Consider the following 89137-nt stretch of genomic DNA (forward strand, 5'->3'; position numbering starts at 1 on the left):
GTGTTCCGGCATGGATGCATTTATATAGTCAAGGTGGCCATGGATACGGGTTACGAGATACGGGAGCGTCTGTAAATGAATGGCCGGATCGGGCTGAAGATTGGTTTCGTGAGATCGGTCTAATCGAATAGAACTCCAGATATCTTTTCTGGAGACTTGCGGAGTAGATTCTAAAATCGATTGTGCAATTTATTTATTACTAGTTTATTATTGATGGTAAACGTAGTAAAAGCGTAGTCTAGGAAAGCGTGTTCTATAGCATATCGTATCTTTGAAGTAGTGAGTTTATTGCTGTTTTCTGTTATTCGGGCTTTTTTTGAAGTAAAAAAGCTAAGTTATGAAATTCCTTAAAAGTTCAGTTTTATTTATTTCAATGGCATGTATAGTGCCTGTTTGTTCGATAGCGAGAGAAAAAAGTGAGAGAATCACAAGAGCTGAGATTGAACAGAAAAGTGCGGATGAATTTATAAATGGTCTGATGAGTCGAATGACCGTTGATGAGAAAATTGGCCAATTGAATCTTCCTAGTTATGGAAACGTAATGCCAAATCCTAAAAAGAGTGAGATAGCCAGTCGTATTGTACGAGGAGAGGTTGGTGGTATATTTAATATATTCGGTGTCGATGCGATCCGGCAGTTACAAGAAGTCGCGGTTAAAGAAAGTCGGTTGGGGATTCCTATAATTGTTGGTGCTGATATTTGTAATGGTTATAAAACTGTTTTTCCCATTCCTCTAGGTCTTTCGTGTAGTTGGAAACCGGAGAATATAGAAGAGGTCGCTCGAATTTCCGCAAAGGAAGTTGGTGCTGATGGTATCTGTTGGACATATAGCCCGATGGTCGATATATCTCATGATGCCCGGTGGGGACGAGTAAAGGAAGGAGCGGGCGAGGATCCGTTTCTTGGAGGTATAATGGCTCAAGCATGGGTGCGTGGTTATCAAGGCAATGATTTATCGGCTGATACGACTCTTATGGCATGTGTAAAGCATTATGCGCTTTATGGAGCGGCCGAGGCTGGTCGGGATTATAATACGGTAGATATGAGCCGTGTGACTGCCATGAATTATTACATGCGTCCTTATCAGGCTGCTGTAGAAGCAGGAGTAGGAAGTATCATGACTTCATTCAACGAATTTGAAAGTATCCCCGCGACCGGAAATACTTGGCTTCTTAATGACGTGTTGCGTAAACAATGGGGATTTAACGGCTTTGTCGTGTCTGATTTTACGGCAATAGCGGAGATGGTAAACCATGGAATAGGTAATAGTCAGGAAGTCGGAGTCAAGGCGCTAAAGGCGGGTGTCGATATGGATATGATAGCGGACTGTTATCATGCCGTATTAAAGAAATCATTGGAAGAAGGGAAAATAACAGAGGCTGAGATTGACTCTGCTTGCCGGAGAATACTAATCGCAAAATACCAATTGGGATTGTTCCATGATCCATATAAATATTGTAATCCGAAAAGAGCCGCCAAAGAGTTCTTGTCGGTAAATAACGTATCCGCGGCCCGTCGTATTGCGGCGGAGTCTTTCGTGTTACTTAAAAATGACAATAATCTGCTTCCACTTAAAGGATGTCGTAAGGTCGCTGTAGTCGGTCCTTTAGCGGATAGCAAGGCGAATATGGCTGGATCGTGGAAATATGATGAGCAGACTAAATCTTATCATGGATTGGTAGAGGATTTACAGGAATCTTTGGGAAATGGAGTAGAGGTTGTTTTTGCAAAAGGCAGCAATCTAGTCGATGATTCCGTCTATGAAGCAAACTTTACGGATCAAAATCGTTCAACCCGGGATGATAGAAGCGATGAACAATTAATCGCCGAGGCCCTAAAAGTGGCGGAAGGCGCTGATGTGATTATCGCTGCTTTGGGTGAATCGATAGATATGAGTGGAGAAGGCGCTAGTAGAGCCATCCTTGAAATGCCGCAAACGCAGAAAAAATTACTGGATGCTATCCAAAAGACAGGAAAGCCGATCGTAATGGTACTTTTTACCGGAAGACCTTTGGCATTACAATCCGAGGAAAAGCAGGTGAATGCGATCTTGAACGTATGGTTCGGTGGTACGGAAGCAGGAGCGGCTATTGCCGATGTCTTGACCGGAAAGGTTTCTCCGACGGGGAAGTTAACCATGTCTTTTCCTCGTGTAACAGGCCAATGTCCGATCTATTACAATCATAAGATGACAGGACGTCCTATGTCTCCTGATGCTTGGTACACTCGTTATGTCTCCAATTATATAGATGTGTTAAATGAGCCTCTTTATCCATTTGGTTACGGTTTGAGTTATACGACTTATACGTATGGCGATGTATCTTTGAATACGAATTCTATGGATGCAAATGGAAAAATTCAAGCATCCGTGATTGTTACCAATACCGGGGCTCAGGATGGAGAGGAAATCGTACAGCTTTATTTACGTGATATCGTACGCAGCATAACCCCTCCGGTCCAAGAATTGAAAGGATTCAAGCGAGTTGCGTTAAAAGCGGGAGAAAGCAAGAAAGTAACCTTTGATATTGATGTGGATATGTTGAAATTCTACGATTCAACCTTAGATTATGTCGCTGAGCCGGGTGAGTTTCAGGTAATGATCGGTGGAAATAGTAAAGAGGTGAAAACAGCTTCGTTTACATTAAAATAATCCTAATCGGAAGGAATCAGTTATGGGTCTTTGCTAAATTCGAAATTATATGTATCTTTGCCAAAAGAAATATTACAAAACCATGGGGATGACCGGTTTTGACAGCGGGTAGAAGTGGTTTGTAAGCATGTAGTGCGTGGTTGGCTTGCACTTAAATCTCAGACAACGAACAATTAACTGGCGAAAATAATTACGCTCTCGCTGCTTAATCGAAGTATAGTAGATTCAAGCTTAATCCCTGCAAAAGTTGCGGGGACGTGACATCACCCGGATGCTGTGGCTCCGAAGCGTTCCGATCAGGTGGTGCAGCAATATCGGAGATAGTTTGAGATAAGCCTCGGGTCTCAGGCGAAACTTTAGAGGATAAGGGATGAGTGGGTGGCTTCGGTCTTGCTCTTCCCCGACAATGAAGGCGAAGATAAACATGTAGAAAGCAAATTAATTCCTCGTTTGGACGAGAGTTCGAATCTCTCCATCTCCACGGAATGAAAAAAGGCCTTACGGATTGTCCGTAAGGCCTTTTTTCATTCATTGTAAACCCATTTATAAGGAGGTGGCGGTACGTATGGACCAGCCTTTTGATGGGGTAATATATCAACCGATTTGACGATTACGTTATTACCTTTCTGGGTACAAACCAGACATTTTGAACGTAATTTCCTTTTAGCCATGTTGAAGACGATATTCGGATTGAAATGAACTCCGTTTATACGAGTCTCAAAATGTAAATGCTCGGTAGTAGCCCTGCCAGTACGTCCGGTTAAGGCGATCGGTTGTCCGGCGAGAATGCGATCTCCGGGTTTAACCAAGTTCTTGGAGTTGTGGCTATAGATCGTTTCCAGTCCATTATAATGGCGGACAACGATAACGTTGCCATAGGCGGCGAATGGTTTCGCCATCCTGACAATACCATCGAAAGCAGACACGATCGTATCGTTGGCACAAGTTTTGATATCTACTCCGGAATGATGCCTTCTCCTTCCCCCGTAAGGAGAGATCACGTTTCCATTAGGAAGGGGAAATGCGTATTCCCCGGCGGGGATCAAGGATAAATCAATAATTTCCGTGTTATTCTCATCGAATAGCTTGGGGTCCTTGATCGCTATCTGGCTTTTATCACGGGGCGTAAAGGCTTCCGTGATATCTTTTCTAGGAGAATGACAAACCGCTAGCTCCGGAGCTTCCGGCAACATGAAATTGAAATCCACGACGGGAAGAGGAATATTTGCCGTAGGGAAATCCACAGTTTCGGGAGGGGCCGGGCGTGGAGCAGGCTTTTGCGTACGGCAAGACGCAAATAAAATTAGCGTAAGAATGAGTATTCCATTGTGTATTTTAGATGCCATTAGATATTGTTTTACCACAAAAGTATAAAAAAGCCTCTTTCAATGACCTATATTTCCGATATGTTTATACTTCTTTTTATTCTTTGTGTTTTTTCTGATAGTTGAATTTGCCTACCTTTGTAAAGGTAAAATGGAGATATTATACGATGATTGAGGGGACTAGTTTGGCTCTTTGGTCAGAGAGGATGACGATATTGTATTTGCTGGTATTTCTCTAAACTGAAAACGACCAATTTAAAGTACACAGAGAAATAGACAATGCGAATACACCTGTATTTGGTGTGTTCCTTTGCCTTATTTCTGTTGTGTACAAGGCATTTGGTCGTGCCGCAGTTTGACGGGTTTAAGGTAAAGTGTAACACACCTTTTCTCAGATGTGGGTTTATTTATGAGATAAGATTACCTTAAAAACGGCTTTTGTATATGAAAGAACAAAAGGAGATACATATCGGTTCGTTAATAAAAGAGAAAATGGAAGAGCGGGGACTTTCGGTTTCCGATTTTGCCCATGCGTTGCATTATGAACGTACCAATATTTATAAGATATTTAAGCGAAGCAGTATTGATGTGGATTTGTTACTGCGTATATCGGAAGTCTTAGCCTATGATTTCTTGCGGGAGGTGTATTTAGCGGACGAACCCCGACGATATTCAATCACTATAGAAGCGGACAAGGAAGATATAGAGGAGATCCGTAAATGGCTGTTAGAGAAAAGGCGTGAATAAGTTTCACGCTTTCGTGAAATAAGATCACGGTCGATATAAGACCGGTCACTTTGATTGTTTCTACATTTGACCGTCTCGATGTTTCATCATAACATTAGAGAAATAGGTTAAATCAAGGCCGTACTCTTCTTGTTCCGTATGTGAATATAGGCAGGAAGAAAGCGGCCACTTTTTTCTTCTGTGTACGTGCACAATTCGATTATTTCCTTTATATTTGTCGATAAACAACGAATTGTTAACATTTCTAATATGAAAGTTCTAAAGACCGCCCTGCTATTCCTGATGTGCGTATCTTTCTCCTTCTCCTGTAAGGAAGGGGTAAAGGAAGTAAGGGTGCTGAAACTGGCGCACGGATTGCCCCCCAGCCATTCCGTCCATTTGGGATTGCTCTATATGAACGAGCGTCTGAAAGAGTTGTCCGGAGGAAAGATGAGCATGGACATTTATTCTTCCGCTCAATTGGGGTCTGAAAATCAATGTATAGAGTTGCTTCAAATAGGAAGTCTCGATATCACGAAAGTTTCCTCCGCCGCGTTGGAAGGATTTGCCGATCCGTTTAAGGTATTTGGCATACCTTATCTATTCCGTTCCCGTGAGCAGTTTTTCGAGGTGTTGGATGGTTCGGTAGGTAAACAGATATTGGGATCAACGGAACCTTATTGGTTTAGGGGACTCGCTTATTTTGACTCGGGGGCCCGTAGCTTTTATACGGTAAACAAGCAGATTCGTACTCCCGAGGATCTGAAAGGACTGAAGATCCGTGTGCAAAAGAGCCCGATAGCCGTGGAGATGATGAAGACATTCGGTGGTTCGGCTACTCCCGTGGATTGGGGTGAATTGTATACGGCCTTACAAAGTAATGTCGTGGATGGAGCCGAGAATAATACGCCTTCCGTGACAACAGCGTTCCATCATGAGGTGGTAAAATACTATTCAGTCAATGAGCACACGATGTGTCCGGACGTGATCATCATTAGTTTGGCTACTTGGCAGAAGCTGACGGAACAAGAACGTAATTGGCTGCGGCAGGCCGCTGACGCCGCCGCTATTTATCAACGGAAACTTTGGGCGGAGCAAGAGAAGCAATCGCTAGAGGAGATGGAAGCGCACGGAGTGGAAATTATTTACCCGGATAAGCAGCCGTTTATGGATGCCGCCGCCCCGATGATCGAGCGGTTTAAGAATGATCCGGTTTTTCATGATTTAATCGATCAAATACAGAATACCCATGAGAAAGATAATTGATAAAGGATTGGAGCTATCGTTGATTTTCTTGATGGCTTTCTTGGTCGTGGATGTGTTATGGCAGGTATTAAGCCGGTATATTCTGGTTTCCCCGAGTTCCGTGACGGATGAATTGGCCGGATATTTATTGATCTGGGTGGGATTGCTGGGGGCCGCTTATGTATCCGGTAAAAATGAGCATCTAGCGATCGATTTATTACTTCAACATATACGTCCTTCCCGCAGGAAGCTCTTGCGATTGTTTATCTTCTTGATCGTATTTTTATTCGCTGTATTTGTATTGATCGTAGGTGGGACTTGGCTGGTATACACTCGTTTTCATTTGGGAGTTACTTCGGCTTCCTTAGAGATTAATTTAGGATATGTGTATTTGGCATTGCCGCTAGGAGGATTGCTTACCGCTTATTATGCGATAGATAACGCGATCGCCTTATTTCGTTCCTCTAATTCTTAAAAGACTGATGATATGGATATTATAGGTATACTTGTATTAGTGATAAGTTTCTTTTTCCTGCTGGTGGTCGGGGTTCCGGTAGCGTATAGCATCGGTGTGGCGGGTATATTGACGATGCTCGTGAATATAGACTCGCTTCCCGCCCTTACGACTTATGCGATGCGTATGGCTTCGGGTCTGGACAGTTTCGCTCTGTTGGCGATCCCGTTTTTTATATTGGCGGGGAATATCATGAATAGCGGAGGTATCGCCTTGCGCTTGATCGATTTCGCTAAAGTGCTGGTCGGACGGTTGCCCGGAGGACTGGCGGTAGTCAATGTCGTGGCGAATATGTTATTCGGGGCGATCAGTGGCTCTGCCGCCGCCGCTGCCTCTGCTATCGGGAGTATTATGACACCGGAGATGAAAAAGGCCGGTTACGATCCGAATTTCAGTGCCGCCGTAAATATCTCTTCCGCCACTACCGGCATGACGATACCTCCGAGTAATGTCTTGATCGTTTACTCCTTGGCGAGTGGTGGAGTCTCTGTATCCGCCTTGTTTATGGCTGGTTATCTACCGGGAATTCTTACGGGAGTGGCGATCATGATCGTAGCCGCTATGTTTGCCGCACGAAAGGGGTATCCGGTTGGCGTACGTGTTCCGTTCTCGGAGGCGACAAGGGTATTTTTCAGGGCGATCCCTAGTTTGATGCTATTGGTGATCGTGATCGGAGGAATCTTGGCGGGACTGTTTACGGCGACCGAGGCTTCGGCGATCGCTGTATTGTATGCGTTAATCCTCTCTTTTATCTATAAAGAACTTACTTGGGCTAAATTGCCGCAAGTGTTATTGCGATCGGCCAAGACTACGGCTATCGTCCTTCTTTTGGTGGCGACTTGTACGGGCTTGTCTTGGATCATGAGCTATGAGAATATTCCTCAAACGGTAAGTGCCGCTCTGCTGAGCATAAGCGACAATCCGGTGGTCATCTTGATACTTATAAACGTGATCCTATTGATTGTCGGGATCTTTATGGACATGACGCCCGCTGTCTTGATCTTTACCCCGATCTTCCTGCCGATAGCGACGGGGCAATTGGGGATGGACCCGGTACATTTCGGGATCATGATGGTGTTGAACCTTTGTGTGGGATTGTGTACGCCACCGGTGGGTTCGGTATTGTTTATCGGATGTAGCGTGGCGGGGACAAAGATTGATCAAGTGATCCGTCCGTTGCTGCCGATGTTCGCGGCGATGGTTATCGTCTTGTTCTTGGTGGCGTTCTTGCCGGATTTAAGCTTATTGATTCCCCGGTTGTTCGGTTTGTGATGTTCCCCCATAGGGTCGAGGTAGCCTTGTGCTATAAATAGGGCAGTACTCTGTACGAAGTATTCCAGTACTTACGTGCTGAGTACCGCAATACTTCGTGCAGAGTACTGTAGTACTTCAGCCACAGTACTGGAATACTTCGTACACAGTACTGTGCTAACTGTAAGACGCTGTCTTTTTAATGTCCTTTGAACAGGGATAAGGCGATACCCATCTCCAATCCCCGTAGCTCGGCCAGACCCCGTAAACGTCCGATGCAGGAGTAGCCCGGGTTGGTTTTCTTCTTTAGGTCGTCTATCATTTGATGTCCATGATCCGGTCGCATGGCGATGGAGCATTGGCGGCGTTGCTGCAATTCAAGGAAGGCTTTCATGACACCATACATGTCCACATCGCCCTCCAGATGGTTCGCCTCGAAAAAATTACCCTCCGAGTCTCGTTGCGTGCTGCGGAAATGAACGAAATCGATCCGATCCCCGTAACGTTCCATGATCCCGGCCAAGTCGTTATCACTTCTGACACCGAAAGAACCTGTGCATAGGCAAAGCCCGTTGCTAGGATTCGGCACGGCCTCTATTAACTTCCGGAAATCATCTTCCGTGCTCAAGATACGGGGAAGCCCGAGAATGGAATAGGGGGGATCATCCGGATGGATAACGAGCTTGACACCGGCCTCGTCCGCCACGGGAGCTATTTCCCGTAAGAAATAGATCAGGTTCGAGCGAAGTCTCTCCGCGTCGATATCTTTATAACGGTCTAACGCTTCCCTAAACTGCTCGATCGTAAAAGTCTCTTCCGAGCCGGGTAGTCCGGCGATCATATTGCGAACCAACAGCTGGCGGTCTTCCTCGCTCATAGCGTCATAGCGTGCCTTGGCTTTCGCCTTGTCCGCCTCCGTATATTCGGCTTCCGCCGCCGGTCGTTTCAATATAAATAAGTCGAACGCCATAAAAGCCGCGCGTTCAAAGCGCAAGGCTTTGGAGCCATCCGGCATCGTATAAGCCAAATCGGTACGAGTCCAGTCCAATACCGGCATGAAGTTGTAAGTAACTACCCGGATATCGCAAGCTCCCAGATTACGGATGCTTTGTTTGTAGTTCTCTATATAGGTTTGAAAATCCCCGGTTTGCGTCTTGATATGCTCGTGTACGGGCACACTCTCAACCACACTCCACCGTAATCCGGCGGATTCGATCAAGGCTTTCCGCTTTTGAATCTCTTCCGTAGTCCAAACTTCCCCGTTCGGGATATGGTGCAACGCATTTACGATACCGGTGGCACCCGCCTGACGGATGTCCCAAAGGCTGACAGGATCATTCGGTCCGTACCAACGCCAAGTTTGCTCACATAGATACATAATGAATAATTTTTAAATTTATCAATGTGCCAATATGCCAATGCGGTTTGATGCATGGCTGGTTGGCACATTATTTAGATGGAGAAAGCGTCGAAACCTCCGTCTATGGGGATCACGGTACCGGTTACGAATGCGGAGGCGTCGCTCGCCAGCCATTGTAAAGTACCGAGTAACTCCTCCGGTTTTCCTAAGCGGCGGAACGGCGTGTGCGCGACGATCGTGTTGCAACGATCACTAGGTGATCCATCCGGATTGCTCATCAATGCCCGGTTCTGCTCGGTAAGGAAGAATCCCGGTGCCATGGCGTTCACTCGCAGGCCCTCTCCGAATTTAATCGCCAGCTCCCCGGCCATGTATTGCGTGAAATTGTTGATAGCGGCTTTTGCGCATCCATAGCCAACCACACGAGTCAATGGGCGTAGGGATGATTCGGACGAGATGTTAATAATGCTTCCTTTCCCTTGTCCCACCATGACCTCGGCGAAAACCATTGTCGGCAGTACGGTCCCGAATAAGTTCAGGTCTACGACTGTCCGGAAAGCATCGATATCCAGATCAAAGATCGTCTTGTCGGGAGGAATCGTCGCTCCGGCTTGGTTGCCACCCGCCAAATTGACTAAAACATCAATCTTCCCATATGCTTTCAATATCTCTTGTTTGTTTTGCTCCAGCAAGGCTTTATCCAATACGTTTGAAACCAAGAATAAGGCCTCGCCCCCTTCCGCTTTAATTTCATTGACCAAGGCAGATCCTTTTTGCTCGTTTCGTCCGAGGATTACGACGTACGCGCCTTCTCTCGCCAAGTGCTTGGCCATGCAGGCTCCTAATATACCATAGCCTCCGGTCAACAAAATCACTTTCTCTTTTACGCTAAATAAGGAGTTCATCAGATATAATTATTGTAGTATTGTATATTTTCCTTTACCAAGATATCGATCGGCATATAATTGACAGGCTCAATTTTCTCCTTAAGGATCAGATGCCTGAAGAGTGCCTTGATACAATGATATCCTTGTACCTCCGGTCGTTGGGCTATCAAGTGCGTGATCAAGCCGTTTTCCAGATAACGGACGTTCGGTTCTATCACGTCGTAACCAAGAAGTTTGAAAGGATAAGCCGGACGTTCGCTACTTAGATAATCTCCAAGGAAATGGGCCCTCGAATTAAAGATGATACCGATTCTTACTTGAGGATATTTCTCGAAGAAAGTATTCAGTAGTCTCGTATTCTCTTCCCTGTCATCCGCGTGCACATGCAGCAAATGAATCTTTCCCTTGAAAGAGATATTGGCGAGATAATCCCGGAATCCTTCCTCTCGCTTCTGCACTTGCGTAGAACATGAATCCCCTTTACGGGTGAAACGGAAAATCACAAGATCGTCCTCTTGACGGATTTGCTCGAATAAAAGACGTCCCGCTATATACCCCGAATCATACGAATGCGTTCCGTAGTAAGAGATACAATTCGTGTGGTCGATAAAAGAGTCGATCAATATATAAGGAATGCCTTTCTGGTCTAGCCGCTGGGTCAAGGTCAAGACACTTTGCTTGAATAGTGTGGCGATGATAACCCCTTGGCAATCCGCGGTCTCAATCTTCGGGATTAATTCGTCGAAACTGTTGCTGTCGTATTGGTCAAAATGGATTTGCTCGACATCAATATTATAGCTAAACAATTCCCGTTCCGCTTTCTCGATCCCTTGGCTTAGTTTCGCCCAGTATTCCCCTTCATGAAAAGAAGGGATCAAGGCGATGAAATGATATTTTTTCTTCAACGCTAAAGAACGGGCTATCAGGTTTGGTTGATAGTCAATTTCTTTTAAGACCTTCTCCACCTTTTTCCGCGCCTCATCCGATACCTTTCCCCGCTCATGTAAAATACGATCTACCGTACCGGTCGATACACCGGATAATTCGGCGATATCTTTTATCCTGTAATTTTTATTCATGGTATAGATTGTAGTGTGTATTCGTCCTCTCTGTTTATTCGAGTATTTGAAGAGGAGTGTTCAATTTACGGAAAACGTAGCCATACATCATATAGATAAGAGGAACGGCGACGAAAATTCCGATACCGAATAAAATACATCCTAATATCATGATCCCGATCATTACCAACGCCAGCATGAACAGCGGCAATACTTGCCCTCTCGTAATCTCCCAGCTTTTATGCAAAGACTCGATAATCCCGGCGTTTTCCTCGATAATAAAGGCTTGGAAGAACTGAAGGCGCAATGCCAGATAAATACCGGGGATGATAAAAAATAAGAAACCCGCCAATACGACAAATCCCGTGATAAGACTCGCTAGAAAGTAGGTGATGATATTCTTTGTCTGTTGTCCATACGCGGAAAACTGAGGTTCTTCCCCATCCAATGCCTGAAATATATTTTTCATATATCCTAAGGAGAAAATAATGGAGAATAACGCGCTGATCACGTTTACGATGATTTTGCCGATAATAGAACTTTGCATGGGCATCGCGAATGCTGCCAGCGTGAAAGACAAGATACAATATCCGATTAATAATCCGGCTAATATCCATAGCTGCGACTTAGTTCTCTTCCATGCGGTACTGAATACGTCTGGTATGATAAATTTAGGTTCCATAATATATAATATTTGTTTATTGTGTGTGGACACAAATGTAAAATATATTGTTGAAAAAAACAATTTTATTTTCGTTTGAAACCAAAAGAGATATATTTCAACAGGTACTTCCTTCTAAGTGCTATTAATTTAGGTGAAAAAGATAAGTAGGAAACAGAAATCGTGTAAAAAGTTTCTACATTTGTAGGATGAAATAGCGAGTAAAGACCCTTTTGTGTGAATAGATTGTGAAAGATCTCCACTTGGGTTAGAAAGAGAAGGTAACTGAAAAACAGCCTTGAATATATAATTATATACAAATATGGATAAACGAATGCTGAAAATTACGATTACTCAGTTAAGGCAGATCGCATTGTTTGCGGTTGGTATGTCTTTATTAACTGCCTGTGGAAACAGTCAGAGTGGTATGAAATTAGGGGATGCTGAGTTCGCTGTGATGGCGGTCAATTCAACGACTAGCGACCAAACAACATCCTATCCGGCTACCATCAAAGGTACGCAGGATATCGAAGTCCGTCCTCAAGTTTCTGGATTTATCGTGAAATTATGTGTGGATGAGGGAGCTACGGTCCGTAAAGGACAGGCGTTGTTCCAAATTGATCCTACGCAGTACGCTGCTGCGGTAGGTCAAGCTAAGGCCGCGGTCGAGATGGCGAAGGCAAACGTAAGCACTTTGACATTGACCGAGAAGAATAAGAAAACTTTGTTTGATCAGAAAATCATCAGTGATTTCGAGTATCAAACTGCCGTGAACCAGCTGATGTCGGCAAAAGCGAGCTTGGCGCAGGCGGAGGCTCAATTGGTGAGCGCTAACCAGAACTTGTCTTTCTGTACGGTTACAAGTCCCTCGAACGGTGTTGTCGGTACATTCCCGTACCGTGTAGGTAGCTTGGTAAGCGCTTCGATCGCTCAACCGTTGACTACCGTATCTGAGATCGGTGATATGTATGTGTATTTCTCTATGACGGAAAAGGAATTATTGGCGTTGACGAAAGCCGGTGGTACCTTGAAAGAGCAATTGGAGAAGATGCCGGCCGTTAGATTGCAATTGGCGGATGGCTCTATATACCATCATGAGGGTAAGATCGATGCCGTGAGTGGTGTTATCGATCAATCTACCGGTTCCGTAAGTATGCGTGCTATTTTCTCCAATGAGGGGAATGTCTTGCGAAGCGGTGGTACCGGTAATATTATCTTCCCATATACGATGAATGATATCATTACGATCCCTCAATCGGCTACCGTGGAGATCCAGGATAAGAAATTCGTGTTTGTATTGCAGTCTGATAATACCGTGAAGAATACGGAAATCAAGGTTTCCTACTTAAATGACGGCAAGAACTATTTGGTGACAAATGGCTTGAAGTCCGGTGATAAGATTGTCGTGGAAGGGGTACAGATCTTGAAAGACGGTCAAGAGATCCAGCCGATTACTCGTGAGCAGCAAAAGGCAAAATTCGAGCAGGCCTTGAAAGACCAGCATGACGGTAATTTGCAGACTGCTTTTAATTAATAGGTATATAGAATAAGACAAATATTCGCTTTTGTCGAGTAAAAACGAAAGATATGAAATTAGATAGATTTATAAACCGCCCGGTGCTCTCCACGGTGATTTCCATCTTGATTGTCATCTTGGGTTTCCTAGGCTTGATCTCCTTGCCGGTTACCCAATATCCGGATATCGCCCCTCCAACCGTTTCGGTTCGAGCAACTTATACGGGTGCCAACGCGCAAACGGTATTGAATAGTGTGATCGCGCCTTTGGAAGACCAGATCAATGGTGTTGAGAACATGATGTATATGAGTTCCAATGCCTCTAATAATGGTTCCGCGGATATCTCCATTTATTTTAAGCAAGGAACGGACCCGGATATGGCGGCTGTCAATGTGCAGAACCGTGTATCTATGGCGCAAGGCTTGTTGCCTGCCGAGGTAACGCAGATTGGTGTGACGACCCAGAAACGTCAGAACTCTATGTTGTTGGTTTTCTCCGTATATGCGGAAGATGATCGTTATGACTCAGAGTTCCTTGAGAATTACGCGAAGATTAACTTGATCCCGGAAGTCCAGCGTGTGCCGGGTGTAGGTGATGCCAACGTGTTGGGTACGGACTACTCCATGCGTATTTGGTTGAAGCCGGATGTGATGGCCCAATATAAATTAAGTCCGAGCGACGTAACCGTAGCCTTGTCTGAGCAGAACGTCGAGGCCGCTCCGGGTTCGTTCGGCGAGCAAGGAAATCAGTCTTTCCAATATACGATCCGCTACAAAGGACGTTTGCAAGAGGCGAATGAGTTTGAGCAGATTGTTGTAAAGGCTTTGCCGGATGGTGAGGTCTTGCGTTTGAAAGATATCGCCGATATCGAGTTGGGGCGTTTGACTTACAACTTTATCAACCGTGTAAATGGTCACGATGCCGTTACCTGTATCGTTTACCAGATGCCGGGAACCAACGCTACGGAAACAATTAGTAACATTGAAACCTTGCTGGAGGAAACCCAGTTGACAATGCCTCCCGGAATGAAGGTGAATATTTCCATGAATGCCAACGACTTCTTGTTCGCTTCTATCCATGAGGTAATCAAGACTTTGCTGGAGGCGTTCGTATTGGTGTTTATCGTGGTATATGTGTTCTTGCAGGATTTGCGTTCTACGTTGATTCCGGCTATCGCTATCCCGGTTGCCTTGATCGGTACCTTCTTTATGCTGTCGTTGATCGGGTTTAGTATCAACTTGTTGACTCTTTGTGCCATGGTGCTTGCCATCGCGATCGTGGTCGATGACGCGATCGTCGTTGTCGAGGGTGTCCATGCCAAGTTGGACCAAGGGTACAAGTCGGCGAAACTAGCTTCTATCGATGCCATGAGTGAGTTGGGTGGCGCTATCGTCTCCATTACGTTGGTCATGATGTCCGTGTTTATCCCCGTAAGTTTCATGGGAGGTACGGCCGGTACGTTCTACCGCCAGTTCGGTCTGACGATGGCGATCGCTATCGGTTTGTCCGCCTTGAACGCCTTGACATTGAGTCCCGCGTTGTGTGCTATGTTCTTGAAGCCGCATGATGAGGAGCATAAAGAAAAGAAAACGACATTTGTTTCCCGTTTCCATACTTCATTCAATGCGGCTTACGATTCTTTGCTGGCTAAGTATAAGAAACGGGTCGTGTTCTTTATCCAGAAGAAATGGCTTTCATTCGGTATTGTCGCCGGTTGTATCGCCTTATTGGTATTCTTGATGCAGGTTACGCCTACCGGTATGGTGCCGAACGAGGATACGGGTACGATCATGGGTGCCGTTACATTGCCGCCGGGAACTTCTCAGGAACGTACCTATGAGGTGATGAATAAGGTAGATAGTTTGATCGCGGCAGACCCTGCGGTAGAGTCGCGTACGGCGGTTGTTGGTTTCAGCTTTATCGGTGGTCAAGGACCTTCTTACGGTTCATTCATCATCAAGTTGAAAGATTGGGAAGACCGTTCTATGATGCAGAACTCGGATATCGTATATGGTAGCTTGTTCATGCGTGCCCAAAAGATCGTGAAAGACGCTCAGGTATTGTTCTTTACGCCGCCTATGATCCCGGGTTATTCCGCATCCAGTGATATCGAGTTGAATATGCAGGATAAGACCGGTGGTAACTTGGATCGTTTCTTTGATATCTCCAAGGAATACATGGCCGCTCTGACGGCACGTCCGGAGATCAAGTCGGCTCAATCTACGTTTAACCCGAACTTCCCGCAATATGAGATTGATATCGATGCTGCCGCTTGTAAGAAAGCCGGTATCAGTCCAAAGGATATCTTGTCTACCTTGCAGGGATATTATGGTGGTTTGTATGCCTCTAACTTCAACCGTTTCGGTAAGATGTACCGTGTAATGGTGCAAGCGGATCCCGATTTGCGTAAGAATATGGAGTCTATGAAGAACATCAAGGTAAAGAGCGGTAACGATATGGCTCCGATCTCCCAATTCATTACGATGAAGAAGGTCTACGGTCCGGATATTATCAGCCGTTTTAATATGTATACCGCTATCAAGGTCATGGTTGCTCCGGCAGATGGTTATACCAGTGGACAGGCGTTGAAGGCGATCGATGAGGTGGCAAAGACAACGCTTCCGGCAGGTTTCGACTATGAGCTGGGTGGTATGGCACGTGAGGAGGCAAGTACGAGTGGTAGTACGACGGCCTTGATTTTCTTGTTGTGTTTCGTATTCGTTTACCTATTGTTGAGTGCCCAGTATGAAAGTTATATTCTTCCTTTGTCCGTATTGCTCTCTGTGCCGTTCGGTTTGATGGGTAGTTTCTTGTTCGTTCAAGGTTGGGCCGCGTTAGGAAATATCCCGGCGTTGAAGATGATTGTGGGAACCATGTCTAACAATATCTATATGCAGATTGCCTTGATCATGTTGGTAGGTTTGTTGGCGAAGAACGCTATCTTGATCGTAGAGTTCGCTTTGGAACGCCGTCGTATGGGTATGAGTATCACATGGGCTGCCGTATTAGGTGCCGCTGCTCGTTTGCGTCCGATCTTGATGACCTCATTGGCGATGGTTGTCGGATTGTTGCCTATGATGTTCGCGTTCGGAGTAGGAGCGCACGGTAACCGTACATTGGGTACGGCGGCTATCGGTGGTATGTTCATCGGTATGATCTTCCAGATCTTTATCGTTCCGGTTTTGTTCGTGGTGTTCCAGTACTTACAGGAGAAATTCAAGCCGATCGAATGGGAAGATTTGGATAACAGCGATATGAGTACGGAAATAGAACAGTACGCTAAAATAAAATAAGAGATGACAATGAAGAAACAAATTATATATATGGTATGTGCGACTGCTTTGTTAAGCAGTTGCCATATCTATAAGGCATACGAGCGTCCGGATTCCATCGATGCGACGGGAGTTTATCGTGATCCGGTTTCCGAGACGGATACATTAGCTTCCGCGGATACGACCAATATGGGAAACCTGCCTTGGAAGGAGGTTTTCCGTGATCCGAAGTTACAGGCGTTGATTGAGGAGGGATTAGCCAATAATGTAGATATGCAGGCAGCCGTTCTTCGGGTAGAGGAGGCGAAGGTATTGTTGACTTCCGCCCGTCTGTCTTTTTTGCCTTCTATTAATTTCGCTCCCCAAGGGACGATTACATCGATTGGAAATAGCGAATACGTAAAAGCTTACTCAACACCTTTGGCCGCTAGCTGGGAGGTTGACCTATTCGGCAAGCTATTGAACGCGAGCCGTGGCCAAAAAGCCACCTATTTACAGAGCCAATATTCAAGACAGGCCGTGCGCTCTCAATTGATCGGCGGTATAGCGAATACGTATTATACCTTGTTGATGCTTGACCGGCAGGTGGAAATTACCGCTAAGACGGTTGATATCTATAAAGAGAATGTTCGTGTCATGGAGGCTATGAAGATAGCGGGTATGGCTACCGAGGCTGCCGTGACGCAAATGCGTGCCGCTTACCATCAGGTTTCCGGCTCGTTGATCGAGTTGGAGAGCCAGGTGCGTAGCGTGGAAAACTCATTGTCCGTGTTATTGGCTAAGGCCCCTCAACAGATTGATCGGGGTACTTTGGAGGAACAAGTAATGCCGGAGGATATCATGGTGGGTGTGCCTTTGCAATTGTTGGAGAATCGTCCGGACGTGAAGATCGCGGAGATGACACTTGCCAGTGCCTATTATACGACGAACAAAGCCCGTGCCGCTTTTTATCCGGGATTGAATATCACGGCTACAGCGGGCTGGACGAATGGTTCAGGTATTTCTGTCGCCAATCCGGGCCAATTTATGTTTCAAGCTTTGGCTTCGTTGGCTCAGCCGATCTTCAACAATGGTAAGTTGGTCGCTAACTTGAAGGTATCGAAGGCAGAAGAGAAGATCGCTCAAATGAATTATCAGCAGACGATTCTGGAAGCCGGTAAGGAGGTGAGTGATGCTTTACACCAGTATGATGCCACGAGCAAGAAGCTTGTTCAAGACAGAGCGCAGATCGAGCAGCTAGAGAAAGCGGTGGCTTACACCAGCGCCTTGTTCCAGTCGGCTCAATCTACTTATTTGGAAATCCTTTCCGCCCAGCAGAGTCTTTTGAGTGCCCAGTTGACGGAAGTGTCCGACAATGTGCAGCGTATGCAAGCGGTTGTCAGTTTATACAGTGCCATCGGTGGTGGTAGAGAGTAATAACCTTTAAATGTAGTAAAGTTATGATTAGTCCATTAGCATATGTAGATTCAAGCGCAAAGATCGGGAAGAACGTTACGATTCATCCTTTTGCGTACATTGATAAGAACGTGGAGATCGGGGATGATTGCGAGATCATGCCTCATGCCAGCTTGATGAGCGGTACACGCATGGGAAATCGCAACCGTGTATTTAACGGGGCTGTTATCGCTGCTGAGCCTCAGGATTTCTTTTATAAGGGAGGTGATACGATCACCGTAATCGGAGATGACAACGTGATCCGTGAGAATGTGGTGATTAACCGTTCCTCGACAGCGGAAGGACGTACTAGTATCGGAAATGGTAATTTCTTGCATGAGGGGGTACATGTATCTCATGATACGCGGATCGGAAACCATAGTGTATTTGGTTATGGCAGTAAGATTTCCGGAAATTGTATCTTGGAAGATTACGTGATCTTCGGAGGCAATGTATTGATGAGCCAAGGATCCCGGGTTGGATCTTGGGCGATGATTCAAACCGGTTGTCGTTTCCGTAAGGATATCCCTCCTTTTATCGTAGCGGCAAAGGAGCCTACCACGTATTATGGCGTGAACTCTTTCATCATGTCTCATGAGGGATTCAGTGAAAAGGTTATCAAGCATATCAGTCATGCGTACCGGATCATCTTCCAAGGAAACAGTAGCCTTACGGACGCCTTGCTAATGATCAAGGATCAGGTTCCGATGAGTAAGGAGATCCAGCATATTATAGATTTCGTAGGTGAGTCTAAATTAGGTATTATCAAATAAATACCAATAACAAATGATAGGTAAAAGCCGAAGGAAATGATTTCCTCCGGCTTTTTTATGTAATGGAAGGACGGTTTGGTTAATAATATTTGTTAAATAATGGTAAACGTGCAGCATTTGTCTCTTTTTAAGTGTCTTACTAATAAAACAACACGCAATGAAATCCAATAAAGGAGGTTTAATATGAAAAAGTCATTTTTATTATATCTTATCATGTCTGTATTTCTCATCGGTTATTGCGCTTGCGATAATGATGAGGAAAATTTTGATACGGCTACTACCGGACAAGTGATCAAAGTCCCGGATGATATCAAATCTTTTAATTCAGTTACAAAAGAAATCGTTTTCGAGAAGAATATTTCTATCAAGCAAGACGTGCTAGGCAATGAGAAGGTTGAATTCCGGATAGCTGGAAACGGTCACTTCACGGTAGGCAGTATCTCTTCGATAAGTTCCGTTATCTATAATGCCCCAGTCTTATTAGGGGATTATCAGAGATATTATTTATATGATGGATATCCTATTGTGGATGTTCTACAAAATGAGGTAAGTAACCAAGAGGAAAGGGACGAAAACATGCAAAAGATAGAGAAAGCTTGGAGCAACTTCCTGAAAGTATTGAATGAGGCTGGAAAGTTGAAGTAGTGATTACCGGTTTGGGATGTAATTCTGCGATACATCTTTTTTGCGCATTTAATAAGTACGTTCTGTATTACATTTGCTAGCGTTTAAATTTAAGTAAATGTGATGAGTATGGGAAAGAACGATTAGGTATGCGGACGTACATAACCGAGTTATGTGAGGGAGGACATCATTCTACGGCGAAGAGTTATCAAGATGCCTTGAATTCATTCAAGCGGTTTAGTGGTCGGGAGGAAATCCCTTATACCTATATTAATAACGAGAACCTTCTATTTTATCAAAATTTCGGAGAAACTTTGCGTCGACAGATTGGAGAAACGTGTGGCGAGCCAGCCGGAAGGGGAGAAGGATTATGAGGTCTATGTCGCTTCCCAAAAGGAGATGAGCCTCACTGCTGCAGGCAAGCGGAAGTGGGTAGAACGAATCCTGTCCCGCTCCATAGTTTTCATCCGCTGTACCGATACCTTACGTAGAAAGGAGATCGTGCACCTTCCATACATCAAACGTTTCATGGTGAACATCGCCGGAGAGAGGCGAGGCGGCATACGTCCCGTGGCCTTCATTCCGGACGATCAGATGGCCAAGCTTCGCCGGATGGTGGGACCTGTTTTGTGATTCGCATAGACTTGCTTGGCTGTGCCAAGGTCAGTATTTCCCGTGATCTGCTTGGTGGGGTTTCTTTGCTTGTTGCTAAATTATATGCATGTATGTCTGAAAAAGGCAGACAAACCCTGTATCGTGGCTTTTGATGAATTTCAGCAGATTTCCAAATACCCTGAAAAAAATATTGAAGCTTTATTGCGCTCCCATATTCAGCATTTATCTAATGTGCATTTTATCTTTTCAGGCAGTGGGTGTCATTTGGTAACGGAGATGTTCCTCTCTTCCGCTCGTCCATTCTATAACAGTACATCGATTTTGGAATTGTATCCTATCGTCGCTGAAGAATACATACCTTTTGTCTGTCATTGGTTTGATGTGTATGAACGGGCTATTCGTGAGGAAGATGTATTGGTTATATATCGTTTGTTTGAGGGGAATACATATTATATGCAGAAAACTTTTCATGAAGCTTTTATAAATATCCCTATAGGCAGTAGTTGTACGTTGGATATATTACGGCAGACAGTTGATGGAGTTTTGGAAGAGGCAGGCGATGGATATCGCCAACTATTGTCCAGAATTCCCGAACGTCAGAAAGAATTGCTGTATGCCATAGCCTCAGCAGGTAAGGCGGAGAAGATTATGAGTGCCGGTTTCATTCGTAAATATTCATTGGTCTCCAGCAGTGCAGTCCAAGCGGCTGCCCGTAAACTGATGAAATTGGATTTGCTGACTGAAGAAGATAATATTTATTTTATCCCGGATATTCTGTTCCGTATGTATCTTCAGCGGCTAAAGAACACGAATATTATCTTCATTCCGTCGTAACTATCCGTATCCACATAAAAAGAAAGAGGCTAACCCCGAAGGATCAGCCTCTTTTATCGCTTTAATAGAAATTCAAATTAAAGTGCACCCACTTCTTTCAAAGCCTCGTTAGTCTTATGAACAGCGGCAGCGCTCTTAGCGAACAACTCTTTCTCCTCAGCTGTCAATTCCAACTCAACGATCTTCTCGATACCGTTCTTGCCAAGGATAACAGGAACACCGATGCAAAGATCAGATTCTCCGTACTCACCTTCCAAGTAAACAGAGCAAGGAACCATCTTGCCTTGGTTGTGGATGATAGACTCAACAACGAATGCTCCAGCAGCACCCGGTGCGTACCAAGCGGAAGTACCTAACAATTTAGTTAATGTAGCGCCACCAACCATTGTGGAAGCAACAACCTCTTGCAATTTCTCTGCGCTTAACAATTTGCTAACAGGAATACCTTTGTAAGTAGCCAAGCGAGCCAACGGAATCATTGTAGTGTCACCGTGACCACCGATTACCATACCCTCAACCTCGTTAGCGTTACAGCCTAGAGCCTGAGACAAGAAATATTTGAAACGAGAGCTATCCAAAGCACCACCCATACCGATGATACGGTTCTTCGGCAAGCCTAAAGACTTCAATGACAAATAAGTCATTGTATCCATCGGGTTAGAGATAACTACCAAGATTGCGTTCGGAGAGTATTTCAAGATGTTTTGAGCTACGCTCTTAACGATACCAGCGTTAACACCGATCAGTTCTTCGCGAGTCATACCCGGTTTACGAGGAATACCAGAAGTGATAACTACAACGTCAGAGTTAGCTGTCTTCTCATAATCGTTTGTGCAACCTACAACCTTAGTATCGAAACCTAGCAATTGAGCGGTCTGCATCATATCCATCGCTTTACCTTCGGATACGCCTTCCTTTACGTCTAGCATTACAACTTCGTCTGCCACTTCATTGAAGGCAAGAACATTTGCGCAAGTAGCGCCTACATTTCCGGCACCAACAACTGTTACTTTTGACATAATAAATAAGTTTTAGTATGTTATTACTTAATAATACGCTATGTTTTTTAACGATGGCAAAGGTACAATCTATTACGGAATAAAGAAATATTTCCGTATATATTTTTGAGGGACATTATTAAATATCGCTAAAGCCTTGTCGAGGCTTCTTGACAACTTGGTACGCTTTTATTTTTAAGATCTTGAGGAAATGTTGTATCTTGGGTGCGAACAAAACTAAACCGAGGGAAGTTTTATTTATATGGGTTATTAATCTTAAATCCAACGTACTTATGAAAGTTTTTATATATATCCGAAAAGTCCTGTTTTTGTTTCTCTGCGGGGCCTTGTCTTTCTCTTACGGCTACGGTCAGGAGCTACCGCTTCTGCCGGATACGATCAAGCCTCTCTTGTCGGACTCCAATTTGATAGATGAGTTGATCACTGTCGGATATGCTACGGGCAATCGTAGTACTTTATCCGGTTCCGTAAATCGGGTGAATGAAGGAGGGATGAATGAGGGATTGATCTCTACACCCTTGGACGCTCTTAGGGGAAGGGTGTCCGGCGTTAGTATCCCGGTTGGAGGAAATAGCGCCGCTGCCTTGGCTGCCGTCCGGGTCCGGGGTACAACTTCCTTGACGGGAGGTAATGATCCGTTGGTGATTATTGATGGGGTTTTTGCCGATCTTAATTTACTTAGCTCGATCTATCCGGCGGATATCGAGAACTTCACGATCTTGAAAGATGCCTCTGAGACTGCTCAATATGGTTCTCGTGGTGCTTCCGGTGTTATCGAGGTAACGACAAAGAAAGGGCGGCAGGGAGCTTTTAGTATCAGTTATGATGGGAGTTTCGGTGTGGAGGCGGCTTATAAAAGTTTGGATATGTTATCGGCGAATGGTTTCCGGAAACTGGCGGAGGAACGTAATATCGGTATTTTAGATTTAGGGAATAATACGGACTTTCAGGATGAGATTACCCGGTTGGGGTTGGTGCAGAATCATCATATCGCTTTTGGGGGTGGTTCGGAGACTTCCAGTTATCGTGCCTCCTTGGGATTTGTGGAAAGGGAAGGGGTTATCCGAAATACGAACTCACGTAATTTTACGACCAAGTTGAATATTACGCAGCATGCGTTCAATGATCTTCTGGTCTTTGATTTAGGCATATTTGGTTCCTTGCTAAAAAATGCTTATTTAAATGATGTACAGAAGATGTTCTATTCCGCCGCTACTTTCAACCCGACATTTCCGAATCATAAGAATATGGAGACGGGTAGCTGGGATCAAATAACCAACGCTAGCCAGATCACGAACCCTTTGGCCTGGTTGGAGGTGAAGGATGATGATTCGAATGCTCATATAAATACGCACTTAAAACTGGTTTTTAACTTGAGTAAGCATTTAATGTTTACGGCTTTCGGTTCGTATACCTATAATGTAATAGATAACGCCCAATACCTCCCTACTTCGGTTTGGGCGCATGGGCAGGCTTATCGGGGGGAGCGGAAAACAGAATCTTTATTAGGAGATTTCATGTTGGCCTATAAAAAAGACTTTGGTTTGCATCAACTAAATGTATTGGGATTGGCGGAAGCTCAGAAAATGATAACGAGAGGTTTTTATACGACTGCGACGAATTTCAGTACCGATCGTTTTGGTTATGATAATTTACAGGCAGGTGCGGTACGTTTATGGGAGGGGACCGGTTCTTACTATGAGGCTCCTCATCTGGCTTCTTTCCTTGGACGTGTGAATTATATTTATGATGGAAAGTATATCGCTACCGTGAATGCCCGTGCGGATGCCTCTTCGAAAGTGGGGGCCAATAATAAATGGGGTTTTTTCCCTTCGGCTTCTGTCGCTTGGGTGTTGACCGAAGAGGAGTTTATGGAAGGTGTCTCGTGGGTAAGGAATTTAAAGATTCGTTCGGGATATGGCCTATCCGGTAATCAAGACGCGATCGATTCTTACAATTCTTTGCGATTGATGAAACCTAATGGGGTTGTTTCCGTAAATGGTGCGCCCACCGTTACCTTGGGTACGATCCGTAATGCGAATCCGGACTTGAAATGGGAGGTGAAACGTACGTTCAATGCCGGTATCGATGCCGGGTTTTTCGACAATCGTTTTATTCTTGCCGTAGATTATTATAATTCCAAGACGGATGATATGTTGTATTTATACGATGTAAGCGTTCCGCCTTTCGCTTATAATAAAATGTTGGCGAATCTGGGATCGATGCGAAATAGTGGCGTGGAATTGGGTATTGGCGTCACGCCCTTGCGTACGAAAGATATGGAATTGAATATAAACGTAAACGTAACTTTCCAACGGAATAAATTGCTCTCCTTGAGCGGTTACTATAAAGGGGAATATATGTCCGCCCCGGAATATACTAGCATCTCGGATTTAAATGGGGCTGGTTTCCATGGAGGGTATAATCATATCGTTTATCAAATGGTCGGACAGCCTTTGGGTGTTTTTTATTTACCGAAATGTACAGGTTTGGTTTCCGATGGGAACGGCGGCTATAAGTATGAGATTGAGGACTTGAATGGAAACGGGGTGAGTTTGGAGGATGGTGAGGATCGTTATATTGCGGGACAAGCTATGCCGAAAACACTTTTAGGCTCTAATATCAGTTTCCGGTATAAACAATTCGATCTATCAGTACAGATTAACGGAGCCTTTGGGCATAAGATTTATAATGGAACATCGCTAACTTATATGAATATGGATATATTCCCGGATTATAACGTGTTGCGAGAAGCCCCATCCCGGAATATCCAAGATCAGACGGCTACGGATTATTGGTTGGAGAAAGGGGATTATATCAATTTTGATTATTTGACGTTGGGTTGGAACGTGTCTCTTGGTAATTTAAGGAAATATGTAAGAAACGTACGGCTTTCGGTTTCCGTAAATAATTTGGCGACAATTACAGGTTATTCGGGATTGACTCCGATGATAAATAGCTCTATCGTAAATAATACCTTAGGTATAGACGATAAGCGATCTTATCCGGTGGTTCGTTCCTATACGATGGGGTTGAGTTTTAATTTTTAAAAAGGTGTTCGTATGAGAAAGCTTTCTATTTTATCCTATATATTTGCGGGTTTGATGTTATCGTCGTGCGATGGCTATCTGAAAGAGGACCCTCGTGATCAGCTTTATCCGGAGGATGCGTACGATACCCCTCAGAATGTCTATCTGAATACGGTTGCTTCCTTATATAATTATATCGGAGGTTATAGCGATAGCCAAGGATTGCAGGGAACGTACCGGGGTGTCTACGACTTGAATACCTTTACGACTGACGAGGCCATGCTCCCGACTCGTGGCGGCGACTGGTATGACGGCGGTTTCTGGCAAGGTCTCTTCTTGCATAAGTGGGGAACGAATAGTGACGCTATCCAAGCTACTTGGGAATATCTGTATAAAGTAATCGTATTAAGCAATCAATCTTTAGAGATATTAGGCGAGTTGCGGCAAAAAACGGATTATAACGATTTAGATCGGTATGAGGCGGAGGTTCGTGCTTTTCGTGCGATGTATTATTATTATTTAGTCGATATGTTTGGCCGTGTCCCTCTTATCGTTTCTTCTTCCATTCCGGTGAAAGACGTGCGGCAGAGTGACCGGAAAGAGGTCTTTGATTTTGTTGTAAAAGAATTACAAGAATCCCTTTTGTTATTGAGTACGGCGCATAGTAATTCGCCCGGCGATTATTATGGAAGAATTACGAGACCGGTTGTTTATTTCTTATTGGCGAAGTTGGCCTTAAACGCAGAAGTGTTTACGGATAACGACTGGACAGATGGTCTGCGTCCGAATGGACGGGAAATCTATTTTAGAGTAGGCGAGAGGAAGTTGAACGCTTGGCAAACGGTTGTGGCGTACTGTGATTCAATAACAGACTTAAACTATAGCTTATCTCCGAACTATGCGGATAATTTTTCTGTATTTAATGAATCGTCAGGAGAGAATATTTTCACGATTCCGATGGATAAGAACTTATATACGAACCAAATGCAATATCTTTTCCGCTCCCGTCACTATAATCATGCCAAAGCATATGGATTGGGGGGAGAGAACGGCTCTTGCGCTACGATAGAGACCCTTCGGGTATTTGCGTATGGGACGGACTCGGTCGATACCCGATTTTATGAGAATTATTACGCCGATACGATGTTTGACCTCAATGGTGATACGATTCGGTTAGATAATGGGACTCCTTTGGTGTATTTACCTCTAGAGGTTAGGTTGGATTTGTCTAGGTTGCCTGCCGAGAAAACGGCGGGTGCCCGCATGAAGAAATACGAGATCGATAAGATGGGGACGAAAGATGGAAAGCTATCGGATAATGATATCGTATTATTCCGTTATGCGGATGTCTTGTTAATGAGATCGGAAGCGAAAGTTCGTAATGGAGAGAATGGGGATGAAGAGTTGAATGCCGTTCGTTTCCGTGTGGGAATGTTACCTCGTAAGGCGACATTAGAAAATATTTTGGCTGAGCGTCAACTGGAATTGGCTTGGGAAGGCTGGAGGAGGCAGGATTTGGTGCGTTTTGGAAAGTTTACCCGCCCTTATACGGATCGCCCTCAATTGCCCCATGAATCGAATGGCTATACCACTGTTTTCCCCATTCCCGATAAAGTCCGTTCCTTGAATCCGAACTTGACACAGAATCCGGGGTATTAACTTGAATTTTGGGTGAAAACTAATTCTTTGTTTTCACCCAAAGAGCATATCTTATTCTACATACAATACTAAACCTTTCAGATATTCCCCTTCCGGATGGTAGATATTCACCGGATGATCTGCGGGTTGGGTTAATTGATGTAAGATTCGGACACTACGGCCGGATTGGGCGGCAGCACTAAATACGGCTAAACGGAAATTCTCTTTACTAACTACTTGAGAACAAGAGAAAGTAAACAAGATTCCTCCCGGCTTGATCTTCTCGAAAGCGATCGCATTTAATTTGCGATACCCTTGTAAGGCGTTACGTAGTACATTCTTATGTTTAGCGAACGCAGGAGGGTCCAATATGATTAAATCATAATTACTTCCCATTTTTTCCAAATACTTAAACGCATCTTCCGCATATGCCTCATGACGGGGATCTCCCGGGAAATTCAACTCGACATTCTTTTTCGTCAAAGAAATCGCTTTCGCCGAACTGTCTACGGAATGAACTACCTTAGCGCCTCCTCTCATCGCATAGAAAGAGAAACCGCCCGTATAACAGAACATATTCAATACGGAGCGATCCTTTGCGTAATGCTCCAACAAAGAGCGATTCTCCCGTTGATCCACGAAGAAACCTGTCTTTTGGCCTTTCTGCCAGTCTACACAGAATTTCAGTCCGTTTTCTATAGCGATATCTTCCACTTCGCCTCCGAATAAGTAACCATCTTCGCTACCTAAATTCGCTTTATAAGGTAAAGTCGCTTCCGATTTATAGTAGATGTTTTGTAAAGTATCGCCCAATACCGCTTTCAAAGCCTCCGCGATCTGATGACGGGCATAATGCATTCCTACCGAATGTGCTTGCATAACCGCCGTATGCGCATACATATCGATCACCAATCCCGGTAAATTATCGCCTTCGCCGTGAATCAGGCGGAACGTATTATTATTTTCTACCCCAGCCAGCCGCAAGGTCTTTCTGAGTTCGTAAGCAATACGGATACGTTCGATCCAAAAAGCATCGTCGATGGCGATTGGGGTGAAAGATAACACACGTACGGCGATACTGCCGATTTGGTAATGGCCGATTGCCAAAAAACGCTGGTTCGCTCCGTATACCTCTACCAAGTCACCCTCTTCCGGGTCGCCTTCAACAGATTGGATCGCCCCGGAAAATACCCATGGATGGAAACGCAATAGCGATTCTTCTTTCTTAGGCTTGAGAAAAACTTTACAATACTTCATTTATGCTTGATTCAATAAATTATATATTCTTAGGCAAGCCCAAGCATCGAGGGCCGCATATTTCTTTTGTGAGTCTGTCAATACATCCGCCTCCCAATTCGTGAGGCGTTGTCCTTTTGATATTTTTTTTTGGAAAAGTATCGCATATATCTTTTGCAGGCTGGCATCCTCAATGCCGAACTGGCCTACGTAATTCTGTAAATCAAGGAAATTGGCGGGTTCTATATCCGAACGCTTCCGTATCGCCCCGAAATCATCCCGTAAAGATAACCCGATCTTTAAGGTCGAACTGCTTTTCAGGAATTTCTCCAGAGATTCCGGTATACCGATATGATTCAAGCGGAACAAGAAACAAGTATCATCCGTTGATATCTGCATCAATGAGATCTTGTAACGCTGTCCTTTCTTAAAGCTGGGACGGGTCTCCGTATCAAAACCGACAATCGGAAAACGCAGCAAGTACTCTACGGCCTTGTCTGCCTCCTCTTTACTAAGGATCGTAATGATACGTCCCTTGAATTCCTCTACGGTAAGTTTCGCTATTTCCTCTTTAGTAATTGTATGTATAAATTGTTGTATCATTCTTCCTCTTCATTCTTTTCCAAATCCTCATCACCACTGTAACGCATAGCGTGCAACGCTTTCAAGGCATTCAATAATTGCTGTCCCCAGTATTCTTGGAAGTTCGTGCGGCACAAAGCGATAGCCTCTTGCATAACTTCCTCGTTTCCTTGACGGAATAAAGATACAAAATTTCCTGTATCTTGATAGACATCTGCCAAATTCTCGGAAATAAACGCTGCGATAGGAGTATCGCTATACCGCATATCCGCATGAAATGTTTCCAGATAGGAATCTCGTTCGCCAAGCAAACCGGCTATCCGTGAACGAACCGACTCGTACATGTCTTCTGAAACGGAAAGCTCAAGCTCGGTTTCCTCTTCAGATTCCACTTCGGGCAACAGGCTGGCCTTTAAATATAAAAGAGGCAAAAGTTTTGTCGCCTTATCTACGAAGTCGAAAAGCCCGGTATTTCCGGCGGCCTCAACAAAGGTACAATATTCCAGTGCTACCGTAACAAATTCTAGCGTGTTGCGCTCGTATATCGGATTTTCTTCTTTTTCCATGTGCCTGTTCGTCTAATCATTCTTGATAACAATTCGCAAAAATACAACAAAAATCCGTTTTTTTCGTGATAAAGCCCCGAATATTCTTTTTGCTCTTGAGTTCAAAACATCGTTTATGTTAATTTGCTTTTTTTGTGATAAAAACGAACGTATTATTTATGTAAACAGAAAAATGATCTTATATGTTACGTAAAATTAGATTAACACTCGCTGTCATTATCTTTACTATGACCACTCTTTTGTTCCTTGACTTTACGGGGGTAACGCATTGCTGGTTGGGATGGATAGCAAAAATGCAATTCCTGCCGGCCTTATTGGCGGTGAATGTTGGGGTTGTATCGGTATTATTGGTATTAACCTTACTCTTTGGACGTGTCTATTGTTCGGTTATTTGTCCGTTAGGAGTATTTCAAGATGTTGTTTCTTGGATAGCCGGAAAACGCAAAAAGAATCGTTTCTCTTATTCCCCGGCAGTCTCATGGTTACGTTATGGAATGTTAGGAATTTTTATTATCGCTTTTTTAGCGGGTATCGGTTCTCTGGTGGCTCTATTAGATCCGTATGGAGCCTATGGACGAATAGCCTCGAATCTTTTTGCTCCTTTATATCAATGGGGAAATAATCTCTTGGCTTATTGGGTGGAGCGTGCGGATAGTTATGTCTTTTATTCTGTAGATGTGTGGATAAAAAGTGTGGCTACGTTTGGGGTAGCGCTCGTTACGTTTGTGGTTCTTTTCCTATTGGCTTGGCGTAATGGACGTACGTATTGTAATACGATCTGTCCGGTGGGTACGGTCTTGGGATTTGTCACCCGTTTTTCTTTTTTAAGACCGGTGATCGATGTAGAGAAATGCAACGGATGTGGCTTATGTGCCCGTAATTGCAAGGCTGCCTGTATAGATTCGAAAAATCATTCGATTGATTATAGTCGTTGCGTTACTTGCTTGGACTGCATCGATAAATGTAAAAGAGGAGCTTTGACATATGTGCCTCGTAAACGAAAAACAGAATCGGAGAGAGAGGCTGATCGACCTGAAGAAAACACCCGCCGTAATTTCTTAACTTTTACGGGATTGCTGGCGACATCGGTATTGAAAGCCCAGTCGGGGGTAAATGCGGATGGAGGGTTGGCGGATATTGCGGATAAGTTAACCCCGGATCGTATGACCCCGATAGTTCCGCCCGGGGCTTTGAGTTTACGAAACTTCACCGGACATTGTACGGCTTGTCAACTCTGTGTCTCGGTATGTTCGAATCAAGTTTTGCGTCCTTCTACAGATCTAAAGAAGTTTATGCAACCGGAAATGTCGTATGAGCGAGGATATTGTCGTCCGGAATGTACGAAATGCTCCGAGGTTTGTCCGACCGGTGCGATCCAATTGATTACGAAAGCGGACAAATCCGCCACGCAGATTGGACATGCGGTATGGATCAAGGAAAATTGTGTGGTGAATACCGATGAGGTAAATTGTGGCAACTGTGAGCGGCATTGTCCGACGAAAGCTATTCAGATGGTGGCGAAAGACCCCAATGATCCTAAATCATTGAAAGTACCGGTTATCGATACGGAACTTTGTATCGGTTGTGGCGCATGTGAATATTATTGTCCGTCTCGTCCGTTAAGCGCAATCTATGTTGAGGGACATGAGAGACATCGTACGGTTTAATAATCTCAAAAAATGTATGGTAATGAGTAATAATAATATAGATCGCAGGAATTTCTTAAAAGTATTGAGCACCGGTACGGCCGCTGCCTCGACAGGGCTTTTATATGGATGTGGTGGAGATCCTAAGCGGCAAGGTGTGTCGCAGACCGGAAGCTATTTGGGTGAAGTCCCGACAGATAAGATGACATACCGGACGAATCCGCATACGGGCGATAAGGTCTCCTTGTTAGGATATGGATGTATGCGCTGGCCGTTGCGTCAGAAAGCGGATGGATCGGGGGAAGAGATCGATTAAGAAGCGGTGAATGCATTGGTGGATTATGCGATTGCTCATGGCGTGAACTACTTTGATGTGGCACAGGTTTACGTGCGCGGTCTTTCCGAACAGGCAACAGGGCTAGCTCTTAGTCGCCATTCCCGGGATAAATATTTTATCGCCACGAAGCTTTCAACCCATCGTCCTGTACCGGAATGGCGTACTCTTGAGGGCTCCAAGGGCTTGTTCGAACAGTCGCTAAAGAATCTGCGAGTGGATTATATCGATTATTATCTGATTCATGGTGTAGGTCTGGGGGGCATGGACGATTTGAGGAAGCGCCTTTACGATAACGGTGTCTTGGATTTCTTGTTAAAGGAGCGGAAAGCCGGTCGTATCCGCAATTTGGGCTGGTCGTTTCATGGAGACGTCAAGGTCTTCGATTATTTGTTATCCTTGGATATCCCTTGGGACTTCGTTCAGATCCAGTTGAATTACGTGGATTGGAAAAATGCTTCTGGTTGGAACGTGAATGCGGAGTATTTGTATGGGGAATTGGAGAAGCGTAATATTCCCGTCGTTATCATGGAGCCTCTTTTAGGCGGGCGTTTATCTCGGCTGAATGCCCTTTCGTTGGCTAAATTGAAACAGATGCGTCCGGATGACAGCCCGGCCTCGTGGGCTTTTCGGTATGCGGGCTCTCCAAAAGGAGTACTGACCGTGCTGAGTGGTATGGTGTATATGGAGCATTTACAAGAGAACATCCGAACCTTCTCGCCTTTGGAACCGATTACGGAACAAGAAAATAAGGCTTTGGAAGAGGTGACGGAGAGGATGCTACATTCGGATTTCGTACCTTGTACGGAATGTCAGTATTGTATGCCTTGTCCGTATGGCTTGGATATTCCGGGAACGTTCGCTCATTATAACCGTTGCGTGAATGACGAGCTGGTTGCGAAGAGTTCACAGGATGCGAATTATCGGGAGGCTCGCCGGGCGTTCTTAGTCGGTTATGATCGTAAGGTTCCTAAACTTCGTCAAGCCGGACACTGTATAGGATGCGATAAATGCGTACCGAAATGTCCGCAAGGCATTAAGATACCGGAGCAAATGCGAAAGATCGATCAATACGTGGAGCAATTGAAGCAAGAGACTTTATAGTCTTATTTAAAATACCTGCTTTATTCGTGATAAATCCCCGATTATTCTTTTTAGTCGGGGATTGTTCTCTATTATTACCTGTTTTACTATTTTTGTCGAAATAATAGAAGGAATGTTAATGATAGACTAATGTTGGATATACTAATAGGATAAAAAACCGATCGAGTTATGAGTTCATGTGGAAAGAATGAGAACCCTCAAGAGATGAATCGCCGTAAATTCTTGAAGGTATTTGGGGGTGGGGCTGTCGCCTCTTCGGCGGCGCTTTACGGTTGCGCTCCCAAGAATGAGCCGGGGGCGGCTGTGGCGTTAGGTGAGGTTCCTACCGATAAAATGACCTATCGCCAACATCCTACGAATGGCGATAAGGTTTCTATTTTAGGATATGGTTGTATGCGTTGGCCCTTGAAACAAGGATCGGACGGTAAAGACCAGATTGATCAAGAAGCCGTGAATCGTTTAGTGGATTATGCGATAGAGCATGGGGTGAATTACTTTGATACTTCTCCTGTTTATGTACAAGGTATGTCCGAGAAAGCGACCGGTATCGCATTGGCACGCCATCCTAGGAACTCCTATTATTTGGCCACTAAACTGTCAAACTTCCAGAACTATACGAGAGAAAACTCGTTGGCGATGTATCGGCAGTCGTTCCGTGATTTGCAAACCGATTATCTGGATTATTATTTGCTTCACTCTATCGGTGGGGGGAATGGTATCGAGCTTTTCAATGACCGCTATATAAATAATGGAATGCTTGATTTCTTGGTGAAAGAACGGGAAGCGGGACGTATCCGTAACCTAGGTTGGTCTTTTCATGGGGATGTAAAAGTGTTTGATTATGTGTTGGATATGGGCGTGAAATGGGATTTCGTTCAGATACAGCTGAATTATCTGGACTGGAAACATGCCTCGGGGCGTAACGTAAACGCTGATTATCTGTATGGCGAATTAGAGAAGCGAGGTGTTCCGGCGATTATCATGGAACCGCTATTAGGAGGTCGCTTATCGAATGTTCCGGATCATATCGTTGCTCGTTTGAAACAGCAACGGCCTGAGAATAGCGTGGCTTCATGGGCTTTTCGTTTCGCCGGCTCTCCGGATGGGGTCTTGACGGTGCTAAGCGGCATGACTTATATGGAGCATTTGCAAGATAATATCCGTACCTATTCCCCGCTTATCCCGGTAACGGACGAGGAGAAAGACTTTTTGGAAGAGACGGCCCAGCTTATGATGAAATATCCGACAATACCTTGCAATGATTGCAAATATTGTATGCCTTGTCCATATGCGTTGGATATTCCGGGTATTCTCTTACATTATAATAAATGTGTGAACGAAGGGAATGTTCCGAAAAGCGCACAAGACGAAAATTACGCGAAAGCTCGTCGTGCCTTCTTAGTCGGTTATGACCGGAGTGTCCCAAAGTTGCGTCAAGCGAACCATTGTACAGGGTGTGAGCAATGTAATCCTCATTGTCCGCAGGGTATCGATATCCCCAAAGAGATGCAGCGTATCGATAAATTCGTGGAAGAGTTGAAAGTGAATGGTTAACCTTTAAACAAACGGAAAATTATGTTACGAAAAATAAGAATATTCGCCGCCACCTTTTGCTTTGTGCTGATAACCCTGTTATTTCTTGATTTCACGGGTACGATTCACGCTTGGTTCGGATGGTTGGCAAAGATACAGTTTTGGCCTGCGTTGTTGGCTTTGAATGTCGGTGTTGTGGTAGGGTTGATAATCTTGACTCTTTTATTGGGGCGTGTATATTGCTCCGTTATCTGCCCTTTAGGGGTATTGCAAGATATCATTTCGTGGTTTGCTAGTAAACGGAAGAAATACCGCTTTTCCTATTCTCCCGCATTGAAGTGGGTACGTTATGGTACCTTGGTTATTTTTATATTGGCTTGTATCGCTGGTATCGGTTCCTTGGTAGCGTTGATTTCGCCTTATAGCGCTTATGGGCGTATCGCTTCTAATTTATTTGCGCCAATCTATCAAGAGGGCAACAATCTATTGGCCTATTTCGCAGAACGTATGGATAGTTACGCATTCTATTCGGTGGACGTATGGGTGCGTAGCCTGGCTACGATGGGAATCGCTATTCTGAGCTTTGTCATATTGGCGATTTTAGCTTGGAGAAATGGACGTACATATTGTAATACGATCTGTCCGGTAGGTACGGTTCTCGGTTTTTTGTCGAAGTATGCTTTACTTAAACCTCGTATTGATACCGATAAATGTAATGGTTGCGGATTATGCGCACGTAAATGCAAGGCTTCTTGCATCGACTCTAAGAATCATGCGATCGATTATAGCCGTTGCGTGACTTGTATGGACTGTTTGGATAATTGCCGTCAAGGCGCGATTTCGTATACGAGGGCACACAAGGCTGATAAAGCTACTTCGGTAAAAGAATCCTCAACGAAGGACACTACGGATGTTTCCCGCCGTCGAGCCTTGTCAGCTACGGCATTGGTAGCCATGTCTTCTGTTTTGCATGCTCAGCAGAAAAAGCTGGAGGATTATGTGGAGATGAAGAAAGACGGAGGCTTTGCGCCGATTAAAGAACGTAAAGAGCCGAATCGTTTGGCACCATTGGTTCCTCCCGGAGCTTTGAGTATTGGGAATCTGGCCCAACATTGCACGGGGTGCCAGCTTTGTGTATCTGTCTGCGAGAATCATGTCTTGCGTCCGTCTACGGATCTGATGAAACTGATGCAGCCGGAGATGGCTTTCGATAGAGGGTATTGCCGTCCGGAATGTGTGAAATGTTCGGAGGTTTGCCCGACGGGAGCGATCAAACCGATTACGAAAGAAGACAAATCTGCTATACAGATCGGTCATGCCGTATGGGTAAAAGATCTTTGTATTGTCAATACGGACGGTATGAGTTGTGGTAATTGTGAACGCCATTGCCCGACAAAATCGATCCAGATGGTGGCGAAAGATCCTGCAGATCCGAAGTCGTTAAAGATCCCGGTGATCAATACGGAAACTTGTATTGGTTGTGGTGCTTGCGAGTACCTTTGTCCATCTCGTCCTTATAGTGCGATCTATGTAGAAGGACATGAGATGCACAGATCTATTTAATGCCGTTAAAATCTATCCCCAAAAACATGTACGTGTTTCCGCGAAAACATGTACATGTTTTTCAGAAAACACGTACGTCTTTTTTTCAAAGGTTCGTCAGACTCGATTTTTCTATGTACATTTGCGTGTTATAAAAGAATTATTGAGAAACTATTTATGGCAAAGAAGACAACAACAACGAAGCAAAATCATACAGAGCCGAGCTGGTTCGCAGCCTTGAAGACTTTTTTTACAAATGAACGGACCCGTTTCATTACAGGTTTGATTATCTCTATACTAACCATTTACGTAGGGCTTGCCTTGATTTCGTTTTTCTTTACAGGAGCCGCCGATCAAAGTAAAATAGAGAATGTTCCTTTAGGGGATTTGTTGACCAATCGAGGATCGGTAGAGAATTGGACGGGCGTACGCGGGGCGTATTTGTCTGATCTATTGATGAACCGTTGGTTCGGTATCTCTTCTTTTATGATCCTCTTTTTCTTGGGATCGGTTGGGGCGAAACTCATGAATTTAAATAAAGTATCCTTGTTGAGACGTTTCTTGTTCAGTGCTTCGGCGTTGATCTGGGGATCTGTGTTTTTTGCTTTCATATTTATCAAGGGATATGAGGATACGTTTATTTATCTAGGCGGTCAACACGGATATTACATCTCGGAGATGTTTATTACCAATATCGGAATTCCCGGAACGATCTTGCTTTTATTAGGCTCATTCTTAATCATCGCAATTTTTACCAGTAAGAAGACAATCCCGTTCTTACAGCGCGTATTCTCTTTGGGCTGGGTAAGGAACCGTTTGAAACGTGAGAAGAAAGAGGATGAGGTAGAAGTGGAGCAGACGCAAAAAGAGGATGTTGTAACTCCTCGCTCTAAGCCTGTCGTAGAGCAACCGGATGAACAACCCGAAATGGATGATTACGAAGAGTTTGATACGGAGGCTGAATTGTTGGAGGCCGAAGGGAAAGAAAACCGTAAAACAGAACCGGAATATCAGGAGGAAGAGGTCGCTGGTGATGATTTAGTAGTTACGATCGCTAAAGGTGACGACGATCCTATATGCGAAAAGACAGATGAGATAAATACCCCGGAATCAGAGGATGGGGAGGATGCTGGATTCACGGTGGAGGTTGCCGCCGGTAATGATGAAACCTACGATGCTTCGGCCTTGGGTACGTATGATCCCCGTTTGGATCTTTCCCGTTATGTATTTCCTACCTTGGACTTACTGAAAGCGTATGATAGTGGGAGCATGGAGATCAATCGGGACGAATTGGCAGAAAACCAACGCTTGATCAAGCAAGCCTTGGAAGATTTCAATATCAAGATCGCCTCGATCAAGGCAACAGTCGGACCTACGGTTACGCTTTATGAGATTGTACCCGAGGCGGGTGTCCGTATTTCTAAGATCAAGAACTTGGAGGATGATATCGCCTTGAGTTTATCCGCTTTGCAGATCCGTATTATCGCTCCGATGCCCGGAAAGGGAACGATCGGTATCGAGGTGCCGAATAAGAATCCTCAGACGGTATCGATGCAATCTGTTATCGCTTCACGCCGATTCGTTGAGGGTAAGTATGAGTTGCCTGTGGCGATGGGTAAGACGATTACGAACGAGGTGTTCATGTTCGATCTTTGTAAGACACCGCATCTATTGGTAGCCGGTGCTACGGGGCAAGGTAAGTCTGTCGGTCTAAATGCGATCATCACTTCCTTATTATATAAGAAGCATCCATCGGAGTTGAAATTCGTGATGGTAGACCCGAAAATGGTTGAGTTTAGTATCTATTCCAAGATAGAACGTCATTATCTGGCGAAACTTCCGAATGCGGAGAAGCCGATCGTTACGGAGCCAGCTGACGCTGTCGCTACATTGAACTCGTTGGTGATCGAGATGGAAGACCGGTACCGTTTACTGGTGAACGCGAATGTTCGTAATATAAAGGAATACAACGCTAAGTTTATCGAACGGCGGTTGAACCCGCAGAAGGGACATCGCTTCTTACCCTATATCGTGGCAGTGGTGGATGAGTTTGCCGACTTGATCGCAGTGGCCGGACGTGAGATCGAGTTGCCTATCTCTCGTATTGCGGCGAAGGCCCGTGCGGTAGGTATCCATATGATCTTGGCTACGCAACGCCCGGATACAAAGGTGATTACCGGTACGATCAAGAGTAACTTTCCGAGCCGTATTGCCTTTAAGGTTGCTTCTATGATCGATTCACGTACGATTCTGGATGCTCCGGGCGCTAACCGTTTGATCGGACGGGGCGATATGTTGATTGTCGTGGCGGGACAAGAGCCGGTTCGTGTGCAATGCGCTTTTGTAGATACGCCCGAGGTGGAGGATATCGTGGATTATATCGGTGAGCAGGCTGGCTTTCAAACCGCTTATCTGCTTCCGGACTATGTACCGGAAGGGGGGGAGGCATCGACTTCGGGAGCTGTCGATTTATCAGATCGAGACCCCTTATTTGATGAGGCGGCTCGCTTGATCGTGATTCAGCAACAAGGTTCTACTTCTTTGATCCAGCGTAAATTCGCTATCGGTTATAATCGTGCCGGACGTTTGATGGATCAATTGGAGGCTGCCGGTATTGTTGGCCCGTTTGAGGGAAGTAAGGCCCGTCAAGTATTGGTGCAAGATGAGTATTCGTTGGAGCAAGTATTAAATGCTTTGAAATAAATATGAGAAGAGAACATAAAATAAGAGTGTGGCGGTGTAGTGCGTTTGTCGGATTATTCTTGTGTTTCCTGTTGGGACTAGGATTGGGGGCACATGCCCAGAACGCGAATGATATCTTGAGGAAGGCGGCCGCTGCTTATGAGAATTCAAATGGGATAAGTGCTTCTTTTACGATGTTTACCCGTTCTGCCGGTCAGAATGCGGGAGAGAGTTTTGAGGGAACCATCCAGATGAAAGGTGATAAGTTTACATTAGTTACGCCGGAGGCGCTTACTTGGTTTAATGGTACGACGCAATGGACGTATGTGGAACGGAACGATGAGGTGAACGTGACGAATCCTACGGGAGAGGAGTTGCAATTTACAAATCCCGCTCTTTTATTAAATAGTTATAAGAAGGGATTCACGGCGGCTTATAAAGGCGAGAGTACGGCACCGAACGGAAATGCCGCTTACGATGTGGAATTGACACCGAAGAAAAAAGGGGATATCGTGAAAGTGGAGTTGCAAATCGAGAAATATTCAAATTTCCCGGCTCGTATCACGGTTACTTCTAAAAACGGCGTTAGCAGTACGATCCAGATCAGCCAATTGAAAACAGGTATAAACCAACCAGATCGTTTTTTTGTTTTTAACGAAGGGGATTATCCGGACGTAGAGGTGATAGACCTTCGATAATAGAGAATTGAAAATTGATAATTAATACTTAGATACTATGAGCGATTCAGTGAATGAGAAAGTACGTTGCCTTATTATAGGCTCGGGTCCAGCAGGTTATACGGCAGCGATTTATGCTTCCCGTGCAAATTTATCTCCGGTGCTTTATGAAGGAATACAGCCGGGGGGACAATTAACGACAACTACGGAGGTGGAGAATTTCCCGGGATATCCGGACGGTATAACCGGTCCTGAGTTAATGGAAGATTTAAAAAAACAAGCCGTCCGTTTTGGTGCGGATATCCGTTTCGGTATCGCTACCGCCGCTGATTTGGGTGAGGCTCCTTATAAAATTACGATTGATGGCGAGAAAGTGATCGAGACGGAGACTTTGATTATCGCTACGGGTGCTTCCGCGAAGTATCTGGGTCTTCCGGATGAACATAAGTATGCGGGTATGGGTGTATCCGCTTGTGCTACTTGCGATGGTTTCTTCTATCGTAAAAAGACGGTAGCGGTAGTGGGTGGTGGAGATACGGCCTGTGAGGAAGCGATTTACTTGGCTGGTTTGGCGAAGCAGGTTTACTTGATCGTGCGTAAACCCTATTTGCGTGCTTCAAAAGTAATGCAAGAACGTGTCTTCAAAACTCCGAATATCACGGTACTTTTCGAGCATAATACCTTAGGTTTGTTTGGAGAGAATGGCGTGGAGGGTACTCATTTGGTAAAACGTATGGGAGAGCCGGATGAGGAGAAAGTGGATATCGCCATCGATGGTTTCTTCTTGGCGATTGGTCATAAACCCAATTCGGACATCTTCAAGCCATGGGTAGATACGGATGAGGTTGGTTATATCGTGACGGTTCCGGGAACTCCCCGCACGAAAGTTCCGGGTGTATTTGCCGCCGGAGATGTCGCTGATCCCCATTATCGTCAAGCTATTACCGCTGCGGGAAGTGGTTGTAAGGCAGCTATTGAGGCCGAACGTTATTTATCAGAGATCGGAAAATAATCCGTGGGAGGAGGGTGTGCCATATCATAAATTATGACACACTGTCCTCTTGCCTTGAAATACAAGTTTACCATGAATTTAAAATCTACTCTTCTTTTGCTACTTTGCCTGATGATGGCAGGAATGGTAGCGGCAAAGGATAATACGAAAGTGATAGCCCATCGGGGGTATTGGAAAACGGAGGGCTCTGCCCAGAACTCTATCCGCTCTTTGGAACGTGCTAGCGAAATTGGTGCCTATGGCTCGGAATTCGACGTGCATCTTACAGCAGACAATGTGTTGGTTGTCTACCACGATAATGATATCCAAGGAAAACATATCCAATCTTGTACATACGATGAATTGAAGGATCTACAATTGAGTAACGGCGAAAAGCTCCCTACTTTGGAACAATATTTGAAACGTGCGAAGAAATTGAAGAATATCCGGTTAATATTTGAATTGAAATCCCATGATACCCCGGAACGTAATCGAGATGCGGCAAGGTTATCTGTGCAAATGGTAAAGCGTATGAAATTAGCGAAACGTACGGATTACATATCTTTTAATATGGATGCTTGTAAAGAATTTATCCGTCTATGTCCGAAATCTGAGGTTTCTTATCTGAATGGAGAATTATCCCCGATGGAATTGAAAGAGCTTGGTTTTACAGGATTAGACTACCATTATAAAGTCTTGCAATCTCATCCGGATTGGGTGAAGGATTGTAAAGTCCTAGGCATGACTTCGAATGTCTGGACCGTAGATGACCCTAAATTAATGGAAGAGATGATCGATCTGGGAGTCGATTTTATTACGACTGATTTACCGGAAGAGACTCAAAAAATACTACATTCGCGGGCTCAATAAGGCATTATAAAGATGAGAAAGTTTTGTCTGTTGCTTATCCTGTCGCTGGCTTTACCCGTTTTTTGTCTGTTACAAGCGGTGGAGCCTCCCAAAAAGGAAATTCGTGCGGTTTGGTTGACTACGGTTTATGGTCTGGATTGGCCTCATAAACCGGCTACTACCGAGGCGGGACGAAAAGCCCAGCAACAGGCATTGCTTGATATCTTGGACCGGCTTCAAGAAGCGAATTTTAATATGGTCTTCATTCAGGCTCGCTTGAGGGGAGACGTGATGTATCGTTCGGCTATCGAACCAGTCAGTAAGACATTCTCCGGTAAGTATGGAGAATTACCGGGATATGATCCGCTCGCTTTTGTCGTTGATGAATGCCATAAACGGGGAATGGAATGTCATGCGTGGTTCGTGACTTTCCCGTTAGGAACGGAAAAAAGCGTGAAGGAGCAAGGAAAGCTTTCCGTGGTTAAAAAGAAACCAAAACTCTGCAAACGGCATAATGGAGAGTGGTATTTGGACCCCGGCGTACCGGAGACCGCTGATTATATCTTATCCTTAGTCAAGGAGATCGTGAATGGCTACGATATAGATGGCATCCATTTTGATTATATCCGCTATCCGGAAGAGGCGAAAAAATTCCCGGATAAAGCGCTGTATAATAAATCCGGTAAGAAAAAGTCTCTGGCAGACTGGCGTAGGGAGAATATCAACCGGATGGTTTATCGTATTTACGATTGGGTAAAGCAAACGAAACCTTGGGTACAGGTTAGCAGTTCGCCACTCGGGAAATATAATCGTATTGAACGGGTACCTAACGCGGGTTGGACCGCTTACGAAAGTGTCTTCCAAGACCCTAAGATGTGGATGCAACAAGGTAAACAAGATATGATTGTTCCGATGATGTATTACCTGCATAAGAATTTCTTTCCTTTCGTGGATAATTGGGTGGATAATTGTAACGGGCGTTTGGTCGTACCCGGCTTGGGAGCTTATCGAATGGACAAGAGCGAGGCGGACTGGGCCGTGAATGATATAACTGACCAGATTGATTATAGTCGTTATTACGGAGGAGCCGGCTGTGCGTTCTTTCGTTGTGGAAATGTCCTGTATAATGATAAAGGACTCTATAAAGAGTTGAGAGACAATTACTATAAATATCCGGCCCAATTGCCTCCGTTGACTTGGCTGAATGATTCGGTACCTGCCGCTCCGGAGGGCATCAAAGTGGAACGTTTGGATGATGAGTTGCATTTAACTTGGCAGAAACCTGTGTCGGAAAAGCAGGATTTAACTTATACCGTTTATTATTCATTGACGGATTCGATCGACACAGCTTCGGCAAAATCCATATTAGCTACGAATATTTATGGCAACGAGCTTTTTCTTCCTATCGATGTAGAGTCTGAACGTGGGTATACATTTTCTGTAACGGCTTCCACCCGTTACCGGATAGAGAGTGAACCTTCTCCGGATACCTATTATTACCTGTCTAAATTTATCAAGTAAAGGGAGTATTTTGATTTCGAGTTTTTTTGCTTATTTTTGCGGCATATGAGACGATTTGCCACATCCTTGTTTCTTGTAATTCTTGCTTCCTTAATCTTTTATGGGGGAGCGGGGGTTAATTTCGTATCTTATTGTTGTGGCGTTTGCGAGAAAGAGGGAGTGGAGGCTTTATTGGAAGCTAAGTGCTGTGAGATTCATGGACATGATCATAGTCGTGATAAGCTTGCGAATAATACGGTGGAGTGTTGTGGCATGAACGGCTGTGGCATTGAACGGGTTGATTTTGATTGGAATTCTGTAAATATACAAGTACCGGATCTGCAACCAGTCGTACATGATTTGCTCTTCTCCTCTATTTTCGAGAGTTTACAAATCGCTTCCTTATTTGCTGATTCTTATGAGATTAGGGTGACAGGTCCTCCCGTAGCCTGTCCTCGTGTGTACCTTTCTTTATTGACTACGCTTTTGATTTGATTGTATTCGTGAGGGTGGAAGCTGCTCGCTGAATACCCTTTGGTTTTAAGGTAGGGAATGCTCTATCCCTGCGGAAACTGTATTTAACGATTCAATCAAATAACAACTATCATGTTAAGACAATTATATCTGATATTTTTACTGTTCTGTTTGACTTTTACTTTGACTTGGGCCGAGGATTCCGGCAAGAAAGTGAAAGGACGTGTATGTGATGAAAACAAACAACCTATTATCGGGGCAAATGTATATTGGGAAGGAACCCAAAATGGAACCACGTCCGATGTGGATGGAAATTTCGAGTTAGAACGAAAAGGTGACTCCAAGAATCTGGTGGTTAGCTATATCGGTTATATGACTGAGGTCACCCCTGTGGATGAGAAGGACGATGCTATGCAGATTATCTTAAAAGGTGAGATCGCCTTGGATGAGGTCGTGGTTAGTGAGCGCAAGATGGGAACCATCGCTTCCCGTACGAGCGTATTGCAAACTCAGAAAATTACGTACGATGAGATTTGCCGTGCGGCCTGCTGTAATCTGGCGGAGAGCTTTGAGACAAATCCGTCTGTCGATGTATCGTACTCGGATGCGGCTACAGGTGCCCGGCAAATTAAGCTGTTGGGATTGGCGGGAACCTACGTACAAATGTTGACCGAGAATTACCCGAATTTCCGGGGGGCCGCTTCCTTATATGGCTTGGATTATGTTCCGGGAGCTTGGATGGAGAGCATTCAGGTGTCTAAAGGAACCTCTTCGGTTAAGAATGGGTATGAGGCGTTGGCCGGACAAATCAACGTGGAATTCAAGAAGCCCCCTACGGCGGATATTTTCTCTGCTAATGTGTTCGCTAGTGATGCCGGACGTTATGAAGGGAATGCGGATGCTTCTTGGCATATCAACGACAAGCTCTCTACCGGTTTATTGGTACACTACTCGAATGATAAAATGCAACATGACGGTAATGACGATGGTTTTCTCGATACGCCGCTAAGGGAACAGGTGAACGTAATGAATCGTTGGTATCATAAATTGGATAAATACGTGGCTCAATACGGAGTTCGCTATCTGCATGAGAGCCGTACCGGTGGGCAGGATACGAAACACCATGATTTCACCGACCCGTATCGGATTCATTTAAATACGAACCGGGCCGAATTATTTACGAAGCAGGCCTATATTATCGATAAGGAAAAGGTAGAGAGCGTGGCATTGATACTTTCCGGTTCTTATCATGAGCAAAAATCAAGATATGACCGTACGCCCTATAATGTATATCAGAATAATGTATATGCCAGTTTGCTGTATGAAAAGGAGTTTACGCCGATGCATAGCTTGAGTACCGGATTAAGTATGAACTATGATGGTTTCGACGAGAATCTGGTTCAATATGCGGGAGGAGAGTCGGTCCGTCATGCCTATGACCGTACGGAAGTCGTGCCGGGAGCTTATGCCCAATATACGTTCAATCTGAATGATAAACTGATCTTATTGGCGGGTGTACGTGCGGATTATAGTACGTTGTATGATTTCTTTGTAACCCCTCGTGTACATATTAAATATAATCCTTTTGACTGGTTCCATATCCGGGCTTCGGCAGGTAAAGGATTTCGGACAGCGAATGTGCTGGCAGAGAACAACTTTTTGTTATCCAGTAGTCGAAAAATGTATATCGCCGACAATCTGGATCAAGAAGAAGCGTGGAATACCGGTCTGAATCTGTCATTTTATATACCTTTGTTCGGGAAGGAACTGAGCTTGAGCGGGGAATGGTATTATACCGATTTCTTGAAGCAAATCGTGGTGGATATGGATAGTGATCCTCATGCGGTTCGTTTCTACAATCTGGATGGGCGTTCCTATTCGAATAGCTTCCAAGTGGAGGCTTCCTATCCTTTTTTCCGGGGATTTACGTTAACGGCCGCTTATCGTTATACAGATGCGAAGACCGATTACCGGAATGAGGAGGGGGTGGCGCATCGATTGAAAAAGCCGTTGGTTAGTGATTATAAAGGTTTATTGACCGCTTCTTATCAAACCCCGTTGAAAAAATGGCAGTTTGATTTGACCAGCCAGTTTAATGGAGGTGGCCGTATGCCGACACCGGATGCATCTAATCCGTTATGGGAGCCGAATTTTAAGGCTTATACGGTAGTGAATGCGCAGATTACGAAATATTTCCGTCAATGGTCTATTTACGTGGGAGCGGAGAACCTGTTTAATTACAAACAACCGAATCCGATTATCGATGCCAGCAATCCCAGAGGGGATAACTTCGATGGATCTATGGTGTGGGGACCGGTGCATGGACGGAAAATTTATGCGGGTATCCGCTTTAATATAAGCAGGGATTGACACGTATATACGTATAAGCCCGCACGTATATACGTGTAGGCCTATGCGTATACTGGTGTGGCCCTACGCCTATATACGTGTAGCCCGATGCCTATAGTGGTGCTTTTCTTTTGGTAGATATGAATGGATAATTAGAATTGTTAATATTAAAAATGATTGATTATGAAACGATTAATTATGTTGCTGTTTTGTGCTGTATGTACGGTATCGATGACATTCGCCCAAGACGCGAAAAAGAAGAAGGACTCTGTGACATTCTTTATCGAAGCGATGGATTGTGATCACTGTATCAAGAAGATCGAGAAAAATATCGCTTTCGAGAAAGGAGTGACCGACTTGAAATGTGATCTGAGCACCCGTACGGCCATTGTGACTTACAAGACGGATAAGACTTCGAAGACCCGCTTGGCCGCGGCCTTCAAAAAGATCGGTATGGAAGCGGTTCCGGTAGATAATGGCGCCGGTTGTCCGGTACCTCCGGCGAAAAAAAGTGAGCATACTCACGCTCATTAACATGGAAATTCATAAGAACATCTTATCTTTGCAGATGTTCCGTGAGGGCGGGCCGGAGTGTCCGCCCTGTTTATGAAATAATTTTTCTACGGAATGCAGCGTTTGTTTAATTATTTACATCCTAATATTGTACAGTCTCCAGAAGGGAGACGTTCAAGGCACGACTGAATGAATGAGCTACAACTGATAGAGGGTTGTCGGAAGGGGGAGAGACGAGCTCAAAAAGAGCTTTATGATGCATATTCCCGAAAAATGATGGGAGTTTGCCTTCGTTATGTGAACGACAGGGAAACGGCTCGTGATTTGTTGCAGGATGGCTTCGTGAAAATCTTTACCAGTATGGATTCCTATACAGGGAGTGGTTCATTTGAGGGGTGGATGCGGAAGATCTTTGTTAATTGTGCGTTGGAATATCTGCGAAAGTCGGATGTGTTGCGTGAAGCGACCGATCTTGACAATACGGCGGAACTGATTCAACCCGATAGTTCGGCTATCTCGGACATGTCGGCGGCTGAGTTGATGAATCTAGTGAAGGAGTTGCCGGTTGGCTTCCGTACCGTATTCAATATGTTCGCGATAGAGGGATATTCTCATAAGGAGATCAGTGAGATGTTGAACATAACAGAGAGTACTTCCCGTTCACAATATACCCGTGCCAAGCAGTTATTACAACGTAGAATTAACGCATTGTATTGAGATAAGATGAGTAAAAAGGAAAGAGATATATGGGATGATGCGATCCGGTCGAAGCTAGAGGATTTCGAGATGGATACGCTACCCGGCGACTGGGAGGCTATAGCCGATCGATTGCCCGGAAAGGCTCCGGTTCCTTTGCGTCGTACGCTTCGCTACTGGGTTGCCGCCGCCGTGATCTCCTTATTGGTCGTATCGGGTGGTATCTATTTATATGACAGGGAGATGGAAGATCTACCTATAGCCCAAGAAATACAGTCTTCACAAGAGTCGACATCCGTGGATACCCCGGTTGTTCCGATAGAGAAAACGATGGAGCAAGCGCCCGTATTAGCGACTATTTCTGCTGCGGTCGTGAAGGCAAAAGCGGCATCTGGAGCGGTTAAAGTGGGAGCTAAGGCTAGGATGGCAGCGTTCCGGCAAAATGTAGAGAATGCAGAGGATCGGCCTATTTCTGAGTCGGAGGTAATGTCTGCTGATAGATCGGCGAATGAGAAAAATACCGTTGAACCGGAGGTTGAAAGGAATAATGATGAGATAGTTGTTCTCAAGAATGATGTACTTGTCGCGGATGCTACTCCTGTTACTAAAAAGAAGCCAGAGAAGACCGCGTCTCGGAAATGGGGGTTCGGTATGGGAGGTGGAGGTCTTTCCATGGGCGCTGATAATCTGGTCCCTCAGTATGTGACGAATAGCAGTGTGCTTAAGAGTGAGAATCTGATGAGCTTAAATTCGTTCGATGCGGAGAAGAAAGATCCTGCTAAGACGGATATTCATCATAAGACGCCTATTGGGGTGGGTATCTCAATTAGTCGTTATTTGAATAATCGTTTTTCTTTGCAGACTGGATTAACTTATTCTTACTTAAGATCGGAGTGGAGTACGAATAATACGTACCATATAGAGAATGATCAGCGATTGCATTTTATAGGAATTCCATTATCATTGACTTATAAGATCGCGGAATGGAATCGTTTTATGTTTTACGCCTCAGCCGGAGGTATGGCGGAAATGAATGTCGCTGGCAAACGTAGAATGAAATTATTCTCGGATGAGGTAGAGATCGCAAAGCAAAGTGAACATATTCGAATGAAAGAATGGCTATGGTCTGTAAATGCCCGTGCCGGCGTAAGTTATCCGATTATCCGTTTCGTAAGCGCTTTCGCAGAGGTGGGAGCCAGCTATTATTTTGATAATGGTAGCGAGATCGAAACCATCCATTCGGAGAAGCCGTTTAACATGAGCCTTCAGTTCGGATTTCGTTTTGGTTTTTAATACTCGATAGATTAACAGTGTAAATACAAATACTTAAAAATAGAAAAATTGAATTATGAAAGCATTTAAATTAATTGGAGCAGCGGTGGCTGCGTCATTATTGTTGTTGACCTCTTGTCTTGGAGAATCGAATAATACGGTGACTCGTGCCGGCTTTGGTGTCGCAGGTCTTTCTGAAAAGACATATAAAACGGTACTGAATACAAATATGGGAGCATTATACTCTCCGTCTTTATCGGCACAAGTAGTTGACGGAGCTTGTTACTTGATCAACTATGAATTAGACCTAAATTCTCCGGAGAATGCGAATGCGGCGACAAATGGTTATTTAACAGCGACAATCTCTGTGGCAGATGAGATAACAAAAGGACAGCCAGTCTTTTATAATGTGCCAGATTCGGCCAGCTTACTTCAGAATGAGATACCTGTAAAAAACCTATTTAGCAATGGCGACTATGGGGTGTATGTAGACGGTTATTTATTCTTCTTTATAACAATGGATATGTTTAAGGATCAGAAAAATTCTTATACTTTATATTGGGATCGTTCAAAGGAGCCTACTATGGTGGATAATGTCCCGACATATGACTTGTTCTTGCGTGTCGCTAAAGTAGCGGACGGAACAGGTTCTGCGGCATCATCTATAGGAGAAGTCCGTGCGTTTAATGTTAAGTCTGTATTGGAGTCTGTGAATAGCGCTGAGGCTAATAAAGATTCAAAGTCTTTTAATCTTAAGGTCAATTATCTAAATACGATTAATGAAAAAGATAGTACGGATTTGAAATGGGCTTCTTATACCGTTCTATTCCAAGTCGTGAAAAACTCATAAAGAAATTAGTATAGAAGTTGAGGGCGTACCGATAAGAAGATTATCGATACGCCCTATTTTTTTGCCGTTTTTTTTATGTATATGGGTAAAGATCGTATCTTTGCGTACTTTAAGAGGAGTATTGTGAAATGAGATACAAGAATTTAATAGGTTTTGTCTGGGTGGCGGTTTTCATGAGTCTGTTTACTTCTTGCCTAAAAGACATAAATAACGTCTATAATCCGGGAACGACCGCCGCTGTGGTTCGTCAACATGGAGATAGCGCGTTGATGATGGCTAATACCCGGTTCGGTTGGATCTATTCGACGAAGCTGAGCTCATACTCAGAGGGTAAATGCTTGTTAGTGAGCTTTGATTATGATCCTAGCTTACCGGAAAATACGAATGCGGAACAAAAAGGGTATTATACGGTGACGATACAAGGGGAAACCGCTGTTAACCAGCAAAACGCTGAGAGCCCTCTTACGGATACGCATAAATTATTGACTAATGAGCAACCGGTACTTGCGGTCAACCCCAATGATTCTGTTTTATACATCAAATTAGAAGACTATTTATTTCTGCCCTCTGCTTGTTGGACGACAAAAGATCGGACTTTAAATTGGCAATTGACTTACGATCCGGCTCAGGAAGCTGTTGTGGAAAATCGGAAATCAATTTATTCCTTATATTTACGGGCTGCCGCTACGACCGGAAAGCCGGAGGATAAGGCAGAGGAGGCTATCGCGGTTATCAATGCCTTTAATCTGGCGAATTTTATCAAGGATATGCGAGAACAAGGTGGACGCGACGCGGATATGTATGTTCGGATTCATTATATCGATCAAATTAATCCGAAAGATAGTACCCAGTTTACATGGGGAGTAACGGATCCTTTACTTATAAACTAAAGAAGATGAGAAAGCGAATTTTATACGGCTTATTTTTATCCTTGTTTTTCTTAATGACCTCTTGTATGGGGGATGGAAGTAACTCCATCAATTATCATCGGGTAGGAGTGATACGTGAGAATCCTATGCGATGTATCTATACGGCGGATGATCAAGGGAATATATTTATCGTCTCTTCCTCTGAGTTTGAGAATCGGACGGATTTGAAAGATGGCGATTGCTGTGTGGTTGATTTCAAGACGAATTTTAGCGAGGAATTGGGCAATGGTGTTTACAACGCTGAGATTTATAAGTATGATTCGGTCGCTGTATGGCCTTTGCATGAGACATTGACTGATACTACGGTTGTATTGGACAAGGAGCGTCTGGTTACGCTGGACTTTAAGAAAAGTATTTATTTGGAAGGACGTTTCTTCTTGCAAACCCAACATGTAAATCATCAGGTAGACCAAAAGGATATTTTCAATTTATCCTATAACCCTGATCAGGAGGTGGAAGAAGACAGCACCGGACAACGGGTCTATAACCTATACCTTCGGGTAACCCAAGAGGGGGGTACCGGCGATTCCACTAAATGGATCAATACGACCGCTTTTACAATCGATAAGTTTTTGGACCAAGCCAAAGCGATAGAGAGTAGTGAGGGGCAAAATGTGATAAATTTTAAAATAAATTATGCCGAACGCTATAATGCGGATACAACCGCATGTGTTTGGGGGGCTACCGACGTATTTACGTTGCGTTTTACGAATTAAATATATACTTTTGCTATTTAAAAGTAAACAGAGATGTATAAGGAGATATTTAGGTGGGTAATCGCTATCATCTCACAGCCAGCGAAGGCGTGGGTCTTGTTAGCGAAAAAAGGAGAGAAGCAGGAGGAGTTCTTATCCCGATTCGTGTATCCTTTGATCGGCTTCGTTACTGTTGCGGCTTTTCTGGGCGTATTGTTTACGCGGAAGGAGTTTGATTTAGAGCTGGCCTTGAAGTCGTCTATCCGGACATTGGTGTCCTCGTTCGGTGGTTTTTACCTCGGGGCTTATCTGATGAACGAGATATGGCAAGGTATATTTAAACGGGAGAAGGATTTGAAACTGTGGTTGCGCTTCGTCGGGTATTCCTCGTCGTTGATGTTCGCTTTGAATATCGTATTGATGTTGCTTCCCGAGTTTTTCTTCTTGCGGATATTTATCCTTTATACATTCTATATTGTTTGGGAAGGCGCTGGTCCGTATATGGGAGTCGAGGAGAAGATCCGTCTGAAGTTCGTAGGATTTACAACCGCCATTATATTACTGACTCCGGCAGTTATCGAGATTTTGTTATCGATGCTGATGCCCGGTTTGAGTTTTTGACAGAATAACACAAGATGAAAGAGAAGATTAGTAATAACATACAGATAAAGAATAAGCGGGCGACGTTCGACTACGAGTTGCTCGACACTTTTACGGCCGGGATCGTACTGACCGGAACGGAGATTAAATCGATCCGTTTAGGGAAGGCGAGTTTGGTAGATACGTTTTGTATCGTGGAAAAAGGGGAACTGTGGGTGAAGAATATGTACATCGCCGAATATTTTTACGGTACGTACAATAATCACAACGCACGGCGGGACCGGAAATTACTTCTTACCAAAAAGGAATTACGAAAGATCGAGGGTGCGGTTCGTGCTAGTGGTTTTACGATCGTTCCCACTCGTTTGTTTATCAATGAGAAAGGATTGGCGAAAGTAGTCGTCGCGATCGCACGAGGTAAAAAGGAATATGATAAGCGAGACTCCATCCGGGAACGTGACGACCGACGGGAGATGGATCGGGCTTTCAAACGATAAGTCGAGATGGAAACAGGGCAAGGCGTGATCGGTAGGGTTTGGGGATGTATCCTGAAAGCTCTGCCTAAAGCAGGCAAGACGTGTTTATGGCTGCTAAAGATTATTTTGCCTATTTCTTTATTGGTCCGTATATTGCAATATTCCGGAATATTAGGTCAGATCTCGGATTGGTTAGTGCCCGTGTTCTCGTTGGTGGGTCTGCCGGGGGAGACAGCCATTGTTTTTATAACCAGTATATTCTCCCCATTATATGCTCCGATCGCTTTGATCACCTCGATGTCTTTAGGAGTCCGTGAAGCTACGATATTGGCATTGATGTGCCTTACTTCCCATAATCTAATGGTAGAATCCTCCGTACAGGCAAAGACCGGGTCTTCTTTCTGGGAGATGACGCTGCTCCGTTTGATCATGAGTTTCGTGATCGCCTTTTCTTTGAATTGGGTAATGCCCCATGAAGGATGGGGACAGGTCGGGATCGCTCAAAGTGCGGCTGTATGCGATAATTGGTTGGAAGTATTCGTACTTTGGTTTACCAGCTCGATGAAGGTGGTGATTTCTATTTTGATAATTGTTACGGCTTTAATGATCCTTCATTATATATTGGAAGAGTTTAATCTAATGAAAGGATTGTCCTCGGTCTTTTCTCCGCTGATGCGATTATTTGGCTTGCCTCAAGATGCCGCTTTTTTGTGGTTGGTAGGTAATGTGGTCGGACTGGCTTATGGCGGGGCTATTATGGTAGAGCAAATGGAGCAGAGGAAGTTGTCTTACGGTGACGGCAACTTGCTGAACCATCATTTGGCCGTGTGCCATTCCCTGTTGGAAGATACGATCATCTTTGCCGCGATAGGGGTACCCGTTCTTTGGGTGGTGCCTACCCGTCTGTTTTTCGCCATCGCTGTGGTATGGATCCTCCGGGGATATAGTTATATGTACGCAAGAAAGGTAAAACATATTTATGAATAAGGAACGATTTCTGCGACTCTTGAATGAGCGCATTTTGATCTTGGATGGTGGTATGGGTACCATGATCCAAAGTTTCAAACTAAACGAACAAGATTACCGAGGCGAACGTTTCGCCGATTTTCCGGGACAGTTGAAGGGGAACAATGATTTATTGTGTATCACCCGCCCGGATGTAATCCAGTCTATTCATCGTCAGTATTTGGATGCGGGAGCGGATATCTTCGCTACGAATACGTTTAACGCGAACGCTATTTCCATGGCAGATTATGCGATGGAGGCCTATGTACGTGAGATAAATCTGGCCGCCGGACGATTGTCGAGGGAAGTGGCGGATACCTATATGGCAGAGCATCCGGATCGTACGATCTTCGTGGCCGGATCGATCGGTCCTACTAATAAGACAGCTTCTATGAGTCCAGATGTAAGTGATCCCGCTTATCGTGCCGTAACTTATAAAGATTTGTATAATGCCTACAAGGAGCAAGTCGAGGGACTTGTTGACGGCGGGGTGGATATCATCCTTTTCGAGACTACATTCGATACGTTGAACGTAAAAGCGGGATTGGAAGCGGCTGAGGTCGTGTTGAAAGAGAAAGAAAAAGACCTGCCGATTATGTTGTCTTTGACTTTGTCCGCACAAGGTGGACGAACATTTTCCGGACAGACTTTATTGGCCTTCTTAGCTTCCATACAGCATACACATATTGTTTCGGTTGGCTTAAACTGCTCTTTCGGAGCGGCGGATATGAAGCCCTATTTACAAGAGTTGGCGAAGTATGCCCCCTATTATATCAGCGCTTATCCGAACGCCGGATTGCCGAATAGTTTTGGTACCTATGACGAGACGCCGGATAAAATGGCCCAACATGTGAAGCCTTTTGTGGAAGAGGGATTGGTGAACATTATCGGAGGCTGTTGCGGAACGACTCCAGCGCATATCTCCCGGTATCCGGAGTTGGTGAAAGGAGCTAAACCGCATATCCCGGCTCCGAAACCGGATTGCCTGTGGCTGTCGGGCTTGGAACTGCTGGAGGTGAAACCGGAGAATAATTTCGTGAACGTGGGAGAGCGTTGTAATGTGGCCGGTTCTCGGAAATTCTTACGCTTGATAAAAGAAGGCAGTTATGAGGAAGCGTTGACGATCGCTCGTAAGCAAGTGGAGGATGGCGCCCAAGTGATCGATATCAATATGGACGATGGTATGTTGGATGCCGTGAAAGAAATGAAGACATTCTTAAACTTGATCGCCTCCGAACCGGATATTGCCCGTGTACCCGTCATGATCGATTCTTCTAAATGGGAAGTGATCGAGGAAGGCTTGATGTGCGTGCAAGGAAAGAGCATCGTGAATTCCATCTCCTTGAAAGAAGGAGAGGAGGTCTTCCTTAAACATGCCGCCCGTATTAAGCAACTGGGTGCGGCTGCGGTCGTGATGGCTTTCGACGAGAAGGGGCAGGCGGATACCTATGAAAGAAAGATTGAGATTTGTGAACGGGCCTATCGCCTATTGATCGAGAAGATCGATTTCAATCCCCAAGATATTATTTTTGACCCGAACGTATTGGCGATCGCTACCGGTATGGAGGAACATAATGGCTATGGTCTGGCGTTTATCCGTGCCGTTGAATGGATCAAGAAGAACTTGCCGGGTGCGAAGGTGAGTGGTGGTGTAAGTAATTTATCTTTCTCTTTCCGGGGGAACAATCATGTACGCGAGGCTATGCATTCCGTATTTCTATATCATGCGATCGGGAAGGGGATGGATATGGGTATCGTGAATCCGTCTACCTCCGTACTTTATGAGGATATAGAGCCGGAGTTCCGTACCTTGTTGGAAGACGTGATCTTGGCACGCCGTCCGGAAGCTGCCGAGGAATTAATTACTTATGCTCAAAATTTACATGTTCAAGCTTCCGGAGAAACTCCGGAGAAGCATGAGGCTTGGCGTGAGCTTTCATTGAAGGAGCGTTTGGAACATGCCTTAATCAAAGGGATCGGAGACTATTTGGAGGACGATTTACAAGAAGCCTTGCGGATTTATCCGCATGCCGTGGATATAATTGACGGTCCGTTAATGAGCGGAATGAATAAGGTCGGCGAGTTATTCGGTGCCGGAAAGATGTTTCTCCCTCAAGTCGTGAAGACCGCACGTACGATGAAAAAGGCCGTGGCTATTTTACAACCGGCCATTGAGTCTGAAAAGAAAGCTTCCGGCTCCGCGAAGGCCGGTAAAGTGATTTTCGCTACGGTAAAAGGGGATGTACATGATATAGGTAAGAATATCGTCTCTATCGTATTGTCTTGTAATAACTACGAGGTGATTGATTTAGGGGTAATGGTTCCCGCAGATGTGATCATAAAGAAAGCGATCGAGGAGAAACCGGATCTGGTTTGCTTATCCGGCTTGATAACCCCTTCTTTAGAAGAGATGGCGCATGTCGCGGACGAGATGCAGAAAGCGGGACTTACGATTCCTATGATGGTGGGTGGCGCTACGACCTCCAAATTGCATACGGCGGTGAAGATCGCTCCGCATTATGATTATCCGGTGATTCATGTGCTGGATGCCTCACAGAATCCGTTGATCGCCGCCAAACTATTGAATCCAGATACCCGTGACGCTTATATCAGGGAGTTGGAACAAGAACAAGAAGCCTTGCGTGCCTCTTTAGGGCAGAAGAAAGAGACCTTGGCTTCTCTTTCAGAGGCTCGTAAGCATCCGATAGAAATAGATTGGACCGGGTATACACCGGTTGTTCCGGCCCGGATGGGGGTACATGTTATCCCTTATATCCCCTTGGAAGAAGTGATTCCTTATATCCACTGGACCTTCTTTTTTAGCGCATGGAAATTGAATGGCCGTTTCTCGGAAATCTCCCAGATACATGGTTGCGATTCTTGTCGTGCCTCTTGGTTGGCCGGATTCCCGGAAAAAGATCGTGCGAAGGCTACCGAGGCGATGCAATTATACAAGGATGCTGTTAGGTTATTGGATCGGCTGGTCAATATGAAGGTTGAATATTGTAAAGCGATTTACGGATTTTTCTCAGCGAATAGTGAAGGGGATACGATCCGAATGGGTGATATAGCGCTGCCTTTATTACGTCAGCAAGTAAAAAAAGAGGAAAATATTTATAAATGTCTTTCCGATTATGTAATACCGGTTTCCGAGGAGCGAACTGATTATGTAGGGGCGTTTGTCGTTACCGCTGGAGCTGGCGCTGATTGTTTGAAGGATAAATTTGAGGAAGAAGGCGATACCTATAATTCAATGTTGCTGCAAACCTTGACCGATCGCCTAGCGGAAGCTACAGCCGAATATCTTCATGAGAAAGTACGTAAAGAATATTGGGGATATGCTAAAGACGAATCCTTGTCTATCCCGGATCTTTACAAGGTGAAATACCAAGGAATCCGTCCGGCTATCGGTTACCCTTCTCTACCGGATCAATTATTGAATTTCACATTGGATGGATTGCTCGATATGTCGCGAATTGGTGTTTCGTTAACCGAGAATGGTGCCATGTATCCTACGGCTTCGGTTAGTGGGATTTATATTGCCCATCCCTCTTCTCAATATTTCATGATCGGTTCTATCGATGAGGAGCAGATGAGAGATTATGCGAGCCGCCGGAATTTAACGGAGGAGCAAGTCCGAAAGTTATTGAGTAGGAATATAGGATAATTTAGTAGAGGCTGTCTCAAAATAAACTTGAGATGGCCTCTGTTGTTTTATTCCAAGTTGAAGTCTTTTGGATTTTTCTCTAAAGATGAATTTATAAGCTTACTTTTGAAGATTTCACTGTTTTTTTGTTACCATAACCTTCCTAAGAGGCTACTTTTGCAAGATTATGTGCTATTGCCAGCAGGCCGAACTCAATTTCAACCTTCTTAAGTCCACGAAGATTGAACCTCTTGAAGTGCTTGTTGTTCTTGAGGTTTCCAAATACTGCTTCCACATCCTGTGGTCGCTGACTGCGATATTTCAGACCTTCATCAGAAAGCAGCTTTTCACGTTCTTTTTCCTTGATTTTTCTCAGACGGTGATTTACCTGTACAATCCTTTCCGAACTGCTTTTATGACACCGGCATCTTAACGGGCAACCCTTGCAGTTGCGTGCCCTGTATCTTGATATGGTCTGCACAAAACCGTTGTCTGTTACCCGCCTTACATCAGATAGTCTTTCCATTCTCTGCCCCATAGGACAGTACATGCCGTCATTTTCCTCATTATAATAAAAGTTGGCAGAGAGAAACGGGTCGTTTCTGAAATTCCTTTTCTGTTCCTTATGAAAATAATTGTACTTTATGAAGGTTTCAATGTCATGCCCGAAAGCATACAGATAGTTCTCTTCACTTCCGTATCCTGCATCACAGACAGACACGTTAGGGTATCTGCCGTAAAGGGAATGGAAATCATCCATATGCAGAGGATAGGTGGAGGTATCGCCTGCACACTGATGGATGGTATAGTTCAGGATGAACTGTTTATTGGTACTTATCTGAGGATTATATCCGGGTTTAAGCTGTCCGTTCTTCATATGGTCCTCCTTCATGCGCATGAAAGTGGCATCATTGTCTGTCTTTGAGTAACTGTTGCGTCCGTCAAGTATCTTTCCCTGTGATTCATATTTCCTGAGTTGTTCAGGCCATGACTTCCTTACACGCCTTACCTTCGCTTTCACTTTCTTGTCAGCATCAACTCCATTCAGGGCATCGTCTATCTGCTCCAGTGCCTTTTCCACTTTCTCCGGGGTGATATCCTGATATGTAACCGGAGCTGAATCACGCAGTTCCTGTTTGGTAACGGATTCGGCATACTGCCATATCTCCTCAAGCTGTTCAGCTATTCCGGATATACGGGTATGTATGGACCTGCCCCAGACAAATGTATAACGGTTGGCGTTAGCCTCCATTTTCGTTCCGTCGGTAAATGCCACATCAAGACTTACAAAACCTTCTGACACGAGGAACTTTACAATAGTAGCGAAAACTGTCTTCAGTACATCCTTCAGACGGCTGCTGCGGAAACGGTTGATGGTATTATGGTCAGGAGTCACGTTGCCGGTAAGCCACATGAAGCGGATATCGTTACGACAGAACTCTTCGATGCGACGGCTGGAATAGATGTTACGCAAATAAGCATAGACAAGAATCTGAAGCATCATGCGTGGATGGTACGCAGAACAGCCTTTAGAGGAATACTTAAGGTAAAGTTCTTTAAGGTTTATCTGTTCAATGATACGGTGAACAACCCGGACCGGATCGTTCTGGGGTATAAAATCGCCTAAACATGGAGGTAAAAGCAGATTATCGTTGGATGTGTAACTTTTAAACATTATCTTTGGGATATCTTGATTTGATTCCCTAAGATACAAAAAATTAGGGAGACGGGCAAGTTCTGGCTGAGCGAAGTTAGAGCTTGCCTGATTTTTTTTGCAGACACAAAAAAGGCCATCTCAAACTTCTATTTGAGACAGCCTCTGCAATGCCTGTGCAGTAATACTGCAACACCTATTGCAGTAACACTGCATAGGCATTGCAGTAAAAAATCGATCAATACGATCTATCTGCCATAGTAATGCTTGGCGGAAGGAACCATGATAACGTTCAATTCCGGATCAGCCATGTCTGGATCGATCGGGAACATCGGTCTCACGATATTCTTATAGGGAAGCTTCTTGAAGTCCTGATCCACACCTCCTCTTGTAAAAGCCATTACCCAATCCGCTTGTATATTGTACCATTGGGTTACAAGGTAACCTTGTTTAACCATTACGATATCCATTTCCTTCGGGTCAATTCCTGAACCCTCTAGGTTTGGAGTGGGAGACGATGTGCCTACTACCACATAAACGCTTCCGGTCTTTACGATAGCGATATCTCTTTTCCGTCTCCATGATTCCGCGTTCTTGTCTTCTTCCGGGCTGACATAAACCACGGTACCCGACAATTTCACGGGACCTTCGTAGGAATTATCGACCATGGCACCTACCATGCCTTCTACGTGTCCGCCTACGCCGACCTTACGTGCCTGCTTAACCACTTCTTCTCCCGGGATGGAGCAATAAAGAACGCTCTTTCCCTTATCAGTCTGGAATTCCGGACGCTTCAAGAGTCTCGCCAAAGTCCAAGTGACCTCGCCTGAGCCGCCTCCGCCGGGATTATCTCCCATATCACTGATAAAGAAAGGCTTCTTTTTGCTTGCTATTGCCAAATCGATACATTTCTCGAGCGAATATCCCGGAGCTTCCAGCGAGAACTGCTTACGGACATCCCAGAATTTCTGGGCGAGTTTCTTCGCCCCGGCTTTTACCTGTTCCTCATCGTCACCGTAAACCATCACGGTTCCTTGGTTCCGTGGGTTGTCTCCCCAAACATAACCGATCCAGATCCCTGCGTCTATCACTCCGGGCATGGCTTCAACCTCGGGAACCAATGCGTACAGCGATTTTGCAGGCTCGACACGGGTACTCGACCATTCGCCGGAAACTAGGACAGGAACAGCAACCCATGCCTTGTATGCCGGACGCCCTTTCCCTGATTCAAGACGTTCCAACAAATTGACGACCCCTCGCCGATGCGATTCGCGAGAATCCGCATGCGGTGCTTGACGATAAGTCGTAATCAAATCGGAGTTGAGAGCTACCAACCAAGACGTATTTCCGTGAAGGTCCATCGTGGTGGTAGTCAAGACATCGTTTCCGATCAAGCTACGCACCTTCTCCATGAATTCGCCCTCGGGATCGGCTACGCCTTCCACGCTACAAGCTCCGTGGTTATAAAACCAGAAGGCGTCATATGGCATATTGGCCTTGATCATCTCCAATGTTTTTTCCACAAACGCGTCGTACGATTCTTTTGTCACGGGGCCTCTTCCACCGCCATAGCCAATCTGCGTGGGAAGCCAAGTGGCCGCCTGTCCCATTGCGGAGTCTGGGCTGAGATAGTCTGGCATTCTTACGGGGTGTCCTACGAGCGGCTGCCTATTCGGGACGAACACGCTGTTTTCTATCTGTATACCGGCAATACCGATACGAGGTTTTTTCTTCTGTCCAAAGGCCTCTCCAACGAACGATACGGCCAAGAGACAGATTCCGAGCAATACTAAATTCCTTTTCATGCTATTATGATTTTTGCGAATTGTTATTTCCTTATTAATTAGTTATTAAACCGTCACTAATATCAATCTCGGTTTGAGGTATAGGCAATACTTCCGCACCGGCGCTGAAAGGAGTCTTAGCTCCAAATTCCGCCTTCTTGGTTCCGTTAAAGACTTTCTCTCCCCATCCTACACGTACCACGTCAAAGAACCGGAAGCCTTCCATTCCAAACTCCAGATGACGCTCGTTCATGATGTCTTCAAACAATTGGCTTCCTGTATGGTTTTTAGGAGCCAAGTTGACATGGCTTCTTACCTCATTCAGATACTTTTGCGCATTAGCGATATCGCCGCTGAAATAACAAGCCTCGGCATAGTTCAAATATACCTCCGCGAGGCGGATAAGCCTGAGGTTCGTGGGTTGGTTATTTCCCCGGTTCTCCTCTCTTTGTCCGGGCGCAAGATATAATTTGCGATTGTACCAGCCCGTTCGGTCGTCCGTAACGGGTGCCACATCGCCTTTGGCTGCGGTCTCGATCTCTATGGCCTCTTCCGTGGAAAGGAGAGTGGTCTTCTTTCGTATGACATCCCCCTCGGCATCATAAGCGTCCGCCAAGGCCTGTGTAGGTTGCGCGCAACCGAAGCCGATCGTCATGTTTCGGGGCATAGACATCAATACGTGGCGGTTACCGTTATTTACGTTATACGAGCTTTGAGTGGAAGAGTTATACATATTCACTTCTAGGATCGATGAGGAACAATGCTCGCCGTCCAGTGAGAATTGCCAAGTGTAATCTTCCGGAGCTACTAGGCTATACTCTCCCCCGCACTCATTCTGGAATTTCTCGAAAGCCTTTTTTACCTCATCGTATTTTTTCTCATACAGATAAATACGTGTTTGCATAGCGATGGCCGCGCCTTTGGTAATCCTTCCCGCATAGCTTGACTCGTAGTTAGCCACCTCACTTTTCTTAGGTAATACGCTAACCGCATCGTTTAGGTCTTGCTCGATAACCGAGTATATCTCTTCGACAGACGCACGTCCGAGTCTCTCATGATCGAGATCCAAGACTCCCGTATAGCAAGGAACACCACCAAAGGTTTTCACAAGCTCGAAATAAGTATAGGCGCGAATAAACTTGGCCTCACCGATCATCTGTTCCTTGTCATACTTCGAGAATAGGGCATCGTCTGCCATTTCCATATCCCGTATAAACAAATTGGCCTTATTGATACATTGGTAAGAATACCGATATTTGTTCAAGATCTCGGTATGATCCGCTTGATACTGATAATTCTCCAGTAACGTGAAGGTTTGTGCGTCGTTCGAAGAACCGCTGTAGGTCGCATCATTCGACAACACGTCGCCGAAACATTGCATCGACCATGTGTAACGGAAGTCCTTCATGACAGAATAGACAGCGGTCAGACGCAAGAAAGCTTGTCTTTCCTCTGATATCTCTCCAGCCTCCGGACTTCCTAACGGAGCTAAATCCAAATCTGCGCAACTGCTGAATCCTGTTAAAATCGCTAGTACGATTCCTATGATATATTTGTTTTTAAACATGACATTATAAATTTTAAAAAGTAACATTAATACCTCCGGTGAATGAAATGTTCTGAGGATAGATACCGTAATCTATGCCTCTAGACAAAGAGCTGGATTGACCCACTTCCGGATCCATACCCGAGTAACTAGATATCGTAAACAAGTTCTGGCCGCTTACATAAAAACGTACCTTCTGTAGTTTTATCCTCTGCGTGAGAGAAGCGGGCAGGGTATAACCTAGCTGGGCATTTCTCAAGCGGAAATAAGTCCCGTTTTCTACGTACATGTCCGAGAAGCGGTCATTGTCGTTTACGTCCGTAGCCGTCAGGCGAGGGATGTCCGTATTTGTATTATTTGGCGTCCAATAGTTCATTAACGCTCTATCCTTGTTCGTTATATCGTTCGGGAAGTAGGTGTAATAACGCATCGCGTTAAATATCTGATTACCGATTGTTCCACCAAACTGCAAATTGAGGTCGAAGCCTTTCCACGCCATACCCATGTTGATACCGTATATGATATCCGGAATAGGATTACCGATCATGCATCTATCACTTGAGTCTAACTTGCCATCGCCATTCGTATCTACGAACAATACATCGCCCAATTCGGCATTAGGTTGGAAATCCGCCCGCTTAACGGCATTCAACTGTTCCTGTGTTTGGATAAGCCCGTCTGTCTTATAGCCCCAGAACGCACCGATAGGCATACCTTCATTCGTATAGGTGAGGTACATGCTTCCGTTTCGGAATGGTCCATCGGAGATTGGTGTGCCACCATTCAATTTCGTCATGCGGTTACGGATGGTCGACATATTTACTCCCACGTTGTATTCGAAACCGCTTTCGGTCTTGTCTCTCCACTCGAGATTCATCTCGATACCGCGGTTGTTCGCCTCGCCGATATTGGTGTAGGTGTTGCTGGCATATCCCATGTAGATAGGCATAGGAGCGGCCAGCAGCATGTCCTTCGTTGTCTTGTAATAATACTCGAAGCTGAAGACCATGCGGGTGTTAAAGAAGCTTGCGTCAAGACCGATATTCAGAGATTCAGTGGTTTCCCATTTAATATCCGGATTGCCCAATCTGCTCACGGCAATACCTTGATACAAGGTCTCATTCTCTCTCGCTCCGAATAAAGCGCCGTATTGCGTACTCAATGACAGCAAACTACGATCCACATAATTGGTGATATTCTGATTTCCGATCTGTCCCCAGCCCCCGCGGAGTTTCAAGGAGGAAACCCATTCGGCGTTCAATTTCTGGAAGAACGGTTCGTTGTCGATTCTCCAACCTAGAGCGAACGAGGGGAAGTTACCCCAGCGATTCTTGGAAGAGAATTTAGAGGAGCCGTCTCGCCGGAAAGTGGCCGTAATAAGGTATTTGTTATTGTAATCGTAGTGTAGGCGGCCCAGATAAGACATCAAACCATATTCCGTAGCGCTATTGCTGGCCGTGGTCTTGTTCTTGTCCAGCGTAGCGTCTATATAATGCAGGTTATCCGACTCTCCGATAAGATCTCTCGCGTTTACGCTCAAGGTTTCCTGCTTACCCCATTCGTTGGTATAACCTACGAGAGCGGATATGGAGTGCTTCTCGGCAAACGTTTTCTCATACGAAAGGGTATTCTCGAACGTATAGTAGTGCCCTTTGGTCTGCGACTTCGATAAACTACTCTCTAAATTTCTTTGGCTTGAGGATACCTCATAGACAGGCGAGAAGGTTTTATTGTCTACCCTTCTGATTTCCGCTCCGAAGCTACTCTTGAACTTCAATCCTTTTATAATCTGCCATTCCCCATACATATTGCCGATGAAAGCAAGTTTCTCCCGCTGATTATCCCGATACATGATACTTGCCAATGGGTTATAGTAGTCAATATAAGGAGAGTAACCATATGAACCGTCTGCGTTTTGGGCGGGAGTTACCGGATCCAAACGGATTGCGTTACTTACGACACCATAGTCGGAGTCGTACACATTACTACTGTTGCGCTCACTAATACTTGCGTCGGTAGATCTCGCGATCGACGCGTTGGTACCCACTACCAAATGATCTTTGAGCACCGTTTTTTCCGTGCTTTGACGGACACTGAACCGTTCGTAGTTGGATTTCTTGATCGTTCCATCTTGGTTGATATAGTTCAAGCCCAGATTGAATTTATAGTCGTTCTCTTTACCACCGCTTATGCCGACACTGTAGTTATGCATAAAGGCCGTATGCGTAATCTCGTCCATCCAATTGGTGGAAACATTACGATTAACAAGGGCCAAGTTGATGGGAACGCTCCTCACTGTGTTCAACTGTTCCTGATAGTCGTACCATTCTGGACCTGACATCAAATCGAGATTATTCAATATTTTGTTCATACCCCAATACGCATCGAGCGTAACGGTGGTTTTTCCAGCGGCGCCTTTTTTCGTAGTGATAAGGATTACGCCGTTCGCACCGCGGGAACCGTAGATAGCGGAAGCGGAAGCGTCTTTAAGCACCTCCATAGACTGTATATCCGATGTGTTCAGGTAGTTTATATCCGTCACGGGCATCCCGTCCACGACGAACAATGGTTCCGCGTCGTTTACCGTACCGACACCTCTGATACGGATCGTGGCGGCGGAACCCGGAGATCCGGAACTGGAAGTGACGGATACACCGGTAGCCAAGCCTTGCAATGCGGTAGAAACATTGGCCACTGCTTGGCGAGCGATTTTCTCCTCGCTCACGGACGAGATAGCCCCCGTGATATCACTTTTCTTCATCGTACCGTAGCCAATCACTACCACCTCATCCAACTTTTGTGTGTCCTCTTGCAAGGAGATGCTTAAAACCGATTTATTGCCTACCGGAATCTCCTGGTTCATATAACCGATATAGGACACTTGTAAAATAGCGTCTTTGGCTACTTCTAACGTGAATTTTCCATCTATATCCGTTATTGTCCCGTTTGTTGTCCCTTTTACCATCACATTGGCGCCAATTATCGGCATACCGGTAGCATCAATCACGGTTCCGGTGATCTGACGGGTGTTTTGTTGCGGGGTGGATACGATTGATGGTTTCTCTATAATCATGATGTCGCTTTTAATGCGCATGTTTGGGGAGTGTACGGAAGCGTATACACCTGTGGTAAAAACAAATAGCGGGATTGAGGTTAACTTCATGACTCTGCCCAATTTAGTTTTTGTGTTTAATCGGGGGTTAGGATTCCCCTTACAAATTTCATTCATACATTTGTAATGTTTTAGTGTTAGTATTAATTGATTTAAAGGCGTTTAGAAACTTGTTTGGCTGGATTATATAACCATATCTTCCAGCCAGTTTCCTTGCTAGATATGGTTCATGATGGCTCCTGTTTCATAGGCTCTCCTTTCTTTAAGATTAACTTTAGTAAACTGAATATGTTTATTTGGTTGTTTGATTTGCAATATTCGTGAAAAAAAACGACACCTGCAAGCAAGTCTCTGCTAATTTAATATTGTGTATTCAATCGATAGAAGTCATTAATACGGCTTAATTATGTCAATTTGTCATTTCTCTCTCCTTCTGCTTCTTGTATTTGAGATAGGATAGGGTGTGTGTTTATTATATGCGATTCTCTGGTAGTTAAGCCCTGACGAATAGAATGTGTATGAAGGAAAATACTTGCAGTTTGCCTTCTTTTTATCAATATCCGCCGAATTATTATATCTCTTGTTTCAGAAAACTAATAAATGCTTCCTGAATAGTATTTGAAAATCAATTGACTTTTTTGCCGTTCTAGGGTGCAAAGGCTCTAATATAGTCTCGATTTTCAGTGTACAGAAGATTATGATTAAAAGTAGATCCCAACTAAATTAGAGCAAGTGCCGGATAATTCGAACTAGGTGCCGGGTAGATGTCGGTTATCTGCCGGGAAATAGAAATTATAAGCCGACTAAATACATACAAGTTTAGGATATATCCTAAAAAATGTGCTGTTTTGGGTACTAAATTCCATAATAATCGGTTTAAAAGCAATTGTTTTGAAAAAGTCTGTGTTTGAAATATATTTAAAAAGTTAACATTATGATAGTGTTTCGGTAATTCTTTTTGCATTCAGATAGTATGGTTACATTTGTCTATTCATTTCAAATATTATTAAAAAACAGAGAGATATGGATGAGAAAGGATTCGTGGAAGGGGTGAGAAGGTATATGTCCCAGTTACGAGAGGAAAAGCGTTATTCCTCCGCCAAAAGTTATCAGGATGCGTTGAACTCCTTTATAAAGTATAGTGGAACAGAGAACATTTCCTATTCGGATATCAATAAGGCCAATCTTCACCGATATGAGGCTTATTTGTTGGAAAACGATTGCATGCGTAATACGGTCTCCACGTATATCCGCCGTTTGCGTTGTATTTATAACAAGGCGGTGGAGAATGGTGATGCGGAATATATCCCCGGTTTGTTCCAAGGAGTTTTTACGGGAGTGGAGAGTAAGCGCAAGAAATCCCTATCCTTAGAGAACCAACATAAGTTGATGACGGTGAAGGTAGAGAGTGAGGTGCTAAGGGAGACACAACTGGTCGTTTGTTTGTTGTTTCAGTATGCAGGAATGTCGTTCGTGGACTTCGCCCACCTAAAAGAAAGGAATATCAAAAACGGGATATTGGACTATAATCGGCAGAAGACAGGCACACCGATGAGACTGGAAATCTTGGATACGGCAGAATTGATGCGCAAGGAATTAATGGGTGACAAGAAGCCGGCCTCAGGCTATTTATTCCCTTTTTTGAGTGGAACGAAGACGGGCTATGAGGCATATCTCGAATACAATGCGGCCCTATCTCGGTTCAATCGAAATTTGAAGGCGTTGAAAAAGGCCGCTGGAATAGCATCGGATGTTACCTCTTATACGATCCGCCATTCCTTTGCCATGGCATTGAAAGAGCAAAATGTCCCTATAGAAATGATCAGTGAATTATTGGGGCATAAGTCCATCAAGACCACCCAGATTTATCTGAGAAGTTTCTCTTTAGAAAAAATGACAGAGGTGAATAGCACTTGCTTTGGTTGTGTCTATAATTATGTGTCGAAAGTGGGATGAGGCTACTTAGTGAGTAGCGTTTGTTTCACGCCGCAAATGTAGTAAAAAATAACAAAAAACAAGCAATCATTAGGGTTTGTTTGTGTTTCCAGTTGGATTCTCGTTAAATCTTCGTTCTTATTTCTGATGTATAGACATGGCAATAGAGACGAAATGGCCTCGTATTTCCGAAATCATCACGTCCCCCCCTAAAATCGAACATACATTCTTGTAGAGATGGGTATACCCCGTCTCATCCCCTCTAAAAGATGTTTTAAATTACTGTCAGACGGTGGGAGACGGAGCATGCTCCGTCTCTACAACTGAGTAATAACCATTCTCCCACCTTTTGCGCTACTCACTAAGTAGCCTAATTTCTCACATGGCGAAAAAGGGTTATGGTGCATATATCAAACTATCTCTTTTAAGCAATCAACGAAATGCGAGCGAATGTTGTAAAAACGGTTGTAAATTCGGTACCTCATGAGGGTATCGACGCCGTAGGCGTTGAAAGAACCATTCCTGAAAACCCGTTACGGCGAAAATCTGATCAGAAACATTGGTACATCGCTATCGTCAACAACAAGTCCGAGAAACTATGCCGTGACAAGCTGGAAAAGCGCATAGCCAGTCAGCCGGAAGGCGAGAAGGACTATGAGGTTTATATAGCCTCCCAAAAAGAGATGTGTCTTCTGCCAAGCGGCAAGCGTAAGCAAGTAGACCGGATCGTCTTCCGTTCCATTGTATTCATCCGTTGCACCGATGTCTTGCGTAGGAAGGAGATCGTGCATCTTCCTTATATCAAACGTTTCATGGTAAACATAGCTGGCGAACGGTCTGGAGGCATACGCCCCGTAGCCTTCATTCCGGATGAGCAGATGGTGAAACTCCGTAGGATGCTGGACGATTCCGAAGAGCCTGTCATTATCGATCCCCGTCCGCTGCCTCTTGGAGCGAGGGTACGTATTAACGGCGGTAAGTTGCATGGTCTAGAAGGTAACGTGCTGGAAGTGGAGGATGGCAATCTTAACTTTGTGATCCGTGTAGATCTACTGGGATGTGCCAAAGTAAATATCACCCGTGACCTGCTAGAGCTATTATGATACACATAGATGGATACGCACTATGGTAAAAAAGAGGATAGATCCGGAGTACGCCTTATCTCGTTGTTAGGAAACCATTTGAAAGAGATTCTTAAGCGAGAGTCGGATAATCGTGCCTTCATCCATCTTTACTGTACGGGTCCGTATTGGGTGGCGTTCGAGAAATCAGCTTACCTGTTACGCCAAATATCTTCCCGTACCTTAGTGACCCCGTTAAGCCTCACCACGTACCCGTTTCCAATCGTGATGGTCTCTTGGACAGATGGCGAGTTACGTTCCTATACATGTAACCATCTTTTCCATCGCGAAGGCAATGACTACGGTCGGTTATCCGTCCCTACTCGTACGCTTGACGGTTACAAGGAGTGGCATAAGGAAGAGGTGAGGTGTTTTCCGATGCCGGAAGTAAAAACCACGTCCATGGATCGTGACATGGAGATTGATTAAAGATACTTCTGAGGTTCAAGAGAGCCTCCAATCAAGAATATATTATCGCTAGGTCGCAATTAGAAAATGAGAATTAGGCGGCCGATATCGATCAAGAGGTCAGCTATCTCTAGTAGCGAGGAGAGTCCCTTTTTCTTTAACCGATAGACTAGACTCTTGCTTTAGCTTATACCACTCCAACCACTTGAGAGGTTCGGTCGCTTATTATTATAGTTAGATAGATATGAATAAAACAAATATGGAAAAGGTGAAATATCGTTATAATCGCTGGCGTTTAGCGCTGGGGCGTCTGGTAAATTTGCGGTATATCAACCGCTGGATCATTTTTTGTGCGGATCTTTTCATTTCCCTATGTGTATCTTTGATAGGAGTGCTGGGATTATTGTCCATCATGCATGTATACATAAGCGGGATTAGTGTATTAAAGGTAGGAATAGCTTCCTTTGTGGCCAGTATCCTTTCTTTTCTTACGTTCAAGGTTTATCACGGGGTGATCCGTCATTCCACGCTACGTGGACTATGGAGGATTGGTGGTGTCGCCATCACAAAATCCATCCTCATGTTCATACTGCTTCATCTTTTGAGGGCGAATTTCAATTCCTCTATATATTGGGTGGGAGGGATAACCGATTGTATGTTGACGATTGTTCTGCTGATCACCTTACGTGTATTCGTGATTAATGTATATAATAGCGTGTTGTCCCAACTTGGAAAAAAGCGCAAGCGTGTACTGGTGTTCGGTATGGATGAGGATAGCGTGATGATAGCCACATCACCCAACCGGCAAGTATTCATGCAAAATTATAGCATCATCGGCTTCTTGACGTTTGGTAGCGCTAAAAAGAACCTTCGCATAGCGGAACTTCCCGTTTACCAGATCGAGGACATTGATGACTTGTTGCGTCTGATCCCCAGAAATAACTTGGATGGTATCCTTTTCCCGAATATAAAGACCGTCCGACGAGAAGGTGATCGTTTGATTCATTATTGCGAGCAGGCCTCCTTGAAGCCTCTCGTGGTTCCTGATATGGAGGAGGTCCATGAGGGCGGAATGAAGCGTTCAGTCCGTGAGATCCGTATTGAGGACTTGCTGGGTCGTGAGGAGATCAGTATAAATCTGGGCGAGATCGGTCTCTTATTGAAAGATAAGACGATCCTTGTTACGGGAGCGGCCGGTAGCATTGGTAGCGAGATCTGCCGCCAGCTGGCGCATTTCCCGATCAAGAAATTGATCTGCCTTGATGCCGCCGAGACTCCGATGCATGACTTACGCCTGGAATTGGAGGAGAAGTATAAGGAACTGGATTTTGTACCTATCATAGGCGATGTCCGGAATCCGGACCGTGTAGATTACGTATTCCGCAATTGGCATCCCCAGGTAGTATTCCATGCGGCAGCTTATAAGCACGTCCCCTTGATGGAAGAGAACCCTTGCGAGGCTGTTCGTACCAACGTGTTTGGTACCCGAGTGATAGCGGATGCCGCCGTAAGCTATGGTGTAGAGAAATTCGTGATGATCAGTACGGATAAGGCCGTTAATCCAACGAATATCATGGGATGTAGCAAGCGCCTCGCTGAGATATATGTGCAGAGCTTGAGTGTGGCGATCAGTAAGGGGGCTCTAGCGGGAAACACTAAGTTTATCACGACCCGTTTCGGTAATGTATTAGGAAGTAATGGCTCCGTGATACCTCGTTTTCGCGATCAGATCGCCAAAGGAGGCCCAGTTACGGTAACCCATCCCGATATCATCCGCTACTTCATGACAATCCCCGAAGCCTGCCGTTTGGTGTTGGAAGCCGGTACGATGGGCAAGGGCGGCGAGATATTCATCTTTGATATGGGTGAGCCGGTCAAGATCGCTGACTTAGCGAAGCGTATGATCGAGCTTTCTGGTTTGCAGGTGGATAAAGACATAGAGATTAAATACACAGGTCTTCGTCCCGGTGAGAAATTATATGAGGAACTATTGAGCAACAAGGAGAATACGAAGGAAACCCCTCATGAGAAGATTCGTGTGGCAGCAGTCCGGGAGTACGCCTACAAGGATGTGGTAGAGCACATTGATCTATTAGCTGAATTATCCCTTCATGTACATATTCTTCCTATGGTGAGAGAGATGAAATCCTTCGTCCCCGAGTTCAAGAGCCAAAACTCTCAATTCACGAGATTGGACGGAGTGAATTAGCAATTTAGTTAGTAGATTATAAATCTGAATTATAAATGATTATCGCAGTAGATTTTGACGGAACAATCGTTGAGCATAAATATCCGGCGATAGGGAAGGAGATCCCTTTCGCTTTCGAGACATTGAGAAAGTTACAAACAGAACACCACAAGCTGATCTTATGGAGTGTGCGAGAGGGCAAGCTTTTGGATGAGGCTGTCACCTTTTGCCGAGAGCGGGGCTTGGAGTTTTACGCCGTGAACCGAGATTATCCGGAAGAAGAGAAAAAACTGAACAACCATTTCTCCCGTAAGCTGAAGGCCGATATTTTTATTGATGACCGTAATCTTGGTGGTCTCCCGGACTGGGGTATGATTTACGAGATGGTGAGTAAAAGACTTTCCTATGAGGATTTAATGCGGAAATACGAGTCGGAATACGAACCGGAGAAACCGAAAGGCCTTTTCTCTCGTTTGTTTCGCTAAATCCATATCATTCTGTGTTCAATGAAATAAAAAAAAGATAACAAAATAATATGAAAATCAAAAGATTACTACTTTTATTAGCTCTACCTCTATTGGTGGCGAGTTGTACTTCTTACAAGAACGTACCATACCTCCAGAACCCAGAGGCAGTGAACGATTTTGAGGAGACCCTTCCGTTGTATGACGCCAAGATCATGCCAAAAGACTTGTTGAGCATCACGGTCAATACGACAGACCCGAAGGCTGCGACTCCATTCAACTTGACGGTACAGACTCCAATCAATGCGGCTTTGACAAATATCAGTACGACCACGCAACCGACCATGCAGCAATACTTGGTGAATAATAAAGGAGAGATCGATTTCCCTGTTATCGGTCGCTTGGAAGTGGGTGGTCTCACCAAGAACGAGGCGGAGGACTTGATTCGTGAGCGTTTGAAACCTTATTTGAAGGAATCCCCGATCGTTACGGTCCGTATGGCTAATTACAAGATCTCCGTGTTGGGTGAGGTGGCCCGTCCGGGTAGCTTCACGATCGGCAACGAGAAGGTGAACGTTCTGGAGGCTTTGGCGATGGCAGGTGATATGACGATTTACGGTGTCCGTGATAACGTCAAGCTGATCCGTGAGGACGTGAACGGTAAGCGTGAGATCATTAACTTGAATTTGAATAATGCCGAAGTCGTGACTTCCCCGTATTATTACCTGAAGCAAAACGATATTATTTACGTGACCCCGAACAAGACGAAGGCTAAGAACTCCGATATCGGTAACAGCACGACCCTTTGGGTAAGCTCACTCTCGATTCTGGTATCTATTGCCGGCCTGTTGGTAAACATACTTAAGTAATTGAAAATTGAGAATTGAAAATTAAGAGAGATGATAGACGAACGGATAAATAATAACACTGGGATAGAGAACGAGGAACAAGAGATTGATTTGGTCGCTCTTTTATTTAAATACCTTTTTTATTGGCGTTGGTTTGTGGCTAGTATATTGATATGTTGCATCGCCACTTACCTGTTTCTTCGTTATCAAACGCCTGTATATAACATTTCCAGTTCCGTGTTGATAAAGGAGGAGGATAAGCGAAGCGGTTCGGGCAACAATCCGTTGGCGGCCATTCAAGACTTGGGAATGTTTTCCATGACAAATAATTTTGATAACGAGGTGGAGATATTGAAATCCCGTACATTGATAAAAAAAGTCGTGAACGACCTGAATTTATATGTTCGTGTAGCGGAAAAGCGAGCGTTCGGTTATGCGATGCCTCTTTATAAGAATAGTCCGGTGCGGATTTATATGACACCAGAAGAGGCCGATAAATTGGAGGAACCGATTAAGCTGGATCTTACATTTACAAAAACAGGAAAATTGTCTGTTAAGGCTGAATATGTGCAAGATAAGGAAGAGCAAGAGATAGAACAGGCATTTGATCAATTGCCGGCGGTGTTACCAACACCTGTGGGTGTTTTAAGCTTTACGCGAGGCGATACCTTGTATATGGAAGAAGAGGAAATCGCTTTACGTGTTACCATAAATACGCCGACGGAGACCGCCGAGGATTATATGAAAGACTTGAGCGTGACCGCCTCTTCCCAGACCACGACGATAGCGAAGATCAGCGTGAACAATACAGTAAAGGAGCGAGGCGTGGATTTCGTGAATCGTTTGGTTGCGTTCTATAATCAAGACGCGAACGATGAGAAGAATGAGGTAGCTCAGAAAACCGCTGAGTTCATAGAGGAGCGTATCGGTATAATTAACCATGAGTTGGGTACGGCGGAGAGCGAGTTGGCGGATTTCAAGCAACGATCCGGTCTGACGGATTTGACAAGTGATGCCCGTCTAGCCTTACAAGAGAGTTCCAAGTATGAGCAGCAACGTACGGAGAACGCTACACAGATCAGCTTGGTTCAATTTCTGCGTACCTATATCAACGATCCGGTCAACAAGGAAGAGGTAATTCCTGCAAACGTAGGGTTACAGGATCAAAACCTCACTAGGGTGATTGAACAATATAACACGATGATCATCGAGCGTAAACGTTTATTACGTACCTCTTCGGAAAATAACCCGGCGGTGATAAACATGAACACCGGCGTTGAGGCGATGAGACGCAATGTCGAGACAACCGTGAATAGTGTCTTGCGAGGACTACAAATCGCCCAGAAAGATATTGAGCGTCAGGCTAGTAAATTTGAGAGCCGGATTAGTGATGCTCCAAAGCAAGAGAAAGAGTTCATGACTATTTCTCGCCAACAAGAAATCAAGGCGACTTTATATATCATGCTGTTGCAGAAGCGGGAGGAAAATGCGATCACATTGGCAGCCACGGCTAATAATGGTCGTATTGTAGAGGAACCATTATCCGGGAAGGATCCTGTGGCTCCCAAGAAGCTAGTGTTTTTATTGGCTGCGTTTGTGGTGGGCCTGTTTATTCCGGTGGGAATCATCTTTGTCGTGGAATTATTGAAATATAAGATCGAGAATCGTGGCGACGTGGAGCAATTGACGAATGTTCCGATTTTGGGCGAATTGCCCTTGTGTGGTCATAAATCCTCCGATAAGGGAGCGATCGTAGTACGTGAGAATAAAAACGACATGATGGAGGAGACCTTCCGGGGTTTGCGGACCAATCTGCTCTTTATGCTCCGGAAAGATCAAAAGGTCATACTTTTTTCTTCTACGCAGCCCGGAGAAGGTAAGTCTTTCGTGACTGGAAATCTCGCTGTCAGCTTGGCTTATTTGGGAAAGAAGGTGGTAGTGGTTGGTATGGATATCCGTAAGCCGGACTTGAATAAGGTCTTCGATTTATCGAAAAGGCAGGAAGGAATATCTAATTATCTGATGGATCCGGAGGATAAGGATCTTTTTGATCTTGTGCAGCCTTCCGGCATCAGTCCGAACCTGGATATCCTTTTAGGAGGAACGATTCCCCCGAACCCGACGGAACTGGTAGCCCGTGATACCTTGGAGAAGGCGATAGAGCAATTGAAATCCCGTTATGACTACGTGTTGCTGGATACAGCCCCGATCGGTATGGTAACTGATACGGCCATAATAAGCCGTGTGGCCGACATGTGTGTTTATGTCTGCCGTGCGGACGTGACCCTGAAAGCCGCGTTCTGCTACATTAATGTTCTTAGGGACGAGCATAAATTTGACAAGTTGGCGGTAGTGGTCAATGGAATCGACCTGAGTAAACGTAAGAACACCTATGGTTACGGTTATGGTAAGAAATATGGTTATGGCTATGGTAAACATTATGGTTATGGATACGGCTATGGGTATGGTTTTGAGGCAGAGAATAAGAAAAGAAAATAACTGGATATGAAGAGAGAGGATCAAGACTTCAAATTAAAACAAATAACACCGTTTGCTTCTAAAATATGGCTGAGTTCTCCTACGATGCATGGAGATGAAATCAAATATATAATAGAGGCATATGAGAGTAATTGGATGTCTACCGTGGGCAAGAATATTAATGAGGTAGAACGTCTGGCTTGTGAGAAGATTGGTTGTCAGTATGCGGTTGCATTGTCAGCTGGGACAGCCGCTTTGCATATGGCGGTTCGGTTGGCCGGGGTAAAACCCGGTGATAAGGTCTTTTGTTCGGATATGACCTTTGACGCTACGGTAAATCCGGTTGTCTACGAGGGTGGAGTACCCGTGTTTATCGACACGGAATATGATACTTGGAATATGGATCCGATTGCGTTAGAGAAAGCCTTCGAAATTTATCCGGAAGTGAAGGTCGTTGTGGTCGCTCATCTCTATGGGACACCGGGCAAGATCGATGAAATCCGGGCTATTTGTCAGAGGCATGATGCTATTATCATAGAGGATGCGGCGGAATCGTTGGGTGCCTCTTATAAAGGTGTACAAACCGGAACTTTTGGTCATTACAACGCTATTTCATTTAATGGCAATAAAATTATCACGGGATCTTCTGGGGGAATGTTATTGACGGATGATTTGGAGGCAGCGAACAAAGTACGTAAATGGTCTACCCAATCCCGAGAGAATGCCCCTTGGTATCAACATGAGGAACTGGGATATAATTATCGCATGAGTAACGTGATAGCGGGAGTGGTAAGAGGTCAATTCCCTTATCTGGAGGAACATATCGCTCAAAAGAAGGCTATTTATGAAGGATATAAATCGGGATTTAAGGATCTTCCGGTAACCATGAATCCGTTTGATGCGAGGCATTCCGAACCCAATTATTGGCTGTCTTGCCTATTGATTGACGAGGATGCTATGTGTAAGCAAGTATGCGGGGAGTGCGATGCTTTATATATCAGTGAATCCGGAAAAAGTTGTCCGACTGAGATCTTGGAAAAACTTGCCCAATATAATGCGGAGGGCCGTCCTGTCTGGAAGCCCATGCACATGCAACCTATTTATCGGATGAATGGATTTGTTACCCGGGAAGGTAACGGCCGGGCGAAGACAAATGCGTACATAAGTGGTAGTGTCCGTGGAAAGGATGGCAAGCCGTTGGATGTAGGCATGGATATTTTTCATAGAGGTTTGTGCCTGCCTTCGGATAACAAGATGACGGTGGAGCAGCAAGAGGTGGTGATAGAGATTGTTCGGAGATGTTTTTATAGGTGATTAATAGTGATTTTAATGGACTTGAAGAATTTCTATAAACAATATATAAAGAGAGTAATGGACATTTTATGTTCATTTTTGTTTCTTGTTCTATTTTGGTGGTTACTTGTATTAGTTGCTTTTTTAGTAAAAATTAGATTAGGCTCTCCAATTTTATTCACTCAAGACAGACCCGGAAAAAAAGGAAAGGTTTTTAAGTTATACAAATTTAGGTCTATGATTGATAAATGTGATAAAGAAGGAAATCCTCTACCTGATGACGAACGTTTACCCAAATTCGGTCGTATTCTTCGCTCAACAAGCCTGGATGAGTTACCTGAGATTTTCAATATATTAAAGGGAGATATGAGTGTTGTAGGGCCAAGACCCCTTTTGGTTGAATATCTTCCATATTATACAAAAGAGGAATTGCGTCGTCATGAACAGAGACCGGGATTGACTGGGTGGGCACAGATTAACGGACGAAACGCTACCGGGTGGGACGAACGTTTGCAACAGGATGTTTATTATGTAGATCATTGTTCATTGTTTTTAGATTGTAAAATCATTTTACGTACGGTTCTAAAAGTAGTAAAAAGGTCGGATGTGTTGGTCGGGAAACAAATTCCTGCGGGAAGATTGGATGTCTCCCGTAAAAATAGGCTGGATTTAAATGGTGTAAAATGAAATTTGGAAATGTAAATATCCGACCTTTTACGGAAAATGATATATTGAATAAGGTCCGATGGATAAACGATTGTGAGAATAATAAGTTCCTGCATTACGAACTTCCTTTGGACGAGGATAAGACTCGGGCTTGGTTTCATAAGAATAAGGATCGAGCAGATCGCTATGATGCCATCATTGAATATGATAGAAATCCTGTGGGTGTAATAGGTTTATTATCTATCGTAGATGGACGGGCCGAATATTATATTACGTTAGGAGAAAGTCGGTATAGAGGAAAAGGTATAGCGCGAGATGCTAGTATCTTATTGTTGAAATATGCTTTTGATGAATTGGATTTGCTAGAAGTCTATTTATATACGGAAGTAGACAATATACCAGCTCAGAAATTATTTGAGAAATGTGGTTTTGTGAAGCATCGTTTAGATAAAAACTCTGCGGTTAACAGAGGAACCTTAGTAGATAGATTCTATTATAGCATTACAGCTTCTGAATTTCGTGAAAATAGTAAAGGGAAATAGATATGACTCCTTTATACTTTTTGTTTAGTGATTCCAATAAAAATAATATCTATATAAAACGTGATGATCTGATCCCTATCTCTTTTGGTGGGAATAAGGCAAGAAAAGCCATGAACTTCTTTAAAGAAATAGATCAAGGGGGATTTGATTGTGTAGTTACGTATGGAAGTGGTAGCTCCAACCATTGCCGAATCGTTTCAAATATGGCAGCTTCAAGGAAATTGCCTTGTTATATTGTCGCTCCAAAAGAATCTTCTTTGCCTACATTCAATAGTAAGATGATGGAGTTATTCGGCTCTCATTTTATGATTACTCCTGTCAATGAGGTCCATGACACCATCGAGAGATTGTTGGCTACATTGAAAGAGGAAGGAAAGAAGCCTTATTTTATTGCGGGTGGCGGGCATGGTAATCTAGGAACGCAGGCTTATGTGGATTGCTATAAGGAAATCGCAGTATATGAGCATGAGTGTAAAATTCATTTTGGTCTTATCTTTCTAGCGTCAGGTACGGGTACAACGCAAGCAGGATTGGTTTGCGGACAATTGATGAGTCAAGATAAACGAAAGATTATAGGTATTAGTATCGCTCGGAAAAATCCTCGGGGAAAACAAGTGGTATTGGATAGCTCGTATGAATATTTAGCGAGTAAAGGGATATATCTATCAAAGATCCAATTAGAAAGTGAAATAGTTTTTGTTGATGATTATGTCGGTTTAGGATATGGAACAAAATCCAAGGATATAGATTATACGATTAATAGCGTCTTAGTGAATTTTGGAATACCAATGGACTCTACTTATACAGCGAAAGCATATACCGGAATGATAAGATATATACAAGAAAATAATGTGACAGGAGAAAATATCCTATTTATTCATACGGGTGGAACCCCTTTATTTTTTGATGATTTGATGAGATTAGAAAATATAATTTAGAAATGGAAATCAATATATTAATCTTAAGTGTAGGGACGAGGAATAAGATAGTCCAATATCTTAAAAAGGCGTTGACGGATCAAGAGGGTAATCGTTTAGGCTCTGTTATCGCTACAGATATGAGTAATATCGCTCCGGCAATATATGAAGCTGATAAATATTACCAAGTACCTCGGATGATGGCTTCGGATTATATGGAGGTTATTTTTGATATTTGTAGAAAAGAGAAGATAACAGCCATATTAAGTTTAATAGATCCTGAATTGAGTCTGTTAGCCAAGCACGAAAAAGAATTTGCGGCATTAAGTGTCAAGGTGATAGGATCTAGTTATGAATTATGTGAGATGAGCCTAGATAAGATACAAATGTATGAATGGCTAACAACGCATGGTTATAAGACCGCTAAAAGTTATACCGATAAGTCTGTTTTTTTTAAGGATATCGAGTTGGGAAAAATCTCTTATCCGGTATTTGTAAAACCTGTCAGAGGTAGCGCTTCTCTCGCTATAAGTAAAGTGAATGATAAAGAGACTATCGAGTTGCTTTTTGCCCATGCGGATAACCTAATGATCCAAGAATTTTTAGACGGTCAGGAAATAGGAGCGGATGTATATATTGATATGTTGAGTGGTGAGGTCGTTTCTATTTTCACGAAAAGGAAAATCGTTATGCGGGCAGGAGAAACAGATAAAGCGGTTTCTTTTAAAGATGAAAAGCTATTTTGTTTGATCAACAGATTTGTGAAAGAGGCTGGATATCGGGGGCAAATAGATATTGATATTTTCGAGATCGGAGGTGATTATTATATATCAGAAGTGAATCCTCGTTTTGGAGGAGGGTATCCTCATGCTTATGAATGTGGTTGTAATCATATGGATTTGATTGTTAATAATTTGTCCGGAAAGACTAATCCGGTGAATATTGCAAATAAATCCAATCTCTCAAAAATAGTATATATAATGATTTGAAATTCAGTGTGTTGAAAATTTTATAGTTTTAATTGAGGAACAAATAAGAAACAAAATTGCTAATTAAAGGCATTTCCCGATTTTTTGTTTTCACTCTGTTTCTTTCCTTGCACTTACTTATAATCGGGACTTCTTGAACCAGCTTCCTACCAGAATTTTTTTCCTCGTCCGACGGTTGTATTTGAACTTCCAAGAACCATTGCAGCCAAAAGAAAAGCAAGCCTTCTTTAATTCATACAAAGATAAGGAAAAACTTATAGGCAGGCAAATTTGTCTGCCTAAATATAGTTTACTTTGATTTAGCATATATATAGGCTAATGGACTAAACTAAACCTTTTCCCGAACTTCGTAAAACACTCTGGTCCCATTGTGCAGCCAAAAGAAAAAAAGATTCCACGGCATATTTTTCTTTTCGCTGCAACTCCCTTTTTATAAACCATCAACCTTTTACACGAGATCTTCTCTTCCCTGTATTCGCACATCCGCTTTCGGGCTGTCTGATATGAATTGTGTCGCAAAGGTACTTGACATGTCTTTCTTGTATGCAAGGTCACAGCCTGACGGTTCACGACAAAATCTCCACGCTCCGCTTTGCGGAGGTAGTATTTGGTTGTGAAACCCTGCATAAAGAGCCATGTCACCTTTTGAAGCGACATAATTAAATCAAGCCCGAAAGTAGCTGATGCTACAAGAGGGAAAAAAGAAAACTCAAAATTTAAGATTATGGCGAACTATGCAACAAACATTTTTCACGCAAGTACGGAAAACAAGCAAGACCTCGATAAAATAGAGGCATTTCTGGACGATAATTTCAACGGTTTTGTCAATCGGTATGGCGACACTGTAGATGCAGAATTTTCTTCCCGTTGGGAATACCCAGAAAAAGAAATCGACGAACTGGTAGCTTCTTTGGAAGCCAAAGATAAAATCTATATCCGCATACTGACATACGAGTTAGAGGACGAATACGTGAGCTTTCGGATATTCTCGCAAGGCAAGTGGGACATTAAGCTGTAACCTAAAAACGCATTCACTATGTACGAATACGAAGAAGACAGCGATATTATCGGTTTGTCTTGCACACTGCTCAATCCATACAAAGGTTACACGGAAGGTACAATCGTGGGCAACTATGGTAACACCATAGTTGTCCGCCTTGAAAGCGGCAAGGAAATTTCAGAATACCGTGATGAAGTGATTATCCATGATTAAACGATAGCAAACGTATGACACAGATAGCAACAAAATTCGTCAAATGGGATATTCCCGAACTGGCGACATTACAGGACAGCAAGGTTTACAAATTGCGGGTACACCTGAACAACGGAGGCAAGTTAAACCGGGAAGAAAAGAACTGGATTACCCGTAACGTGTGGGAAAGCATCTATTTCAAACGTGGAATTGCCTTGAGCGGTTATCATTTTGATTTTTCCGACGTTCTCAAACGGTATTTCGTCAAACAGCACGGAAGCATTCACGAGTATTATGCGATTGACAAAACAGCGTTACGCTCGATACTGTACGGCAGAATCGAGGATATTGTAGAAGTAAACAGTTAAACAACAAGGATATGGGAGAATACAAATTTTATCAAGACCGTAAGGTTACAAGTTGGGAACGGGATTATTTCAGTGTAAAAGCAAATAGTTACGAAGAAGCCGAGGCAATCGTCCGCTCATGGAACTGTGAGGACGTGTCGAACATCATTGACAACCGTCTTTGCTATGAAGAGTGGCAAGCATTGACCGATACATCGGAATCTATGCTCCCCGAAGAAAACGACGGCAACCCGACAATAGAGATTTTCAACGAAGACGGAGAATCAATAATGACCAATGTACCTAAAACACCTCAATCAAACCAATAGAACCATGAACGTAACAATCGAACACGTCTTTTGCCGCTATAGCGATGAAGCGGAAGAAATCTATTTCCGAATCATGAACACGATTCTTTTTGCAACTGACGAAACCGAACTTCGTGCAAGTATGGAACGTTTGAAGAACGAGACCTCACTCGATGAGTATTTTATATTCGGATACGGAGCACACCATATCTGGATAAACCAACGGCGACCGAGTGATAAAAACAGAATTTTCAAAAATCGGATTATGGTAGCCCATTTCTGACGGGAACGGGCAAGAGACCTCCGATGTACTTTTGCGGGCTAAACCGGAACTGCCAGTTTCAGCCCGTTTCTTTTTCTCTCGGCAGACATGCCGGCGCAATACCTTTTTTATCCTCATAATTAAAATTCTTATACAACCCGGAGGCCCATTTATATTTTCTTTTCGCTGCAACCCTTTTATATAAGCTATCGAACCTTTTGCAAGAGACCTTCTTTTCCCTGTGTTCGCACGTCGCTTTCGGGCTGCCTGATATGAATTGTGTCGCAAAGGTACTTGTCATGTCATTCTTGTATGCAAGGTCAAAGACTGACGGTTCACGACAAAATCTCCACCCTTCGCTCCGCACGGGTAGTATTTAATCGTGAAACCTTGCATAAAGAGCCATGACACCTTTCGAGGCGACATAATTAAATCAGGCCCGAAAGTAGCTGGTGCTACAAGAGGGAAAAAAGAAAACTCAAAATTTTATAGATTATGGCAAACGATGTAACAAATTCAAATGGACGAGTAACGGCAGACGAAGTAATACACAAGGATTCGGTTTTCAGATACCAACTGTTAGACCGCTTACGGTCAGATTGCGAGTATTACCTTAATTACGGTAACAGACACCCGAAATCCTTATGGGCTGGCGACGAAAAATTGCAAATTGAATTTATGATAAAACTGCATGAGAGTTTCAAAGAGGACGAAAAACCAGAATGGCTTACGATGGATGAGATTTTAGAATACAGCAAGAAAATGATAGCTCAAGAAGAATAAAATTACAACTAAGGAACAGACTAAAAATGTGATTTTATGGCATGGTTAGCAGTAAATAAAGACGGAACAGAATGGATAATGCCCGGAAAGCCCGTTCGAGGCTGGTGCGGGCATTGGGAGTACTCGGAAAAAGTGTACGTCGAGAGCGAGCAAGGGTACGTATCAATCGAGATAGAACTCCCCAAGGGGTCTGTTTACAAACTACTCGGTAAGGAGCTGACATGGGATGATGAACCGGTGGAATTGCAGACCGAAACAGAAAAGAGGTAAAAGCAAGCGGGCTGAACGTAGCATCGGTTTCAGCCCGCTTATACCGGCTAAACAGGTACACACCGGCGGGAATCCCTTTTTTATCTCCGTAACAGACATCCATACCGTTTCCTTCGGAAATAACCTTTTATACCTTTTGGCAGGCTATATCCTTTTGTAGAAAACGTCCGTTCGTGCGAAGGCGGTTCCTCCGCTTTGTTTCAAGACAGACTTCAGCCCTTTTTCCTTTTCCTCTTCTTTCCCTCATTTCTCTTGCCGGATAGAGACAGCGACATCAATACGCTGCATACATCTTTTGTCGGCTCTTCGTTTGGGCCCCCTTTCCACTATGCAGCGTACATGGTTGTATAAACGGTATATCGTTCTTGCCGCTTCAACCCCAAACAACCGATACGCTTTCTTGCCAGATGTTCTTCCCGCCCACCTGCCGGAACGGGAGCGGTCTTGTGTCAGTGGACGGACAGGTCTTTCATGTCTCCGAATCCGCTGCGGATTGTTTCGCCTCGACTTTTTCGCGACCGCTTTCTATTTGAAGTCGCCATATCGTTTTTCGTTGCAAAGTTAGTATGCAGACGGGCGCGACCTGGTGGTCTTGACCAATGGCGTATCGCACAAATCTTCCTTTATCGGGCCTGCGGTTTGGGGCTTCGCCTCCAAAATAAAGAGTATTTATGCGCTATCCTTGGTGCAGCCCTTTACTGCACCTACTTTTTATGCACCGTAAAACTGATTTATTAACTTCAAAAAGCAATCGCAATGAAAAAGATCGAGAACAATTTCGCAGTAACCGGATTCGTGGCAAAAGATGCCGAAGTCCGTCAGTTCACCACCACAAGTGTCGCACGTTTCCCGCTGGCAGTAGCCCGTCAGGAGAAGAACGGCGAAGAAACCAAGCGCATATCCGCTTTCATGAACATTGAAGCGTGGCGCAAGAACGAGAATACCGGGTCGTTCGACCAGCTCACCAAGGGCACGCTGCTTACCGTGGAGGGCTACTTCAAGCCCGAAGAGTGGACCGACAAAGACGGCGTGCTGCACAACCGCATCGTAACGGTCGCCGTCAAGTTCTATCCCGCTGTCGAGAAAGAGGAGGAAGCTCCTGCGGAACCGGTAAAGAAGCAGGAAAAAGGCAAGAAGTAATTCCTGCCTTATCCGGACAAAGCGGCTTGAAAGCCGCTTTTGTTTTACTCGTTACCGTTCCGGAACGTCCACACTTTTATACTCCTTCATACTCCACACGAAGAGTCCGCCGCCGTCCATTGATTTTCCCGTGCAAAGTTAAGGCGGTCGGGAATCGGCAAGGCGCGGCTTCATTTGTCGTTAACAACCATCAACTCGCAAGCTCGTCAATACTTGTTCAACACAAATGAAATCGTCCACGGGACTATCCGCTTCCTCCTTGCCTTATTTCCCTTCTGTCCGCCTTGTGGCCCGCACGTAAATCAAATCCCGCCGGACGAGGGAAACCCTCCGAAAGCAGGGATAAAAACGAAAGTCAAACTTAAAATTCAAAATGTATGAAACAGATGATTTGGTCAAGCTATGACCTGTTGGACGAAACGGCAAAAGAAGAATATCAAAATTCCCAGCGGGAAATATTGGACGATGACAGTTACGAGGTCAGCGATGAAGAATGGGCAGAAGAAGTATATTGCCGGCTGGACGACGAACGAAGCAATCTGAATAAAGAAGTGGACGGCATTATTGTCGTGTTCGGCAACTTGGGATTATGGAACGGCCGGAGACGAGGCTATCAAATATTGGGCAGCACCATTGCCGATATTTTGAAATCCCAGTGCGACGATGCAGAATGGTACGGCGACGGCTACAACATTCGCGGACGGATGGACCATCATGACGGTACGAACTATACCTTATACCGTATCGCCAAAGGCCGTGACGAAGCGGAACGTATCGCCGATAAGATTTACAACCGTGAAATCGACGAAGAAGGCTTCCGCCGGAGAACACGTTCCCTCTATCCGTATGTAGCCGCCGTGTACGGCTGGAAAACAAGGCAGCGCAAGCCGGACAAGGCCGCATAAAAATGCTGCCCGCAAAATACCGCAACGCACCCGCCAGAGGTGGTTGCGGTATCCTTTATTGAATGACTGAAATACAGAACCATCACCTTTTATAATCAGCTTCGTTCCTTTTTTATCTCATGTTTTTTGTGAAACCGGGAATGGACGAATATTTTGAACTGACGGACGAAGGTTACGAGTGGGTCTCCTAAACATTCGGTACAGATAATGACAGGTACGGGTTCGGGATACATTGGCAATGGATGTGTCCTGAATCCTTTTGCCGGAATTACCCTTTTATATCTTCATGACTCTTTCCCTTTTATCGAAGCGTATTCCGTACCCCATTGTACTCCGGCTAACCAACCGGAAAGCAATCCTCTTATAACACCTTAGCTTCCCCATTTTACTCCTTACAGCCGTTCCCCAGACACACTCCATGCCGAAAGCCCGCTTATTTTTTCTGCAAAGTTCGATTGCCGGCTGCCAGTCCCGGCAAGGACCGCTGGCGCTTGCAACCGGAAAATCTTCCTCTCCGACTTCGTTGGAGAGCGTATTTCCCGTTGCCTCCTTGTCTGGACTGACCGTCAATCCTGTGGCAGAAAAATAACCAGCCTCTCGGTACGAGATTGTACCAAAGGGAAAAACAAAAAATAGTTCAAACTTAAAATTTAAAGCGTATGACATTTAGAGAATTTATGCGAGAAAACGGTTACGAGTTACAGACAACTTTTTGGGAGGACTTCTCAATAGCGGACCGATTCGGTCTGTCAGCTATACAAGACACTTTCAAACGTGCTTTCGAGGAATGGAAAAATAACTATAAATACCTCACGGAACTGATATTGGTACTCAATCATAAAATCTGGCAGTATTATGAAACGAAACCGGAATTTGCGACACTTTACAATACCCTTTGGGAACAGGCAGGTCAATATGCGGTAGAGAACCTGAAAGATGACGAGTTAAGTTATTATTACGAGGTGACGGATTAAGCAAGGGAACACAAAGAGTCGGCTTTCATCGGCGGCTCTTTGTGCCACTTCCTTTTTTATAGCATACGGCAAAACAAATACCGCAACCGTCCGCAAAAGACAGTCGCGGTATCGTGTTATCCTGTATAACCATTGTCAACGGTCTCCCGAAACACTATGAAGAAAACCGTTTATACTTTCTTTATTTTCCCTCTTTTACCGCATCTAAGAATGTCTTTGCAGGCTTGAACGCAGGAACAGAGTGAGCCGGAATCACGATGGTCGTATTCTTTGAAATGTTACGAGCCTTTTTCTCTGCCCTTTGTTTGATGATGAAACTTCCGAATCCTCGCAGGAACACCTCGTTCCCGGCAATCATCGACTCCCTGACACTCTCCATGAATGCCTCCACTACAGTTGTCGCTACCGACTTTTCTATTCCGGTCTCCTGTGCGATCCGGGCAATAATATCTGCTTTTGTCAGACTGTTTTATTATAAAATCCGTTGCAAAGATAATAACATATCTCTTTGTCGTCTGGATTGCCAGCCTGATAATGTTACGGAAAACGATAATCCACCTTTATCTCACGGTGTTCCTTCGGCACGAACCAGACAATCGGAAAGCCCCGATAAAAGGAGAGAAACATAAAAAACATACAAATCCGTATCCTGTAGTCAAGGCAGGCAAACACCCGATCACCATTTATCGGTCATGATGGTAATCACTCTTGCTGAAACCACCGAATATAGCTTTCAGAATCTTTCCGATAACATAGAAAACCACTATAAAAACGATAAGTTCTCCCATATTCTATACTACTTAAAGTTAATATAAAGATACTAAAAATCAACGAGAACAGAAAACATATAGCCCTGATTCTCAAAAAAATCCATTTCAATCCGGCTAATACGAAAGCTCATTGCCCATCTTTCGGCTTACGCTTGCCCAACGGTCCTTTGAATTTTCCCCTATTGAGCTTTACCCCGTGCCGGTTGAGCACACTGAACACCGAACTCCGGCTGTTGTACCCGCTTACCGCCATGATGTCCTCGAAAGAATGACCGTTGACATACATATCAACGATGGTATTCTCCCGGTCGGCCTTATCCATCGCCTTCATCGTTTTTCTCGGGACCTTCGCTTTCTGTTGCAGATTCATGACATGTGCGGACGAATACCGCAATACCGCCACCTCTTCGGGTAGCGCCCCGAACATATCCAGTACATCGGCTGCCGTCGTTTCGGGGAACAGTTTTCCCCGCGAGTCGATCCGGTCATGGATGGAAATGATACGCACCACTTTGATTCGGCACAACTCAATAAACGCGGACAATTCGCGCGACCCACGGAGAGCGTTGCTGAATTTGGCCACGACAATCTCGTCACCTCTTTCGAGATTCGCTACAAGCTGTTTCCATCTGGGGCGCAGAGCCTCGTTTTCGACAAGTTCCTCTATCACTTGTACACAACCGTATTTCTGCATCCACTCTTTATCAGCCTCGAATCCGTCGTAACGATCCGCCTTGAATATGTAACCTACTTTTGCCATATCATTGTGCACTTCTATAAGAATAAGTACAAATATAAGAGTTTTATTTTAAACTAAACCATACTTTGAACGAAAATGATATGAAGGGCTTTCTGTGTCCTTCGTTTCTTTCACTTATTTTCATTGAAAATCAAACTATTAAGTGCAATGTTAAAAATGGTTTATAAAACGATTTTCGGCGCTTGTCATCTTGAAAAGAATACTTAGATTTGTGCTGTAAAATACAAAATGAACTATGAATTGTAAAAATCAATACTTAAAAATTGTACTATCGATTGCTGGACTTTCTGCCGTTCCGATTGCCATTTTCACACTTACATCGTGCGACGGTTCGAACGTCAAATCACTGGTTGAAGCCCAACCTACTCCAGCCGGTCTGTATCGGGAGTATCTGTCCGAAACACGCGGGCAAAAAGAACTTTCCTTTGAGGATTTGACCGCGTATATCGGGAAGTGGCAGACCTTGAAAGATTCCGTGACCGCAACCATGCGCCGGGACACGACCTATCGGGCACATTCCGACATACGTGAAGAGTGCATTCTGCTGCACGATTCCGTCCGTGCGGAACTTTCTCGGCTGGCGATGTCGAAACCTCGCACCTATAAAGAAGTGCTGATTCTGAAAGAACGTTTCTCTTCCTATACCGGAGACGTGGAACTGCATCGTTCCGCCGAAGAAATCCGTCCGTTTTTCGCAGAATTGGATAAACGTCCGGCCTGTCGGGGTAACAAGGAGCAAATTCTGTCAGCATATCGTAACGTGCTTGCCGAAACCCTGAACAATGGAATACATGGGAACGGCGACCTCAAAAAATTCATCGAAAGGGAGGATGCCGCTTTTCGAGCTTTCCTGTCCGGGTTGCACGAGCTTGGCGAAGCGAATATGGCCGACATCACCCGTGACACAGAGAAATGCTGCTCCGAGGTGTTTTTCGCCGCTGGGCGCAAGGAAATCACTTACAAGGACGCCACGATATACATGGCCTTACGTACCGACCGTCGGCTGATCCAGAACGTGCGTGCCTGTCTTGACAACATACGCCGTGGAAAGGTCGTAACGCCCGAACAGGCACAAGCCTATGTCTGGATGATTCTACAGCCCTACGCTTCCTTGGACGGCCTCTGCATGACGCTATTGTCCCCGGAAGATAAGGAAACCCTTTACAGGATGGCCGCAGAAACACCCGCCGCATTCGAGAAACTGCGCAGAATCCTGCCGTCGGAGGGCGACCGGTTGGACGAACTGCCCGGTATGCTCATGGAGATATTCATCGCCTCGTTGTAAAAGCCTATTCACAAAATAAACGATATATGATTATGTTACGACACTTTCTGGATGACTTCATGTCGTTCGTACCCCTGCAAATGCCGCAGCTTCTCAATGTGGCAACGATGGAGGAGCCGCAGTTCTACGGTGACTATGTTCTGCTCACATTCCCGCTGCGGGACCCCTATGATCTGGAGGAGGTCATGGACATATTCGAGGACGACATGGAGCTGATTACACTCTACCACCATGTGCCGGTCGGACTGGAGAAATCCGGTCATAGCACCTGTGCCTACTCCAATCCCGCTTTCGGGCAGATGTTCAAGATGAACGCCCGGACAGACGCGGACGGCAAGGTAAACCGTATCATCGCGACCATTTACGATTCGTTGGAGCTGATGTACGGCGACCTGTGTCTCGATCTGAAACTCCACGCCGGGAACGGCAGCTTCAAGTACAAAAAGAATCAGGAAGACGTGTTGTTGGATTTCATGTAAAACAACCCCTATGCGAAACACGATATACCGCCAAATGGTTTTCTGTATCGACACGTACCGCACGTGGATAGAAGTGGCCGATGACAACCTCTACAAGGAACACGTCATTTCGAGAAACACCCGGACCGACTTCCTTGTGACCCGCACGCTGGTACTGCGGGCCTACAAACCGCATGGTCCATACGAAAAGGGCATGACGTGGACGATTCCGGAGCATGATCTGGACACGGCACTGGCTACATATCGTAAGCAGAACGGCACATTCAAATCCCGGATGAAGAAAGGCGCGTCGTCCCTGACAGCCGAAGACACCGAGAACATTATCCGCTTGGCCACCCACGGATTGTCCGATTGGAACTCGTGGTACGGCCCGTTCATATACCTTCAAAACCCTATTACCTGTTATGACCTGGATTATATTACAATTCGTATTTCTTGCAATGCCTGTCGTCCTTCCGGCACTGTTGTACAGAAGCAGGCGTTGCTTCATGGCAAGATTCTACGATAAAATGGTGTGGAGCGAAAAGGCCCGCAGGCTGTACGCCCATGTGCTGCTTATCGTATTACTCTTGTTTCATTATGTCTATACGAGTGGACACCCCGGCGAGTTCGGTATCGTGCCATCTACCATCGTGTGTGCCGCATGGGCCTCTTTCAGGCGGGCGGACCGATGGATGCGCGGCTTGCTCGACCGGCCGAAACGTTTCGTCTGGTTTGCGCTCTTGGCATTGGTCATCGGCTTCGTGCCGCATCTGTACACGATGGCCGTAACAATCGCCTTTGTTCTTTTGGCTGCCCTGTTCTACCCGTCGGCAAGGGTCATGTCCGAAAAGACAGACATACGCAAATTCCTCGAATGGCTGGAATGTCCCGGAGCATTAGCCGACAGTTATCATAGTATCATCACGCGAGGCTGCCACGATAATGCGGATAATGGCAACCTGAAACTATCCGCACATTATGAATCATCAAAAACAGAATGAAAATGAGAAATAGAAATGAAGCGCCCGCCGCCATACTGGCGAACGTGGAAGTGTTCGACTACCTGAAAGAAAAAGTCGGCGAGCGGAAAACGAGAACGGAAGCCTACTGCGATTTGTTGGATAAATCGCTGGCAGGTTTCGTCTCCCCGTTTTTAAGAAGGCAGGACTACGACCTCTCTCCCTGCCAGTGCCATGTAACCGTTTCCGACCTTGCATCGGAGTGGCATTGGCATCGGGCTACTGTCCGCTCGTTTCTGGACACGCTCGAAGCGCTCGGACAGTTAGAACGCATCCGGCTGGCAAAAAGCGTCGTCATTACCATGCCCCTGCGGACCGGCACGCCTGCCATGCCGGACAGCGGACGGGAAGAAGCGGACTTTGCCACAAGAATACAGGAAGCATTGTACGACTGGATAATCGGCAAAGCAACCTCTTTCGATGTGGGTAAATCATGTGGACAAATCATGCGCCAGACCTTGACGGAGATAGCCGGACGGGACAGTCGTATCTATCCGGACAGTCATTCCGACACGGCATCGGCACAGACCGTCCGGTCGGAAGAACAGCTGTGTGAGACCGTCTTGGAATGTATTGCCCATGCCGCCCTCTGGCGGGTTCTGCGTAAATCGAGGTTCGACGACGGCTCGCCGCTCGTGCAGTTCTTCCGGCTCGACCTCAGCGGGGAATGGGCGGCGTTCATCGAGGCCTCGAAAGAGCTTGCAGAGCTTGTTATCGACGGAAAACCGGACGGGACAGGCTTCGGTACGGACGAAGAGACGGAACGCCTTGAATCGCTTCGCAAACCCTTTTTATCGCTTCTGGCGAAGGCGCAGGAGGAAAGCTGAACGGGATTCGCGGACAGAGATTGTATAACCACGGGCAATTCTCCCCAGTTCAGGTTCAAATATCCTTCCAGTTATAGCAGGCATCCGGGCTTGCCCGTCTGCCACTGAACAAAGGGAAGGGGGAGCCTAATACCCCTGCTGACTGACGTCGCAGGGAGAAGTGTCCAAGCAAGCAGCAAGCTGGGACACGGGGAATTGTCCGAAACAACACGAAAACAGTATGGCAAATGCAAAACAGGTTCTCGATGTTCAGGTATCGAAAGGGATCACCGCCGCCAAGGCAACGAACACCTGCGTAATCGCAGCGAAGAGGCGGAGAAGTACGCCATGAGCAAGGGCAACTACGACCCCACCCGCAAACATCTGAACTTCGAGATTGTGCCCGGAGGCAAGGTTCGCCCCATCGACACGAGCCGCAATATCCGGAACGGATAGCGGACATTTGGGCCGTCGCGGGATCAAAGACCCCAACGAGGGATTGGTTGAACCGAAATACCGCACGGTGGTAAACATCATTTTCGGCGGTTCGCGAGCGGATGCACGAACTCGCTTTCGGCACGCAGAAGGTGGATTTTGAAAAAGGTGCGACAATACCCGCATCAAAAGGAAGAGCGACATCGAACGTTGGGCGAAGGATGTCTATGCATTCGTTTGCGCAGATACGGCGAGCAGAATATAGCCGCCTTCATTGTACACCTCGACGAATTAAAT

76 protein-coding genes, 1 other RNA gene and 4 pseudogenes (1 of these 81 cut by a window edge) are annotated in these 89137 nt (G+C 44.8%); 66 read left to right on the plus strand and 15 right to left on the minus strand.

The window, feature by feature from the left end; genetic code table 11:
* The 3 genes from CI959_RS13915 to ssrA all read left to right on the plus strand — a co-directional run.
* Positions 1–131, plus strand: the final stretch of a protein-coding gene (locus tag CI959_RS13915) for an alpha/beta hydrolase (RefSeq protein WP_005865072.1). The gene continues 751 nt to the left of window position 1, outside the view; the window shows 131 of its 882 coding nt (coding positions 752–882); the start codon falls outside the window, past its left edge; the stop codon is at positions 129–131.
* 206 nt (positions 132–337) lie between these two features.
* Positions 338–2650 (plus strand): beta-glucosidase BglX, encoded by a 2313-nt coding sequence (gene bglX, locus CI959_RS13920; RefSeq protein ID WP_022193076.1) that lies wholly within the window; start codon positions 338–340, stop codon positions 2648–2650.
* An 84-nt stretch (positions 2651–2734) separates the two neighbouring features.
* Positions 2735–3134, plus strand: a transfer-messenger RNA (tmRNA) gene (gene ssrA / locus CI959_RS13925).
* 40 nt (positions 3135–3174) lie between these two features.
* On the opposite strand, the gene CI959_RS13930 is transcribed toward ssrA, so the two are convergent.
* The gene (locus CI959_RS13930) at positions 3175–3996 is read right to left on the minus strand and encodes a M23 family metallopeptidase (protein ID WP_005865120.1); all 822 of its coding nucleotides are present in this window, start codon (positions 3994–3996) and stop codon (positions 3175–3177) included.
* A 423-nt stretch (positions 3997–4419) separates the two neighbouring features.
* Here CI959_RS13930 and CI959_RS13935 point away from each other — a divergent pair, with 423 nt between their 5' ends.
* The 4 genes from CI959_RS13935 (at position 4420) to CI959_RS13950 (ending at position 7732) form a co-directional block, all read left to right on the plus strand.
* Entirely contained in the window at positions 4420–4722 is a 303-nt protein-coding gene (locus CI959_RS13935; protein WP_005865121.1) for a helix-turn-helix domain-containing protein, read from the plus strand.
* A 249-nt stretch (positions 4723–4971) separates the two neighbouring features.
* Entirely contained in the window at positions 4972–5967 is a 996-nt protein-coding gene (locus CI959_RS13940; RefSeq protein WP_005855377.1) for a TRAP transporter substrate-binding protein, read from the plus strand.
* Positions 5951–6421 (plus strand): TRAP transporter small permease, encoded by a 471-nt coding sequence (locus tag CI959_RS13945; RefSeq protein ID WP_057317709.1) that lies wholly within the window; start codon positions 5951–5953, stop codon positions 6419–6421. The genes CI959_RS13940 and CI959_RS13945 overlap by 17 nt, the downstream gene beginning before the upstream one ends.
* A gap of 12 nt (positions 6422–6433) precedes the next feature.
* Positions 6434–7732 carry a TRAP transporter large permease gene (locus tag CI959_RS13950; protein ID WP_008780864.1) on the plus strand — a complete coding sequence of 433 codons (1299 nt, stop codon included), beginning with the start codon at positions 6434–6436 and terminating at the stop codon, positions 7730–7732.
* 178 nt (positions 7733–7910) lie between these two features.
* Here CI959_RS13950 and uxuA read toward each other — a convergent pair whose 3' ends face one another.
* The 4 genes from uxuA to CI959_RS13970 form a co-directional block, all read right to left on the minus strand.
* Positions 7911–9089 (minus strand): mannonate dehydratase, encoded by a 1179-nt coding sequence (gene uxuA / locus CI959_RS13955; RefSeq protein WP_005865129.1) that lies wholly within the window; start codon positions 9087–9089, stop codon positions 7911–7913.
* A gap of 74 nt (positions 9090–9163) precedes the next feature.
* On the minus strand, positions 9164–9976 hold the full coding sequence (locus CI959_RS13960; RefSeq protein WP_005855387.1) for an SDR family oxidoreductase: 813 nt from the start codon (positions 9974–9976) through the stop codon (positions 9164–9166).
* Positions 9976–11037, minus strand: a complete 1062-nt coding sequence (locus CI959_RS13965) for a LacI family DNA-binding transcriptional regulator (RefSeq protein ID WP_057317710.1) — start codon at positions 11035–11037, stop codon at positions 9976–9978. The genes CI959_RS13960 and CI959_RS13965 overlap by 1 nt, the downstream gene beginning before the upstream one ends.
* A 34-nt stretch (positions 11038–11071) precedes the next feature.
* Positions 11072–11698 carry a hypothetical protein gene (locus tag CI959_RS13970; protein WP_057317711.1) on the minus strand — a complete coding sequence of 209 codons (627 nt, stop codon included), beginning with the start codon at positions 11696–11698 and terminating at the stop codon, positions 11072–11074.
* Between the two features lie 301 nt (positions 11699–11999).
* Between CI959_RS13970 and CI959_RS13975 the strand changes: the two genes are divergently transcribed.
* The 8 genes and pseudogenes from CI959_RS13975 (at position 12000) to CI959_RS14010 (ending at position 20745) form a co-directional block, all read left to right on the plus strand.
* On the plus strand, positions 12000–13211 hold the full coding sequence (locus CI959_RS13975; protein WP_057317712.1) for an efflux RND transporter periplasmic adaptor subunit: 1212 nt from the start codon (positions 12000–12002) through the stop codon (positions 13209–13211).
* 53 nt (positions 13212–13264) lie between these two features.
* On the plus strand, positions 13265–16486 hold the full coding sequence (locus tag CI959_RS13980) for an efflux RND transporter permease subunit (RefSeq protein ID WP_057317713.1): 3222 nt from the start codon (positions 13265–13267) through the stop codon (positions 16484–16486).
* 3 nt (positions 16487–16489) lie between these two features.
* Positions 16490–17881, plus strand: coding sequence for a TolC family protein (locus tag CI959_RS13985; RefSeq protein ID WP_172680054.1), 1392 nt, complete (start codon positions 16490–16492; stop codon positions 17879–17881).
* 23 nt (positions 17882–17904) lie between these two features.
* A complete protein-coding gene (gene lpxA, locus CI959_RS13990; protein WP_057317715.1) occupies positions 17905–18672 on the plus strand; it encodes an acyl-ACP--UDP-N-acetylglucosamine O-acyltransferase in 768 nt (255 codons plus the stop codon).
* Positions 18673–18855: 183 nt separating this feature from the next.
* Positions 18856–19317 carry a hypothetical protein gene (locus CI959_RS13995; RefSeq protein WP_057317716.1) on the plus strand — a complete coding sequence of 154 codons (462 nt, stop codon included), beginning with the start codon at positions 18856–18858 and terminating at the stop codon, positions 19315–19317.
* Between the two features lie 128 nt (positions 19318–19445).
* Positions 19446–19595 (plus strand): annotated as a pseudogene (locus CI959_RS21540) (integrase); the annotation flags it as partial.
* A 28-nt stretch (positions 19596–19623) separates the two neighbouring features.
* Positions 19624–19929, plus strand: a complete 306-nt coding sequence (locus CI959_RS14005; RefSeq protein ID WP_229047375.1) for a hypothetical protein — start codon at positions 19624–19626, stop codon at positions 19927–19929.
* A 123-nt stretch (positions 19930–20052) separates the two neighbouring features.
* Positions 20053–20745 (plus strand): ATP-binding protein, encoded by a 693-nt coding sequence (locus tag CI959_RS14010; protein WP_249931811.1) that lies wholly within the window; start codon positions 20053–20055, stop codon positions 20743–20745.
* Positions 20746–20822: 77 nt separating this feature from the next.
* Here CI959_RS14010 and mdh read toward each other — a convergent pair whose 3' ends face one another.
* On the minus strand, positions 20823–21764 hold the full coding sequence (gene mdh / locus CI959_RS14015; RefSeq protein ID WP_005855409.1) for a malate dehydrogenase: 942 nt from the start codon (positions 21762–21764) through the stop codon (positions 20823–20825).
* A 272-nt stretch (positions 21765–22036) separates the two neighbouring features.
* On the opposite strand from mdh, the gene CI959_RS14020 reads away from it, so the two are divergent.
* Entirely contained in the window at positions 22037–24814 is a 2778-nt protein-coding gene (locus CI959_RS14020; RefSeq protein WP_036633046.1) for a SusC/RagA family TonB-linked outer membrane protein, read from the plus strand.
* Between the two features lie 12 nt (positions 24815–24826).
* A complete protein-coding gene (locus tag CI959_RS14025; protein ID WP_009276253.1) occupies positions 24827–26452 on the plus strand; it encodes a RagB/SusD family nutrient uptake outer membrane protein in 1626 nt (541 codons plus the stop codon).
* A gap of 51 nt (positions 26453–26503) precedes the next feature.
* On the opposite strand, the gene CI959_RS14030 is transcribed toward CI959_RS14025, so the two are convergent.
* From CI959_RS14030 to CI959_RS14040, 3 genes are read right to left on the minus strand one after another with little or no spacing between them, the layout of a single operon-like run.
* Positions 26504–27688 (minus strand): class I SAM-dependent rRNA methyltransferase, encoded by a 1185-nt coding sequence (locus CI959_RS14030; protein ID WP_005855414.1) that lies wholly within the window; start codon positions 27686–27688, stop codon positions 26504–26506.
* On the minus strand, positions 27689–28270 hold the full coding sequence (locus CI959_RS14035) for a 3'-5' exonuclease (RefSeq protein WP_009276254.1): 582 nt from the start codon (positions 28268–28270) through the stop codon (positions 27689–27691). It abuts the gene before it with no gap.
* Positions 28267–28815, minus strand: a complete 549-nt coding sequence (locus tag CI959_RS14040; RefSeq protein WP_036633050.1) for a DUF5063 domain-containing protein — start codon at positions 28813–28815, stop codon at positions 28267–28269. The genes CI959_RS14035 and CI959_RS14040 overlap by 4 nt, the downstream gene beginning before the upstream one ends.
* Before the next feature lie 182 nt (positions 28816–28997).
* On the opposite strand from CI959_RS14040, the gene CI959_RS14045 reads away from it, so the two are divergent.
* From CI959_RS14045 to metH, 21 genes and pseudogenes are all read left to right on the plus strand, one after another.
* Positions 28998–30482 (plus strand): 4Fe-4S binding protein, encoded by a 1485-nt coding sequence (locus CI959_RS14045; protein WP_036643638.1) that lies wholly within the window; start codon positions 28998–29000, stop codon positions 30480–30482.
* Positions 30483–30504: 22 nt separating this feature from the next.
* Positions 30505–31899: pseudogene (locus CI959_RS14050) on the plus strand (aldo/keto reductase).
* 168 nt (positions 31900–32067) lie between these two features.
* Positions 32068–33453, plus strand: a complete 1386-nt coding sequence (locus CI959_RS14055) for an aldo/keto reductase (protein ID WP_008780876.1) — start codon at positions 32068–32070, stop codon at positions 33451–33453.
* 21 nt (positions 33454–33474) lie between these two features.
* On the plus strand, positions 33475–34995 hold the full coding sequence (locus tag CI959_RS14060; RefSeq protein WP_005855429.1) for a 4Fe-4S binding protein: 1521 nt from the start codon (positions 33475–33477) through the stop codon (positions 34993–34995).
* Between the two features lie 156 nt (positions 34996–35151).
* Positions 35152–37677 (plus strand): DNA translocase FtsK, encoded by a 2526-nt coding sequence (locus CI959_RS14065; RefSeq protein WP_057317719.1) that lies wholly within the window; start codon positions 35152–35154, stop codon positions 37675–37677.
* Positions 37678–37679: 2 nt separating this feature from the next.
* Positions 37680–38354: a LolA-like putative outer membrane lipoprotein chaperone gene (locus CI959_RS14070; protein ID WP_057317720.1), complete on the plus strand. Its 675-nt coding sequence runs from the start codon at positions 37680–37682 to the stop codon at positions 38352–38354.
* A 37-nt stretch (positions 38355–38391) separates the two neighbouring features.
* Positions 38392–39345, plus strand: coding sequence for a thioredoxin-disulfide reductase (gene trxB / locus CI959_RS14075; RefSeq protein ID WP_036631132.1), 954 nt, complete (start codon positions 38392–38394; stop codon positions 39343–39345).
* A gap of 72 nt (positions 39346–39417) precedes the next feature.
* A complete protein-coding gene (locus CI959_RS14080) occupies positions 39418–40194 on the plus strand; it encodes a glycerophosphodiester phosphodiesterase family protein (protein WP_008780879.1) in 777 nt (258 codons plus the stop codon).
* A 12-nt stretch (positions 40195–40206) separates the two neighbouring features.
* Positions 40207–41694, plus strand: coding sequence for a glycoside hydrolase family 10 protein (locus tag CI959_RS14085; RefSeq protein WP_005855440.1), 1488 nt, complete (start codon positions 40207–40209; stop codon positions 41692–41694).
* 45 nt (positions 41695–41739) lie between these two features.
* The gene (locus tag CI959_RS14090; RefSeq protein ID WP_009276262.1) at positions 41740–42168 is read left to right on the plus strand and encodes a hypothetical protein; all 429 of its coding nucleotides are present in this window, start codon (positions 41740–41742) and stop codon (positions 42166–42168) included.
* Positions 42169–42279: 111 nt separating this feature from the next.
* Positions 42280–44517, plus strand: coding sequence for a TonB-dependent siderophore receptor (locus CI959_RS14095; protein ID WP_005855444.1), 2238 nt, complete (start codon positions 42280–42282; stop codon positions 44515–44517).
* Positions 44518–44679: 162 nt separating this feature from the next.
* The gene (locus CI959_RS14100) at positions 44680–45030 is read left to right on the plus strand and encodes a cation transporter (protein ID WP_005855446.1); all 351 of its coding nucleotides are present in this window, start codon (positions 44680–44682) and stop codon (positions 45028–45030) included.
* Positions 45031–45198: 168 nt separating this feature from the next.
* Complete coding sequence (locus CI959_RS14105; protein ID WP_005865183.1) at positions 45199–45726, plus strand: RNA polymerase sigma factor; 528 nt, start codon at positions 45199–45201, stop codon at positions 45724–45726.
* A gap of 6 nt (positions 45727–45732) precedes the next feature.
* Complete coding sequence (locus CI959_RS14110) at positions 45733–46998, plus strand: porin family protein (protein WP_057317722.1); 1266 nt, start codon at positions 45733–45735, stop codon at positions 46996–46998.
* A gap of 55 nt (positions 46999–47053) precedes the next feature.
* Positions 47054–47827 (plus strand): hypothetical protein, encoded by a 774-nt coding sequence (locus CI959_RS14115; RefSeq protein WP_005855452.1) that lies wholly within the window; start codon positions 47054–47056, stop codon positions 47825–47827.
* A gap of 128 nt (positions 47828–47955) precedes the next feature.
* Positions 47956–48717 (plus strand): hypothetical protein, encoded by a 762-nt coding sequence (locus CI959_RS14120; RefSeq protein ID WP_005855454.1) that lies wholly within the window; start codon positions 47956–47958, stop codon positions 48715–48717.
* 5 nt (positions 48718–48722) lie between these two features.
* Positions 48723–49472 carry a hypothetical protein gene (locus CI959_RS14125; protein ID WP_011965996.1) on the plus strand — a complete coding sequence of 250 codons (750 nt, stop codon included), beginning with the start codon at positions 48723–48725 and terminating at the stop codon, positions 49470–49472.
* Between the two features lie 33 nt (positions 49473–49505).
* Positions 49506–50072 (plus strand): YIP1 family protein, encoded by a 567-nt coding sequence (locus tag CI959_RS14130; RefSeq protein WP_005865193.1) that lies wholly within the window; start codon positions 49506–49508, stop codon positions 50070–50072.
* Between the two features lie 14 nt (positions 50073–50086).
* Entirely contained in the window at positions 50087–50548 is a 462-nt protein-coding gene (smpB, locus tag CI959_RS14135) for an SsrA-binding protein SmpB (RefSeq protein ID WP_005855460.1), read from the plus strand.
* 6 nt (positions 50549–50554) lie between these two features.
* Entirely contained in the window at positions 50555–51514 is a 960-nt protein-coding gene (locus tag CI959_RS14140; protein ID WP_005855462.1) for a nucleoside recognition domain-containing protein, read from the plus strand.
* Positions 51507–55199 (plus strand): methionine synthase, encoded by a 3693-nt coding sequence (gene metH / locus CI959_RS14145; RefSeq protein WP_005855463.1) that lies wholly within the window; start codon positions 51507–51509, stop codon positions 55197–55199. Before CI959_RS14140 ends, metH begins: the two co-directional genes overlap by 8 nt.
* 142 nt (positions 55200–55341) lie before the next feature.
* Here the strand turns inward: metH and CI959_RS14150 are convergent, their stop codons facing one another.
* From CI959_RS14150 to CI959_RS14165, 4 genes are all read right to left on the minus strand, one after another.
* A complete protein-coding gene (locus CI959_RS14150; RefSeq protein WP_057317674.1) occupies positions 55342–56853 on the minus strand; it encodes an IS1182 family transposase in 1512 nt (503 codons plus the stop codon).
* Positions 56854–57080: 227 nt separating this feature from the next.
* Complete coding sequence (locus CI959_RS14155; protein WP_005855465.1) at positions 57081–58637, minus strand: M81 family metallopeptidase; 1557 nt, start codon at positions 58635–58637, stop codon at positions 57081–57083.
* Positions 58638–58671: 34 nt separating this feature from the next.
* Positions 58672–60183, minus strand: coding sequence for a RagB/SusD family nutrient uptake outer membrane protein (locus CI959_RS14160; RefSeq protein ID WP_009276267.1), 1512 nt, complete (start codon positions 60181–60183; stop codon positions 58672–58674).
* Positions 60184–60196: 13 nt separating this feature from the next.
* Positions 60197–63391 carry a TonB-dependent receptor gene (locus tag CI959_RS14165; protein WP_009276268.1) on the minus strand — a complete coding sequence of 1065 codons (3195 nt, stop codon included), beginning with the start codon at positions 63389–63391 and terminating at the stop codon, positions 60197–60199.
* Positions 63392–64297: 906 nt separating this feature from the next.
* Between CI959_RS14165 and CI959_RS14175 the strand changes: the two genes are divergently transcribed.
* The 22 genes from CI959_RS14175 to CI959_RS14305 all read left to right on the plus strand — a co-directional run bounded on the left by CI959_RS14175 (position 64298) and on the right by CI959_RS14305 (position 83304).
* Positions 64298–65230 carry a site-specific integrase gene (locus tag CI959_RS14175; protein WP_005865208.1) on the plus strand — a complete coding sequence of 311 codons (933 nt, stop codon included), beginning with the start codon at positions 64298–64300 and terminating at the stop codon, positions 65228–65230.
* A gap of 419 nt (positions 65231–65649) precedes the next feature.
* Positions 65650–66312 carry a transcription termination/antitermination NusG family protein gene (locus CI959_RS14185; RefSeq protein ID WP_005865210.1) on the plus strand — a complete coding sequence of 221 codons (663 nt, stop codon included), beginning with the start codon at positions 65650–65652 and terminating at the stop codon, positions 66310–66312.
* Positions 66313–66321: 9 nt separating this feature from the next.
* Positions 66322–66759, plus strand: a complete 438-nt coding sequence (locus tag CI959_RS14190; RefSeq protein WP_009017550.1) for a hypothetical protein — start codon at positions 66322–66324, stop codon at positions 66757–66759.
* Positions 66760–66997: 238 nt separating this feature from the next.
* Positions 66998–68947 (plus strand): nucleoside-diphosphate sugar epimerase/dehydratase, encoded by a 1950-nt coding sequence (locus CI959_RS14195; RefSeq protein ID WP_009017551.1) that lies wholly within the window; start codon positions 66998–67000, stop codon positions 68945–68947.
* A gap of 35 nt (positions 68948–68982) precedes the next feature.
* Positions 68983–69411 (plus strand): BT0820 family HAD-type phosphatase, encoded by a 429-nt coding sequence (locus CI959_RS14200; RefSeq protein WP_011966002.1) that lies wholly within the window; start codon positions 68983–68985, stop codon positions 69409–69411.
* 50 nt (positions 69412–69461) lie between these two features.
* A complete protein-coding gene (locus tag CI959_RS14205; RefSeq protein ID WP_005855491.1) occupies positions 69462–70259 on the plus strand; it encodes a polysaccharide biosynthesis/export family protein in 798 nt (265 codons plus the stop codon).
* Between the two features lie 30 nt (positions 70260–70289).
* Positions 70290–72737 carry a tyrosine-protein kinase gene (locus tag CI959_RS14210; protein ID WP_095231466.1) on the plus strand — a complete coding sequence of 816 codons (2448 nt, stop codon included), beginning with the start codon at positions 70290–70292 and terminating at the stop codon, positions 72735–72737.
* A 6-nt stretch (positions 72738–72743) separates the two neighbouring features.
* Positions 72744–74030: a DegT/DnrJ/EryC1/StrS aminotransferase family protein gene (locus tag CI959_RS14215; protein WP_008780893.1), complete on the plus strand. Its 1287-nt coding sequence runs from the start codon at positions 72744–72746 to the stop codon at positions 74028–74030.
* Positions 74031–74045: 15 nt separating this feature from the next.
* Positions 74046–74696, plus strand: a complete 651-nt coding sequence (locus CI959_RS14220) for a sugar transferase (RefSeq protein ID WP_008780894.1) — start codon at positions 74046–74048, stop codon at positions 74694–74696.
* Entirely contained in the window at positions 74693–75217 is a 525-nt protein-coding gene (locus CI959_RS14225; RefSeq protein ID WP_008780895.1) for a GNAT family N-acetyltransferase, read from the plus strand. The genes CI959_RS14220 and CI959_RS14225 overlap by 4 nt, the downstream gene beginning before the upstream one ends.
* A 2-nt stretch (positions 75218–75219) precedes the next feature.
* The gene (locus tag CI959_RS14230) at positions 75220–76155 is read left to right on the plus strand and encodes a 1-aminocyclopropane-1-carboxylate deaminase/D-cysteine desulfhydrase (RefSeq protein ID WP_008780896.1); all 936 of its coding nucleotides are present in this window, start codon (positions 75220–75222) and stop codon (positions 76153–76155) included.
* Between the two features lie 2 nt (positions 76156–76157).
* Complete coding sequence (locus CI959_RS14235; protein ID WP_095231467.1) at positions 76158–77123, plus strand: ATP-grasp domain-containing protein; 966 nt, start codon at positions 76158–76160, stop codon at positions 77121–77123.
* Between the two features lie 724 nt (positions 77124–77847).
* Positions 77848–78141: a hypothetical protein gene (locus CI959_RS14245; RefSeq protein WP_004289507.1), complete on the plus strand. Its 294-nt coding sequence runs from the start codon at positions 77848–77850 to the stop codon at positions 78139–78141.
* Between the two features lie 18 nt (positions 78142–78159).
* Positions 78160–78336: a hypothetical protein gene (locus tag CI959_RS14250; protein WP_004289506.1), complete on the plus strand. Its 177-nt coding sequence runs from the start codon at positions 78160–78162 to the stop codon at positions 78334–78336.
* Positions 78337–78350: 14 nt separating this feature from the next.
* Entirely contained in the window at positions 78351–78683 is a 333-nt protein-coding gene (locus tag CI959_RS14255) for a hypothetical protein (protein WP_005777168.1), read from the plus strand.
* An 11-nt stretch (positions 78684–78694) separates the two neighbouring features.
* Positions 78695–78991 (plus strand): hypothetical protein, encoded by a 297-nt coding sequence (locus CI959_RS14260; RefSeq protein ID WP_004289504.1) that lies wholly within the window; start codon positions 78695–78697, stop codon positions 78989–78991.
* Between the two features lie 4 nt (positions 78992–78995).
* Positions 78996–79253, plus strand: coding sequence for a hypothetical protein (locus CI959_RS14265; RefSeq protein ID WP_004289503.1), 258 nt, complete (start codon positions 78996–78998; stop codon positions 79251–79253).
* Positions 79254–79727: 474 nt separating this feature from the next.
* On the plus strand, positions 79728–80015 hold the full coding sequence (locus tag CI959_RS14275; RefSeq protein ID WP_004289501.1) for an LPD11 domain-containing protein: 288 nt from the start codon (positions 79728–79730) through the stop codon (positions 80013–80015).
* Between the two features lie 36 nt (positions 80016–80051).
* Positions 80052–80285: a hypothetical protein gene (locus CI959_RS14280; RefSeq protein ID WP_004289500.1), complete on the plus strand. Its 234-nt coding sequence runs from the start codon at positions 80052–80054 to the stop codon at positions 80283–80285.
* A 756-nt stretch (positions 80286–81041) separates the two neighbouring features.
* The gene (locus tag CI959_RS14285; protein ID WP_004289499.1) at positions 81042–81425 is read left to right on the plus strand and encodes a single-stranded DNA-binding protein; all 384 of its coding nucleotides are present in this window, start codon (positions 81042–81044) and stop codon (positions 81423–81425) included.
* A 377-nt stretch (positions 81426–81802) separates the two neighbouring features.
* Positions 81803–82330, plus strand: a complete 528-nt coding sequence (locus CI959_RS14295; protein ID WP_004289498.1) for a hypothetical protein — start codon at positions 81803–81805, stop codon at positions 82328–82330.
* 659 nt (positions 82331–82989) lie between these two features.
* Positions 82990–83304 carry a hypothetical protein gene (locus CI959_RS14305; protein WP_004289495.1) on the plus strand — a complete coding sequence of 105 codons (315 nt, stop codon included), beginning with the start codon at positions 82990–82992 and terminating at the stop codon, positions 83302–83304.
* A gap of 181 nt (positions 83305–83485) precedes the next feature.
* Here CI959_RS14305 and CI959_RS14310 read toward each other — a convergent pair whose 3' ends face one another.
* Positions 83486–83767, minus strand: a complete 282-nt coding sequence (locus tag CI959_RS14310; RefSeq protein WP_005777181.1) for an HU family DNA-binding protein — start codon at positions 83765–83767, stop codon at positions 83486–83488.
* A 434-nt stretch (positions 83768–84201) separates the two neighbouring features.
* The gene (locus CI959_RS14315) at positions 84202–84834 is read right to left on the minus strand and encodes a recombinase family protein (RefSeq protein WP_004289492.1); all 633 of its coding nucleotides are present in this window, start codon (positions 84832–84834) and stop codon (positions 84202–84204) included.
* A gap of 235 nt (positions 84835–85069) precedes the next feature.
* On the opposite strand from CI959_RS14315, the gene CI959_RS14320 reads away from it, so the two are divergent.
* The 6 genes and pseudogenes from CI959_RS14320 to mobV all read left to right on the plus strand — a co-directional run.
* Positions 85070–86119: a hypothetical protein gene (locus CI959_RS14320; RefSeq protein ID WP_004289491.1), complete on the plus strand. Its 1050-nt coding sequence runs from the start codon at positions 85070–85072 to the stop codon at positions 86117–86119.
* Positions 86120–86145: 26 nt separating this feature from the next.
* On the plus strand, positions 86146–86598 hold the full coding sequence (locus CI959_RS14325) for a hypothetical protein (protein WP_004289490.1): 453 nt from the start codon (positions 86146–86148) through the stop codon (positions 86596–86598).
* A gap of 10 nt (positions 86599–86608) precedes the next feature.
* Positions 86609–87006 (plus strand): annotated as a pseudogene (locus CI959_RS14330) (hypothetical protein).
* The gene (locus CI959_RS14335; RefSeq protein ID WP_005777186.1) at positions 87003–87581 is read left to right on the plus strand and encodes a hypothetical protein; all 579 of its coding nucleotides are present in this window, start codon (positions 87003–87005) and stop codon (positions 87579–87581) included. The pseudogene CI959_RS14330 and the gene CI959_RS14335 overlap by 4 nt, the downstream one beginning before the upstream one ends.
* 2 nt (positions 87582–87583) lie before the next feature.
* On the plus strand, positions 87584–88426 hold the full coding sequence (locus CI959_RS14340; protein WP_005777197.1) for a hypothetical protein: 843 nt from the start codon (positions 87584–87586) through the stop codon (positions 88424–88426).
* A gap of 220 nt (positions 88427–88646) precedes the next feature.
* A pseudogene (mobV, locus tag CI959_RS14345) lies at positions 88647–89137 on the plus strand (MobV family relaxase); the annotation flags it as partial.

The sequence above is a fragment of the Parabacteroides sp. AT13 genome (assembly GCF_002272965.1).
GTDB classification, from domain to species: Bacteria; Bacteroidota; Bacteroidia; order Bacteroidales; family Tannerellaceae; genus Parabacteroides; species Parabacteroides distasonis.

What these genes read in the sequence shown, in the direction of transcription:
- bglX (WP_022193076.1), top strand. Translation starts at nt 338, where the DNA reads ATGAAATTCCTTAAAAGTTCAGTTTTATTTATTTCAATGGCATGTATA.
- CI959_RS13930 (WP_005865120.1), bottom strand. Translation starts at nt 3,996, where the DNA reads ATGGCATCTAAAATACACAATGGAATACTCATTCTTACGCTAATTTTA.
- CI959_RS13935 (WP_005865121.1), top strand. Translation starts at nt 4,420, where the DNA reads ATGAAAGAACAAAAGGAGATACATATCGGTTCGTTAATAAAAGAGAAA.
- CI959_RS13940 (WP_005855377.1), top strand. Translation starts at nt 4,972, where the DNA reads ATGAAAGTTCTAAAGACCGCCCTGCTATTCCTGATGTGCGTATCTTTC.
- CI959_RS13945 (WP_057317709.1), top strand. Translation starts at nt 5,951, where the DNA reads ATGAGAAAGATAATTGATAAAGGATTGGAGCTATCGTTGATTTTCTTG.
- CI959_RS13950 (WP_008780864.1), top strand. Translation starts at nt 6,434, where the DNA reads ATGGATATTATAGGTATACTTGTATTAGTGATAAGTTTCTTTTTCCTG.
- uxuA (WP_005865129.1), bottom strand. Translation starts at nt 9,089, where the DNA reads ATGTATCTATGTGAGCAAACTTGGCGTTGGTACGGACCGAATGATCCT.
- CI959_RS13960 (WP_005855387.1), bottom strand. Translation starts at nt 9,976, where the DNA reads ATGAACTCCTTATTTAGCGTAAAAGAGAAAGTGATTTTGTTGACCGGA.
- CI959_RS13965 (WP_057317710.1), bottom strand. Translation starts at nt 11,037, where the DNA reads ATGAATAAAAATTACAGGATAAAAGATATCGCCGAATTATCCGGTGTA.
- CI959_RS13970 (WP_057317711.1), bottom strand. Translation starts at nt 11,698, where the DNA reads ATGGAACCTAAATTTATCATACCAGACGTATTCAGTACCGCATGGAAG.
- CI959_RS13975 (WP_057317712.1), top strand. Translation starts at nt 12,000, where the DNA reads ATGGATAAACGAATGCTGAAAATTACGATTACTCAGTTAAGGCAGATC.
- CI959_RS13980 (WP_057317713.1), top strand. Translation starts at nt 13,265, where the DNA reads ATGAAATTAGATAGATTTATAAACCGCCCGGTGCTCTCCACGGTGATT.
- CI959_RS13985 (WP_172680054.1), top strand. Translation starts at nt 16,490, where the DNA reads ATGACAATGAAGAAACAAATTATATATATGGTATGTGCGACTGCTTTG.
- lpxA (WP_057317715.1), top strand. Translation starts at nt 17,905, where the DNA reads ATGATTAGTCCATTAGCATATGTAGATTCAAGCGCAAAGATCGGGAAG.
- CI959_RS13995 (WP_057317716.1), top strand. Translation starts at nt 18,856, where the DNA reads ATGAAAAAGTCATTTTTATTATATCTTATCATGTCTGTATTTCTCATC.
- mdh (WP_005855409.1), bottom strand. Translation starts at nt 21,764, where the DNA reads ATGTCAAAAGTAACAGTTGTTGGTGCCGGAAATGTAGGCGCTACTTGC.
- CI959_RS14020 (WP_036633046.1), top strand. Translation starts at nt 22,037, where the DNA reads ATGAAAGTTTTTATATATATCCGAAAAGTCCTGTTTTTGTTTCTCTGC.
- CI959_RS14025 (WP_009276253.1), top strand. Translation starts at nt 24,827, where the DNA reads ATGAGAAAGCTTTCTATTTTATCCTATATATTTGCGGGTTTGATGTTA.
- CI959_RS14030 (WP_005855414.1), bottom strand. Translation starts at nt 27,688, where the DNA reads ATGAAGTATTGTAAAGTTTTTCTCAAGCCTAAGAAAGAAGAATCGCTA.
- CI959_RS14035 (WP_009276254.1), bottom strand. Translation starts at nt 28,270, where the DNA reads ATGATACAACAATTTATACATACAATTACTAAAGAGGAAATAGCGAAA.
- CI959_RS14040 (WP_036633050.1), bottom strand. Translation starts at nt 28,815, where the DNA reads ATGGAAAAAGAAGAAAATCCGATATACGAGCGCAACACGCTAGAATTT.
- CI959_RS14045 (WP_036643638.1), top strand. Translation starts at nt 28,998, where the DNA reads ATGTTACGTAAAATTAGATTAACACTCGCTGTCATTATCTTTACTATG.
- CI959_RS14055 (WP_008780876.1), top strand. Translation starts at nt 32,068, where the DNA reads ATGAGTTCATGTGGAAAGAATGAGAACCCTCAAGAGATGAATCGCCGT.
- CI959_RS14060 (WP_005855429.1), top strand. Translation starts at nt 33,475, where the DNA reads ATGTTACGAAAAATAAGAATATTCGCCGCCACCTTTTGCTTTGTGCTG.
- CI959_RS14065 (WP_057317719.1), top strand. Translation starts at nt 35,152, where the DNA reads ATGGCAAAGAAGACAACAACAACGAAGCAAAATCATACAGAGCCGAGC.
- CI959_RS14070 (WP_057317720.1), top strand. Translation starts at nt 37,680, where the DNA reads ATGAGAAGAGAACATAAAATAAGAGTGTGGCGGTGTAGTGCGTTTGTC.
- trxB (WP_036631132.1), top strand. Translation starts at nt 38,392, where the DNA reads ATGAGCGATTCAGTGAATGAGAAAGTACGTTGCCTTATTATAGGCTCG.
- CI959_RS14080 (WP_008780879.1), top strand. Translation starts at nt 39,418, where the DNA reads ATGAATTTAAAATCTACTCTTCTTTTGCTACTTTGCCTGATGATGGCA.
- CI959_RS14085 (WP_005855440.1), top strand. Translation starts at nt 40,207, where the DNA reads ATGAGAAAGTTTTGTCTGTTGCTTATCCTGTCGCTGGCTTTACCCGTT.
- CI959_RS14090 (WP_009276262.1), top strand. Translation starts at nt 41,740, where the DNA reads ATGAGACGATTTGCCACATCCTTGTTTCTTGTAATTCTTGCTTCCTTA.
- CI959_RS14095 (WP_005855444.1), top strand. Translation starts at nt 42,280, where the DNA reads ATGTTAAGACAATTATATCTGATATTTTTACTGTTCTGTTTGACTTTT.
- CI959_RS14100 (WP_005855446.1), top strand. Translation starts at nt 44,680, where the DNA reads ATGAAACGATTAATTATGTTGCTGTTTTGTGCTGTATGTACGGTATCG.
- CI959_RS14105 (WP_005865183.1), top strand. Translation starts at nt 45,199, where the DNA reads ATGAATGAGCTACAACTGATAGAGGGTTGTCGGAAGGGGGAGAGACGA.
- CI959_RS14110 (WP_057317722.1), top strand. Translation starts at nt 45,733, where the DNA reads ATGAGTAAAAAGGAAAGAGATATATGGGATGATGCGATCCGGTCGAAG.
- CI959_RS14115 (WP_005855452.1), top strand. Translation starts at nt 47,054, where the DNA reads ATGAAAGCATTTAAATTAATTGGAGCAGCGGTGGCTGCGTCATTATTG.
- CI959_RS14120 (WP_005855454.1), top strand. Translation starts at nt 47,956, where the DNA reads ATGAGATACAAGAATTTAATAGGTTTTGTCTGGGTGGCGGTTTTCATG.
- CI959_RS14125 (WP_011965996.1), top strand. Translation starts at nt 48,723, where the DNA reads ATGAGAAAGCGAATTTTATACGGCTTATTTTTATCCTTGTTTTTCTTA.
- CI959_RS14130 (WP_005865193.1), top strand. Translation starts at nt 49,506, where the DNA reads ATGTATAAGGAGATATTTAGGTGGGTAATCGCTATCATCTCACAGCCA.
- smpB (WP_005855460.1), top strand. Translation starts at nt 50,087, where the DNA reads ATGAAAGAGAAGATTAGTAATAACATACAGATAAAGAATAAGCGGGCG.
- CI959_RS14140 (WP_005855462.1), top strand. Translation starts at nt 50,555, where the DNA reads ATGGAAACAGGGCAAGGCGTGATCGGTAGGGTTTGGGGATGTATCCTG.
- metH (WP_005855463.1), top strand. Translation starts at nt 51,507, where the DNA reads ATGAATAAGGAACGATTTCTGCGACTCTTGAATGAGCGCATTTTGATC.
- CI959_RS14150 (WP_057317674.1), bottom strand. Translation starts at nt 56,853, where the DNA reads ATGTTTAAAAGTTACACATCCAACGATAATCTGCTTTTACCTCCATGT.
- CI959_RS14155 (WP_005855465.1), bottom strand. Translation starts at nt 58,637, where the DNA reads ATGAAAAGGAATTTAGTATTGCTCGGAATCTGTCTCTTGGCCGTATCG.
- CI959_RS14160 (WP_009276267.1), bottom strand. Translation starts at nt 60,183, where the DNA reads ATGTTTAAAAACAAATATATCATAGGAATCGTACTAGCGATTTTAACA.
- CI959_RS14165 (WP_009276268.1), bottom strand. Translation starts at nt 63,391, where the DNA reads ATGAATGAAATTTGTAAGGGGAATCCTAACCCCCGATTAAACACAAAA.
- CI959_RS14175 (WP_005865208.1), top strand. Translation starts at nt 64,298, where the DNA reads ATGGATGAGAAAGGATTCGTGGAAGGGGTGAGAAGGTATATGTCCCAG.
- CI959_RS14185 (WP_005865210.1), top strand. Translation starts at nt 65,650, where the DNA reads ATGCGAGCGAATGTTGTAAAAACGGTTGTAAATTCGGTACCTCATGAG.
- CI959_RS14190 (WP_009017550.1), top strand. Translation starts at nt 66,322, where the DNA reads ATGGATACGCACTATGGTAAAAAAGAGGATAGATCCGGAGTACGCCTT.
- CI959_RS14195 (WP_009017551.1), top strand. Translation starts at nt 66,998, where the DNA reads ATGGAAAAGGTGAAATATCGTTATAATCGCTGGCGTTTAGCGCTGGGG.
- CI959_RS14200 (WP_011966002.1), top strand. Translation starts at nt 68,983, where the DNA reads ATGATTATCGCAGTAGATTTTGACGGAACAATCGTTGAGCATAAATAT.
- CI959_RS14205 (WP_005855491.1), top strand. Translation starts at nt 69,462, where the DNA reads ATGAAAATCAAAAGATTACTACTTTTATTAGCTCTACCTCTATTGGTG.
- CI959_RS14210 (WP_095231466.1), top strand. Translation starts at nt 70,290, where the DNA reads ATGATAGACGAACGGATAAATAATAACACTGGGATAGAGAACGAGGAA.
- CI959_RS14215 (WP_008780893.1), top strand. Translation starts at nt 72,744, where the DNA reads ATGAAGAGAGAGGATCAAGACTTCAAATTAAAACAAATAACACCGTTT.
- CI959_RS14220 (WP_008780894.1), top strand. Translation starts at nt 74,046, where the DNA reads ATGGACTTGAAGAATTTCTATAAACAATATATAAAGAGAGTAATGGAC.
- CI959_RS14225 (WP_008780895.1), top strand. Translation starts at nt 74,693, where the DNA reads ATGAAATTTGGAAATGTAAATATCCGACCTTTTACGGAAAATGATATA.
- CI959_RS14230 (WP_008780896.1), top strand. Translation starts at nt 75,220, where the DNA reads ATGACTCCTTTATACTTTTTGTTTAGTGATTCCAATAAAAATAATATC.
- CI959_RS14235 (WP_095231467.1), top strand. Translation starts at nt 76,158, where the DNA reads ATGGAAATCAATATATTAATCTTAAGTGTAGGGACGAGGAATAAGATA.
- CI959_RS14245 (WP_004289507.1), top strand. Translation starts at nt 77,848, where the DNA reads ATGGCGAACTATGCAACAAACATTTTTCACGCAAGTACGGAAAACAAG.
- CI959_RS14250 (WP_004289506.1), top strand. Translation starts at nt 78,160, where the DNA reads ATGTACGAATACGAAGAAGACAGCGATATTATCGGTTTGTCTTGCACA.
- CI959_RS14255 (WP_005777168.1), top strand. Translation starts at nt 78,351, where the DNA reads ATGACACAGATAGCAACAAAATTCGTCAAATGGGATATTCCCGAACTG.
- CI959_RS14260 (WP_004289504.1), top strand. Translation starts at nt 78,695, where the DNA reads ATGGGAGAATACAAATTTTATCAAGACCGTAAGGTTACAAGTTGGGAA.
- CI959_RS14265 (WP_004289503.1), top strand. Translation starts at nt 78,996, where the DNA reads ATGAACGTAACAATCGAACACGTCTTTTGCCGCTATAGCGATGAAGCG.
- CI959_RS14275 (WP_004289501.1), top strand. Translation starts at nt 79,728, where the DNA reads ATGGCAAACGATGTAACAAATTCAAATGGACGAGTAACGGCAGACGAA.
- CI959_RS14280 (WP_004289500.1), top strand. Translation starts at nt 80,052, where the DNA reads ATGGCATGGTTAGCAGTAAATAAAGACGGAACAGAATGGATAATGCCC.
- CI959_RS14285 (WP_004289499.1), top strand. Translation starts at nt 81,042, where the DNA reads ATGAAAAAGATCGAGAACAATTTCGCAGTAACCGGATTCGTGGCAAAA.
- CI959_RS14295 (WP_004289498.1), top strand. Translation starts at nt 81,803, where the DNA reads ATGAAACAGATGATTTGGTCAAGCTATGACCTGTTGGACGAAACGGCA.
- CI959_RS14305 (WP_004289495.1), top strand. Translation starts at nt 82,990, where the DNA reads ATGACATTTAGAGAATTTATGCGAGAAAACGGTTACGAGTTACAGACA.
- CI959_RS14315 (WP_004289492.1), bottom strand. Translation starts at nt 84,834, where the DNA reads ATGGCAAAAGTAGGTTACATATTCAAGGCGGATCGTTACGACGGATTC.
- CI959_RS14320 (WP_004289491.1), top strand. Translation starts at nt 85,070, where the DNA reads ATGAATTGTAAAAATCAATACTTAAAAATTGTACTATCGATTGCTGGA.
- CI959_RS14325 (WP_004289490.1), top strand. Translation starts at nt 86,146, where the DNA reads ATGATTATGTTACGACACTTTCTGGATGACTTCATGTCGTTCGTACCC.
- CI959_RS14335 (WP_005777186.1), top strand. Translation starts at nt 87,003, where the DNA reads ATGACCTGGATTATATTACAATTCGTATTTCTTGCAATGCCTGTCGTC.
- CI959_RS14340 (WP_005777197.1), top strand. Translation starts at nt 87,584, where the DNA reads ATGAGAAATAGAAATGAAGCGCCCGCCGCCATACTGGCGAACGTGGAA.